This window comes from Streptomyces sp. BE20 (assembly GCF_036322525.1).
GTDB lineage: Bacteria > Actinomycetota > Actinomycetes > Streptomycetales > Streptomycetaceae > Kitasatospora.
In genome coordinates, this window is the sequence record NZ_JAQYWW010000939.1 from 57,054 (window position 1) to 172,396 (window position 115,343).

91 protein-coding genes, 1 pseudogene and 1 riboswitch (2 of these 93 cut by a window edge) are annotated in these 115,343 nt (G+C 75.3%); of the genes and pseudogenes, 40 read left to right on the forward strand and 52 right to left on the reverse strand.

Annotated features, from left to right (window positions below):
* The 10 genes from PUR61_RS22290 to PUR61_RS22335 form a co-directional block, all read right to left on the reverse strand.
* Positions 1-437, reverse strand: the 5' end (the start) of a protein-coding gene (locus tag PUR61_RS22290) for an MFS transporter (RefSeq protein WP_329881051.1). Its footprint begins 778 nt before the window's first position; the window shows 437 of its 1,215 coding nt (coding positions 1-437); it begins with the start codon at positions 435-437; its stop codon lies beyond the left edge, outside the window.
* Between the two features lie 126 nt (positions 438-563).
* Positions 564-1,037: an RrF2 family transcriptional regulator gene (locus PUR61_RS22295; RefSeq protein WP_329881053.1), complete on the reverse strand. Its 474-nt coding sequence runs from the start codon at positions 1,035-1,037 to the stop codon at positions 564-566.
* An 86-nt stretch (positions 1,038-1,123) separates the two neighbouring features.
* Complete coding sequence (locus PUR61_RS22300) at positions 1,124-4,051, reverse strand: bpX6 domain-containing protein (protein WP_329881054.1); 2,928 nt, start codon at positions 4,049-4,051, stop codon at positions 1,124-1,126.
* Entirely contained in the window at positions 4,048-5,730 is a 1,683-nt protein-coding gene (locus PUR61_RS22305) for a hypothetical protein (protein ID WP_329881056.1), read from the reverse strand. The genes PUR61_RS22300 and PUR61_RS22305 overlap by 4 nt, the downstream gene beginning before the upstream one ends.
* 65 nt (positions 5,731-5,795) lie before the next feature.
* A complete protein-coding gene (locus PUR61_RS22310) occupies positions 5,796-6,287 on the reverse strand; it encodes a bpX5 domain-containing protein (protein WP_329881057.1) in 492 nt (163 codons plus the stop codon).
* A complete protein-coding gene (locus PUR61_RS22315; protein WP_329881059.1) occupies positions 6,284-7,561 on the reverse strand; it encodes an AAA family ATPase in 1,278 nt (425 codons plus the stop codon). The genes PUR61_RS22310 and PUR61_RS22315 overlap by 4 nt, the downstream gene beginning before the upstream one ends.
* Positions 7,562-7,625: 64 nt before the next feature.
* Positions 7,626-8,351, reverse strand: a complete 726-nt coding sequence (narI, locus tag PUR61_RS22320; RefSeq protein WP_329881061.1) for a respiratory nitrate reductase subunit gamma — start codon at positions 8,349-8,351, stop codon at positions 7,626-7,628.
* A 13-nt stretch (positions 8,352-8,364) separates the two neighbouring features.
* The gene (gene narJ, locus PUR61_RS22325) at positions 8,365-8,988 is read right to left on the reverse strand and encodes a nitrate reductase molybdenum cofactor assembly chaperone (RefSeq protein ID WP_329881063.1); all 624 of its coding nucleotides are present in this window, start codon (positions 8,986-8,988) and stop codon (positions 8,365-8,367) included.
* Positions 8,985-10,622, reverse strand: coding sequence for a nitrate reductase subunit beta (gene narH / locus PUR61_RS22330; protein ID WP_329881065.1), 1,638 nt, complete (start codon positions 10,620-10,622; stop codon positions 8,985-8,987). The genes narJ and narH overlap by 4 nt, the downstream gene beginning before the upstream one ends.
* Complete coding sequence (locus tag PUR61_RS22335; protein WP_329881323.1) at positions 10,622-14,317, reverse strand: nitrate reductase subunit alpha; 3,696 nt, start codon at positions 14,315-14,317, stop codon at positions 10,622-10,624. The genes narH and PUR61_RS22335 overlap by 1 nt, the downstream gene beginning before the upstream one ends.
* A 274-nt stretch (positions 14,318-14,591) precedes the next feature.
* Here PUR61_RS22335 and PUR61_RS22340 point away from each other — a divergent pair, with 274 nt between their 5' ends.
* Entirely contained in the window at positions 14,592-15,575 is a 984-nt protein-coding gene (locus tag PUR61_RS22340; RefSeq protein WP_443035220.1) for a tellurite resistance/C4-dicarboxylate transporter family protein, read from the forward strand.
* Between the two features lie 107 nt (positions 15,576-15,682).
* On the opposite strand, the gene PUR61_RS22345 is transcribed toward PUR61_RS22340, so the two are convergent.
* Both PUR61_RS22345 and PUR61_RS22350 read right to left on the reverse strand, forming a co-directional pair.
* Positions 15,683-16,561 carry an ABC transporter permease gene (locus PUR61_RS22345; protein ID WP_329881069.1) on the reverse strand — a complete coding sequence of 293 codons (879 nt, stop codon included), beginning with the start codon at positions 16,559-16,561 and terminating at the stop codon, positions 15,683-15,685.
* The gene (locus tag PUR61_RS22350) at positions 16,558-17,472 is read right to left on the reverse strand and encodes an ABC transporter ATP-binding protein (protein WP_329881070.1); all 915 of its coding nucleotides are present in this window, start codon (positions 17,470-17,472) and stop codon (positions 16,558-16,560) included. Before PUR61_RS22350 ends, PUR61_RS22345 begins: the two co-directional genes overlap by 4 nt.
* Positions 17,473-17,605: 133 nt before the next feature.
* Between PUR61_RS22350 and PUR61_RS22355 the strand changes: the two genes are divergently transcribed.
* From PUR61_RS22355 to PUR61_RS22370, 4 genes are all read left to right on the forward strand, one after another.
* Positions 17,606-18,943 carry a sensor histidine kinase gene (locus PUR61_RS22355; RefSeq protein WP_329881073.1) on the forward strand — a complete coding sequence of 446 codons (1,338 nt, stop codon included), beginning with the start codon at positions 17,606-17,608 and terminating at the stop codon, positions 18,941-18,943.
* The gene (locus PUR61_RS22360; protein ID WP_329881074.1) at positions 18,940-19,626 is read left to right on the forward strand and encodes a response regulator transcription factor; all 687 of its coding nucleotides are present in this window, start codon (positions 18,940-18,942) and stop codon (positions 19,624-19,626) included. The genes PUR61_RS22355 and PUR61_RS22360 overlap by 4 nt, the downstream gene beginning before the upstream one ends.
* A gap of 137 nt (positions 19,627-19,763) precedes the next feature.
* Positions 19,764-20,450: a transcriptional regulator gene (locus tag PUR61_RS22365; RefSeq protein ID WP_329881075.1), complete on the forward strand. Its 687-nt coding sequence runs from the start codon at positions 19,764-19,766 to the stop codon at positions 20,448-20,450.
* Positions 20,451-20,777: 327 nt separating this feature from the next.
* Positions 20,778-21,551 carry a maleylpyruvate isomerase family mycothiol-dependent enzyme gene (locus PUR61_RS22370; protein ID WP_329881076.1) on the forward strand — a complete coding sequence of 258 codons (774 nt, stop codon included), beginning with the start codon at positions 20,778-20,780 and terminating at the stop codon, positions 21,549-21,551.
* Between the two features lie 253 nt (positions 21,552-21,804).
* Here the strand turns inward: PUR61_RS22370 and PUR61_RS22375 are convergent, their stop codons facing one another.
* From PUR61_RS22375 to PUR61_RS22385, 3 genes are all read right to left on the reverse strand, one after another.
* Positions 21,805-22,416, reverse strand: a complete 612-nt coding sequence (locus tag PUR61_RS22375; protein ID WP_329881078.1) for a hypothetical protein — start codon at positions 22,414-22,416, stop codon at positions 21,805-21,807.
* Between the two features lie 177 nt (positions 22,417-22,593).
* Positions 22,594-23,655, reverse strand: a complete 1,062-nt coding sequence (locus tag PUR61_RS22380; protein ID WP_329881080.1) for a NosD domain-containing protein — start codon at positions 23,653-23,655, stop codon at positions 22,594-22,596.
* Positions 23,656-24,139: 484 nt separating this feature from the next.
* Positions 24,140-24,991 (reverse strand): LysR family transcriptional regulator, encoded by an 852-nt coding sequence (locus tag PUR61_RS22385; protein ID WP_329881081.1) that lies wholly within the window; start codon positions 24,989-24,991, stop codon positions 24,140-24,142.
* Between the two features lie 81 nt (positions 24,992-25,072).
* On the opposite strand from PUR61_RS22385, the gene PUR61_RS22390 reads away from it, so the two are divergent.
* The 3 genes from PUR61_RS22390 (at position 25,073) to PUR61_RS22400 (ending at position 26,571) form a co-directional block, all read left to right on the forward strand.
* Entirely contained in the window at positions 25,073-25,567 is a 495-nt protein-coding gene (locus PUR61_RS22390; RefSeq protein ID WP_329881083.1) for a cupin domain-containing protein, read from the forward strand.
* Positions 25,568-25,722: 155 nt separating this feature from the next.
* Positions 25,723-26,082: a DoxX family protein gene (locus tag PUR61_RS22395; protein WP_329881085.1), complete on the forward strand. Its 360-nt coding sequence runs from the start codon at positions 25,723-25,725 to the stop codon at positions 26,080-26,082.
* A 117-nt stretch (positions 26,083-26,199) separates the two neighbouring features.
* The gene (locus PUR61_RS22400; RefSeq protein WP_329881087.1) at positions 26,200-26,571 is read left to right on the forward strand and encodes a hypothetical protein; all 372 of its coding nucleotides are present in this window, start codon (positions 26,200-26,202) and stop codon (positions 26,569-26,571) included.
* Positions 26,572-26,654: 83 nt separating this feature from the next.
* Here PUR61_RS22400 and PUR61_RS22405 read toward each other — a convergent pair whose 3' ends face one another.
* Both PUR61_RS22405 and PUR61_RS22410 read right to left on the reverse strand, forming a co-directional pair.
* Positions 26,655-27,872, reverse strand: coding sequence for an ROK family transcriptional regulator (locus PUR61_RS22405; RefSeq protein ID WP_329881088.1), 1,218 nt, complete (start codon positions 27,870-27,872; stop codon positions 26,655-26,657).
* Between the two features lie 173 nt (positions 27,873-28,045).
* Complete coding sequence (locus PUR61_RS22410; RefSeq protein WP_329881089.1) at positions 28,046-28,939, reverse strand: SDR family NAD(P)-dependent oxidoreductase; 894 nt, start codon at positions 28,937-28,939, stop codon at positions 28,046-28,048.
* Between the two features lie 84 nt (positions 28,940-29,023).
* Here PUR61_RS22410 and PUR61_RS22415 point away from each other — a divergent pair, with 84 nt between their 5' ends.
* Positions 29,024-29,485 carry a MarR family winged helix-turn-helix transcriptional regulator gene (locus tag PUR61_RS22415; RefSeq protein WP_329881090.1) on the forward strand — a complete coding sequence of 154 codons (462 nt, stop codon included), beginning with the start codon at positions 29,024-29,026 and terminating at the stop codon, positions 29,483-29,485.
* Positions 29,486-29,617: 132 nt separating this feature from the next.
* A complete protein-coding gene (locus PUR61_RS22420) occupies positions 29,618-31,441 on the forward strand; it encodes a SpoIIE family protein phosphatase (protein WP_329881091.1) in 1,824 nt (607 codons plus the stop codon).
* A gap of 123 nt (positions 31,442-31,564) precedes the next feature.
* Here PUR61_RS22420 and PUR61_RS22425 read toward each other — a convergent pair whose 3' ends face one another.
* Together PUR61_RS22425 and PUR61_RS22430 are read right to left on the reverse strand one after the other, a co-directional pair.
* Positions 31,565-32,773, reverse strand: coding sequence for a trans-sulfuration enzyme family protein (locus tag PUR61_RS22425; RefSeq protein WP_329881092.1), 1,209 nt, complete (start codon positions 32,771-32,773; stop codon positions 31,565-31,567).
* Positions 32,774-32,935: 162 nt separating this feature from the next.
* Positions 32,936-33,175 carry a hypothetical protein gene (locus PUR61_RS22430; RefSeq protein WP_329881093.1) on the reverse strand — a complete coding sequence of 80 codons (240 nt, stop codon included), beginning with the start codon at positions 33,173-33,175 and terminating at the stop codon, positions 32,936-32,938.
* A gap of 105 nt (positions 33,176-33,280) precedes the next feature.
* Here PUR61_RS22430 and PUR61_RS22435 point away from each other — a divergent pair, with 105 nt between their 5' ends.
* From PUR61_RS22435 to PUR61_RS22445, 3 genes are all read left to right on the forward strand, one after another.
* Positions 33,281-34,594, forward strand: coding sequence for a sensor histidine kinase (locus tag PUR61_RS22435; protein WP_329881094.1), 1,314 nt, complete (start codon positions 33,281-33,283; stop codon positions 34,592-34,594).
* Positions 34,591-35,391, forward strand: a complete 801-nt coding sequence (locus PUR61_RS22440) for a response regulator transcription factor (RefSeq protein ID WP_329881095.1) — start codon at positions 34,591-34,593, stop codon at positions 35,389-35,391. Before PUR61_RS22435 ends, PUR61_RS22440 begins: the two co-directional genes overlap by 4 nt.
* A 229-nt stretch (positions 35,392-35,620) precedes the next feature.
* Complete coding sequence (locus tag PUR61_RS22445; RefSeq protein WP_329881096.1) at positions 35,621-39,382, forward strand: CHAT domain-containing protein; 3,762 nt, start codon at positions 35,621-35,623, stop codon at positions 39,380-39,382.
* A gap of 63 nt (positions 39,383-39,445) precedes the next feature.
* Here PUR61_RS22445 and PUR61_RS22450 read toward each other — a convergent pair whose 3' ends face one another.
* Positions 39,446-40,030, reverse strand: coding sequence for an NADPH-dependent FMN reductase (locus tag PUR61_RS22450; protein WP_329881097.1), 585 nt, complete (start codon positions 40,028-40,030; stop codon positions 39,446-39,448).
* A gap of 346 nt (positions 40,031-40,376) precedes the next feature.
* Between PUR61_RS22450 and PUR61_RS22455 the strand changes: the two genes are divergently transcribed.
* Complete coding sequence (locus tag PUR61_RS22455; protein ID WP_329881098.1) at positions 40,377-41,054, forward strand: TetR/AcrR family transcriptional regulator; 678 nt, start codon at positions 40,377-40,379, stop codon at positions 41,052-41,054.
* Between the two features lie 36 nt (positions 41,055-41,090).
* Here PUR61_RS22455 and lepB read toward each other — a convergent pair whose 3' ends face one another.
* The 3 genes from lepB to PUR61_RS22470 form a co-directional block, all read right to left on the reverse strand.
* Positions 41,091-42,116: a signal peptidase I gene (gene lepB, locus PUR61_RS22460; protein WP_329881100.1), complete on the reverse strand. Its 1,026-nt coding sequence runs from the start codon at positions 42,114-42,116 to the stop codon at positions 41,091-41,093.
* 138 nt (positions 42,117-42,254) lie between these two features.
* The gene (locus tag PUR61_RS22465; RefSeq protein ID WP_329881101.1) at positions 42,255-43,352 is read right to left on the reverse strand and encodes a helix-turn-helix transcriptional regulator; all 1,098 of its coding nucleotides are present in this window, start codon (positions 43,350-43,352) and stop codon (positions 42,255-42,257) included.
* Between the two features lie 481 nt (positions 43,353-43,833).
* Complete coding sequence (locus tag PUR61_RS22470; protein WP_329881102.1) at positions 43,834-44,019, reverse strand: hypothetical protein; 186 nt, start codon at positions 44,017-44,019, stop codon at positions 43,834-43,836.
* Between the two features lie 137 nt (positions 44,020-44,156).
* On the opposite strand from PUR61_RS22470, the gene PUR61_RS22475 reads away from it, so the two are divergent.
* Together PUR61_RS22475 and PUR61_RS22480 are read left to right on the forward strand one after the other, a co-directional pair.
* Entirely contained in the window at positions 44,157-44,333 is a 177-nt protein-coding gene (locus tag PUR61_RS22475; protein ID WP_329881103.1) for a hypothetical protein, read from the forward strand.
* Entirely contained in the window at positions 44,330-45,718 is a 1,389-nt protein-coding gene (locus PUR61_RS22480) for an MFS transporter (RefSeq protein ID WP_329881104.1), read from the forward strand. The genes PUR61_RS22475 and PUR61_RS22480 overlap by 4 nt, the downstream gene beginning before the upstream one ends.
* Here the strand turns inward: PUR61_RS22480 and PUR61_RS22485 are convergent.
* On the reverse strand, positions 45,685-46,854 hold the full coding sequence (locus PUR61_RS22485) for a magnesium and cobalt transport protein CorA (RefSeq protein WP_329881105.1): 1,170 nt from the start codon (positions 46,852-46,854) through the stop codon (positions 45,685-45,687). The genes PUR61_RS22480 and PUR61_RS22485 overlap by 34 nt on opposite strands.
* Before the next feature lie 360 nt (positions 46,855-47,214).
* Positions 47,215-47,388: riboswitch (M-box (ykoK) riboswitch) on the reverse strand.
* A gap of 420 nt (positions 47,389-47,808) precedes the next feature.
* Positions 47,809-48,717, reverse strand: coding sequence for an ATP-grasp domain-containing protein (locus tag PUR61_RS22490; protein WP_329881106.1), 909 nt, complete (start codon positions 48,715-48,717; stop codon positions 47,809-47,811).
* Positions 48,718-48,949: 232 nt separating this feature from the next.
* On the opposite strand from PUR61_RS22490, the gene PUR61_RS22495 reads away from it, so the two are divergent.
* The gene (locus PUR61_RS22495) at positions 48,950-50,611 is read left to right on the forward strand and encodes an ABC-F family ATP-binding cassette domain-containing protein (RefSeq protein WP_329881107.1); all 1,662 of its coding nucleotides are present in this window, start codon (positions 48,950-48,952) and stop codon (positions 50,609-50,611) included.
* Here PUR61_RS22495 and PUR61_RS22500 read toward each other — a convergent pair.
* From PUR61_RS22500 to PUR61_RS22510, 3 genes are all read right to left on the reverse strand, one after another.
* A complete protein-coding gene (locus PUR61_RS22500; protein WP_329881108.1) occupies positions 50,598-51,413 on the reverse strand; it encodes a methyltransferase domain-containing protein in 816 nt (271 codons plus the stop codon). The two genes, PUR61_RS22495 and PUR61_RS22500, sit on opposite strands and share 14 nt — an antisense overlap.
* Before the next feature lie 154 nt (positions 51,414-51,567).
* Positions 51,568-51,924 (reverse strand): VOC family protein, encoded by a 357-nt coding sequence (locus PUR61_RS22505; RefSeq protein WP_329881109.1) that lies wholly within the window; start codon positions 51,922-51,924, stop codon positions 51,568-51,570.
* 170 nt (positions 51,925-52,094) lie between these two features.
* Positions 52,095-52,742 carry a lysophospholipid acyltransferase family protein gene (locus tag PUR61_RS22510; RefSeq protein ID WP_329881110.1) on the reverse strand — a complete coding sequence of 216 codons (648 nt, stop codon included), beginning with the start codon at positions 52,740-52,742 and terminating at the stop codon, positions 52,095-52,097.
* Between the two features lie 247 nt (positions 52,743-52,989).
* On the opposite strand from PUR61_RS22510, the gene PUR61_RS22515 reads away from it, so the two are divergent.
* Together PUR61_RS22515 and PUR61_RS22520 are read left to right on the forward strand one after the other, a co-directional pair.
* Positions 52,990-54,483: a bifunctional phosphatase PAP2/diacylglycerol kinase family protein gene (locus PUR61_RS22515; RefSeq protein WP_329881111.1), complete on the forward strand. Its 1,494-nt coding sequence runs from the start codon at positions 52,990-52,992 to the stop codon at positions 54,481-54,483.
* A 190-nt stretch (positions 54,484-54,673) separates the two neighbouring features.
* Positions 54,674-54,883 (forward strand): hypothetical protein, encoded by a 210-nt coding sequence (locus tag PUR61_RS22520; protein ID WP_329881113.1) that lies wholly within the window; start codon positions 54,674-54,676, stop codon positions 54,881-54,883.
* Positions 54,884-55,047: 164 nt separating this feature from the next.
* Here PUR61_RS22520 and PUR61_RS22525 read toward each other — a convergent pair whose 3' ends face one another.
* A complete protein-coding gene (locus PUR61_RS22525; RefSeq protein WP_329881115.1) occupies positions 55,048-56,214 on the reverse strand; it encodes a DUF6745 domain-containing protein in 1,167 nt (388 codons plus the stop codon).
* A 158-nt stretch (positions 56,215-56,372) separates the two neighbouring features.
* Positions 56,373-56,699: a hypothetical protein gene (locus PUR61_RS22530; protein WP_329881116.1), complete on the reverse strand. Its 327-nt coding sequence runs from the start codon at positions 56,697-56,699 to the stop codon at positions 56,373-56,375.
* Between the two features lie 214 nt (positions 56,700-56,913).
* On the opposite strand from PUR61_RS22530, the gene PUR61_RS22535 reads away from it, so the two are divergent.
* From PUR61_RS22535 to PUR61_RS22560, 6 genes are all read left to right on the forward strand, one after another.
* The gene (locus PUR61_RS22535) at positions 56,914-57,867 is read left to right on the forward strand and encodes an STM4015 family protein (protein WP_329881117.1); all 954 of its coding nucleotides are present in this window, start codon (positions 56,914-56,916) and stop codon (positions 57,865-57,867) included.
* Between the two features lie 60 nt (positions 57,868-57,927).
* Positions 57,928-58,857, forward strand: a complete 930-nt coding sequence (locus tag PUR61_RS22540) for an STM4015 family protein (protein WP_329881118.1) — start codon at positions 57,928-57,930, stop codon at positions 58,855-58,857.
* Positions 58,858-58,867: 10 nt separating this feature from the next.
* Positions 58,868-60,154 (forward strand): STM4014 family protein, encoded by a 1,287-nt coding sequence (locus PUR61_RS22545; RefSeq protein ID WP_329881119.1) that lies wholly within the window; start codon positions 58,868-58,870, stop codon positions 60,152-60,154.
* A 104-nt stretch (positions 60,155-60,258) separates the two neighbouring features.
* The gene (locus tag PUR61_RS22550) at positions 60,259-61,152 is read left to right on the forward strand and encodes an STM4013/SEN3800 family hydrolase (protein WP_329881324.1); all 894 of its coding nucleotides are present in this window, start codon (positions 60,259-60,261) and stop codon (positions 61,150-61,152) included.
* Positions 61,149-62,543 (forward strand): STM4012 family radical SAM protein, encoded by a 1,395-nt coding sequence (locus PUR61_RS22555; RefSeq protein WP_329881120.1) that lies wholly within the window; start codon positions 61,149-61,151, stop codon positions 62,541-62,543. Before PUR61_RS22550 ends, PUR61_RS22555 begins: the two co-directional genes overlap by 4 nt.
* An 11-nt stretch (positions 62,544-62,554) precedes the next feature.
* A complete protein-coding gene (locus tag PUR61_RS22560) occupies positions 62,555-63,493 on the forward strand; it encodes an STM4011 family radical SAM protein (RefSeq protein WP_329881122.1) in 939 nt (312 codons plus the stop codon).
* 322 nt (positions 63,494-63,815) lie between these two features.
* Here the strand turns inward: PUR61_RS22560 and PUR61_RS22565 are convergent.
* Positions 63,816-64,832: pseudogene (locus PUR61_RS22565) on the reverse strand (alpha/beta hydrolase); the annotation flags it as partial.
* A gap of 304 nt (positions 64,833-65,136) precedes the next feature.
* On the opposite strand from PUR61_RS22565, the gene PUR61_RS22570 reads away from it, so the two are divergent.
* Positions 65,137-65,919: a hypothetical protein gene (locus PUR61_RS22570; RefSeq protein ID WP_329881123.1), complete on the forward strand. Its 783-nt coding sequence runs from the start codon at positions 65,137-65,139 to the stop codon at positions 65,917-65,919.
* Between the two features lie 111 nt (positions 65,920-66,030).
* On the opposite strand, the gene PUR61_RS22575 is transcribed toward PUR61_RS22570, so the two are convergent.
* Positions 66,031-67,389, reverse strand: coding sequence for an LPXTG cell wall anchor domain-containing protein (locus PUR61_RS22575; RefSeq protein WP_329881124.1), 1,359 nt, complete (start codon positions 67,387-67,389; stop codon positions 66,031-66,033).
* A gap of 345 nt (positions 67,390-67,734) precedes the next feature.
* On the opposite strand from PUR61_RS22575, the gene ligA reads away from it, so the two are divergent.
* The 3 genes from ligA (at position 67,735) to PUR61_RS22590 (ending at position 72,008) form a co-directional block, all read left to right on the forward strand.
* Entirely contained in the window at positions 67,735-69,789 is a 2,055-nt protein-coding gene (gene ligA, locus PUR61_RS22580) for an NAD-dependent DNA ligase LigA (RefSeq protein WP_329881125.1), read from the forward strand.
* Positions 69,790-70,211: 422 nt separating this feature from the next.
* Positions 70,212-71,453: a class I SAM-dependent methyltransferase gene (locus PUR61_RS22585; protein ID WP_329881325.1), complete on the forward strand. Its 1,242-nt coding sequence runs from the start codon at positions 70,212-70,214 to the stop codon at positions 71,451-71,453.
* Positions 71,454-71,633: 180 nt separating this feature from the next.
* The gene (locus PUR61_RS22590) at positions 71,634-72,008 is read left to right on the forward strand and encodes a VOC family protein (RefSeq protein WP_329881126.1); all 375 of its coding nucleotides are present in this window, start codon (positions 71,634-71,636) and stop codon (positions 72,006-72,008) included.
* A gap of 111 nt (positions 72,009-72,119) precedes the next feature.
* On the opposite strand, the gene PUR61_RS22595 is transcribed toward PUR61_RS22590, so the two are convergent.
* A complete protein-coding gene (locus PUR61_RS22595) occupies positions 72,120-73,031 on the reverse strand; it encodes an SDR family oxidoreductase (protein ID WP_329881128.1) in 912 nt (303 codons plus the stop codon).
* Entirely contained in the window at positions 73,028-73,645 is a 618-nt protein-coding gene (locus PUR61_RS22600; RefSeq protein WP_329881130.1) for a TetR/AcrR family transcriptional regulator, read from the reverse strand. Before PUR61_RS22600 ends, PUR61_RS22595 begins: the two co-directional genes overlap by 4 nt.
* A 241-nt stretch (positions 73,646-73,886) precedes the next feature.
* Here PUR61_RS22600 and PUR61_RS22605 point away from each other — a divergent pair, with 241 nt between their 5' ends.
* Positions 73,887-75,746 carry a molybdopterin-dependent oxidoreductase gene (locus tag PUR61_RS22605; protein WP_329881132.1) on the forward strand — a complete coding sequence of 620 codons (1,860 nt, stop codon included), beginning with the start codon at positions 73,887-73,889 and terminating at the stop codon, positions 75,744-75,746.
* A gap of 124 nt (positions 75,747-75,870) precedes the next feature.
* The gene (locus PUR61_RS22610; RefSeq protein WP_329881134.1) at positions 75,871-76,554 is read left to right on the forward strand and encodes a fasciclin domain-containing protein; all 684 of its coding nucleotides are present in this window, start codon (positions 75,871-75,873) and stop codon (positions 76,552-76,554) included.
* A gap of 174 nt (positions 76,555-76,728) precedes the next feature.
* Here the strand turns inward: PUR61_RS22610 and PUR61_RS22615 are convergent, their stop codons facing one another.
* On the reverse strand, positions 76,729-77,205 hold the full coding sequence (locus tag PUR61_RS22615) for a MarR family winged helix-turn-helix transcriptional regulator (protein WP_329881136.1): 477 nt from the start codon (positions 77,203-77,205) through the stop codon (positions 76,729-76,731).
* Positions 77,206-77,357: 152 nt separating this feature from the next.
* Here PUR61_RS22615 and PUR61_RS22620 point away from each other — a divergent pair, with 152 nt between their 5' ends.
* Entirely contained in the window at positions 77,358-77,768 is a 411-nt protein-coding gene (locus tag PUR61_RS22620; RefSeq protein ID WP_329881137.1) for an organic hydroperoxide resistance protein, read from the forward strand.
* Positions 77,769-78,001: 233 nt separating this feature from the next.
* Positions 78,002-78,373 (forward strand): hypothetical protein, encoded by a 372-nt coding sequence (locus PUR61_RS22625; protein WP_329881139.1) that lies wholly within the window; start codon positions 78,002-78,004, stop codon positions 78,371-78,373.
* A gap of 123 nt (positions 78,374-78,496) precedes the next feature.
* On the opposite strand, the gene PUR61_RS22630 is transcribed toward PUR61_RS22625, so the two are convergent.
* The 8 genes from PUR61_RS22630 to sigK form a co-directional block, all read right to left on the reverse strand.
* Entirely contained in the window at positions 78,497-79,147 is a 651-nt protein-coding gene (locus tag PUR61_RS22630) for a beta-glucanase (RefSeq protein WP_329881141.1), read from the reverse strand.
* A gap of 161 nt (positions 79,148-79,308) precedes the next feature.
* Complete coding sequence (locus tag PUR61_RS22635) at positions 79,309-80,103, reverse strand: CBS domain-containing protein (RefSeq protein WP_329881142.1); 795 nt, start codon at positions 80,101-80,103, stop codon at positions 79,309-79,311.
* A gap of 189 nt (positions 80,104-80,292) precedes the next feature.
* Positions 80,293-81,144 (reverse strand): DUF1295 domain-containing protein, encoded by an 852-nt coding sequence (locus tag PUR61_RS22640; protein WP_329881143.1) that lies wholly within the window; start codon positions 81,142-81,144, stop codon positions 80,293-80,295.
* The gene (locus tag PUR61_RS22645) at positions 81,141-82,457 is read right to left on the reverse strand and encodes a cyclopropane-fatty-acyl-phospholipid synthase family protein (protein ID WP_329881144.1); all 1,317 of its coding nucleotides are present in this window, start codon (positions 82,455-82,457) and stop codon (positions 81,141-81,143) included. The genes PUR61_RS22640 and PUR61_RS22645 overlap by 4 nt, the downstream gene beginning before the upstream one ends.
* Complete coding sequence (locus PUR61_RS22650) at positions 82,454-83,218, reverse strand: DUF1365 domain-containing protein (protein ID WP_329881326.1); 765 nt, start codon at positions 83,216-83,218, stop codon at positions 82,454-82,456. Before PUR61_RS22650 ends, PUR61_RS22645 begins: the two co-directional genes overlap by 4 nt.
* Before the next feature lie 56 nt (positions 83,219-83,274).
* Positions 83,275-84,603, reverse strand: a complete 1,329-nt coding sequence (locus tag PUR61_RS22655; RefSeq protein WP_329881145.1) for an NAD(P)/FAD-dependent oxidoreductase — start codon at positions 84,601-84,603, stop codon at positions 83,275-83,277.
* A 225-nt stretch (positions 84,604-84,828) separates the two neighbouring features.
* Positions 84,829-85,575 carry an anti-sigma factor gene (locus PUR61_RS22660; RefSeq protein WP_329881147.1) on the reverse strand — a complete coding sequence of 249 codons (747 nt, stop codon included), beginning with the start codon at positions 85,573-85,575 and terminating at the stop codon, positions 84,829-84,831.
* Positions 85,572-86,132, reverse strand: a complete 561-nt coding sequence (gene sigK, locus PUR61_RS22665; protein ID WP_329881327.1) for an ECF RNA polymerase sigma factor SigK — start codon at positions 86,130-86,132, stop codon at positions 85,572-85,574. The genes PUR61_RS22660 and sigK overlap by 4 nt, the downstream gene beginning before the upstream one ends.
* Positions 86,133-86,556: 424 nt before the next feature.
* On the opposite strand from sigK, the gene PUR61_RS22670 reads away from it, so the two are divergent.
* The 3 genes from PUR61_RS22670 (at position 86,557) to PUR61_RS22680 (ending at position 91,609) form a co-directional block, all read left to right on the forward strand.
* Positions 86,557-87,642, forward strand: coding sequence for a spore photoproduct lyase family protein (locus tag PUR61_RS22670; protein WP_329881148.1), 1,086 nt, complete (start codon positions 86,557-86,559; stop codon positions 87,640-87,642).
* A gap of 167 nt (positions 87,643-87,809) precedes the next feature.
* Positions 87,810-89,285, forward strand: a complete 1,476-nt coding sequence (locus PUR61_RS22675; protein ID WP_329881328.1) for an SDR family oxidoreductase — start codon at positions 87,810-87,812, stop codon at positions 89,283-89,285.
* Between the two features lie 308 nt (positions 89,286-89,593).
* Positions 89,594-91,609, forward strand: coding sequence for a hypothetical protein (locus PUR61_RS22680; RefSeq protein ID WP_329881149.1), 2,016 nt, complete (start codon positions 89,594-89,596; stop codon positions 91,607-91,609).
* 75 nt (positions 91,610-91,684) lie between these two features.
* Here the strand turns inward: PUR61_RS22680 and PUR61_RS22685 are convergent, their stop codons facing one another.
* The 5 genes from PUR61_RS22685 to PUR61_RS22705 all read right to left on the reverse strand — a co-directional run bounded on the left by PUR61_RS22685 (position 91,685) and on the right by PUR61_RS22705 (position 99,062).
* On the reverse strand, positions 91,685-92,236 hold the full coding sequence (locus PUR61_RS22685; RefSeq protein ID WP_329881151.1) for a MarR family winged helix-turn-helix transcriptional regulator: 552 nt from the start codon (positions 92,234-92,236) through the stop codon (positions 91,685-91,687).
* A 149-nt stretch (positions 92,237-92,385) separates the two neighbouring features.
* Positions 92,386-94,539, reverse strand: a complete 2,154-nt coding sequence (locus tag PUR61_RS22690) for an MMPL family transporter (protein WP_329881152.1) — start codon at positions 94,537-94,539, stop codon at positions 92,386-92,388.
* 61 nt (positions 94,540-94,600) lie between these two features.
* Positions 94,601-94,993, reverse strand: coding sequence for a hypothetical protein (locus tag PUR61_RS22695; protein WP_329881153.1), 393 nt, complete (start codon positions 94,991-94,993; stop codon positions 94,601-94,603).
* A gap of 354 nt (positions 94,994-95,347) precedes the next feature.
* On the reverse strand, positions 95,348-95,713 hold the full coding sequence (locus PUR61_RS22700) for a hypothetical protein (protein ID WP_329881155.1): 366 nt from the start codon (positions 95,711-95,713) through the stop codon (positions 95,348-95,350).
* A 226-nt stretch (positions 95,714-95,939) separates the two neighbouring features.
* On the reverse strand, positions 95,940-99,062 hold the full coding sequence (locus tag PUR61_RS22705) for a phosphocholine-specific phospholipase C (RefSeq protein ID WP_329881156.1): 3,123 nt from the start codon (positions 99,060-99,062) through the stop codon (positions 95,940-95,942).
* A 549-nt stretch (positions 99,063-99,611) separates the two neighbouring features.
* Here PUR61_RS22705 and PUR61_RS22710 point away from each other — a divergent pair.
* From PUR61_RS22710 to PUR61_RS22720, 3 genes are all read left to right on the forward strand, one after another.
* On the forward strand, positions 99,612-102,905 hold the full coding sequence (locus PUR61_RS22710; protein WP_329881158.1) for a non-ribosomal peptide synthetase: 3,294 nt from the start codon (positions 99,612-99,614) through the stop codon (positions 102,903-102,905).
* 105 nt (positions 102,906-103,010) lie between these two features.
* Entirely contained in the window at positions 103,011-108,764 is a 5,754-nt protein-coding gene (locus PUR61_RS22715; protein WP_329881160.1) for a non-ribosomal peptide synthetase/MFS transporter, read from the forward strand.
* Entirely contained in the window at positions 108,761-111,922 is a 3,162-nt protein-coding gene (locus tag PUR61_RS22720) for an amino acid adenylation domain-containing protein (protein ID WP_329881161.1), read from the forward strand. The genes PUR61_RS22715 and PUR61_RS22720 overlap by 4 nt, the downstream gene beginning before the upstream one ends.
* Positions 111,923-111,988: 66 nt before the next feature.
* On the opposite strand, the gene PUR61_RS22725 is transcribed toward PUR61_RS22720, so the two are convergent.
* The 3 genes from PUR61_RS22725 to PUR61_RS22740 all read right to left on the reverse strand — a co-directional run bounded on the left by PUR61_RS22725 (position 111,989) and on the right by PUR61_RS22740 (position 114,342).
* Positions 111,989-112,366, reverse strand: coding sequence for a hypothetical protein (locus PUR61_RS22725; protein ID WP_329881163.1), 378 nt, complete (start codon positions 112,364-112,366; stop codon positions 111,989-111,991).
* Between the two features lie 292 nt (positions 112,367-112,658).
* Entirely contained in the window at positions 112,659-113,462 is an 804-nt protein-coding gene (locus PUR61_RS22735; protein WP_329881164.1) for a ricin-type beta-trefoil lectin domain protein, read from the reverse strand.
* Between the two features lie 439 nt (positions 113,463-113,901).
* Entirely contained in the window at positions 113,902-114,342 is a 441-nt protein-coding gene (locus PUR61_RS22740; protein WP_329881165.1) for a MarR family winged helix-turn-helix transcriptional regulator, read from the reverse strand.
* 88 nt (positions 114,343-114,430) lie between these two features.
* Here PUR61_RS22740 and PUR61_RS22745 point away from each other — a divergent pair, with 88 nt between their 5' ends.
* Positions 114,431-114,844 (forward strand): nuclear transport factor 2 family protein, encoded by a 414-nt coding sequence (locus PUR61_RS22745; RefSeq protein WP_329881166.1) that lies wholly within the window; start codon positions 114,431-114,433, stop codon positions 114,842-114,844.
* Positions 114,845-114,938: 94 nt separating this feature from the next.
* On the opposite strand, the gene PUR61_RS22750 is transcribed toward PUR61_RS22745, so the two are convergent.
* Positions 114,939-115,343, reverse strand: the 3' portion of a protein-coding gene (locus tag PUR61_RS22750; protein ID WP_329881167.1) for a DUF3152 domain-containing protein. The gene runs 351 nt beyond the window's last position; only the last 405 of its 756 coding nucleotides appear in the window; its start codon lies beyond the right edge, outside the window; its stop codon occupies positions 114,939-114,941.

The window sequence follows — 115,343 nt, forward strand, 5'->3', positions numbered from 1 at the left end:
AGCGCCCTGGCCCGCCGTTCCGGGCGGGCCAGGGAGGCCGCGACCGCCCCCGCGTTGGGCGTGAACGCCGCCGCGGCCCCGGCCGCCGCCACGCGGGTGGCGAGCAGCGCGGCGAAGGTCGGTGCGAGCGCGGAGGCCAGGTTGGCCGCCCCGAGCCCGGCCAGTGCCGTGACCAGCAGCGTCCGGCGCGGGACCCGGGCGGTCAGGGTGGCGAGCACCGGGGAGAGCAGGGCGTAGGCCGCCGCGAAGACCGTCACCGCCTGTCCGGCGGCCGACGTCGAGACGCCGAGGTCGGCGGCCAGTTCGGGCAGGAAGCCGGCCACCACGAACGCGTCGGTGCCGACGGCGAAGGTGCCGAGGGCGAGCACCGGAACCACCCCGGCACGGCCGCCTCGGGGTTCGGCCACCGCCGCCCGCGTTAACGAGACATCAGACATCCCGATTCTCCTTCCTGGAAGGCCCGGCCGGACGGCCGGGCCGCATCGGTTCGGGCCAGGTCGATTCGGGCCAGGTCGATTCGGGGGTGCAATGAACAGGACGGCGCCGGGCAGGCCGGTGCGGCGTCAGGAACCGAGGCGCTCGTGGAAGCGGCGCATGCGCGCCGGGGCTCCCGCCGGACTGGCGGCGAGCAGGTCGGCGACGGTCTGCGCGGCCAGTTCGCGCCGCCACGCCAGCTCCGCACGCCGCATCGCCCCGGCGACGCCGCACGGCTTGGCGAAGTCGCTCGCCGCCGCCTCCGCTCCCGCGCCCCGCTGCCGGATCTCCGTGCACCGGAACGCCTCGGTGGTGCCCTCCACCGCGGCCACCACCTCCATCAGCGTGATCCGCTCCGGCGCCCGGGCCAGCCGGTACCCGCCCCGCGCGCCCGCCACCGACGCCAGCACCCCGGCCCGCACCAGCGGCTGCAACCGCTTCTTCAGGTACACCGGCGGAAGCTCGAAGATCTCCGCCAACCGCCCTGCCGGAATCGGCGCCTGCTCATCGAGCCACGCCAACGCCAGACAGCAGTGCAGGCCCCACTCCACACCCTCACCCATCAGCACAATCGGGATACTACACGTCCCCGTTACCGCCCCGCATGACGCCGGGTCGCCTCGCCGACCGGCCGCTCCGCTCCGCTCCGTCAGACGGTCACCCGGACGTTGGCCAGGAGGGTGGCGCCGTCGGCCGAGGTGGCGAGGACGCGGCCGGAGCGGTGCCGGTAGGTGACCGCCCCGGCGTGGCGGCGGACGCCGATCCGCGACGGGTCGGCGTCCGGGAAGACCGCGGTGAGGGCGGGGCCCCGGGCCGGGCCGGTGCCGGCGTGGAGCCGCAGGCCGGCGCCGTCGGACAGCGGCACGGTCACGGCCCAGTGGTCGCCGTCGGTGGCGGGGGCGTCCGAGGCCGCACCGTCGAGTCGCAGTCGGACGGTCGGCAGGCCGGAGGTCCAGCAGAGGGTGGTGATCCCCGGGGCCTCCCCGGTCGGCGCCGAGGCGGCGAGCAGGCCGCCCGCGGCGAGGGCGGCGGGTTCGAGGTGCGGCTCGGCCAGGGCGTCGTCCACCCGGAGGCGGGCCCGCAGCTCCCAGCCGGGCAGGTCCCAGCGCCAGACCTCGGTCAACGGGGAACCGTCGGGCAGGGAGGACCGGACGACGGCCGCGCAGCCTCCGGGCGTGCGGTTGATGCGGCCCACCAGCCGCTGCCCCACCACGAGTTCGCGCCAGACGACGGACGGACGGGGTGCCAGGGTGTCGAGCACCGCGATGCCGTCCGCGTCCTCGGTGATCAGGTGCCGGCCGTCGAAGGAGGACGCGAACTGCCGGGCGCGCAGGGTGGTCCAGGGGCGGACGGCGCGGGTGACGAGGTCGAGGCGGGACACCTCCCGGAGGTCGCCGTAGTCGGCGACCAGCAGGGCGACGGCGCCGTGGTCGGCGAGGACCAGCCGGTCGGCGGGCGTGTCCCAGGATGCCCGGGTGCGGCCGTCCGGTCCGATCAGCCGCACTCCCGCCTGGCCGCAGGCGACCAGCAGCAGGCCCGAGGCGAGCAGCGCCGCGTCCAGGACCGGGAGCGTGCCGGGCCGGTCGGCGGCGGTGTACGCGGGGGTGACGCCCGCCGGGCGCGGCGCGGGCCGCGGGCGGGCCAGGTCCTCGGCGACCAGCGGGTCGGCGCGGAGCAGGAGCCGGTCGAGGAGGGCGTCCGCGGCGCGGGCGCCCGGCCCGGCGTCCGGCCCGCCGATTCCGCCGTCGCGAACGGCCGCCAGGGCGGCGGCGGTGGCGAGTTCACGGTCGGCGGCGGGGTCGGCGGCGGGCATCTCGGCCAGGGTGGTGGCGAGCGCGGTCCGGCCGCTGCTGCGCGGGTCGCCGTCGCCGTCGAGGACGGCGCGGGCGAACGCCCGGGTGGACTGCCCGACGCCGAGCGCCAGCAGGTGGGGCAGCGCCCGGCCCCGGTCGGGCCCGCCGAGGGCGACCGCGTCGCGCAGGTCGGCGACGACCGAGGGGCGCAGCGCCTCGTCCGGCCAGGCCGCCTCGACGGCGCCGAGCCGGTCGCCGGCCGCGCGGCGGTGTTCGGCCCAGGCGGCTCGCAGTTCGCGGCCGGCCGACGGGTCGGTGGCGGCGAGGCGGACGACGGCCGCGGCGAACGCGGACCTGCGGTGGGCGGTGCGGACGGCGCGGTCGCGTTCGCCGGCCCGCCACCAGAGGCGGACCACCAGTTCGGCGGCGAGGTCGCGCCCCTCGGCGAGTTCGGCGGCCTGGGCGGAGCGGTCGTGCCGGTCGAGCAGGGCGACCGCCTCGGCGGGCGCGTCGAGGAGGTCGGCGAGGACGAACGCGGCCTCGTCGATCCGGCCCGCCTTCTCCAGCCGCTCGGCGGCGTGCCGGTAGAGGGCGGTGAGGTGCTGGTGCGAGGTGGGGCCGTGGAACGGTGAGGCCACGGCGAGGGCATCGCTGCGCGGGGTGGCGCGCAGGGCGCCGGTGAAGCGCCGGGGCAGGCCCAGCGAGAGCCAGGGCCGCCCGGTGTCGTCGGAGGCGCGCGCGGCGAGCGGCAGGGCGTCGCGCAGGGCGTCGTCCCAGCGGCGCTGTTCGAAGGCCCGGGTCAGCTCGCGCAGGTAGCGGAGGTGCCGGCGGTGGAGCGACCGGGCCGCCGGGGTCCGCAGGGTGAGGCGGGCGAGCAGGTGGCGGAGGACGGGACGGCGGGTGCGGGCGGACCTGCGGGCGGACCCGCGGGCGGGGCCGGTCGCGGCTCCCGTGGCCGCCCCGGCGGTGGCCCCGGCGGTGGCGTTCCCACCTTCCGTGCCACCGCGGTGGCCGCCCCGGTCGCCGCGGATCAGGTGGTAGGCGACCGTCAGGACGAACCAGAGGGCGAACAGTCCGACGATGCGCGGCCCCTGGTCCACGACCAGGTGGGCCCGGTCGGAGAACAGGACCAGCCAGCCGACGCCCAGCAGGACGAGGGCGGTGGCCAGGTACGCGAGCCGGCCGGCGGGCGTGGCCCGGACGGCGCGGACGGGCCCCTTCCAGGAGCCCTGCCCGGACGGGGCCTCGGAGCCGCCGGTCTCGGCGGCGAGCCGGCCGGCCCGTACTGAGGGCGGCAGGATGCCCGCCGCCGCCCGCAGGTCCGGGCGCGGGCGCGTCGGCACGGCGTCCACGACGGGTGCGGCCTCGGGCCCCGCGGCGGCGCCGACCGGGCGCGGGCGGTGCAGGGTGAGACCGGCCGGGGACAGCCAGCCGGACGGGTCCGTCGCCGTCAGGCCGGCGAGGGGCCGGGTGATCGTCCGTCCGGCCTCGACGAGGACGAGCCGGCCGGGGCCGAACGGTCCCGCGGCCGCCCCGAACGCGGCGAGCGTGCCGTCGGCCGCCGCCCGCAGCGGCAGCCCGGGGGCCCGGTCGACCCGGACCGCCACGGGTTCGGCCAGGACCAACAGCCAGCGACCGTCCGGAAGTTCACGCAGCTCGGTGCCGTCCCGCCAGTGCGCCAGGACGCGGTGGACGGCCTCCGCCCGGCCGATCACGGGCACGTCGAGGACGAACCCGGCGGCGGTGACGGTGGCGCGCGGGGAGAGTGCCGTGCCGGGGCTCACCGGTTGCTCCAGAGGAAGTGGCGGATCCGGCCGGTGACGGCGTCGCCGATCACGATCCGGCCGGAGGCCGTCTCGGCGGCGATCAGCGGCAGGGTGGGGTGCAGGGCCGGCTGGGTCGGGCCGCCGGAGAACCGGCTCAGCGTGCGGACGCCGTCCGCGCGGACCGCCCGCAGCGTGCGCACGCCGGGCGACCAGGTGATCAGCGCGGGCTCGCGGCGGTCGTGGACCAGACCGAGCACCTCGGCGTTCTCCCGGAAGGAGAGCCGCCGTTCGTCACCGAGCCTGGTCCAGACCGTCCACCTCTTGCCGTCCTCGGACCAGGCGACGGTGCCTCCCGCGTGCAGCAGGTGCCTGGCCCGGGCGGCGTCGGGCTGCAACCTCCGCTCGAAGAGCCGCGGTTCGCGGAACCGGTTGAAGTGGCTCGGGCTCTCGGCGCCCCGGCCGACCGGCCCGTCGTCGGTGACCGTGCCGTCGGCCGCGAGCCGCCGCCAGCGGCCGGCGACCGGCAGGAGCAGGTCGCCGCCGGTGCGCAGCAGCGGCAGGAGCGGCCGGGTCAGCAGTCGCGCCAGCTCCGCCCCGTCGAGGCCGAGGTCGGCCGGATCGGCCCGGTAGTCGCCGGGCGAGCCGAACGGACGGCCGCTGACGTACGGGATCAGGTGCCCCTTGCGGAGCTGGAGGGCGATCAGCCGCCGGCCGGCCCGCCCGGCGGCGACCACCGGCCCGTGCAGCCGGTGCCGCTTCGCCCGGAGGACGGTGGGATGCAGGTGGTCGGTGTCCGGGATGCCGACGGCCAGCAGGACGTCCGTGCTCGCGCCCCGGGCGACCAGGGTGCGGGACTCGGTGGTGAAGGCGGGCAGCGCTCCCCCGGTCGCGCCGAAGGCCTCGGACGGGGGGACGGCCGGCGGGGCGCCGGGGCCGCTGCGGCGGAACTCCGCGCCGCGCAGCGCCCGGACGGCGATCTCGCCGGCGGGCAGGGCCAGTTCGACCTGGGACCGGTCGATCAGCACGGTGACGTGGGTGGCGCCGGCCGCGCCCCAGCGGGTCGTCTCGCTCGTCAGCACCCGGGGCCGGGCGGGGAGGCGGGCGGCGAGCCGGGGTGAGGTGAGCAGCCAGGCGTGGTCGGCGGCGTCCAGTGCCTGCCGGGCGCGGTCCACGTCCTCGGGCGTCGGGTCGGCGGGCCGGCGCGAGCGCAGCCAGGCGGGCAGCAGCTCGGCGAGGTCCCCCGTGAGCCACCGGTCGGGCGGGTCGCCGAGGACGCCCACGACGAGTTCGGTGCCGCGTACGGCGGCCCGCCGGTGCAGGACGAGCAGCGCGGCGAGCTGGACCAGTCGGCCGGGCCCGGCCTGGGCGGGCCCGGTGTCGACCAGTGCGACGGTCCGGCCCCGGCTGACCGGGGTTCGGAACTCGGGTGCGAGGTAGAGGAGTTCACGGTCCGCGAAGCGGCGCAGGAACTCGTCGGGGTACTCCTCGGCAAGCAGCCATTCGGTGGGCAGCAGCTGGTCCGGCCGGCCGGTCCGGCCGAGGCCGCCGAGCCCCTCCGGGCTGCCCGGGCCGTCGGCCACCGGCTCTCGTTCACCCACCAGGGAGTCGAGGTGGCGCAGCAACGGCCCGATCGCGAGGGCGAGTTCGGGGGTCAGCGCGGACAGCGTGCCCGCCCAGGGCGCCAGCCCGACGGGCATCCGCCCGGGCCCCACAACTCGCCCGGCCCCCACCGTTCGCCCGGCCTCCACGGGCGCCCCGGCGGTCACCGGGCGGCCCTCCGGATGTACGGGGTGAGAGCCTCGGGGTCGGTCGCGGGGGCGGGCGGGGCGGCGACGAGGGCGTGGCCGGGGGTGAGGACGCAGAGCTGTCCGCCCTCGGCGCCGAGGGCGGTGCGCCAGAGGACGGCGGCGGGGACGGGCCGGGCGGTGGTCGGCACCAGGAGCCCGCCGTCGTGGCCGAGGTAGCGGGCGCCGTCCGCCCAGGGGAGGTCGTCCTCGGCGCCGAGGACGAGCAGTGCGGTGTCGTCGGCGAGGACGCCGAGCCGGGCGCCGTCGGCGATCCGGTCCCGGGTGGCGGCGGCCAGCGCGGGGACGGCCTCGTCGGTGGCGAGGACGGCGGCGGCGGTGAGCGGCGGTTCGCGGCGCTCCCAGCCGAGTCTGACGGCGGGCGGGGCGGCGGGAGCGACGGAGGGCGGTGCGGCGGGAGCGACGGCCGGAGACGGGGCCGACGGGGCGTCGGGCGGCACGGTGGTCACGAGGGCGCGACCGCCGCGACCAGCTCGGCCCGTATGCCGGCCAGGCCGGCGGGAAGGTCCGCGGGGGCGAACCCGGCGTCGATCTCCCGCAGGGCGGCCTCCAGCCGGAGCCGCGCGTCGCGGCCCCCGGGCAGCTCGCGGTGGGCGGCGAGCAGCTCGGCCCCGGTGCGGGTGAGCCGTTCGGCGCGCGCGGCCGAACTGCGCGACAGTTCCTCGGCGGCGTGCACGAGGCTCTGGTTGGCGGCCTTCTCGATGAGGTCGCCGAGGGTGTCGCGGGCGAGTGCCTGGGTGTCGGCGGTCGGGGCGATCAGCGGCAGCACCCACAGGTCGCGGGCGGAGGCGGTGGTACGGCCGTCCAGGACGGCGGCGGCGGCGACCAGCCGTTGCGATCGGACGGCCCGCCGGTCGCCGATCGGCACGCCGGCGGCGCGCAGCCGGCGCAGCCCGGCGCCGAGCAGCGGGGTGACGTCGTCCAGGTCGCAGGTGCGGGCGGCGGCGGCGAGCCGGTCGAGGGCGCCGAGCAGGTCGGTGGGCCGGACGGGGGCGGCGGCGGGCCTGCGCCCGGCCTCCAGCAGTTCCTCCAGCCGGGCGTCGGCGACCGGCTCCACGAACACGCGGGCGAGGAAGCGGTCGGCGAAGGCGGCGAGCGCGGGGTCGTCCGGCAGGTGGTTGGCGGCGCCGACACAGACCCGCAGCGGGCTGGCGAGGACGGTTCCGCCGCGCCGGAAGACGCGGTCGTTGAGCAGGCCGAGCAGGGTGTTGAGGACGGCCGTGGAACCGAGGAAGACCTCGTCGAGGAAGGCGATGTCGGCCTCGGGCAGCATGCCGGCGGTCTCGAACTCGACCCGGCCCTCGCGCAGGCTGCGCAGGTCGACGGGGCCGAACAGCTCGTTGGGTTCGGTGAACCGGCCGAGCAGGTACTCGAAGTAGCGTCCGCCGAGCTGCGCGGCGACCCGGCGGACGGCCTCGGACTTGGCGGTGCCGGGCGGGCCGACGACCAGCAGGTGCTCGCCGGCGACCGCGCAGAGCGCCACGACCTCGGCCACCGTCTCACGGTCGATCATGCCCCGGCCGGCGGCGGCCACGGCGGCGCCGATCAGTTCGGCGTCCGGCCGGAGCGCGGCGGCGGGGTCGGCCGCCGGGTCGCCCGCCCGGCCGTCCACCAAGTCGCCCACGAGGTCGCCCGCGAGGCCGTCCGCAGGGGAGGGCGCAGGTACGGGCTCGGGTGCGGGTTCGGCCGTGCGGGCGGCGGTCGGGATGCTGGTGTCGGTCACGAGCACCGGAGTCTACGGTGGCCGTACCGGGGGCGACCAGCGGTTTCGGAGGGGGCCGGAGGGGTCAGTACTTGATCCGCTCCCAGCCCCGCTTCGGCGCCCGGTCGGCGAGCTGCTCCGGGTCGCGGCTGCGGTAGACGATGTAGGGGCGGAACAGGTACTGCACGGGGGCGCTGAACATGTGGACCAGGCGGGTGTACGGCAGCAGGGCGAACAGCGCCAGACCGACCACCGCGTGGAGCCTGAACGCGAGCGGGACGTCGGCCATCAGCCCGACGTCGGGCCGGAGGGTGAACAGGCTGCGGGCCCACGGGGCGATGGTGGTGCGGTAGTCGTACCCCTCGTTCACCGAGGAGTGCATCAGCTTGGCGACCAGTCCCAGGACGATCGCACCCAGCAGCACGACGTACATCAGCTTGTCGTTGCGGGTGGTGGCGCGGAACACGGCCGCGTTGCGGCGCCGGCGGTAGAGCAGCATCAGGATCCCGGCCACCGCCAGGGACCCGGCCGCGCAGCCCGCGAAGAGCGACACCAGGTGGTAGGCGTGCTCGTCCAGGCCGACGGCGTCCGTCCACGAGGCGGGGACGAACAGGCCCATCAGGTGGCCGGCGAGGACGAAGAGGATGCCGTAGTGGAACATCGGCGAGGCGATGTTCAGCAGCCGCGACTCGTAGATCTCGGAGGAGCGGGTGGTCCAGCCGAACTTGTCGTAGCGGTACCGCCAGACCAGGCCGGAGACCAGTAGCACGACGGCCAGGTACGGCAGCACGCCCCAGAGGAAGGTGTTCATCGGCGGACTCCGCTCAGGAGGGCAGGACGGGGAGCAGGCCGAGGTGGCCGTAGGGCGGATCCGCGTCCAGGCCCACCTGCTCGCGCGGCGGCCCGCTGCGGGCGAGCGCCCGGGCGGCGGCCCGGTCCTTGGGGGACGGTCCGGGCAGGGTCGCGCAGACGGCGACGAGGACGTCGGCGTACGGCGTGCCGTGCTCGGTGAGGGCGAGCCGCAGGAGTTCGAGGGCCGGCCGGTGCTCGCGCAGCAGCGCGTCCGAGCCGGTGGCGGCCGCGAACTCCAGGACCGCGGGCAGGAAGTCGGGGAGCTCCTCGTCGGTGAACTCCAGGCCGTGCGCCCGGTAGACCTCCTTGAACCGGACCAGGGCCTCGCCGCGCCGCCGGGTGTCGCCGTCGGTCCACCAGCTGAGGTGGAGGCTGTGGCGCTGGGTGAAGTCGAAGGTCTCGACGTAGTCGGCGGCGAGTTCGGGGGCGGAGCGCGTCCCGGCGCGGGCGAGGAAGGCGCGCAGCGGTTCGGCGGCCGGGTGGCGGACCGGCCGGAGCTCCGCCGCCAGCAGCCGGAGGGTACCGGGGGCGTCCCGGTCGGGGTAGCAGAGCAGTACGGCGGCGGCCCGGCGCACCAGGGCGAGGTCCTCGGTCACCGGGGTTCCTCCTCGTCGGTCCGGTCGGCGGTCTGGCGTCTGCGCAGGGCGTGGAAGCTCTCGATCGTCACCATCGGCAGGGTCCGCCGGCCGGAGTCGGCGCCGACGGGCCCGTCGGCGCCGTCCGGCCCCATGCCCGGCCCTCCTTCGTGGTCGAGTCCGCAGCCGGTGGGGACGGCGGACTCCTCCAGCCGCTCGGCGTCGGCCCGCGCGGCGGTCGGGATGACGTACCGGTCCTCGTACTTGGCGACGGCGAGCAGCCGGAACAGCTCGTCGATCTGCGGACCGTCGAGACCGACGGCCCGGGCCGCGGCGAGGTCGGGCTCCCGGCCGAGGTTGACGGAGCGCATGTACGAGCGCATCGCGACGAGCCGGTCGAGGGCCGCGCGGACCGGGCGGGTGTCGCCCGCGGTGAACAGTTCGGCGAGGTATTCGAGCGGGATCCGCAGGGCGTCGATCGCACCGAAGAGGTTGCCGGGGTCCTCCCCGTCGTGGCCGCTCCGGGCGACCTCCTCGACGACCGGCGAGAGCGGCGGGATGTACCAGACCATGGGCATCGTCCGGTACTCCGGGTGGAGCGGCAGCGCGACCCGGTAGGTGCTGATGAGGGTGTGGACCGGCGAGCGGCGGGCGGCCTCGATCCAGTCGTGCGGGATGCCGTCGCGCTCGGCGGCCCGCCGCACCTCGGGGTCGGCCGGGTCGAGGAAGACACCCAACTGCGCTTCGTAGAGGTCGTGTTCGTCGGCCACGGAGGCGGCGGCGGCCACCCGGTCGGCGTCGTAGAGCATGACGCCGAGGTAGCGCAGCCGACCGACGCAGGTCTCGGAGCAGACGGTGGGCAGGCCGACCTCGACGCGCGGGTAGCAGAAGGTGCACTTCTCGGCCTTGCCGGTGCGGTGGTTGAAGTAGATCTTCTTGTACGGGCAGCCGGTCACGCACTGGCGCCAGCCCCGGCAGCCGTCCTGGTCGACGAGGACGATGCCGTCCTCCTCGCGCTTGTAGATCGCGCCGGACGGGCAGGCGGCGACGCAGGACGGGTTGAGGCAGTGTTCGCAGATCCGGGGCAGGTAGAACATGAAGCTCTGCTCGAACTCGAAGCGGATCCGGCGGCCCGCCTCGGTGCGCATCCGCTCCACGTTGGGGTCCTCGGGCCCGTACGTGGGCGCGCCGCCGAGGTCGTCGTCCCAGTTGGGCGACCACTCGACCGTCATCGGCTTGCCGGTGACGAGCGAGTGCGGACGGGCGACGGGGTAGTCGTCGCCGAGCGGCGCGTCGGTGAGGGCCCGGTAGTCGTACGTCCAGGGCTCGTAGTAGTCCCGGAGGGTGGGGAGCACGGGGTTGGCGAAGATCGAGGCCAGCTTGAACAGCCGGCTGCCCTGCCTGAGCCGGAGCCGGCCCCGCCGGTCGAGCCGCCAGCCGCCCCGCCACTTCTCCTGGTCCTCGTAGCGGCGCGGGTAGCCGAGTCCGGGGCGGGTCTCGACGTTGTTGAACCAGGCGTACTCCATGCCCTGCCGGTTGGTCCAGGTCTGTTTGCAGGTGACGGAACAGGTGTGGCAGCCGATGCACTTGTCGAGGTTCATGACCATGGCGACCTGGGCCATGACGCGTCCGACGGGAGCTTCACGCTGGGACATCAGTACCGCACCTCCTGGCTGCGGCGGCGGATCACCGTCACCTCGTCACGCTGGTTCCCGGTCGGGCCGAAGTAGTTGAACGCCCACGAGAGCTGGGCGTAGCCGCCGATCAGGTGGGTCGGTTTGAGCAGCACCCGGGTCAGCGAGTTGTGGATGCCGCCGCGCCGCCCGGTGGTCTCCGACCGGGGGACGTTGACGGTGCGTTCCTGGGCGTGGTGCATGTAGACCGTGCCGGGCGGCATGCGGTGGGAGACGACCGCGCGGGCGACGACGACGCCGTTGCGGTTGACGGCCTCGATCCAGTCGTTGTCCTCGACGCCGATGGCCGCCGCGTCCTCGACCGACATCCAGACGACCTGTCCGCCCCGCGAGAGGGCGAGCATGAAGAGGTTGTCCTGGTACTCGGAGTGGATCGACCACTTGTTGTGCGGGGTGAGGTAGCGGACCGTCACCTCCCGCTGCCCGTCCGGTCCGAGGGCGGGTTCGCCGAACAGCCGGTGCATGTCCAGCGGCGGCCGGTAGACGGGCAGCGCCTCCCCCAGCTCGTGCATCCAGTCGTGGTCGACGAAGAAGTGCTGCCGGCCGCTGAGCGTGTGCCAGGGCTTGAGGTGCTCCGTGTTGAGGGTGAACGGGCTGTAGCGGCGCCCGCCCGCCTCGCTGCCGGACCACTCGGGCGAGGTGATCACCGGGACCGGCGCGGCCTGGGTGTCGGCGTAGCCGATCCGCCGGCCCTCGTGCTCGGCGGCGAGGTGCGCCATCTCCTGCCCCGTACGGGCCTCCAGGGTGCGGAACCCCTGGGTGGCCAGCCGGCCGTTGGTGGTGCCGGACAGTGCCAGCACGGTGTCGGCCGCCTTGACGGCGGTGTCCAGCGCGGGGCGGCCGTCGGCGGGGCCGCCGCGGACCACCCCGTTGAGGCGCCTGAGGTACTCGACCTCCTCGTCCGGCCGGAGGGCGATGCCCTTGGCGGGCAGGCCGAGCCGTTCCACCAGCGGGCCGAGGGCCGCCATCTTGGCCCCGATCGCGGTGTAGTCGCGTTCGACGACGGTCAGGTTCGGCAGGGTCGCGCCGGGCACCGGCGCGCACTCCCCCTGGCGCCAGTCCAGGGCGACGCCGCCGGGCTGCGCCGTCTCGCCGGGGGTGTCGTGCTGGAACGGGGTGGCGACCAGGTCGTGCCGGGTGCCGAGGTGGTCGCGCGCCAGCTCGCTGAAGCGCCCGGCGATCGCGTGGAAGGCCTCGAAGTCGGTGCGCGCCTGCCAGGGCGGGTCGATCGCCGGGGTGAAGGCGTGCACGTACGGGTGCATGTCGGTGGAGGAGAGGTCGTGCTTCTCGTACCAGGTCGCGGCGGGCAGCACGACGTCCGACAGCAGCGTCGACGAGGTCATCCGGAAGTCCAGGGAGAGCAGCAGGTCGAGCTTCCCCTCCGGTGCCTCCTCGTGCCAGCGGACGTCGCGGGGGCGGACCGACTCGTCGGCCTCGCGGGCGCGCAGCGAGGAGTGGGTGCCCAGCAGGTGCCGGGTGAAGTACTCGGCGCCCTTGCCGGAGGAGCCGAGCAGGTTGGCCCGCCACAGCGTCATCACCCGGGGCCAGTTGGCGGGGGCGTCCGGGTCCTCGCAGGCGAACCCGAGCCGCCCGGCAGCGAGTTCGTCGACCACGTGGTCCTTCGGGTCGCGGCCCCGGGCCCGGGCCTCGTCGACCAGGTCGAGCGGGTTGCGGTCGAACGTCGGGTAGGACGGCATCCAGCCGAGCCGGGCCGAACGGGCCAGCAGGTCGACGGTGGCCAGGCCGCGGAACCGGCCGGTGCCGAGCGGGGACGCGAGGACGTCGGCGGAGAAGGTGTCGTAGCGCCACTGGTCGGTGTGGAGGAAGAACCACCCGGTGCCGATCATCTGCCGGGGCGGGCGCGCCCAGTCGGCGGCGCCGGCCAGGGTCGCCCAGCCGGTCGACGGGCGGCACTTCTCCTGGCCGACGTAGTGCGCCCAGCCCCCGCCGTTGCGGCCCTGGCAGCCGGTGAGGGTCAGCAGGGCGAGGAACGTGCGGTAGATCGTCTCGGAGTGGAACCAGTGGTTGGTCCCGGCGCCCATCAGGATCATGCACCGGCCCTCGGACTCCTCGGCCGTCCGCGCGAACTCCCGTGCCACGCGCACCGCCTGGGCCGCCGGCACGGAGGTGTGCAGCTCCTGCCAGGCGGGGGTGCCGGGCGTTCGCCCGTCGTCGTAGGAGGACGGCCAGTGCCCCGGCAGGCCGGCGCGGCCGACCCCGTACTGGGCGAGCAGGAGGTCGTACACGGTGGTGACCAGCGGCCCGTCCGGGCCGCCGAGCCTGGTCGCGGGCACACCCCGGCGGACGGTCTCGCCGCGGCCCTGGCCGTGCTCGCCGCCCTCGGTGTCGAAGCGCGGCAGCAGCACCTCCACGGGCTCCGCGGCCCCGTCCGCGTACAGCGACAGGCGCGGGCGGACGTCCTGGAGGTCGAGGTTCCACCGGCCCTTGCCGGACTCGGTCCAGCGGAAGCCGAGCGAGCCGTTGGGCACGGCCGGGCGCCCGGTCGCCTCGTCGAGCACGGCGAGCTTCCACTCGGCGCCCTCTCCGGTGTCGCCCAGGTCGCTCGCCCGGACGAACTTGTCGGCCACGAACGCCCCGTCCCGGGCGGTGAGCGTGACCAGGAACGGCAGGTCGGTGAAGCGGCGGACGTAGTCCTCGAAGAACGGCGTCGGCCGGTCCACGAAGAACTCGCGCAGGATCACGTGCCCCATCGCGAAGGCGAGCGCGCCGTCCGTCCCCGGGTGCGGGTGCATCCACTCGTCGGCGAACTTGGTGTTGTCCGCGTAGTCCGGGGAGACGGCCACCACCTTCTGGCCCCGGTAGCGGGCCTCGGCCATCCAGTGCGCGTCCGGGGTCCGCGTGACGGGCACGTTGGAGCCCCACATCATCAGGTAGGCGGCGTCCCACCAGTCACCCGACTCCGGGACGTCGGTCTGGTCGCCGAACACCTGCGGCGAGGCGACCGGCAGGTCCGCGTACCAGTCGTAGAAGGAGAGCATCGGGGCGCCGATGAGGGAGTGGAAGCGGGCGCCCGCCGCGTGCGACACCATCGACATCGCGGGGATCGGCGAGAACCCGGCGATCCGGTCCGGGCCGTACTGCCTGACGGTGTGGACGTGCGCGGCGGCGATGATCTCCACCGCCTCGTCCCAGCTCGCCCGGACGAGTCCGCCCTTGCCACGGGCCCTCTGGTAGGCGCGGCGGCGCTCCGGATCCGCCTGGATGTCGGCCCAGGCCAGCACCGGGTCCTTCAGCCGGCCCAGCGCCTCGCGGTACAGCTCCAGCAGCGTCCCGCGCACGTACGGGTAGCGCACCCGGGTGGGCGAGTAGGTGTACCAGGAGAAGGCGGCGCCGCGCGGGCAGCCGCGCGGCTCGTACTCGGGCCGGTCCGGGCCGACGGACGGGTAGTCGGTGGCCTGGGTCTCCCAGGTGATGATCCCGTCCTTGACGTAGACCTTCCAGCGGCACGACCCGGTGCAGTTGACGCCGTGGGTGGAGTGGACGACCTTGTCGTGGCTCCAGCGGTCCCGGTAGAAGGCGTCCGACTCGCGTCCGCCGGTGATCCGCACGCTGTGCAGGTCGGCCGCCGCCGTCCCGGGGCGGAAGAACCGGCCGGCCCGCAGCAGCGGGGCCCCCGGCTCGCCCGCCGGCCCCACCTCGCCTGTTCCGCTCGTCTGCCCCGGCTCGCTCGTCGGCTCGCGCACCTGGCACCTTCCCGTTCCGGACCCGCCCGTGGGGCCCATCGAACCCGAGGGCGGCCCGGCGCGCGCGGCGGGAGGTCCCATCGGGTGGGCGGCCTCCCCCGCACGGGGCCTTCCCGTCCGACCCCGCCCTGTTCCGTCCCGTCCCGCCCCGCCCCGTCCCGTCCCGTCCCGTCCGACCGGCGTGCGGGGGCGTTCCGACTGGCGGGACCGGCGCGCGGGCGCTGCCATGGAGGTCATGAACGAGCCCAGCGACCGCCGGTGGGCCGCGCCGCCCCCGGGGGCCGGCGCGGTGGTGATGGCGACCGGGATCATCTCGGTCGGCTTCCACCTCACCGGCTTCGACGTGCTCTCGACGGTGGCCCTCGTCCTGGCCGCGGCGATCTGGCTGCTCCTCGCGGCCGGCTTCGCCGCGCTGCTGGTCGGCGACCGGCGGGGCTGGACCTCCCTCGCGCGGACCCCGCCCGCCCTCACGGCGGTGGCCGCCACCGACGTGCTCGGCGTCCGGCTCGACCTGCTGGGCTGGACCGGGACGGCCGCCGCGCTGCTCGTCCTCGCCGCCGCGGCCTGGCCGGTCCTGCTGACGGCGGTGCTGCGCCACCTCGGGCGGCGGATGCCGGGCGCGGCGTTCCTGATCTGCGTCGCCACCCAGGGCCTCGCCGTACTGGCTGCCGTCCTCGCCCCGCAGACCTCCGACTGGCTCGCCCGGGCGGCCCTGCTGCTGTTCCTGCTGGGGCTGGTCCTGTACGGGGACGCGCTGTTCCGCTTCGACCTCCGCCAGGTGGCGGCGGGGGCCGGCGACCACTGGGTCGCGGGCGGGGCCATGGCCATCTCCGCCCTCGCGGGTTCCAAGCTGCTCGCGTCGGGGGTCTGGTCGGGGACGGCGCACTCCGTCCTGCGGACGACCACCCTCGTCCTGCTGGCGCTCGCGCTCGCCTGGTACCTGGTCCTGCTCTGCGCCGAACTCCTGCGCCCCCGGACCGGGTACGACCTGCGCCGCTGGTCCACGGTCTTCCCGCTGGGCATGACCGCCGTGGCGTGCCTCTCCACGGCCGCCGCCGCGCAGGTGCCCTGGTTGGACACGCTCGGCCGCCCGCTGCTGTGGGTCGCCGCGGCGGTCTGGCTGCTCACCGCCTGGGGGGCGGTCCGCCGGGTCCGGCGGGTCCGCCCGTCGCGGCGGACCGGGGAGCCCATCGCCGTCCGGGACGGCTGACCCCGCGAGGTCCCGGCGGCGCTCCGGCCGGGCCGCCCGGGGCCTTGCGGGCTCCCGGCTCGCGCGCTCCGGGCCGCCGGGCTGCCGGGCTGCCTGCGGCGCGAACCTCACAGATCCCGGCGGCGCAGGACGATCACGGCGACCAGCAGGGAGAGGACCGGCCAGGCCGCGTACGCCGCCCAGGAACCGCCGACCGTCGCCGGGTACGGCGGGAGGAGCGTCTCCGTCAGGTCGACCCTGGCCAGCCGCTGCCAGGCGGTGAGCGGCATGGCGTGCCCGACGAGGGCCGTCCAGCGGTTGCTCTCGGAGAAGGACGCCGGGGCGAGGAAGAGCAGCAGGACCGTGGTGACCACGGTGCCCGCGGCGTGCCGGATCAGGACGCCCAGAGCCAGGCCGACGAAGGCGCAGACCGGGGCCAGCAGCGCGGCGGCCGACACGACCCGCAGAGCGCCGGGGTCGGTGATCGACAGGCCGAGGTGCCGGCCCGACAGGATCGCCTGGCCGAAGCCGAACGACACGCCCGCGGTGAGGCCGCCGTAGCCGAGCATGACCGCCGCCAGGACGGACGCCTTGGCCGTCACCACCGCGCGGCGGTCGGGGACGGCCGCGAGCGTGGTGCGGATCATCCCCGTGGCGTACTCGCTGACGATCACGACGGCGCCGACACTGCCGGCGACGATCATCACGATGTCGGCGGCGAACACGGTGAACGAGGCGTTCGTCGCGGCCCACGAGGCCCCGGCCGCCGACACCGGGTCGTCGGGGGTGGTGTGGTCGTAGGTGTACTTCGCGGCCTTGAGGTTGGCGCCGATGACGACCAGGGCGCTCACGCCCAGCACCCACGGCATCGAGCGGAGCGACCAGAACCTGATCCACTCGGCGGCGAACAGGTCGCGGAACCGGGCGCGGGGCTCGGTGCCGGCCCGGGGCACGGTGGCGGTCCGGGGCCTGGGCGGGGCACCGATCGGAGTGGTGGGCGCGCTCATCGGTGGTCTCCTGCGGCGTACTCGACGCTGTCGGCGGTGAGTTCCCTGAAGGCGTCCTCCAGGGAGGCCGCACGGGTGGTCAGCTCCTGGACCAGGATCCTTCGTTCGAGGGCGAGTTCGCCGATCCGGCTCGCGTCGAGGCCCGTCACGGTGAGCGAACCGTCACCGCCCTCCGGCCGGACGGTGCCGCCCGCGGCCCTCAGCACGGCCGCGAGCGCGGCGGGTTCGGCGGTACGGACGGCCACGGCCTGCCGGGTGCCGCGGGCGGCGAACTCCGCCACGCTCTCGGCGGCGATCAGCTCGCCGCGCCCGATGACCACCAGCCGGTCCGCGGTGTGCTCCATCTCGCTCATCAGATGGCTGGAGACGAACACCGTCCGGCCCTCGGCCGCGAGGCGTCGGAACAGGCCGCGCAGCCAGAACACCCCCTCCGGGTCCAGCCCGTTGAGCGGCTCGTCGAACAGCAGCACCGGCGGATCCCCGAGCAGCGCCGTCGCGATGCCGAGCCGCTGCCTCATACCGAGCGAGTACCCGCCGATCCGGCGGCCCGCCGCCCCGGCCAGCCCGACCTCCTCCAGCACCTCGTCCACCCGGCCGCGCGGCAGCGCGTTGCTCCGGGCCAGTGCCCGCAGATGGGCCCGGCCGCTGCGACCCCCGTGGACGTCGCCCGCGTCGAGCAGGGCGCCGACGTGGCGCAGACCGCGCGGCCGGTCCCGGAACGGGCGGCCGTCGACGGTGACGGTGCCGCCGGTGGGGTCGTTGAGACCCAGGACCATGCGCAGGGTGGTGCTCTTGCCGGCGCCGTTCGGCCCGAGGAAGCCGGTGACGTGGCCGGGGTGGACGGTGAAGGTGAGGCTGTCGACCGCGGTGGTGCGGCCGAAGCGCTTCGTCAGTTCACGGACTTCGATCATGGGCTCAACGGTGCCGGGGCCGGGCCCGCCGGGGCATCGGACCGGGGTCGACACCCGACCGGAGGGACTGTCACCCCTGGTCGTACGACCGTGGTCCGATGGCGGGGCCCGGTCGCCTGGATACGATCACCGCATGTCAGCGCCGCTCCCCCCGCCCCTGTCCACGTCCCCGGCATCGTCGCCGCCGTCGCCGTCGCCGGGGACCGTGCCGCCGGCGAAGCGCGTGCCGCCGGGTGTGTGGACGGCCCTGGCCTGGTGCCTCTCGCTGGTGTACCCCTTCGTGGTGGTCGGCGCGCGCCCGCACACCGTCCCGTCCGACCGGCCCGGCCTCCCCCCGGAGCTCCAGGGCTGGACCACCACCGTGCTCGCCACCCTGGTCGCGTTCACCGCCGCCGCGCTGCTGCGACGGTGGCCACTGCTGTCCACGGGCCTCCTGCTCGCGGCCACCGTCGCGCAGACGGAGACCTGGCGCTCCGACGTGCAGCTGCCCCCGACGGCGCTGCTGGCGGTCGACGCCGCGCTCTGCCTGGTCGCGGCCACCCGGCCGCGTCGCGCCTCGCGCGCCGTCTTCGCGTTGGTGCTGGGCGTGCTGGTCGCCCACCTGGGCATGATCAGCGAGCTCGGCGGCGGTCTGCTCAGCGGTACCGGCGTCGGCGCCTCGGACGGGGGCATCCTGGTCGCCGTCATCGCCTGGCTGGTCGGCCGGTCCGTGCGCCAGTCCCGGGAGCACGCCGAGACGTTGAGCGCCCGGGCGGCCACCCAGGCCGCAACCGCCGAACGGCTGCGCATCGCCCGCGAGATGCACGACACGGTGGCGCACAGCATCGGCATCGTCGCACTACAGGCCGGCGCGGCACGGCGGGTCATCGACACCCGGCCGGACCGGGCCCGCGAGGCCCTGGCCGAGATCGAGGCCGCGGGGCGGGAGACGCTCGCCGGCCTGCGCCGGATGCTCGGGGCGCTGCGCCAGGCCGACCGGGAGGACCACGCCGGCACGGACGCCGCCCGGGTCCCGGCTCCGCACGCGGGCACGGGCGCCGCCCCGGACGCGGGCGCCGAACCGACTCCGCCGCACCGGCCACCGGGCCTCGCCGGACTGGACCGGCTCACCTCCGCGACGACGGCCGCCGGCGTGCGGGTCGACGTCCACTGGCACGGCGAACGGCGCCCGCTCCCGCCGGAGGTCGACCTCGCCGCCTTCCGCATCATCCAGGAGTCGGTCACCAACGTGGTCCGCCACGCGGCCACCCCGTCCTGCCGGGTGTCCGTCGACTGCCGGAACGCGGACGAGGTGGCCGTCGAGATCACCGACGCCGGCCTCGGCCGCAGGAACACCACCGGCAGCGGCTACGGCCTCGCCGGTCTGCGCGAGCGGGTCGCCCTGCTGAACGGCGAGTTCCACGCCGCGCCCCGGACGGGTGGCGGCTTCCGGGTCGCGGCCCGGTTGCCCGTGCCGGGAGGGGTGCGATGACCGTCCGCGTGGTGCTGGCCGACGACCAGCCGCTGGTCCGGGCCGCGTTGGAGATGGTCATCTCGGAGACCACCGACCTGGAGGTCGTCGGCGAGGCCGGAACCGGCGCCGAGGCGGTCCGGCTGGCCGGGGAACTGCGCCCCGACGTCGTGGTGATGGACATCCGCATGCCCGGCATGGACGGCATCGAGGCCACCCGTCTGGTCACCGCCGGCCCGGAACCGGCGCGCGTCGTGGTGCTCACCACCTTCGACGAGGACGAGTACGTCTACGCCTCCCTGCGGGCGGGGGCGTCCGGATTCCTCGTCAAGGACATGGCGTTGGACGACATCCTCGCCGCCGTCCGGGTGGTCGCCGCCGGGGACGCCCTGATCGCGCCGAGCGTCACCCGGCGCCTGATCGCCGAGTTCGCCGGCCGGCCCGAACCCGCCCCGGCGCCGGCCTCCGCAGTTGCGCCGGTGGCGGCGGCGCGACGGATCGGCGGCGTCACCGACCGGGAGCGGGAGATCCTCACCCTCGTCGGGCGCGGCCTGTCCAACGGCGAGATCGCCGGGGAGCTTGTCCTGTCGATGGCCACCGTCAAGACGTACGTGACACGGCTGCTCTCCAAGCTCGACGCGCGTGACCGCGTCCACCTGGTGATCCTGGCGTACGAGGCGGGGCTGGTCACACTGCCCCGCTGAGCAGGCCGCTCCCCTCCGGGCTTCCTTCCCGCCGGGCTTCCTTCCCACCCGCCTCCGCCGTGTCGACCGCACCTCCCGCGGCTCCCCAGGGTAGGAATGGCTCGCGGGGGCCGGAGCGGCGAGGCGGAGGACCACCGATGGCGACGGACGGGCAGATCGTACGGCAACTGCACGACCTCCGGACCGAGTTGGCTCCGGACGGTGAACCGCCCGCACTGGTGGCGGCGTTCGCGACCGGCCGGGGCCGGCTGGGGGTGCTCGCCGAACTGGCCGCCCAGCAGCAGCGGATCATCACCTCCGACCGCCGCAGCCTGCTGCTGCTCGCCACCCGCTGCGCCGACGCACCGCTCGGCGCCTGGTTCGCCGCACTGGCCGACGGCGAGAGCGCCGCGCTGGACACCCTGCCCGCCCTGGGTTCCGCCTGCGGGCTGTCCGCCGAGGCGGTGGCCCGCCCGCCGATGCCCGGCTGCCAGGCCTACCCGGCGTATCTCGCCTGGCTGGCACTGAACGGGCGGCCGGTCGCCGTCGCGGCTGCGCTCGTCGCCAACTTCGCGGCCTGGGGCCGATACTGCGCAGCCCTCGCCGAAGCGCTCCGCCGCCACCACGGTTTCGAGGACGAGGCGTGCGCGTTCTTCGACTTCTTCGGCCGGCCGGCCACCGGGCCGGAACGGGCCGCCGCCGAGGCGATCGGAGCGGCAGGGCTGACGGCGCGGGAGACGGACGCCGCACGCGAGTACGGCCGGCTCCTGCAAGCGTTCGAACAGCTCTTCTGGAACACGCTCGCCGAGCTGCCAGGCGGCTGGTTGGACGAGCGGAACGTTTGACAACGATTCCCTTCAGTCCCCCTCGGGCGTCTCCGTGTTCGGATCCGCCGACGTCTCCGCCGCGCCGGACCCGGCCCGGCTCAAGGCACGGATCCGCTCCACGGCCACGGCCTGACCCCGGCCTCGGCCTCGGCCTCGGAGGAGTAGATGCCGAGCAGCTGACGTCGTCGCCGTCCTGCTCGTCGAACGTAGTGGTCGAAGTCACCGTCGGCGAGCGGTGCGCGGCGTTTCAGGACGGCTTCGGCCCCGGCGCTCCGCCCGGCCGTCGACGCGTTCGTCGGACAAATTCGCTACCTGGCGGCCGGAGCGCCGTGATACACAACCGGGGTGCAAAACACTTTGGAGTTCCCCGAGGTCCTGCGGCTGATCGAAGACCGTTCGGCCGCGTTCCGCGCCGCGATCGCGTCCGCGCCCGACCTCGACGTCCAGGTCCCGGCCTGCCCGGACTGGACGCTGCGCGAACTGGCGCAGCACCTCGGCGACGGCCGCCGCCGCCAGGCCGCCATCGTCGCGGCGGGCCCGGGCGCCGAGCCCCCGGCGAAGACGGACCCGAAGGGCGCCCCGACCGCGCCCCGCGACCGCGAAGCCCTGGACGCCTGGCTCGCCGAGTCGACCGGGCTCATGCTCGACGCGATGCGCGAGGCCGGCCCGGACCGCGGCTGCTGGACCTGGTGGGGCCGCTCGCAGGCCCCGGAGACCAGCGGAGCCCTGGCCAGGCACCAGATCCAGGAGATCGCCGTCCACACCTACGACGTCCAGCTCACTCAGGGGGCCGCGCAGCCGCTGCCGACGGACGTCGCGGTCGAGGGCGTCGACGAGTTCCTGACGACCGTTTCGGCGACGACCGTCCCATGGCCGTTCAAGCCGGCGACCATCGACCTGCACGCGACCGAGGGCCGCTCCTGGCGCCTGACCCTCAACGCCGACGGCGTCCACTGCGACGACCTCGCCGCCGACGCGGAGCCGGGCGACCTGGCGATCCGGGGCGCAGCGAGCGAACTGGTCCTCTACTTCTACGCGCGCATCCCGCTCGACGGCCTGGAGATCACGGGCGACACCGAGCCGATGGACCAGCTCGCGGAGTGGGACCCGAACGCGTAGGACGCGCACTTGTGACACCTCTGTCGGTCGTGCGCGCGCTCCTGCGGGCGCCGCCGGAACCGGAGTTGCGACCATCGCGCGGCTACGGGCAGGCTGCGGGCCGCCGTGGACGAAGGCCACGCCGCAGGTGCGCTGCAGGTCGTCGGGAGCCGGTCGGGCCGTCCCCGCTCGGCCCGGTTCCTACGACGGTGGGCCGGACACCGCGCGGGCCGCACTCTGCGTTCGGGTGCGGCCCGCGCGGGGTGCCGTCCGGTCAGACCTGCCAGTGCGGCTTTCCGCTGACCATCCGGCAGGTGATCACCCGGCCACCGGCCTCGTGGGTGCTCTTGCCCAGGTCGTCGTTGCGGCAGAACTGGCCCGCCTTGTAGCAGTTGCCCGCGTTGGAGCGGATCTCGCAGTCCCCGGCCGCAGCCGCCTTGGTCTCGGGGGCCTTCGGCTCGGCGACCGGCGGCTCCGGGTCGGTGGGCGGCTGGGCCGTGGTCACCTTGGGCTGCGGCGCCGCCTTGGTGGGCGTCGGCTGCGCCTTGGGCGTCACCGGTGCGGCGGGCTGGACCGGCTTGGTGGGCTGGGTCTGCGGCGCGGGCGGCTGCGCGACCGCGGGGGGCGGCACCGCGACGTCCGTGGTCGGCGCGGCGGTCGGCGCCGGCGGGGTCGTCGGCTGGACGGGCGCGGGCGTGGTCGGCGGGACCACCGGTTCGGGCGCGGTCGCGGGGACGGTGGCAGCCGCGGTGGCGGACGTCGTGGCGGCCGAGGTGACGGTGTCCGCCGTCGTGGGGTCACAACCGGTCAGCGCGAGACCGACGGTAAAAACGAGTCCGGCGACGGCGGCCAGGCCGCGACGACCGCCGCGCATCCGTGAAGGCATGGACGTGAACGCTCCGTTCCACTTGAAAGAGGATCGTGAGTCAATCAGCTCTTCCACCGGACATGTCCATCGTTCAAGCACTTGTGAGCAGATCGAGATCTGGCGATCACAGAGAGTCGATCATCGGGCAGATTCGATCACATACAGCCCTACTTCTGTCACGCCCCGGCCCACCGATCAGGGCGTGACGGGGATGTTCGTCAAGCCGGCAGTCGCCCGCGCAACGGTGTTGGACGCGTACACCACGTTGGGGCGTCCGGAGCAGGCGGACACGGAGGTGATCCGGATCGCGTACGCGCCGACACCGCCGAGGTCCGAGGTGTTGCTGCGCCAGACGTTCCCGCAGCCGTTCGGGAAGGACGGCGTGGTGGCCGGATTGTGCGTCTCGTAACCGTTGGCGAAGGTCCCCGGCGAGGAGAACGTGCCCTTGTTGCCCTCGATCAGATAGCCGCTGCCCTTGACGTCGACCCACGAGTCGGCGGAGTTCTGGCCGCTGATGCCGCGCCCGTCGAACGTGTTGCCCCTGATCGTGCCGCCCGAGGTGCCCTCCTTCACATCGACCCCCTCGGCCGTGACGTACGGCCCGATGCGGTTGCCCTCCACCAGCACCCGGTCCGAGCGGTCCGCGCCGTTGCTGTTGCCGTGGCAGCCCCAGTTGGAGTTCGCCGAACCGAGGTAGACGCCTTCGCCGTACTCGGGCTGGACCCGGCCGGTGTACTCGACGACCGCGTTGCGGAGCACCCCGTCGGCGGAGGAGCGGCGGAAGTGCACGCCCTCGTCGTCGATATGGTGCACGTACAGGCCGTCGATCACCACGTGCGGCGAACCGTCCAGCACCACGCCCTTCTTGGAGTCCTTCACGGTGAAGCCGGTGAGGTTCCAGTTCGACGCGCCGTACAGCCAGAGCCCGTAGCCGGAGTCCCAGCCGGAGGTGGGCGCCGGGCAGGAGGGGGCGGAGCCGGAGGGGCCGTCGTTGACCAGGACGGCGGTGCGCGGCCCGGTGAGCGTGACGGGCTTGTCGGCGGTGCCCGGCCGCTGGGCGACGAAGGCGCCCCGGTACTCACCGGGGGCGAGCCGGATCGTCTGCCCGGGCACGGCCTCCGCCAGCGCGGCCTTCAACTGGGCCGCGGTGGAGACGTCGACGGTCTGCGCGGCGGGGGCCGCGAAGGCCGCCGCCGGAACGGCGGGCGCGAGCAGGGTCGCCGCCGCGGCGGCGAGGAGAGCGAAGCGGGGGGACACGCGACCTCCGGTGGAGTCGTCGACGAAGGATCAAGTAAAGCTCTCTAACTTCCTTCCCTGCACCGCCCGCCCTCACGCCCGCCCCCACGCCCGCATCCCGCCGAGACACCCGGCCGAGCCGCCCCTCGACCGTCCCCGAACCGGAACTCGGCAAGCACGGTCTTGTGGTGGGCCCCGCGCACATGCGAACGCTCGGCAGGGCCGTGTCCGAGCTCTCCCAGAGGCACGACCGATGCACCCGAGTGTTGCCCGACTGTCCGGGATCCTGCCACCGCACGCCGGAGCCGGCGATCCCGTCGACCGGGACGAGGCGGCCCACAGGTGGGGCACTCCCTTCCCGGCGGACTACCGGGACTTCGTCTCCGTCTACGGTGGTGAGTCGATCAACAACTCGCTCTCCGTCGGGCTGCCGCCGGAGGTTGTCTGCACGGCTGTCGGCGCCCCGTGCCGGCTCCCTCGGCGAGGAACGAGGCACGGTCGGTACTCAGTGGCGGAACGCTGCTGTGGCGATCTCGATGAATGATCGGATCAACGGGCTGGTTTCCCCTCTGTTGCACACAACCACCACCCGGCTCGGTGCCATGTCGATCAGCGGCACCACGGTCAACTCTGCGGGCAGGTCGTGCCCGAGCGGCGCCAGGCCGACAGTGCCGTTCCACAGCACAGCGTGCAGGCACTCCTGGACGGCGCGCACGACTGGTCCCTCACGCGGCCTGCCGCCGTTCCAGTACTCCTGCCAGATGTGGTCGGTACCCTGCGGGAACTGGAACCAGCGGCGGTCGCGCAGCTCGGCCAGCCGCAGCCGGTCACGGCGGGCCAGCGGGTCGTCGGCGCGCAGCACGACGCCGACCGGATCGGCCCGCAGCGTACGCACCGTCAGGGCGGTCTCGTCGAACGGCGCCCGGGTGAGGGCGACGTCGACCAGTCCGGCGCGCAGTCCGCACGTCGGGTCGGTCAGATCGGTGTCGCGGATGCGGATGTCCAGGCCGGGGTGGTGGCGGCGGTACGCCGCAGCCAGCCTGGCCACTCCCGGGTCCGTGCCGTCGCCCAGGATGCCGACGGTGAGGGTCTCGACGCCGGCTGCCGCGCTCACGCGTACCCGGACGCGGTCGGCGTGGTCGAGCAGGGCTCGCGCCTCGTCGAGCAGCACCGCGCCCACCGGAGTGAGCGTGACGCCGGTGGTCGAGCGGGCGAGGAGCAGAGCCCCGATCTCGGTCTCCAGTTGCTTGATCGCGCGGCTCAGCGGCGGCTGGCTCATGTGCAGCCGGGTGGCGGCCCGGCCGAAGTGACGTTCCTCGGCGACCGCCACGAAGTAGCGCAGGGTCCGCAGCTCCACGCTGCAACGATACCCACCGGGTATCGGTGCCGCGGAACGGGTCTTGGACACCGGCGGGCTCCCGGCGGTGCACTCGTGAACATGACCGAAGAAGCGAAGGGCACCGAACCGCAGGCCGACCCCGTCATCTCGGTGGTGGGTCCCCTGGACGGCGAGACGATCGTTCTGGGTACCACGCGCATGCGCGTTCTGGAGGACGGCAGCCACACCGGCCACCGCCTCGCGATCGCCGAGTCCGTCCTCGCCCCGCACACGCAGGGCCCGCCGCAGCACCGACACGGCCGACACGACGAGGGCTTCTACGTGCTGTCCGGCACCGTGCGGTTCACCGTCGGGGAGGAGGACTACGACGCCGCCGCGGGCACGCTCGTGATGGTTCCGCCCGGCACCCCGCACACCTTCGCCAACCTGACGGACCAACCCGCTGTCATGCTCAGCACCTTCACGCCCGACCTGTACGTGCAGTATTTCCGAGACCTTCAGGAGTCGCTCGCCGACGGCCGGCCGCTGACGCCGCAGGCCAACGTCGACGCGATGAGTCGCTACGCGACACGGCCCGCCACCGACCCCGCCTGAACCCGACGGGACGGAGCCGCCCAGCCGCCCCACTCCAGGGCTTCCCTGGCAATTGAAGCAATCGACGTGATCGACGTGATCGACGTGATCGACGTGATCGACGTGATCGACGCAATCGACAGGCCCCCGCGATCCGGGGGCCATGAACGGGAACCATGAACATCGCCTACTGGATCGTCGCGGGACTGCTCGCGCTCTTCTACTTCTACGCGGGCACGCTGAAGGTGATCCGCAACCGCGATCAACTCCGCCCGATGATGGCCTGGGTCGACCGCACGCCCTTGCCGGCCCTGCGGGCGCTGGGGACGATCGAGATACTGGGCGCGACCGGTCTGGTCCTGCCACCGCTGACCGGCACCGCTCCCTGGCTGGCGCCGGCCGCGGCCATCGGCTTCGTACTCCTGCAGACCGGTGCGATCGCCGTTCACCTGACGGGCGGAGACCGCCGGATCACACTCAACGTCGGACTCGTCGTCACCGCCGCCGCGACCGCCTGGTTGGCAGCCGGCCCGTGATCGTGGATCGGTCGTCCCCGACCTGCGGAGGCGAACGACCGCGCGAAGACGAGCGCCGCGCGCCGGCCAGGTGGCCCCGCCGGAACCGCGCAGCGCACCACCGCGTCCGTCGTGGGCATGAGCGAAAGCCCCGCAGGACGGACCGTCCGGGTGGACCCCAGGGCCGGGGGCTGCACCGGATGCCTTCTCGCCGGCCTCGGCGCGACGACCGGGGTCCTCGTGTGGGCACCGCGGGCCGCCCTCCGTGTCGACGGCGGATTCGAGGGTCATGCCCGCGATCTGAGCGTGCTCCTCGTCGATCTGCCACTCATCGCGCTCGGTGGCGTCCTGGTACCGCTCCTCGCCCGGGCGCTGGTCGCGAGGTGGGTGCCCCGTCCCTGGCTCGCGGCGCTCGCGGCCGTGGCCGTGCTCGCGCTCGCGGCGTGGGGACTCGCCGAGTGGTACGCCCCCCGCCACCGGCCGGACCCCGGCTACGGCCCCGGGATCTGACCACCCGAGGTTCCGGTGGCCAGGTCGCCGCCCGGGTGCGGCGATCCGGCCGACGGCGCGTCCGGCCGCCACCCGACCGACGGTCAGTCGACCGGGGCGGAGCGGCGTTCGAAGACCTCGGGGCGGGCGATGTCCAGCGCCGTGGCGACGGCGCCCAGCAGGACGGCCTCGTCGCCGAGCAGGCTCGGGGCGAGCGCCGGACGCATCACCGTGAGCCCGCGGAGGGCGTGCTCCAACGGTTCGAGCAGGAGGTCGGCGCTGGCGCCGACGCCGCCACCGAGGACGACCAGATCGGGGTCGAGGACCGCCGACAACACGGCGGTCGCGTAAGCGAGTTGCCCGGCGGCGCGGCGGACGGCGACAGCGGCGGCCGGGTCACCGCCCCGGGCCGCCTCGAACACCTGCCGCGCCGTGAGCGGCCCCGGCATGCCCAGGTCCAGTGCCGTGCGCACGATCGCGTCGGCGGCCGTCGCCTCCTCGATCGTGCCGCCCGGCTCGCCGTCCGGCCCCGGCGGCAGGGGGACGAGGCCGACCTCGCCGAGGGCACCGTGCGCTCCCGTGAGCGGTTCGCCGTCCTTGACCACCCCCACCCCGAGCCCGGTACCGACCAGCAGGTAGGCGAACATCCGGCTGCCGCTCCCGCGGCCCGCCCCCAGGGTGTACTCGCCGAGGGCGGCGAGGTTCGCGTCGTTGCCCACGGTGATCCCGGTCTCCAGACCGGCGGCTATCCGGTCGAACAGCCCGGGTCTGCCCCAGTCGGGCAGGCTGGTGGCGTACCGCACGCCGCGCTGCTCCTCGTCCCAGACGCCGGGTGTGCCGATCACCGCGTGGACGATCTCCCCCGCCGTCAGACCCGCCTCGGTCGTGGTCTCCCGGGCCGCCGCCACGACCGCGTCGGCCACCGCGTCGGCGGTGCGGCCCCTGTTGGGCACGTCGCGCCTGGCCACGATCGTGCCGGCGAGGTCGGCGACCGCCACCCGCAGCCGGGCCCGGCCGATGTCGGCGCCGAGCACGTACCCGGCCGTCGGGTCCGGTTCGTACAGGACGGCGGTGCGACCGCGCTCGGGGACGTAGCGGCCCGCCTCCCGGGCGAGCCCGGCCGCTTCCAGCGTGGCGAGCGCGGTCGAGACGGTGGGCTTGGAGAGGCCGGTGTCACGGGCGAGCTGGGCCCGCGAGGACGGGCCGCCGGTGCGCAGCAGTTCCAGCAGCAGCCACTCGTTGTTGCTGCGCAGCCGCTGCCGGTTCCACGGCTGCGGCTGCGTCCCGGCCACCGGAACGGCGGTCGGTGGGTGGCTGTTCATCGGATCATCCTCCGGTCCGGACGCTGCGCGGAGCACCCGGTCGGCGCCCCGGCCTGGGCACCGCCCAGTATGACCGGTCGTCAACCCCCTCACCGGCGGGTTTTCCCCCCGGCGGGCCGGGCACCGGAGGGCCGGGGGCCGTCCGTCCAGGAACCGTCCGCCCGGGTCGGGACTCAGCCGACCCAACTGCCGGTGAGCCGCTGGACGGCCGAGCCGTCGAGGTCGGCGAGCTTGGCGCCGACGAAGGCACGGGCCCGCTCGGAGGTCTGCACCCGGAAGGGCGGCCGTTCGGCGGTGAGCGCCTCGACGACGGTCGCGGCGGCCTCCTCCGAGCTCTGGGCCTGGCCGAAGGCCGCGAGGGTGCGCTCGGCGTACGACTGCAGGGCGGGGGCGTACGGGCCGGCGGCGGTCAGCAGGGCGGGCAGGTCGATGGCCTGGCTGGCGACGAACTCGCTGGCCACCGCGCCGGGTTCGACCACGGTGACGTGGACGCCGACGGTCGCGGCGACCGGGGCGAGGGATTCCATGAAGCCCTCGACGGCGAACTTGGCGGCGCAGTACGCCTCGTTGAAGGGCTGGCCGACCACGCCGCCGACGCTGGTGACGGTGACCACCCGGCCGGCGCTCGCCCGCAGGTGCGGCAGGGCGGCGCGGGTGACCTCGACGACGCCGAAGAAGTTGACCTCCATCGCCGCCCGGACGGGGTCGAGGCCGTCCTGCTCGACGGTGCCGACGCGGCCGGCGCCCGCGTTGTTGACCACGGCGTCGAGCCGGCCGTACCGGGCGATCAGCGCGTCCAGGCACGCGGCGACGGAGCCGGGCTCCGTGACGTCGAGCCGGGCGACCTCGACCCGGTCGGCGACCCCGGCGTCGGCGGCGGCGGCCGTCAGCGCGCCGGAGCGGCCGGCGTCCCGCATGGTCGCGACGACGCGGTAGCCGGCGCGGGCCGCCCCCACCGCGGCGGCGAGACCGATACCGGAGGACGTGCCGGTGATCAGGACGGTGCGGTCGGCGGTCGCCGCAGTGGTCGCCGGGCCCGTCGCCGGACCGGTCGTCGGAGTGGCCATCGAAACTCCCTGGAAGTTTGTGTGCGTGCACACACACCATAGCAGGATGCGTGCACGCACACGCACACCGGTAGAGTGGCCGGCATGGCGCGCACCGACCTCACCCTGGGAGACCTCACCGCCCGCGACCACGCCTTCTACGGCCTGGTCTGGGCCGGCACCACCCTGAGCACCCTCGTCGACCAGGCCCTCATCCGGGCCCACGACCTGCCGCTCTCCTGGTTCGAGGTGATGCTCTGGCTGCACGCCCAGGACACCCCGGTCGCCGCCTCCGACCTCGGCGCCAAGACCCTGCTCAGCCGCAGCCAGGTCTCCCGGGTCGCCGACTCGCTCCAGGCCCGCGCTCTCGTCGAGCGCGTCCCCTCCCCCACCGACGCCCGCTCGGTGCGGATCGCCCTCACGCCGGAGGGCCGCTCGCTCTTCGCCGCCGCCGACGCCACCCGCCGCACCGCGCTCGCCGAGGTCTTCGACGACCGGCTGGACGACGCCGACATCGCCGCTCTGGAAGCCGTCTGGACCAAGCTCAAGCAGCAGCCGACCGCCTGAGCCCGCGGTGGGCCCCGGAGCCGGCCGCGCCTCCGCGGCTGCGGTCGCGGCCTTTTACAACACCCACCCCCGATCGGTCAAAGATCGACCGACCCGTGGGCGTGCCGCGCCCGGGCGGGTGATCATGGGGCCATGCGGTTCCGGAACGGCGGCGGAGGAGAGGGCGCCACACCCGCAGGCGCGGACGCCACGGCGTTCGCGGCAGCGGCGGCGGCCTTCGCCGGGAGCGGCGGCGACCTCACCGAAGGTGACATGCCCGACCTGCTCCGTGACCTCCTGGCGGTGCTGCCTGCGGGCGTGGCGATCCTGGACGAACACCTGCGTTGGCAGTACCTCAACGCGGCGTTCGCCACCGCCACCGGGCTGCGCCGGGCCGACCTGCTCGGCCGGCCGGTCGAGTCGACCTCGTTCGGGGGCGCGGCGGGCACGCTGCGCCGGATCGTCGCCGACGGCCGGGACCGCGAGCACACCACCGGCAGCCCGGAGGGCCCGGGCGCCCCCGTACCGCCGGGGCTCCGCGTGCGCTACCGGGCGTTGTCGGCCGCCGGGCACGTCACGGGCGTGGTCGTCGTCGTCCTGGACGACCCCGACCCCGTGCAGGAACTGCGGCGCGACCTGGCGCAGACCCGCACCAGGCTGGCGCTGCTGGACGCCGCCGCCGAGCGGATCGGCACCACCCTCGACGTCGACACCACGTGCGCCGAACTGGCCGCCTTCGCCGTGCCCCGACTCGCCGATCTGGTCACCGTCGACCTCCTGCCGACGGAGACCGCCGTCCACGGCCACGGCGCGTCCGGGCTGCGACTGCGCCGCGCCGCCGTCGGCTGCGCGGACCGGCTGCGCGGCACGGTCGCCGGCCTCGCCCACCCGGGCGAGTCCGTCCGCCACCGGGACGGCTCGGCCGCCTCCCGCGCCCTCGCCTCCGGCGTAGCGGTCCTGGTAGGGCCGCGCTCCCCCGAGGAGCTGGCCGACGCCGCACCCGACCCCGCGAGCCTCGCCGCGTACCGGGCCGCCGGGGTGACGTCGGTCCTCGTCGTCCCGCTGACCGCACGCGGCCGGCTGGTCGGGCTGATGACCCTGGCCCGGGCCGGCACGGCCGGCACCGGTGACGCCACGGCGCCGACCGCACCCCCGACCGCCCCCGTCTTCACCACGGACGAGGCCGTCCTCGTCGGCGACCTCGCCGCCCGGGCCGCCACCGGCATCGACAACGCCCGCCGGTACAGCCACTCGCAGGGCATCGCGCTCGACCTCCAGCGCGCCCTGCTGAGCGAGCCCGGCCACCCGCACCAGAACCTGGAACTCGCCTCCCGCTACCTGCCGTCCGGCACCAGCTCGGTGGTCGGCGGCGACTGGTACGAGACGGTCCGGCTGCCGTTCGGCCGGACCCTGCTGGTGATGGGCGACGTGATGGGCCACGGCGTCGAGGCCGCCGTCGACATGAGCAACTACCGCTCCACGCTGCGCGACGTGGCGGGCATGGACCTGCCGCCGCACCGGATCCTGCGCCAGCTCGACACCGTCATCGCCGCCAACGAGTCCGCCCGCCCGGCCACCTGCCTGCTCGCGCTGGCCGACCCCGGCCGGCGCCGCTGGACCTTCTCCAGTGCGGGCCACCTGCCGCCGGCCCTGATCGCTCCGGACCGGCCGACCGAACTGCTGCGGATCCCGACCGGTCCACCGCTCGGGACCGGCGTCGGCGGCTACGAACAGGTCGGCCGGGAGCTCCTGCCCGACGAGACCCTCCTGCTCTACACGGACGGCCTGGTGGAGCGGCGCGGCGAGGACATCGACGCCTCGCTCGCCCGGCTCGCCGCACTACGGCTCCCCACCGCCGGGGACCTGGACGACCTGCTGGACGCGGTGCTGCACGCGCTCGGCCCCTACTCCCCCGGCGCCGGCCCGGCCGAGGACGACGTCGCCGTCCTGGCCGCGCGGCCCCGGGCCCGGCCGTGACCCCGCTCCAGGGGTGTGCCCGACCGGACCCCGCGCCGCTTCACCCGCCGCCCCGTCCGCCACCCCTCCCGCCACCCCTCCCATCGTCCCGACCACCGCGCCGGGCCCGGCCGGTGGCGGACCTCAGAGCTTGGCCAACGCCTGCTCCAGGTCGGCCCAGAGGTCCTCGGGGTGCTCGATGCCGACGGCCACCCGGACGGTGCCCGGGCTGATCCCGGCGGCGGTCAGCTCGGCGTCGTCGAGCTGGCGGTGCGAGGTGCTCGCCGGGTGCATGACCAGCGTGTGCACCCCGCCGAGCGACGGCGCGAGCGCCGCCAGCCGGACCGACTCGGTGAAGGTGCGGGCGGCGTCCCGTCCACCGGCCAGGTCGAAGGCCAGCACCCCGCCGCCGAGCACGCCGCCCTGTCCGTCGGGCAGCAGCCGGCGGGCGAGCTCGTGGTCGGGGTGGGCGGGCAGGCCCGGGTAGTGGACGGTGGTGACGGCCGGGTGCGCGGCGAGCCGGCCGGCCAGGTCGGACGCCGTCTCGCAGTGCCGGCGCAGCCGCAGACCGAGGGTCTGCATCCCTCGCAGCGTCAGCCAGGCGGCGAACGGGTCGAGGGAGGAGCCCAGTTCGATCGCGTGCTGCCAGACCCGCCGGTGCAGCTCGGCGTCGGCGAAGACCGCGACACCGGCCAGTACGTCGGAGTGACCGCCCAGGTACTTGGTGGCCGAGTGCACCACGATGTCGGCGCCGTGCTCGATCGGCCGGCAGATCAGCGGGGTGGCGAAGGTGTTGTCCACCACGCTCAGCACGCCCGCCTCCCGAGCGACGCCGATCAGCGCGGGAAGGTCGGTGACCCGCGTGGTCGGGTTGGAGACGGTCTCCAGGTGCAGCAGCCGGGTGGTGGGCCGCAGGGCGGCGCGTACCTCCTCCGGGTCGTCGCCCCCGACGTGGGTGACCTCCACACCCCAGCGCTCCGCCAGGTCGGCGAGCGTGGCGAACGTGCCGCCGTACAGGCTCCGCTGGGCGATCACGTGGTCGCCGGAGCGGAGCAGCGCAAGCAGCACGGTGTTGATCACGCCCATCCCGGAGGCGGTGGCCAGCGCGCCGGCACCGCCTTCCAGGTCGGCCACCGCGTTCTCCAGCGAGCGGACCGTCGGGTTGCCGTAGCGGTTGTAGAGGAAGGCCTGGCCGGGGCCGGTGAACGCGTGCGCCAGCGCGTCGCTGTCGGGGAAGGCGAAGACGTGGCCCTGGTGCAGCGGCACCCCCAGCGGCCGGCTGCCGGTCACCTCCTCGACGGGCGGGTGGACGATCCGGCTCTCGGGGTGCAGCGCGTGGTGGAAATCGCTCATGCCGCCCATCCTCACCGGGCGGGCACGGGCCCGGCCAGGGCCAATTCGACCCCGGTGGCCCGAAACGGCGGCGGCGCGAATCCGTGGGGGCCGAAACGGCCGCGGTCCGACCAGGGTCGTCCCCGGCCGGACCGCCGCCGGTGGCGCGGGCGCTACGGCCCGTCAGCGGCGGCGACCGAAGATGCGCTTGGCGGCGTAGACGATCGCGACGACGAGCAGGACGAAGAAGAGGATCACCAGGACGACCACGACCAGCAGGAACTTGCCCAGCTTGGCGAAGAAACCTTTCTTCTTCTCCTTCTCGGCCGCCACCGCCCCCGCCCCCTCCGACGCACGTGGCGGGCCGGCGATCCGGCGGTCGGTCAGGACCCGATCCCGATCCCCGAGGTCGCGGTCGCACACCGCCGGACGGCGGGAGGTCGGGACGACAGGCCACGGGACAGGGGGAGAGAGCGCTCCCCCGATCGGGGGAGGTCCCCTGTGAGCTGCGCGGCCATACTGACGACCATGATCAAAGGACTCCGGCCGCTCCTGCGCGGCTCCACGTACTCGGGTGTGCTGTTCGCCTACTGCGGCGCGCTGGCGAGCCTCCCCCTGCTGCCCTTCGCGATCCTGCCGGCGCTGGCCTGGCCGTCCGCGCCCTTCGGCGTGCAGGCCGCTCTCTGCCTGCTGGTCTGGGCGGTCCTGGTCGGTGCCGTCGGGCTGCTCCGCACCACGCGGCGGGCGCTGATCGCGGGTGCCCGCCGGCTCCTGAAGGTGCCGTTGCCCGATCCCGTGACCGCCCCCCGGCCCGCGAGCCCGGCCGGCACCGCGCCGACGTCCGCCGCACAGCCCTCTCCCGCACCGGCCCCCGCCGCACCGTCGCGGGCCGACCGCTGGCGGACTCCGGCCTGGCTGCTGCTGCACGTCACGCTGGGGTGGACGGGCGGCCTGGCGAGCACCGTGCTGGTCGCCGCCGCCGTGGCCGTGCCGGAGAACTGGACCGGTACCGACGCGAAGCTGACGCTGTTCGACCGGTCGATACGCGTGACGGGTGTCTGGAGCTGGGTGCTGGCGGCCGTCTGCCTGCTCCTGGCGGCGGTCGTGTGCGGGGCCGTGACGAGCGCTCTGCGGTGGTCGGCGCCGAGGCTGCTCGGTCCGTCGTCGGCCGAGCGACTCGCCCTGGCGGCCGAGCGCGAACTTCGACTCGCCGAACGCAACCGACTGGCCCACGAGTTGCACGACTCGATCGGGCACACCCTGACGGCCGCCACCGTCCAGGCGGCGGTGGCGGGTGAGGTACTGGCCGCGGACCCGGTGGCGGCGCGGGCCGCCATGCGCAGCATCGAGGAGTCGACCCGGGCCGCCCTGGAGGACCTGGACTACGTGCTGGGCGTGCTGCGCGAGGAGAAGGCGGGCACCGCGCCGACCCGGACCCTGGCCGACCTGCCCGAGCTCCTGGACCGGATCCGGCACGCCGGCGCCCTGGTGGAGCCGGAGCTGTCCGGCGAGCTGACGCAGGTGCAGGGGACGCTCTCCCGGGCGGCGTACCGGATCCTCCAGGAGGGTCTGACGAACGCGTTGCGGCACGGAACCGGCGGTCCGATCGAGGTCCGGGTGGCGGCCGCTCCGGACGGCCTGGAACTCAGCGTGGTCAACCGGACCGCCGTGGGGGCCGGGGCCGGCAGCGGCCGGAGCCCGGGCTCCTTCCCCACCTCCGGACACGGCCTGCCGGGACTGGCCGAGCGCGTTCGGCTGCTGCACGGTGAGATCGAGGCCGGCCCGGACGGTCCGCAGCACTGGCGGCTGGCGGTCCGGCTGCCGGTACGGTTGTCCGCATGATCGGCTCCGACGCGAGCGCGGCCGGCCCGACCGGCCCCGCCCCACACCCGGCCGGGGCGGCCGACGCGGGCCACGGCACCGCTTCCCCCTCCTCCACTACCGGAGCCACCGGAACCACCGGCCCGGCCGGCCCCACCGACACCGCCGTCACACTCCTGATCGCGGACGACGACGAGGTGACCCGCAGCGGACTGCGCACGCTGCTGTCGGTACAACCGGGGATCTCGGTGATCGGGGAGGCCGCCGACGGCGTCGAGGCGGTCGAGCTGGCGCAGCGGCTGCGGCCGGACGTGGTCCTGATGGACGTGCGGATGCCCCGCCGCAACGGGATCGACGCCACCCGGCAGCTGCTCGCCGAGTCGGCCGAACCCCCGAAGGTCGTGGTGATCACCACCTTCGAGAACGACGACTACGTCACCGCCGCGCTCAGTGCGGGCGCCAGCGGCTTCGTGCTCAAGCGGCTCCCGGTGCGGCAGATCGCCGAAGCGGTGCGGGTCGTGGCGGCGGGCGAGGCGATCCTGTTCCCGGCGGCGCTGCGCCGGATGGTCGCCGCCCGCCCGCTGGACTCCTCCGAGGCGCTGCCCAGGGCGGCGCTGACCGGCCGGGAGGAGGAGGTGCTGCGGTCGATGGCCACGGGCCTGTCCAACCCGGAGATCGCCGACTCGCTCACGGTGAGCCTGGAGACGGTCAAGACCCACGTCGGGAACGTACTGAGCAAGCTCGGCGCCCAGAACCGCACCCACGCGGTGGTGATCGCGTACGAGTCCGGCCTGGTCGTCCCACGCTTCGCCGGCTGAGACGTCCGGCCGCGGACCGCAGACCGACGACCGGCCGCCGTCACCGACACCGCGCCGCCCCGACGCGCGGCCACGGTGGTCAACCGGCCGCGTGACGTGCATGATGCGGATCTGCCCGTTCGACCAGGAGCCACGGCCCGCCCGGTACCGTCGGAGCGTCGGCCGACGCGCACGGCACACCGGCCCCTGGAGAACGGGGACGGGGCGCGCGCAACGGTGGGGGGAACCGATGGTCGGCGAGGACGTTCGGGACGACGACGGCACCGGGTCGGCGGGACTGCCGCAGACCGCGGCAGACGCCGTCCTGGAGGCCCGACGGCTGTTGCACCGGTCGCGAGACGGGCAGACCGCCGAGACCCTGGGGCCGGTGATCGACCGTCTGGCCCGCGTCGAGGTCGCGTTGGCGCAGGACGGGGCGGACTTCGCCGTCGTCTTCGTGCACCTGGGCATGTTGCTCGGCATCCGCTGGCTGAACACGACCGGGTGCGGAGCGTCCGGGGCCTCGCCCGCGAGTTCCGCGGAACGGGCGGAGGCGCTGCGGCGCCTGCGGCTCGTGGACCGCGACGGGCCGCCGACCGGCATGCTCGCCGCAGAGGCCCGCATGGTGCTGCTCTTCCTGCTCACGCCCTGGGCCCTGCTCCGCACCGACGGCACCCGCACCGCCCTGCTGCACGCGCTGCTCGACGCGACCGACGGACGGGTGCTGACCGATGCGGTGCGCCGGGACCTCGTCGAAGCCCGGGACGTGGTCGACCGCATCACGGCGGCGTCGCTCGACCCGGAGCTCGAACGGATGTACGCGAGGATCAAGGGGAAGGTCGAGCGGATGCTCACCGCCGGCGCGGCGGACGCCGGACCGTCGGCGGGCGGTGGGGCCGCGGACGCTGCCGCATCCGATCGGGACCGGGAGCGGGACAGCGGCGGAGCGGCCGACGACGTCGACCGCTCCGAGCACGCGCTGCTCAAGGCCGTCCTCGGCCTGGTGACCCTGGCCGGCGCGCGCAGCACGCCGCAGTTCACCCGTCTCCTGTGCTGGCTGCCCGTCGCGACGCACGCCCGAGCGAACGGCGGGTCGCACACGGCGCTGGGGATCGACGAGGAGGCCTCGTCGCTGCTGTGCCTGGCCGCCACGGGCGGGGGCACCGGCGCCGCCGGGGTTCGTCGGATCGCCGACGTGGCGCTGCGGGCGTTCCGCGCGTTGCCGTCGAACGCACCCGAGCGGGCCCGGGTCGCCAGACTCCATGCCTACCTGCTCCTCGCCGTGGAGGTCCGGGAACCCGGATCGGTCGACTTCGGCACCACGGAGCGGCCCGCACCGGATCCGGACGACGACCGCATCCGTCTGACGGAGTGGCCGGCCGGCGTCACCCCGGAGCCCGGCCTGGCAGCCCATCTCCCCGGCCACGTCATGGACTTCGTCACCCATGTCGGGCTGCGCGAGCGGCGTCAGGCCGCCCTTCTCGACCGGCTGCTGGCCTATCGGACCGGCGATCCCGGCTATCTGGAGGACGCCGCCACCCTGCTCGGGGAGGCAGTGGGGGCAGCCGCCGCAGGGTCCTGGTGGTCCCTGGTCCTGAAGGCGGACCTGGTCGCGGTGCTGGAGCAGGCCGCCACGTACGGCGGGAGTCTCCAGGACGCCGACGCCTCGTTGGTCACCCTGCGCGGGCTGGGCGCCGCGCTGGAACGCGACGGCTCGGTGCCGCCCGACTCACCGTTCGCCCTCGACCTCGTGCTCTCCACCGCGGACCGTGAGTTGCAGTACGCGCAGCGCACCGGCGACCACGAGGCCCTGCCGCGCCTGGTCGAGGAGCTCCGCGGCCGGTACGACGCGCTGCCACCGGACAGCGGCCTGCGCGGCGAACTGACGCAGCGGCTCGGCCGGCTCGACGACCTGCTCGCCGACCCCGGGCAGACCGGCACGCCCGGGGTGCCCGGGCTCGCCGGGCCCGAGGACCGCACCGCCCTGGTCCGCACGCTCGCCGCGTTCCGCCGGGCACTCGACGAACCGGAGCGGTATCACGATCACGAGTACGGCCGCCGTGCCACGCTCGGCCTGCGCCTGCTGTTCGCCGTCATGCGCGGCGAGAACGATCCGGCGCTCCTGGACGAGGCCGTCACCGAGTTGTCCGGTGCCCGCGCGCTGCTCGCCGAGGGGCGCGGCGGGACGCATCGCGTGGACGTCCTGACGAAGCTGGCCGAGGCCCACATGATGCGCGCCGCCCGGGGCGGCCCGGGCGGGCGCGAGGACGCCCGGGCATTCGTGGAGATCACCCGCGAGGCGCTGGACGAGCTGGCCGCCGACGTCCTGCTCCAGGTCGGCGCCGACCACGGCCTGTCGGCGGCCCTCGCCGGTGCCGTGCTGGCCCGGCGGCTGGCGTTCGCCGCCTTCCTCACCCGGCGGCCCGCCGACGCGGTGGCCGACCTGGAGAAGGGGCGCACCCTGGTGCTCCAGGCCGCCGACGCGTCCCGGGGCATCCCCGAACGCCTTGACGCCGCAGGCCGTCCCGATCTGGCCCGGCGGTGGCGCGCCCAGGTCACCCCGGGCCCGCTACGGCCGGAGGACGCCGGCGGGCCGTCGACAGCGACCGACGGCCCGCCGATCCCCGGGAGCCTGCGGCGCCAGGCGCTGGCCGTGCTCGGCCTCGTCCGTCGCGCAACCCCCGACGCCCCCCGCACCGGGCAGCCGGCGGACACCGCCGACGTGGCCGAGCTGGTCGCCGGCCTCGCGGCCACGGACACGGACGCGTTGGTCTACCTGGTGCCCGGCATGCCGCTGCCCGACCGTACGCTGCCGGGCTTCGCACTGATCCTGCTGCCCTCCACCGGTCCCGTCCTGCTCCCCCTGCCGGAGCTGCTGGCCACGGGCAGCCCGCCGCTGGAGCGCTACCTCGACGCCGCGGCAGAGCGCTCCCGCGCTCTCGCCGATCCGGCGGCGGACGCGTCGTCGCGGGCGGCCTGCGAGGCACGGTGGCAGGACGCGCTGCGCACGCTGTGCGAGTGGGCCGGGCGGGCCGTGATGGGCCCGGTCCTCGCGGCGGTGCCCCCACCGCCGGAGCCCCGGGGGCCGGTGCCCGAGAGTGCGGCGCCCCGGCCGCCCAGGATCGTGCTGGTGCCCTGCGAGCGGCTCGGCGCCGTGCCGTGGCACGCCGCGTACGTCCGGGGGCAGGGCGAGCACGGTCACCGGTACGCCTGCCAGGAGGCCGTCCTCAGTTACGCCCCGTCCGGCGCCCGGTTCCTGGCCGCGACCGCCCGGCGCCGGATGCCCCCGGCCGCCGGCCGGCAGGTACTGGTCGCCGACCCGGGGCTGAGCCTCCCGTGGGCCGAGATCGAGACGGCCGCGCTGCGCGCCGCCTGCTACCCCGACGCGCTCCGCTACGGCGAGTTCTTCTCCGCCGACGAGGCACCGGACGCCGCGGGCACACCGGCGGAGATCCTCGCGGCGCTGCCCGGAGGCGACCTGCCGGCCTCCGTGGTCCACCTGTCCTGCCACGCCCTGGCCGCACCGCGCCCCACCGACTCCGCGCTGTGGCTGGCCGACCCTCCCGGTGCGGTCCCGGGATCAGGCCGGCTCACCGTGGCCGGCATCCTCGACTGCGCCGCCCGCCGCCGGCCGGGCGACGCCGGCCCGCTGGTCGTGCTGAGCGCCTGCGAGACCGATCTGAGTACGCGCCACCACGACGAGGCACTGACCCTCTCCACCGCGCTGGTCACGGGTGGCGCCGCGGATGTCGTGGGATCCCGCTGGGCGGTGCGCGACGGTCCGACCGCCGTGATGACGGCCGTCTTCCACCACCACCTCACCGCCGGCGGACTGGCTCCGCCCGACGCCCTGCGCGCCGCCCAGATGTGGATGATCGACCCCGGCCGCGCGTTCCCGCCCGCCCTCGACGGTCCCCTCCGCCACGAGGCCACCCGGTCGGACCTTCACCACCTCCACCACTGGGCCGCCTTCACCCACCAGGGCAACCCGGCGCCCGCGCCGACGGTATGAGGGACGGATCCTGCTGCGAACCGTCTTCGGCGTCGGTCCCGTTGCCGTCGTCGGCGCCGGTGGTCAGCTCGCCGGGCGGGCGGCGCGGGCGTCGATCTTCTCCTGGAGCGCGGCGAGCAGGCCCTGGAGCAGTCCGACGGTGGTCTCGTCGGTGAGGTTGCCGTCCCCGTCGAAGCGCTCGTGCGCCCGGAAGACGATGACCTCGGGCTTCACGACGACGTCGGTCTCGGTCCAGACGAACACCTGACGGAGGGCCAGCTGGGCGCGGACGGTGCCGAAGTTGGTCGGGGCGGCCCCGAGGATGGCGGTCGGCTTGCGGTGCAGGGGCAGGCCCTCGGTGCGGGTCCAGTCGGTGCTCAGCCAGTCGATGGCGTTCTTGAGCACGCCGGGGATGGAGTAGTTGAACTCCGGGGTGGCGATCAGCAGGCCGTCGGCCTCCTGGACCCGGCGGCGCAGGTCCTGGACGACGGCGGGCCGCAGCTCGGGGGTGTCGAGGTCCAGGTCGTACGGAGGGATGTCGCGCAGGCCCTCGTAGATCTCGATCTCCTGGCCGCCCGGGTTGAACTTCTGTGCGGCGCGCAGCAGTCGGGTGTTGTGCGAGTCGGCACGCAGCGAGCCGGAGATGGCGAAGATCCTGGAGGCGGTCATGGCGGGCTCCTTCGGTGGAGGTGGTCGTTTCGTGCTCGTCGTTGCCGACACCGAGAAAACTAAACCGATCAGTTCAGAGTGTCAACTGAACAGTTCAGTATTGACAGTGCACCGGGCGGTGTAGTTCATTCGAGACGTGACGGCACACGGCCCTCCCGGCCCGCGTCGCCACCGGTACGACCGGCACCCTCCTTTGCCGACCGAACGGTTCAGTTCATATACTGGGCGCCCGTTCCCGGTGCCCGGTTCCTCCTGATTCCGGCCTCGGTGCCCGGTACCGGACGCCACCGGCGGTCCGACGCCGCCACCCCGCCCCGCACCCCCCACCACCGCGCGAAGGACAGCCATGGGAGCCGACCCCCAGGACGCGACCGACCAGTACGGCATCCCGATCATCCCGGACCCCTCCGACGCCGCCTCCCGCAAGCGTCGGGCGATCATCGACGCCGCACTCGCCGAGTTCCTCGCCGAGGGCTACTCGGCGGCCTCGATGGACACCATCACCGGCCGGTCCGGCGTCTCGAAGGCCACCATCTACAAGCACTTCGGCAGCAAGGAACGTCTGTTCCTGGCCGTCGTCGGCGGCATCCTGCCCAGGACCTACGCCGATCTGACGCCGGCCGGCCGCGCCGTCACCGACTCCCCGGACCTGCGCGGCGCGCTGGTCCGGCACGCCACCGAGCTGGCCCGGATCCTGCTGCGCCCCGAGATCATGTCGCTGCGCCGCCTGGTGATCGGCGAGATCGACCGGTTCCCCCAGCTCGGCCGGCTCTGGTACCAGGTCACCTACGACATGAACAACGGCCCCCTGGTCGAGGCGCTCACCGAGCTGACCGCCAGGGGCGAGCTGGACGTGCCCGATCCCAGACTCGCCGTCCAGCAACTGGTGGCGACCACCGTCGGCATCCCGCAGCTGACGCACACCTTCGCCCCCGAAACCCCGGTCGACGACGCGGAGCTCGCCGTGGTGATCGAGGCGGGGATCGACCTCTTCCTCGCCCGCTACGGCGCCCGCCGCGCCTGACCGGGGCGAGCCGGACGGGCCGGCGGTGCGAGGGGGTCAGCGCCCCCTGCGGGCGGTGCGCCGGCGCGCCCACAGGGCGAGGGGAACGGCGACGGCCGTCACGGCGGCCTCCGGCGCCGGAGGCCCGCCGAGCGGGTCACCCGCCGACCCGCCGAACGTGCTGCCGGCGGCGAGGCCCTGCTGGTCGAAGGTGTCCGGCACGGGCAGGGTGTCCCAGCGCGTCAGGGGCCAGGCGATCACGAACGCCCGGCCGATCACGTTCTTCACCGGGACGAAGCCGCCGCTCGGCTCGTTGACGTGGAAACGCGAGTCGCGCGAGTCGTTCCGGTGGTCCCCCATCACCCACAGGTGGTCCTTGGGGACGGTGACGGTGCCGACGGGCGCGTCCCCGCAGGGTGTCGCCCCGGGGAAGAGGTAGGGCTCGTCCAGCGCCACGTCGTTGACCCTGACCGGACTGCCCTCCTTGCACTCGACGGTGTCGCCGCCGACCGCGATGACGCGCTTGATCAGGTCCTGCTCGTCGTCCGACGGCAGCAGGCCGACGGTGCTGAGCGCCGTACGGATGCCCTCGACGAAGCCGTTGCCCTCGGACCTGGGCACCGGGCCCAGCCAGCCGCCCGGGTCCCTGAAGACCACCACCTCGCCGCGTTCCGGCTCGGCGCCGAACCACGGGGTGAGCTTGTCGACCAGGACGCGGTCACCCTTCTCCAGGGTGTGCTGCATCGAGCCCGAGGGGATGGAGAAGGCCTGGACGAAGAAGGTCTTGATGCCCAGGGAGAGCAGGATCGCGATGCCGATCAGGAGCGGCAGTTCCTGCCAGAGCGGACGTTTCCGCCGCTCCTTCCCCGCCCGGCGGCCGGCCCCGCCGTCACCGACGTCGCCTCCGCCCGGGCCGCCGTCACCGCCCGTACCGTCACCGCCCGGTTGCTCCGGCGTGCCCGGGCCGCCCGGGCCGTCGACGGCGGTCGCCGTTCCGGGCGTGGTGGAGGTGCCGTCTCCCCCGACGCCTCCGGCGCTTCCGCCGCCACCACCGGTTCCCGCCGGACCTGCGGTCTCGTCCATGCTCATTCCTGGCCCCCTCCGGACGGCCCGGCGGGCCCGGTGCGGAACCCCCCATGGTCAGCTAACGAACGGTGGTTCCCGTCACGGTCACCGGTCCGGCGCCTGCCGACCCGTCAGAACGTACACCCGCTCACGCCCCTACGGGGCCCCGCCTCCGAGCATGATCCGGGCGACGAGTTCGCGGCGGCTGGCCACGCCCGCCTTCGCGAACACCGACTTGAGATGGTCCTGCACCGTGTACGGCGTCATCGCGAGCAGCCGCGAGACGTCCCGGGTGTCGCACCCGCGTACCAGCAGCAGCGCGACCTCCTGCTCCCGCACCGTCAGCCCGTAGGCGGAGAGGTAGAGCGGCATGGCGTCGGCGGGTGTCGCCGGGGCCGCCACCACCGTCACCTCGCCGGCCACGCCGCCCTTCAGCGCCGAACCGTGCAGCACGTACCACTGACCGTCCCGGTCCTGCACCCGTATCTTCGTCTGCGGCACCGGCAGCCCGCAGGCAGTCCGACGCGCCTGCTCGGCCGCGATCGCGAAGGCGGTCGGGACGCCGAGCGACGTCCGGCTCGGGTCCGCGAGCCGGAGCAGCAGGTCCTCGGCCGGTCCCGCCATCGCGAGGAGCCGGTTGGACGGGCCGAGCACGACCACGGCCGGACCGGGCTCTCCCTCTCCCGGGCCGGCCCCCGGACCGGCCTCGCCGACGGCCGGGAGGTGACACGCGCGCAGCGCGTTGCCCAGGTGCCGCGCCGCGAGGTCGGCCAACTCCCTTTGCTGGCCGAGGTACGGCCCCCGGTCGGCGCCCCGCATGAACGCCGCACAGCCCCACATCCCGCCGTGCGCGTCGAACACCGCGCGCAGTTCGTCGCCGAACCCGGCGGGGCTGATCAGCTCGCGGAACCGGATGCTCTCGCTCAGCTCCCCCCGCGTGGCCCGGCTGAGCGTCTCCGCCCGGACACCGCTGAGGCGGATCTTGGGGAAGGTCGCGTAGTCGTCCTCCCACACCTCCAGCCGGACGGCGTCCTCGAAGGTCGCCAGGCTGAGGTCGTCGCTCAGCACGGACGTCACCAGGCCCGTCGCCGGGTCCGCCGAGTGCCAGCAGACGGCGTCGTACTCCAGGACGCCGCGCAGGAGTTCGTCCGCCCGGCGGAACAGCTCCTCGACCGCCAGACCCTCCCCGACCAGCTCCTTCAGCCCCTCGATCGCCTGCTGTGCCGCTGCTCCACGTGCCCCACGTGATCCCATGCGCCGGAAGCTAGCATGCATACCCACCACCCTCCCATGCGCCTGACGGAGGGTTCGGCATCCGCCTCTGGGAGGGGTCGGAGCGGCGTATTCTCATCCTCGTGATGGTCCGACTCACCCGGGACAGCGTCGCGATGGGCGACGACACCGATGCCCCGCACGCCGCCGAACTCGCCCTCCGGGAGGGCGCGACGGTGCACGAGGCCGGCGTCGCGCTGCTCGCGGCCCGCTACCCCGCGTCCGTCTCCGGCGGCCGTGCCACCTGGGTGCTGACCGTGGACGGAGGCGCGCCCCTGGCCGTTCTCGCCCAGCAGTGGGCCGAGCCGCGCGCTGCCCGGTGCCGACGGGCCGCTCGCACGCTTCACCTCCCCCGACGGCGCGGTGCGGCTGCACCTCGTCTACCGCACCCAGCGCGATCCGGACGCCGAATGGTCCCGCCTGGCCGGCGGCGCCCCGCTGTTCGAACGCCCCTGAGGGATCGTCAGCAGTTCCGCCCCCAGATCACGACGCAGTGCTCTCTCGTGTATTCCCGGATCCCGTCGACCGGCCCCGTCAGCGCCAGCACCACCAGCGATGCCGCGAGTCCCGCCAGGACTCCGAACAGCACCGCCGCCCCGACCAGCCGCCACAGCAGCCGCCCCCGCCCGCCCACGGCCCGCCCCCTCATTCCGAACAGTCCCTCGCACTCATTCCCTCGGTACCGTCAGATCACTTGTGGTGCGACCGAGTTGTGACCCTGACGGGAGGGAACCGACGCTGCGGAACTCCTTCTGCCGAGTGCCCGGAGCGGTCTACCCTCCTCTCATGGTCGCGTCGATCACCGCCGCCAGGCCGCTCGCCCCGGCCCCGGCACCCGCCCCGGCACCCACCGACGGGGGCGTCCCCACGGCCGCCCGCACAGCCGCGCCCGTGTCCGTGGCCGCGCCCACGGCCGCACCCGTGCCCGTGCCCGCATCCACCGGCCAGGACGATCCCGCATGACCGTTCCGCCGGACGAACACGCGGCCCGCCGCCGGTACCTGGCGACCTGCCTGCTCTACTGGCTACCGCTCGGCCTGGCCACCGCCCCCCTGGTACTGCTGCTCACCGCACGCGGCCTCCCGCTCGGCACCGTCGCCGGGCTCTTCGCCGCCCACTCGCTCACCACCGCCGCCCTGGAGCTGCCCACCGGCGGGCTCTCCGACGTCCTCGGCCGCCGACCCGTCCTGGCCGCCGCCGGTCTGGTCGGCGTCGCCGCCTTCACCCTGCTCGCCCTGGGTGACTCCCCCGCGCTGCTGTTCCCCGGCATGGTGCTGCTCGGTGCCTCGCGCGCGTTGGCGAGCGGCCCGGCCGAAGCCTGGTACGTCGACGCCGTGCACTCCCGGACCGGTGCCGACGGCGACCTCCGACCCGGGCTGGCCCGGGGCAGCGCCACCGGTTCCGTCGCCCTGGCCGTCGGCACCCTGGTCGGCGGGGCCGTGCCGTGGCTGCTCTCCGGTGACCTCGGTGACCGCCTCACCCTGGCGACCGGCGGCCTGGTCCTGCCGCTCTCGGTACCGGTCCTCCTGGGCGCCGTCGTCGCGGCCGTCTTCGCCGGCTACGTCCTGGCCGCCCTCGCCGAACCCCCACGGCCGCCGGCGACGCTGCGCACGGTGGTCGCCGACGTCCCCACCACCATCGCCACCGGCCTGCGGCTGGGCAGGCGGAACGCCGTGGTCCGGCGCGTGGTGCTCACCGCCGCCGCCACCGGGGCCGGCCTGGCGGTGGTCGAACTGCTCACCCCCGGGCGGGCCGCCGACCTCACCGGGACCGTGGAGTCCGGCGCGGTCCTGGTCGGCGGGCTGGCCTGCGCCGGTTTCCTCTGCTCCGCGCTCGGCGCCAGGATCGCCCCGGGCGCCGCCGAACGGTTCGGCGACGCCCGCGCCGTTCCGGTCGGCCTCGTGCTCTGCGCCACCGGCCTCCTGCTGCTCGCCGTCACCGCGAACACCGCCGGCCCGGCCGCCGCCGCGTCCGCCGCGATCGGGTACGGCCTGGCCTACCTGGGGCTGGGCACGGCCGGACCGAGCCAGGGCGCCCTGCTCCACCGGGCCGTCACGGCGGACGCCCGGGCCACCGCGCTCTCCGTCCAGTCGCTCGCCCTGCAACTGGTCGGCGCCCTGGCCGGCCTCGCCCTCGGGGTGCTCCCGGCCGGACCGCCCCGCTGGCTCCTCGGCGTCGCCGCCCTGACCCTGGCCGTCCTCCTCTGGGTCCGCCCACCGGCCGACGGCCGGACGAGCAGCGACGCGGCGGACGGCGCAGGGGCGGACGGCGCAGGGGCGGACGCGCGCGGGACGAAGAGCCTGCGCCGCGGCCGTCAGAGCCAGTTGCGGCGCTTGAAGACCAGGTAGAGGCTCGTGCAGACCAACGCCATCAGGGCGATCGCGAACGGATAGCCGAAGGCCCACTTGAGCTCGGGCATCGAGTCGAAGTTCATGCCGTAGACGGTGCCGATCAGCGTCGGGGCGAAGAGGATGGCCGCCCAGGAGGAGATCTTCTTGATCTCGTCGTTCTGCGCGTGCCCGGCCTCCGCGAGCTGCTTCATCTCCTCGTTCTGCCGCTGCGACACCAGGGTCGCGTTGACGGTGAGGATGTTCTGCAGCATCTGCCGGAAGCCGTCGACCCGCTCGGCGGCGTAGGTCGCGTGGTCGGCGACGTCCCGCAGGTAGCGCTGGAGCTCGTCGTCGGTGCCGTACTTGCCGAAGCCGGCCTCCAGGCTCTTCATGATCTCCAGCAGCGGTCGGGTGGCACGCTGGAACTCGATGACCTCGCGCGAGAGTTCGTAGATGCGCCGGGACACCTGCGGGTCCCCGCCGAACACCTCGGTCTCGATCTCGTCGATGTCGTGCTGGAGGCCCGCGATGACCGGCGCGTAGCCGTCGACGACCGCGTCCAGTACCGCGTACAGGACGGCCTCCGGGCCCAGCGCGAGCAGCTCCGGGTCGGCCTCCAGGCGCCGCCGCACCGCCGAGAGGTCGGGGGCCTGCGAGTGGCGGACGGTGAACACGAAGTCGGGGCCGACGAAGAGGTGGATCTCGCCGAAGTCCACCTCCTCCACGTCGTCGAGGTACCGGGCGGCCCTCAGCACGACGAACAGCGTGTCGCCGTAGCGCTCCAGCTTCGGCCGCTGGTGGGCGACGATGGCGTCCTCGACCGCCAGTTCGTGCAGGTTGAACCGCTCCGCGACCTCCAGCAGCTGTGCCTCGGCCGGGCGGTAGAGCCCGATCCAGGCCATCGTGCCGGGCTTGCCGGGCAGTTCGCGGTAGACGTCCGCCAGGTTGGCCGGCGTCGGCATCCGGCGGCCCTCGCGGTAGACGGCGGCGTCGACGACCGAACGCTCCAGGCTGACGTCCTCGGCCGGCTGGTCCGGGCGCGGGTCCATCGAGTGCTCGGGGGCGGGCTGGGTGTCGGTGGAGCGGGTCGGGACGACGGAACGGGAGAACGGACGCTTGCTTGCGCGCACGGCGCGCACACGCCAGTCGGACATGGCGGGGTACCTCCGCTGTTCGGGGGCCACCGCACCCGGCCGGGAGGCTCGGGGCGGGGCAGGCGGGAGACGCCCGGCCGCCCTCCACCACGCACGGCGCCCGGCCGCGCGGTGCCGCCTGCCGGGATCAGCGGCGGGCGGTGCGACGACGGGAGCCGGAAGCGGTGCGGGAGGAGAAGTGCCGGGGGCCAGGAGATGGGGGGGACGTCCTGGGGCAGGGCCGACTTCGACCCGGGCTACTGCTCTCCACCGATCTCACCTCCTCGCCGTCGGGGCGCCCACGCAGGGTCACCGTGACCGGGCCACCAGGAGGATCCACACCGTCCGGCCGCACGCACACGTGCCCGCGACAGAAACGGGTGGGCACCCCTGATCTCGTCAGAGCTTTGGCACGCCACGGCGTAGCACCCGGGGGTGCAGCCACTTGGGGTCACCCCTTAGGCCGGGGAGACCTGTCCTGACCCTGGGCGTCTCTCGACGTCGTGGGGTCAGTGGCCTGTGTCCGTGGCGACGCCTCACCGAACGAGGTGCCTTCACAACTTCAATGAGTCTAGTACCCACCGGGGACTCCCTTCGACCAGGGGGCCCGCGCCCGATCCGGCGGAACACGCCCGAAGGGGCGCGCGACGGCGGCGAAAGCCCTTCCGCGCGACCCTCCGTTCACACCTTTCGAAACGTCAGCATCCTTGTGTTGCACGAGCGTTGAGACGACGGGCGAACCGCGAGACGCCGAAGTGGATCCACCCTCGGTCGACTACGCTCGGTAGTGCGGCTTCCTTCGGCACGGCCCCCGGACGACCCCCGAACGGGGCACGGCGGCGGTGATCGGCGACGGGCCGGCAGGGATGCCGACCGGACGGCAGCCGTGCGCGGCTGCTCGGTACGGCGGCTCGGCGGGACCGTTCGGCCCGGACTTCGGTGCGACCGTTCAGTGGGACGGTTCAGTGGGGCGGTTCAGTGGGACGGTTCGAGGTGGGCGGCGACGTACGGGACCGCGACCGCCTCCAGCGCGCCCGGCGAACCGAACGCCGGGTGGACGTTGACCTCGAAGACCACACCGCCGCTCTGGGCCGCCAGGTCCACGGCGGCGAACGGCAGCCCCACCGCTCCGGTCGCCTCGACCGCCAGCTCCGCCAGTCCGGCGGGCAGGTCGTCGACCGGAAGCGGGGTGGAGACGGCACCCCGGGCGAGGTTGCACGGCGCGTCCGGGTCTGCCTGCACGTGCTCGACCGCGCGGATCGCCCGCCCGTTCAGCACCGTCACCCGGAACTGGTGACGCCGTCCGTCGGCGGTGAAGTTGCCGGCGTCACTCGCGAGCAGCCAGTCGGTGCCGGCCTCGGCGTAGCACCGGGCGGCGTCGGCGAGCTGGGCCCGGGTGGTGACGTGGAACACGTCCTGGCCGCTCATCCCGACGGCCGGCCGCGCCCAGACGTCGCCGCCGAGCCGGTCGAAGACCTCCACCGCCTCCTCGGGCGTGGGCCGGGAGAGGGTGAGGGTGGTCATCTGGCGGACGCCGTCCCGGGCGAACCGCTCCACCGCGAGGCGCTTGTCGGTGGCCACCCGCCAGCCGTCCACGGCGGTGCCCAGCGAGCGCACACCGTGCTCGCGCAGCGCGCGCTGGCAGTCGGCGAGTTCCGTCCGCCGGTGCGGCGGTATCTCGTAGAGGAGCACTGCCGTGGCGGCCACGGCCAGGCCCTCGCCGGGCACCTCAAGGCTGACCCCGCCGTCGACGCCGCGCACCAGGCCGGGACCGCCGGCCATGAAGTGCCGTGCGTCGAGCAGAACGGGTGCCCGGCCGGTGAGCCTGTGCACGGCGGAGGCCAGCGCCTCCCGACTGCCCTCGGACGAACTGTGATCGGTCATCAGAACGAGCTCGCTGCGCCCCATGGAGCCATGGAACATGTCGCGGACATGGTCAGGCAAGACCGTGTCCCGCACGCACGCCCCCCTCCGCCCCGGCCGGACGGAAATCCGGATGCGAAGCACCGGCCTCCCGCGCTACCGTCGGCCCCATGTCGACGCCCCGCATCTCCTAGCCGACGGACCCGCCTCCACGCCACCCGTGTGTCCGTCCGCCGTTCCGGAGCGTCATCCCATGATCACCACCCGTGGTGTCGACGTGCGCGTCGCCGCCCGCCTGCTGCTGTCCGACGTCACCCTCCACATCGCACCCGGCGACCGTATCGGCCTCGTCGGCCGCAACGGCGCCGGCAAGACCACCCTGCTCTCCACCCTGGCCGGCCGGATCCGGCCCGCCGCCGGGACCGTCACCCGCACCGGCCCGGTCGGCTACCTGGCCCAGGACTCCAGGGCCGCCGACCCGGCCGTCACCGTCACGGACCGGATCCTGTCCGCACGCGGTCTGGACTCCGCCGTCCACGCCCTGCGCGCCGCCGAGAGCGCGCTGGCCGAGGCCGCCACCGCCGTGGTCGCGACGACGGGCCGTTCAGCGAGGAACCCCGCGACGGGAACCGCCGCTCCCGAACGGGCCCAACGCCGGGCCATGGCCGCCTACACCACGGCCGAGGCCGAGTTCCAGGCTCGCGGCGGCTACGCGGCGGAGGCCGAGGCCGCCCGGGTCGCGGCAGGACTGGGCCTGCCCGGCCGAGTCCTCGACGGCCCGCTCGGCGCGCTCTCCGGCGGTCAGCGCCGCCGGGTCGAGCTGGCCAGGATCCTCTTCGCCGGCCACGACACCCTGCTCCTCGACGAGCCCACCAACCACCTGGACGCCGACGCCGTCGCCTGGCTCCGGGACTTCCTGGCCGGCTACCCGGGCGGCGTGGTACTGATCAGCCACGACGTGCCGCTGATCGCCGCCACCGTCAACCGGGTCTTCCACCTCGACCCGCAGCGTGCCGCCGTGGACGTCCACAACACCGGGTGGGCCGCCTACCTCGTCCAACGCGACGCCGACGAACGCCGCCGCGTCCGCGAACGCGCCAACGCCGAGCGGAAGGCCACCGCGCTGCACGCCCAGGCCGACCGGATGCGGGCCAACGTCGCGACCGCCGTCAGCGCCCGTTCCATGGCCCGCCGGGCCGACCGGATGCTCGCCGCCCTCGAACCGGCCCGGCGGGCCGAGCGCACGGCCCGGATCCGGCTGCCCGACCCGGCGCCCTGCGGCCGGATGCCGCTCGGCGCCGTCAGCCTCGCCAAGTCCTACGACGGGCGGCGCGTGCTCGCCGGCCTCGACCTCGCCGTCGACCGGGGCACCCGGCTGGTCGTGCTCGGCCACAACGGCGCCGGCAAGACCACCCTGTTGCGGATCCTGGCCGGTTACGAGCACCCCGACGGCGGCCGGGTCGTCCCCGGCCCGGGGCTGAGACTCGGCTACTTCGCCCAGGAACACGACACCCTCGACCCGTCCCGCAGCGTCCGGGAGAACCTCTCCCGGGCCGCGCCCGACCTCACCGACGGCGAACTGCAGCACGTGCTCGGCGCGTTCCTCTTCCGCGGCGACGACGCCGACAAGCCCGCCGGAGTCCTCTCCGGCGGCGAGAAGACCAGGCTCGCCCTGGCCGGACTGGTCCACTCCGGCGCCAACGTCCTGCTGCTGGACGAGCCCACCAACAACCTCGACCCCGCCTCCCGCGCCGAGGTCCTGGCCGCGGTCGGCACGTACCCCGGCGCGATCGTGCTGGTCACCCACGACCCCGGGGCCGTCGAGGCGCTGCGCCCGGACCGGGTCCTGCTGCTGCCGGACGGCGACGAGGACCTGTGGAACGACGGCTACCTCGACCTGGTCACGGCAGGCTGACCGGCCCGCCCCGGTCGTCCGGGGCACTCGGCCGGCCGGGGTCCCGGGGCTTCCGGGCCTCGATCAGGAACCGGGCGGAGTGGGCGACGAACGGCCCCTCCGCCCGGATCCGGGCGTCCAGCTCACGAAGCCGGTCCCGGTACGCGCCGACCGTGAAGCCCGGAACCATCCAGACCACCTTGCGCAGGAAGTAGACCACCGCACCGATGTCGCGGAACTCCGTCCGCAGCCGCTCCGAGCGCAGGTCGACGACCTCCAGTCCGGCGGCCCGGGCGGCCCCGGCCTCGTCCTCCGGTCGCCGGGCCCGGCGTGCCTCGGGCTGCGGCCCGAGGAAGTACTCGACCAGTTCGAACACCGAGGCCGGCCCGACGTGCTGGGCCAGGTAGCTGCCGCCCGGACGCAGGACCCGGGCGATCTCCTCCCACCAGACCGTCACCGGGTGCCGGCAGGTCACCAGGTCGAAGGCGCCGTCGGCGAACGGCAGCGGCGGCTCGTCCGGATCGGCGACCAGGACGGCGCCCAGCGGGTGCAGCAGCCCGGTCGCGCGGGCCACGTTCGGCGGCCAGGACTCGGTGGCCACCATCGTGGCCGGGAAGCTCCCGGCCACACCCGCCAGCACCTCACCGCCCCCGGTCTGCAAGTCCAGGGCCGCAGACACCCGGGCCAGCCGTTCCCCCAGCAGCCGCTGGTACCCCCACGACGGGCGGTCCTCGGTCGCCCGGCCGTCCAGCCAGGAGAAGTCCCACCCGTCGACCGACACCGCCTCGGCCTCGGCCACCAGTTCCTCGAACGTCCGCTCCATGGGCCCATCCTGCCCCGCTCCGGTCCGCCCTGCTTCCCCCGGCCGCGTCCGACCCCGCCCCGGCCTCGGATCGTCGCCATCGGATCGCCGCCGCCCGCGCGGCTCCCGACGGCGGCGTTCCGGACCACAGGGTTCCCCACCGGCCGCCTCCGGCTCAGGCGAGCCGGGCGGCGACCAGCTCGTTGCCGGAGAGGTCCCGGAAGTGCGGTGAACGGTCCGGGCCACCGTCCGGTACCCCGGGTGGGGTGGACACCCCGAGCTCGGCGAGCCGGGCCTCCACCCGGTCGAGGTCCGCGGTGTGGAGGGCCGGCAACGGCAGCCCGCCGGTCTGCCGCCCCGCCGCCGCCCGCGCCTCGGGCGACTCCTCCGGCATCAGCCAGAGCCCCGCCCCGTCCGACAGCCCCGCGTGCAGCGGACGGTGGCCGTCGGCCTCACCGTCGAAGAGCACCGTGAGGCCCAGCCCGTCACGGTAGAAGGTCAGCGCCGCCTCCGTGTCGTCGACCACCACCACCGTGCGGGCGATCGCCGAGAACAGTCCGTTCGTCTCCGTGCGCCCCCGGCCGTTCCGTGACCGTAGGGCACGGCACTGACACTGCCGCTCCCGCGCCGGTCCCCGGCCGTCGACGGCCCGTCACCCGCCCGACCGGAAACGCCCGGAACCGCCCCCCGGACCCCGCCGGCTCAGGCGGCCTCGGCCCGGCGCGCGGCAACGGTCCAGGCCGCCGTGACGGCACGGTGGGCCGCGGCCGTCGCCTCGACGGCGTCGCCGGCCAGCCGGACCGGCGCACCGAGGTGGACGTGGAGGGTCGGACGGCGGACCGGTGCGGTGGCCAGGCCCGCCAGTTGCTTGAACGAGCCGCCCGACGTGAGCCGCCGGGAGCCCGCCTGGCCGAGCGGGACCACCGGAGCGTCGGCGGCGCGGGCAAGCCGCGCCAGGCCGCTGCGGAAGGGCCCCGGCGGCTGCTCACCGGAGTCCCGGCGGCGGGGCAGCCCGCCCTCTCCGTAGATCAGGACGACCCGCCCGGCGGCGAGTGCCTCCGCGGCTGCGTCGAGGGCCTCGGAGGCCCGCGCGGTACCCCGGTGGACGGCGATGTGCCCCTCGCGACGCAGCAGCTGCCCGAGCGCCGGGATCCGCCAGAGCCCGGCCGTCGCCAGCACGACCGGCCGGATGCCGAGACGGTGCAGGGCGGCGAACACGACGACCGGGTCGGCGAGCGAGGTGTGGTTGGCCGCGACGATGCTGCCGGGGGCGGGGAGTTCGGAGCCTTCGGCGGTGACCTGGAGACGGCCGAGAGCGGGGACGAGGAACGCTGCGGTGCGACTGATCATGGCGGTGGTGTGGTCCTTGTGACGGTTTCGCAGTGTTGTCGGCCAGTCTGCGGGAGCCCGCTGCGGTGCGCCTGAGTACCCGTACTCAGCTTCGGCCGGGACGGGTCCGACCGGCCGTCACCGGTGGGGTGCCCGGCCGTCCGGGCGCGTTCCCCGAACGACTCCCCCCGGTCCACCACCGGTTGCGAGACGCTCGGAGCAGGTCCCGACCTCGCATTCCGGGCCGACCCTGTCTAGGCTCACGTGGATGAGGCGACTGGACGTACTCGACCAAGCCCTGTTCACGCGGATCGCCACGGCCCGCTCGCGCGGCACCGGGCGGCGGACCGCGCCGTGGATGCGCGGACTGAGCCGGGCCGCCAACCACGGCGTGCTCTGGTTCGGCACCGCCGCCGTGCTGGGGGCCGTCGGCGGACGGGCCGGCCGGCGGGCGGCCCTGCGCGGGGTGGGCTCGCTGGCGCTCGCCTCCACGGTGGCCAACATCGCCGCCAAACAGCTGACCCGGCGTCCGCGTCCGCAGCTGGACCCGGTGCCGGCCGCCCGCCGCCTGCTGCGCCAGCCGATCACCACCTCGTTCCCCTCGGGCCACTCGGCCTCCGCCGCCGCCTTCGCCACCGCGGTCGCGATCGAGTCCCCGGCGGCCGCGGCCGTGGTGGTGCCGGCGGCGCTGGCCGTCGGGGCGTCCCGGGTCTACACCGGTGCGCACTACCCGGGCGACGTGCTGGCCGGGTTCGCGCTCGGCTCCGCGCTCGCCGCGCTCACCCTGCGATGGTGGCCCAGGTCGTCCGACGTGCCACCGCCCGCGGGCCCGCCCCGCCGCGCGGCCCCGGCGCTGCCCGAGGGAGCCGGGCTGTCGGTCGTGGTCAACAGCGGCTCCGGCAGCGGCGCCCTGACGCCCGCCGGACCGGAGGAGACCGCGGAGCTGCTGCGCACGCTCCTCACGCGGGCCGACGTCCGGGTCTGCGGACCCGACGACGACCTTCCCACGCTGCTGACCGAGGCGGCCGACCGCGCCGCGGCGGCCGGCGGGGCGCTCGGGGTCTGCGGCGGCGACGGCAGCGTGAACCTGGCCGCCGGGCTCGCGGTCGAGCGGAACCTCCCGCTCGCGGTGTTCCCCGGTGGCACGCTCAATCACTTCGCCCTGGACCTCGGCATCGACGGGCCGGAGGCGACCGCGGCGGCCGTGGCCGCCGGGACCGCCTGCGGGGTGGACCTGGGTATCGCCGCCGACGACACCGAGCGGCGGCACTTCCTCAACACCTTCAGTCTGGGCGTCTACCCCGAGCTGGTCAGGGTGCGGGAGTCGCTGGAGGGGCGGCTGGGCAAGTGGCCGGCGCTCGCGGTGGCGGTGGTCCGGGTGCTGGCCGCCGCCGAACCGGTCACCGTCCGGGCGGGCGGCCGCGACCGGCGGCTCTGGCTGCTGTTCGCGGGCAACGGCGCGTACGACCCGCCGGGCTTCGCCCCGACCCACCGGACCGGTCTCGCCGACGGCCTGCTGGACATCCGGATCGTGGACGGCGGTAGCCCGTTCGGCCGGACCAGGCTCGCCGCCGCCTTCCTCTCCGGGACCCTCTCCCGCTCCCGGGTCTACCACTCCGCCCGTCTCGGCGCCCTCGACCTCGACGCGCTGGGGAGCGCCGACCGGATCGCGGTCGACGGCGAGTCCGTCCCCGCGGCCGGTGCGCTGCGGCTGGCCAAGGCCCGCCAGGCGCTCACCGTGTACCGGCCGGCCCTGGACTGAGTCGGGGACCGTCGCAGCGGCCCCGCGCCCGGCCCACGTGCGGCCCGCGTGCGGCGGCGCTGCGACCGCCGACAACGCCGGAAGGGCCTGGACGACACGCAGCTCACCCCATTCGAGTGACATTCCCTCCGGTGGCCCGACCCGGGTCCCTAGTGTTCACCACACAGTTGGTCTACGAAGGGATACCACCATGTACCGCACCGTCCGCACCTTCGCCGTTCTCCTCGCCGCCGTCGGCGCCGTCGCCGTCCCGACCCAGGCCTTCGCCGACGGCGGCGACACCGTCACCGTCACCACCATCACCGTCATCGGCACCGGCAACCAGCTCGCCGGCGGCGACATCTACAACACCGGCGGCGACGCCATCATCGGCGCCTTCAACGCCAACAACGTTTCCTGACTCCCCCACTCTGACCTACGACACCGCCCGCGCCCCCCTCCGGCGCGGGCGGTGTCGTGTGCGCCGGGACCTCACTCGGCCGGCACCGGCTTCCGGAGCCGGTGGAGCGTCCGCAGGGCCTCGCGCCGGTACTCGACCGACCTGGAGTCCCTCCCCCAGCCCGATCAGGTCTCGCGCTGCGGGTGGTACTCCTCCTCGGGCACCCCGAAGGTCCACGCCACCCCGGCCCGGGCGGTGCGGGTGCCGGGCGGGACCCGCAGCCAGTACGTCCGGAAGGTGCCGTCGGGCTCGGCGGTCGAGTTGACCACCTCCACCATCACCACCGGCTCGTCGTCGGGCAGCTGGATCCGCCAGAGCACCCCGGTCCCGTCACGGTGCAGCGGCTCGGCGCCGGAGTCCGCGAGGTACCGCTCGTAGCCGTAGTGCTCCAGCAGGACACGGCGCAGCTCGGCGTTCTCCTCGGTGCGGATCCGCTCGACGGTGACGGAGCCGAGACCCGCCAGGAACTCGGCCGGGACGGGCATGCCGCGCCACGCGTGCAGGGCGAAGCCGTCGGCGTACGCGACGGCGGGTCCGTCGGCCCGGTCCGGGCGGCCGGCCTCGTCACGGTGCAGTTCGACCGGCCGCTCGCTGATCAGCACCACGTCCTCGTACGGCCACCACCAGCCGACACCGAGCGCCACCTCGGCCAGCGCGGCGATCGCCCCACCGGCGCCGTCCCGGTCCGCGGTACCGCTCGGATCGCCCGGAGCCGGTCCCAGGACCCCGGCCGCCTCGAAGGCGGCGAACCACGGTGCGTCGTGCTGGCCCCGGACGGACTCCAGCAGGGCGAGCCGGACGGCGGTGCGGCGCTGCAGGGCCGCATCGACCACCTCGTCCGGCTCCTCCTCCGTGTCGGGTTCGGGGGCGAGCCGGTCGAGCACGGCGTTGCGGATCCGGTCGGCCAGCGCGTTCGTCACCGGGCCGAGCTCACCGCCGGTCAGCGCCCAGAGCGGTGCCCAGCCGCCCGCGCCGACCCGTTCGACCGCCCGGCCCCGGACCGCGTCCCACGGCCTGGTCCGGACCGTCTCGCGCACGGTGACCGCGCCGGAGCCGTGCAGCTCCAGCGCCGTCGCCGCAGCCGCCAGCGGCGAGCCGAACCACCGGATGTCGGCCGGTTCCGCCAGCCCCACGGCCCGGTACGCGGCCCGCACGGCCCGCTCGACCCCGTCCCGGTCGGCCGGGCCGGTGGCCGCCGCTCCCGCCCGCCAACGGGCCGTCACCTCGGCCGGTCCGGCCACCCCGCGGTCCACTGCCGTCCGCACCGTCTCCACCGCTTCCGCCGCCGTCATCACACACTCCGATCCCGGGCCGGGCACCCGACCCGGGCACCCCACGTCCGTTCCGTTCCGTCGTTCCGTTGCGTGCAGCGCCCTGTACCGCCGTGCACCCCGGGCCCCGCCGAGGTCGCGGGCACCGTGGACCCGGCGGCCCGGCCGCCCGACCGCCGTCAGTCCGCGACGACGCGGACCGATCCCGGCACGTACTCGCGCTGGCGGACCACCCGGTACCAGCCCTTGGGCAGCGGTATCGCCGCGTGCTCCTCGTGCACGACCCGGCCGCCCTCGACGAGGTGCAGCCAGGCCGCGCCGAACGGCCCCGCCTCGCGACGCAGCTCCCCCGGGCCGACCACGGCGTGGGCATGGCCCGTCACCTCGCCCAGCGCGAGGACCAGCCTGCCCCGCGCGTCCCGGGGCTGCGGGGCCAGCGAGCCCACCCGTGTCGGCACCGCCGACTCCTCCACCGGCACGATCAGCACGTCACCCTGGCGGTACATCAGTCCTCCTCGACCGGTCCGACGGACCATCGGAATCCCACGCCCCGGACCTTAGGACAGGGGACTGACAACGGCCGGTCCGGGCCGGGCGCGGGGCCCGCCGGCGGCCGGCGCCGCCGCCGTGACGCGCCCGGTTTCCGCCCCGGCCACCGGATTGTCCGACCCGCCTGGTAGACACTTGTTCGGCCCGCACCGACACCTCCAGGAGCAGCGCATGACGGTCAACAAGCACATCGAGGAGTTCCACGGCCTGCCGGTCTTCGACTTCGTCGCGGCCGTCGACGAGGGCGGCGAGCTGCCGGAGCCCGGCGCGGTGGCCTGGAAGGTCGCCGTCGAGTTCGACGCCTCCACGGGCTGGGTCGAGCGCTGGCAGCAGTTCCTGGACGCCGTCGACACGGGCCGGGTCGGCGCGGTGGTGGTGGGCGAGTGGTCGAAGGACGGACCGGAGAGCTTCGCCGAGCCGCTGGCCGCGATCCTGGGCGCCGCCGACCGGCTGCCGGCGCTGCGAGGCCTGTTCGTCGGGGACATCACGTACGAGGAGAACGAGATCTCCTGGATCGACATGGTCGACGTCACGCCGCTGCTGACGACGTTCCCGCTGCTCGCCGAGCTGGTGGTGCGCGGCGCCTCCGGGGAGAGCGTCGACGGGGACGGGGTGTCGCTGAAGCCGGTGCGCCACGAACACCTGCGGGCGCTGCGCTTCGAGTCGGGCGGGCTCCCGGTCGGGGTGCCGCGGGCGGTGGCGGCGAGCGAGCTGCCCGCGCTGGAGCGGCTGGCGTTCTGGCTCGGCGTGCCGAACTACGGCGGCGACACCGCCCTCGACGACCTCGCGCCGTTCCTCGACGGCACCCGGTTCCCGGCGCTGCGCCACCTCGGCCTCCAGAACAGCGCGATCCAGGACGAGATCGCCGCCGCCGTCGCCCACGCCCCCGTGGTGGCCCGGTTGGAGTCGCTCGACCTCTCGATGGGCGTGCTCACCGACCAGGGCGCCACCGCGCTCCTGGACGGCCAGCCGCTCACCCACCTCAAGACGCTCGACCTGCACCACCACTACCTCACCGACGCGATGCAGCAGCGGCTGCGCGAGGCGCTGCACGGGGTGTCGGTCGACCTCTCCGGGGGCGGCAAGCCCGACGACCAGTGGCGTTACGTGGCGGTCTCCGAGTAACCCGGCCGCGGAAGGACCACCTCCCCACCACCCGTCAGTCGTCCAGCCCAGGGGGGCACCATGATCACCTCTACCAACGAGCAGTTCCACGGTCTGCCGGTCGTCGGGTTCCCCACCGACCGGAGCGGCCCGGACACCCTCCCGGAGCCCGGCGCCGTCGCGTGGCGGCTGTCGGTGGAGTACGCCGCGGAGGGCGGGTTCGACGCGCTCTGGGCGGACTTCCTGGCCACCGTCGACCCGGCCTCCGTGCGCGCACTGGTCATCGGTACGTGGTGGCCGCACGACCACGAACCGGCTGAGCAGATGCTCGCCACCCTGGCCGGTGACGCCACGCGGCTCAGCGCGCTGGAGGCACTCTTCATCGCCGACGTGACGTACGAGGACTGCGAGATCTCCTGGTTGGAGATGTCGGACATCACTCCGGTGGTGACGGCGTTCCCGCAGCTGACCGAGCTGGTGGTGCGCGGCGGCAACGGGCTGCGGCTCAGCCCCGTCCGGCACGACCGTCTGGTGGACCTCCGCTTCGAGGCCGGCGGCCTGTCGGCCGAGCTGGTCCGGGGGGTCGCGGCGAGCGAGCTGCCGGCCCTGGAGGGGCTGGAGCTCTGGCTCGGTGTCGACGACCACGGCGGCAGCTCCGACCTTGACGACCTGACGCCGTTCCTCGACGGCACCCGGCTGCCGGCGCTGCGCCACCTCCGGCTGCAGAACAGCATGTTCCAGGACGAGATCGCCGCCGCCGTCGCCCACGCCCCCGTGGTGGCCCGGTTGAGGACGCTCGGCCTCTCGATGGGCACGCTGACCGACGAGGGCGCGGCCGCGCTCCTGGACGGCCAGCCGCTCACCCACCTCAGGACGCTCGACCTGCACCACCACTACCTCACCGACGCGATGCAGGAACGGATTCGCGCTTCCCTGCCCGGCGTGGCGATCGACCTCTCCGAGCCGGAGGATCCGGACAGCGAGTGGCGCTACGTCGCGGTGGCCGAGTAGGCGGGCGGCGATGACGACCTCCCGCCCCGGGCCCCCGCCTCCGGCCGCGGCCCCCACCGCGCACACGGACACCGCCACGGGCGGCGGCATCGCCACGGGCACGGGCATCGACGCCGCGGCTACCCGCCCGGCGGGCACCACCGGCCCCGCCCGGGGCGGCCACCGGCTCCCGGCGTCCGGGCGACTGACCGTGCTCGGCAACCCGGGCCACCGCCGGGTGACGCTGTTCGCCGCCGCCGCACGTGCCGCCGGGCTGCCGGAACCCACCGTGCTGCCCTGGATCGACGTGCTGCACGGTACCCACCGGCTGCCCGGGGGGAGCCTGGTGCGGATCGAGTCGCCCGGCGAGGACGAGGCCGTGGACGCGCTGCTGCGCGGGCCTGCCCTCGGCGACGGCTACGCGCCGACCAGGGTCGAGGGCGGAGCGGCCTGGTACGCGCGGGTGACGACCGCACTGCGCGCGCTGGAGCAGGCACCCGGTGTCCGGCTGCTCGGCGACCCCGGGGAGATCGCCGTGATGTTCGACAAGCGGCGCACGCACGCGCTGCTGTCGGCGGCCGGCGTACCGGTGCCCCGGGCGCTCGGCGGCGCCGCCGCCACCGGCTGGGAGGACCTGCGCGAGCGGCTGGCGGTCGCCGGGCTGCGGCGGGTCTTCCTCAAACCCTCCCACGGCTCCTCCGCCTCGGGGGTGGTGGCGCTGGAGTTCGGCCCCCGCGGCCAGGTGCAGGCGACCACCTCGGTGGAGCTGGCCGGCGGGGAGCTCCACAACTCGCTGCAGGTCCGCCGCTACCGGGACGAGCCCGTGGTGGCCGAGCTGGTCGACCGGCTCGCCCCGGACGGACTGCACGTCGAGCAGTGGGTCCCGAAGGCCGCCCAGTCGGGCCGCTCCGCCGACCTCCGGGTCGTCGTGATCGCCGGACGGGCCACCCACGTGGTGGTCCGCACCAGCCCGCAGCCGATGACCAACCTGCACCTCGGCGGTTCCCGCGGCAGCCTGGCGCTGGCCCGGGAGGCCGCCGGCCCGGCGTGGCCCGCGCTCCTGGAGACGGCGGAGCGGGCGGCCCGGTGCTTCCCGAACTCCCCGATGGTCGGTGTCGACGTGCTTCCCGTCGCCGACTGGCGGCGGGCACTGGTGGGCGAGGTCAACGCCTTCGGTGACCTGCTGCCCGACCTCACCGGTCTGCCCGGCGGGCCGGCCGAGGGCCTGGACACCTACGCCGCCCAGCTCGCCGCCCTCCTCCTGCCCGGCCCCGGGCAGGATCCGACGCACCACCCAGGTACGGAACAGCCCCGATGAACCACCGGACCACCCGGCCCACCGCGCCCACGCCCACCATGTTCGCGCCCGTCGCCCCCGCGCCCGTCGTCGTGCCCGGAGACGCTCCGGCGGGCGGCCCGGACATGAACGCCGTCGTGGGCAGCCACAACCTGCTCCTCGTCACCCTGGACACCCTGCGGTTCGACGTCGCCGAGGAGTTGGCCGCCGCGGGGCGGCTCCCGAACCTGGCCGCCCACCTCCCCGGGGGGCGCTGGGAGAAGCGGCACTCCCCCGGCAGCTTCACCTACGCCTCCCACCAGGCGATCCTGGCCGGGTTCCTGCCGACCCCGGCCTCGCCGGACGGGCCGCACCCGCGTCTGTTCGCCGCCCGGTTCGCCGGCTCCGAGACCACCGCGCCGCTCACCTGGGTGTTCGACGCCGCGGACCTTCCGGGTGCGCTCGGCACCGCCGGGTACCGGACGGTCTGCATCGGCGGGGTCGGCTTCTTCAACAAACAGGGACCGCTGGGTTCGGTACTGCCCGGCCTCTTCCAGGAGAGCCACTGGGCACCGGAGATGGGAGTCCCCTCGCCCACCTCCTTCGAGGCACAGGTCGCCCGCGCCGAGCAGGTGACCGCCGAACAGCCCGCCGACCGCCCGCTCTTCCTCTTCCTCAACGTCTCGGCACTGCACCAGCCGAACTGGTTCCACCTGCCCGGCGCCACGCGCGAACACGGCGACAGCCGGGAGAGCCACGCCGCCGCCCTCACCTACGTGGACGCCCACATCGGCCGCCTCTTCGCGGCGATGAGCGCACGCCGCCCCTGCTTCGCGATCGTCTGCTCCGACCACGGCACGGCCTACGGCGAGGACGGCTACACCGGGCACCGGATCGGCCACGAGGTCGTCTGGACCGTCCCGTACGCGCACTTCACGCTCCCCGCGCACACCGAGGCAGCCGGCGCCCGCGTCGACGCCACCGACGCCGCCACCACGGCCGCCACCACCGACGACGATGCCGCCGAGGAGACCGTATGACCACCGCCCCCGCCCGGCCCGCCGGACCGTCGCACCGGGCCTCCCCCGCGACTCCTTCGAGCCCCGCGGCACCCGAATCGCCGTACCGGTCCTACGTCTACGCCTACCCGCACAAGACCGCGTACCGCACGCTGTCGGACCGCCCCGCGCTGCGTGACCTGTGGGCCGGCGAGCCCCAGCACGCGCTCTCCCTCTACCTCCACATCCCGTTCTGCGAGGTGCGCTGCGGCTTCTGCAACCTCTTCACCCGGATCGGCGGCCCGGACGGCCTGACCACCGCCTACCTGGACGCCCTCGACCGCCAGGCGGACGCCGTCCGCGCGGCGCTCGACGACGGGGCCCGGTTCGCGCTGGCCGCGTTCGGCGGCGGCACCCCCACCTACCTCGACGCGGCGGAGCTGGAACGGCTCTGCGACATCGCCGAGCACCGGATGGGCGCCGACCTGCGGGCGATCCCGCTCTCGGTGGAGGCCTCACCCGCGACCGCCACCGCCGACCGCCTGGAGGTGCTCGCCGCCCGGGGAGCCACCCGGCTCAGCCTGGGCGTGCAGTCCTTCGTCGACGCCGAGGCCCGCTCGGCGGTCCGCCCGCAGAAGCGCGCCGACGTCGAAGCCGCGCTCGGACGGATCCGCGCCGCCGGATTCCCCGTCCTCAACATCGACCTCATCTACGGCATCGACGGTCAGACCGAGGCCAGCTGGCTCCACTCACTGGACGCCGCACTCGTCTGGCAGCCGGAGGAGCTGTACCTCTACCCGCTCTACGTCCGCCCGCTGACCGGTCTGGCCCGACGCGCGGAGCCGGAGAGCACGGCCCAGTGGGACGCCCGGCGGCTCGCGCTCTACCGGGCCGGCCGCGACCACCTGCTCGCCCACGGCTACCAGCAGGTGTCGATGCGGATGTTCCGCCGCGCCGCCTCCCCGCAGGCCGGCAGCGGCGAGTACGCCTGCCAGACCGACGGCATGGTCGGCCTCGGCTGCGGGGCCCGCTCGTACACCTCCCGGCTGCACTACTCCTTCGACTACGCGGTCGACGCCACCGAGGTCCGCCGCATCATCGACGACTATGTCGCCACCGAGGAGTTCCGGCACGCCGTGGTCGGCCGGGCGATGACCCCGGACGAGGCACGGCGGAGGCACCTCGTCCAGTCGCTGCTCCAGGCCGACGGCCTCCCGGTGGCCGAGTACCGGGCCCGGTTCGGCAGCACCCCCGCCGAGGACTTCCCGGTCGAGCTGGCCGACTTCGAGGCCCGCGGCTGGCTCTCCCCCGGCGTCGACGCCCCCGGCCGGCTGGCGCTCTCCCCCGAAGGACTGGCGCACTCGGACGCGGTCGGTCCGATGCTCTTCTCGCCCGAGGTCCGCACGCTGATGGCCGCGTACGAGGCGAAATGACCTTCCTCGGCATGCCCTCCGCCCGCCCGACGACCGGCCCGACGACCGGCCCCAAGCCCGAGCCGGCGGCCGGGAGTTCAGCAGGGCCGGCGACCGGGCTCGACCTCACCCTCCTCTACCGCGGCCCGCTCTCCTCCTGCGACTACGCCTGCCCCTACTGCCCGTTCGCCAAGCGGCGCGACACTCCCGGACAACTGCGCTCCGACCGCGCCGCGTTGGAGCGGTTCAGCGCCTGGGCCACCGGCCGGGCCGGCACCGGCGACACCCTCTCCGTGCTGTTCACCCCCTGGGGCGAGGGGCTGGTCCGGTCCTGGTACCGGCGGGCGCTGGTCGAGCTGAGCCGGTTGCCGCACGTCCGACGGGTCGCGATCCAGACCAACCTCAGCTGCCGCACCGGCTGGCTGGCCGAGGCCGACCTCGCCACCCTGGCGCTCTGGGTCACCTACCACCCCGGGCAGACGGACCACGACCGCTTCCTCGGCAAGTGCCGTGAACTGGACGCGCTGGGCGTGCGCTACAGCGTCGGCGTGGTCGGGCAGCCCGAGCACCTGGAGGCGGCCCGGCGGCTGCGCGCCGAGCTGTCGCCGGCCGTCTACCTGTGGATCAACGCCGCCGAGGGCCTGACCTACACCGACGCCGAGGCCGCCCGCTGGGCCGCCGTCGATCCGCACTTCGGCTACAGCCGGCACGCCCACCCCAGCGCCGGCCGCCCCTGCCGCACCGGCGAGTCCGTCCTCTCGGTGGACGGCGACGGCACCGTCCGCCGCTGCCACTTCGTCCGTGAGGAGCTCGGCAACCTCTACGACGACTCCTACCGGGCCCGGCTCGGTCCCCGCGCCTGCCCGCTCCCGGTCTGCGACTGCCACATCGGATACGTGCACCTGGAGACCCTGCCGCTGTACGACGTGTTCGCGGGCGGCGTCCTGGAACGCGTGCCGCACGGCTGGTGACCGCGGCCCGCCCGCCGGACGGACCGGGTGACCGCGGCGACCGCCGGCCTCGTCAACGGGTCGGCAGGGGGAGTTCGCCGGATACCCCGGGTCGCCGGGGCTCGCCGGACAGCACCGCGTCCTCCCCGGCGGAACGCCCCAGGGCGGCCCCGTGCCGGACCGCCGGATCGGAGCCCTCCGTGGGTCGGGGCGCCGGGTCCCGCACCGTCGCATCCACTCCTTCGGCGGAGGAGGTCGGTGATGCCCGTCGGGGCCTCCGGGGGCGGACCGCCCGGCCGCCGTCCACCCTGCTCAGCCGCCGGGATCCGCCGCCCGGACGGGGCTGTGCCAGGATGCGCCGGAGCCAGCGGGCGCGGGCGTTCCGGGCGTCCTGGCTGAGCGCCGCCTGCGGAGCGAGGGTGTCGAAGCCGTGGAACGCACCGGGCCAGACGTGGAGTTCGGCCTGCCCGCCGGCCCGCCAGATGGCATCGGCATAGGCGACGCCCTCGTCCCTGAAGGTCTCGGCCGACCCGACCTCGAGGTAGGCCGGGGGCAGCCCGGAGAGATCGGTGGCGCGGGCGGGAGCTGCGTAGGGCGGCACGTCGGCGGCGCCGCACCGGTCCCCCAGCAGCGCCTGCCACCCGGTCGCGTTGGAGGTTCGGTCCCAGGTGTCGATGCCGGCCATCTGGTGGCCGGAGAAGGTGTCGTTGCGGTCGTCCAGCATCGGGCACAGCAGCAGTTGCCCGATCGGTACGGGCCCGCCCCGGTCGCGCGCGAGGAGGGCGAGCGCGGCAGCCAGCCCGCCGCCGGCGCTCTTGCCCCCGACGACCACGCGGTCCGCGTCGAGGCCCAGTTCGGCCGCGTGCTCGACCGTCCAGGCGAATCCGGCGTAACAGTCCTCCACCGGCCCGGGGTACGGCGTCCGCGGGGCCAGGCGGTACTCGACCGAGACGACGGCCAGCTCCGGCGGGAGGGCCCCTTCACCGAGCAGCGGAGGAAGCACGGACCGGGCGTTGCCCATGACCATCCCGCCGCCGTGCATGTAGTAGAGGAACGGCAGCGGCCCGGCGACCCCGGTGGGCCGCACACGCACGAGCGTGATGTCCGGGCCGCCCGGCGCGCCCGGCACACGCAGCTCGTCCACCTCGAAGCGGCCGCCGGCGCCGAGCTCCCGGTCCGTCGGCGCGGGCCGTGCCGCCACGTCCGCCTCCTGCCGGGCCGTCAGGTTCTCCGGGGTCAACGGATCCCTCACCCCGGCTCCCAAAGCCGCCAGGGCCACGCTCAGTTCGGGATCGAAAGGGGGAGCGCCTCCGGCCTCGGGAGCAGGGCCGGAACGGGACGGCACATTACCGGCGGTCATGACGCGGCGCCCCGTCGAACGAGGGCGGTGCGTCCAGGAAGCGCTCGCGCGTGGTCCATACGGTCCAGTCAACCACCCACCGGGCCGCGCCCACAGTGCGTCGGTCGACGACAACTCCCTTCTCTCGGCGCGAGGCGACCGTCCGCGCGCCGGCCCCGGCGAGCCCCTGCCGTGCCGGGCATCATCCAAAGCCGCCCGTCCGCACGCCGGTTGGCCCGTCCGGTTCCTCGGCCCGATTGTCGGACCCGTGCGGTTCAATTCCTCCGACGCACCGCTACCCCGCCTTGCCCCTGGAGCCCCGACCATGACGCAGGACACCACCCGCCCCGCCGCCCCCGACGACTGGGAGGCAGTACTCGCCCACTCCTTCGGCCAGGTCCTCGGCCGACCGCTCTCCGCGTACGACCCCGCCGCCCGCTACGGCGCCTACTTCAGCGGCAACTTCATCCTGGAGAGCGAGCTGGACCGGGATCCGGTCTGGGTGGGCGGGGCCGCGCTGGCGGGGAAGGAACCCGTGGTCACGGCGCACCTGCTGCTCACCCCGCCCGGCGACCTCGACGCCACGGAGCTGGTCTTCGACGCGAGCCGCTCCTATTTCCTGGTCGAGCCGGCGAAGTTTCCCGACGCCTTCGCCGACGACCTCGTCGCGTTGTCGCCGTCCTGGACCGGCGCGGTCCTGGGAGCCGACCTGGGTCGGCTGGCGGACCGTCACGGGCTCGACCTCGCCTCGGCCGACCTGCCAGGCGGGGCGTGGAGGCTGTGGGAGGGCCGGATAGCCTCCGCCGACACCCTCCTCGACGCGCTGCGCGCCGCCACGGGTCTCCTGGGCGTCACCGGCCCGGACGGCGTGCCCGCCGGTCTCGGCGACTCAGCCGACGAGGTGGACGGCGAGGCCCACGACCGGATCGCGGCCGTCGAGGACGACCGCCTGCGCGACTACCTGGCGGCCTTCTGCGACCCGGAGTCGCACGACCTCGCCCTCTGCCTCTACGAGATGGAGGAGGAGCAGGACGGCGGGCCGTTGGTGGCCCGCTGGGACGGCTCGGTCGACCAGTACGAAGTCGTCGTCCGGCGGATCGACGCCTGAGGGCGAACCGCAGGCCGCGAGCGGCGGCGGGCGGCCCCGGGGACCGAGCGCGCCGTCAGCGGGCCCGGCCACCGGGGAGCCGTGTTCCGGCGCTCCCCGTGTCGCCGGGGTTCAGGCGCGTCGGCGGCGGGCCAGCCAGAGGGCGCCGCCGCCGATCACGGACAGGCCGCCGGCCGTGCCCAGGAGAGCCGCGGACCCGTCGGAACCGGTGCTGGCGAGCTCACCTCCGACCGGGGCGGCTGCCGCCACCGGGGCCACCGCCACCGGGACCGCCGGGGCCGGGGCGACAGCACGGACCGGGGCCGGGGAACTCGTGGCGGACGGGACGGCCGCCGCAGGAGTGGCGCTGCTGGTCGCCGGGGCCGGAGCGGTCGGCACGGGCGTGCCGGGCGTGGTCGGCACGGCCGTGGCCGTCGCAGTGGCCGTGGCGGTGGCGGTGGCGGTCGGCTCGGGTGAGGCGGTCGCCTTCGGGGCGGTGATCTCCACGACGGCGCCCCGGACGCACATGGTCGTCCCCTGGAACGGCTGGGCCGCAGGCTCGTTGACGAAGGTGCAGGGGGTCAGCGGGGTCGCACCGACCGGGGTGGTCGCGTCGTAGGACACCCGCACGCGGGTGGTCGCCGTGGCACCCGCGCCGATACCGGAGTCACGGCCCTCCAGGTAGACACCCGGCTTCCCGTCGGGGTCGCTCCCGCGGACCGGCGCCAGGGTGTTCCAGGAACCGTCGGCCCGGCGGACCTGGACGGTGGCGTGCGGGTCGGTGAACAGGACGCGGCCGAGGTTGGCGTACGCGGAGGGGGTGGGGTTGGCCAGGACGGCGTCGAACTCGATCGGCTCGCCGCCCGCGACGGCCGTGGCCGGCACCGGGCCCAGCGAGGCGGAGATCGAGTCGACGCCGATCGTCCGGGTCTCCTGGGCCAGCGCGACCCAGGACCCGTCGAGGGCGGCCACCGCGGAACGCAGGTCCATCGACCGGAACCCGCCGTTGCTGTACCCGTTGTGGGGCCGGCCCATGGGGGCCCCGATGCGCAGCCGGACGGTGGCGGTGGCCCCGGGCGCGACGGTCAGGTCGCCGGGGAGCGTGCCCTGGTAGCCGACCAGCCCGCCCGTGGTGCCGGTCTCCAGTGGGACGGGCTTCCAGGTGCCGTCGGCCGGGTCCCGGTAGTCGATGGTGATGGCGTCCGGGGTCGGCGTGCCCGCCTCGCTGGTGGTGCTCAGGGACAGGCCGTACGAGGTGGTCTCGGTGCCCGTGTTGGTGACGGTCTCGGTGAACTCGACCGGCTGGCCGGCGAAGCCGACCGAGGCCGGGGGCTGAACGGTGAGGACGGCCGACGGCGGCGCGTCGGCGAACGCCGCGGGCGCCGACAGCAGGACCGGCCCGGCGGCCAGGACGGTTCCCAGGACGACGGCGGTGGCGGTGCGCACGACGGAGCGGCGCAGGCGGTGCGGGAGACGGACGGCGGAGAGCATGGCAGGGTCCTCTGGTTTCCGGCTGCGGGCAGGCGTCAGCAGCGATCGGCGGTGCGGGTGGGTGTTCCACAGGTGCGCGGCTGCGCCGGCCGGCCCCGGGTGGCGGTGCTTCGGGTGCGGGCCCGCGCTCGGCCCGAACCCTCACCGAGGCGGCTTCCCGCCTCTCATCCGTACAGACGTGTGGCGGCGCCCCGGGTTGCAGGTCGGTTGCGAGGAATTTTTCCGGGCCCCGCGGCCGCCGTCCCGGCCCACCGTCCCGGGCACTGCGCCGGCCCGCCCCGACGGCGCGGACGGCCGTCCGCGGCGCCGACCGGAGATGTCAGTGGCACAGGTCAGGATGGCCACATGACAGACGCAGTGCTCTCCCCCGCCGACTACGCCACCGCCGTCCGGACGGCCCTCCAGGCCTCCGCCGCGTACTACACGGACGGCTCGACACCGCTCGGCGACGACGAGTACGACGCACTGCTCCGCGCCGTCGCCGCGTTCGAGGACGCACACCCCGACCAGGCCCTGCCGGAGTCCCCCACCGGGAAGGTCGCCGGCGGCGCGGTCGGCGGCGACGTCCCGCACAGCGTGCCGATGCTGTCCCTCGACAACGTCTTCACCGCGGAGGAACTCGCGGACTGGGCGGCCGGGCTGGAGCGCCGCCTCGACCACCCCGTCGACGGCTGGTGCGTGGAGCCCAAGCTGGACGGGCTCGCGGTCGCCGCCCGCTACCGCGCCGGCCGCCTGCACCGGATCCTCACCCGTGGCGACGGCCTCGCCGGGGAGGACATCTCCCATGCCGCCGGCGCGATCCTCGGTCTGCCCGCCGAACTCGCGGCCCCCGTCGACGTCGAACTGCGCGGTGAGGTCCTGCTCACCGCCGAGCAGTTCGAGCACGCCAACACGGTCCGGACCGCACACGGCGCGACGCCGTTCGCCAACCCCCGCAACGGCGCCGCGGGCACCCTGCGGGCCAAGGACCGCCCCTACCGCGTCGAGCTGACCTTCTTCGCCTACGACGCCCTCGGCCCCGGCCTCGGCGAGGAGCTCACCCACAGCGCCCTCCTGGAGCGACTGGCGGCCCTCGGCGCCAACACCGCGGCCTCCACCGCCGCCGGCCCCGCCCGCTGTGCCACGATCGAGGAGGTCCAGCGGCGCGTCGAGGAGATCGCCGCCCTGCGCGCCGCCCTGCCGTTCGGCATCGACGGCATCGTGGTCAAGGCCGACTCCCCCGCCGACCGGGCCCTGGCCGGTTCCGGCTCGCGCGCCCCGCGCTGGGCGATCGCCCGCAAACTCCCCGCCCAGCACACCGTCACACGTCTGCTGGAGGTCGAGTGGAACGTCGGCCGCACCGGCATCATCGCCCCGCGCGCCGTTCTCGAACCCGTCGTCATCGACGGCGTCACCGTCACCTACGCGACCCTCCACAACCCCGCCGACATCACCCGCCGCGACCTGATGATCGGCGACCGCGTCTTCGTCTACCGCGCGGGCGACGTCATTCCGCGCGTCGAGGCGCCGCTCGTGGACGAGCGCACGGGAGACGAGAAGCCGATCGTCTTCCCGGAGAGCTGCCCGCGCTGCGGCGACGCGATCGACTCCACCGAGCAGCGCTGGCGCTGCGCACGCGGCCGCAACTGCCAGGCGGTCGCCTCGATCCGCTACGCCGCAGGCCGTGACCAGCTGGACATCGAGGGCCTCGGCGGCACCCGCGCCGTCCAGCTCGTCGAAGCCGGGCTCGTCACCGACGTGGCGGACCTGTTCGCCCTGACCCGCGAGCAGTTCCTCGGTCTGGAACGCATGGGCGACACCAGCACCGACAACCTCCTCGCCGCCATCGAGACCGCCCGGGCCCGCCCGCTCAACCGCGTCTTCTGCGCCCTGGGAGTGAGAGGCACCGGACGCACCATGTCGCGGCGCATCGCCGCCCACTTCGGGTCGATGGCCGCCATCCGCAGTGCGGACGCCGAGACCCTGGCCACCGTCGACGGCATCGGCCCGGAGAAGGCCCGGGTGATCGTCGCCGAGCTCGTCGAACTCGCGCCCGTCCTGGACAAGCTGATCGCGCAGAACGTCGGCACCGCGACGACCGAGCCGGTGCGGGCCGCCGTGGCCACGGCGGAGACGGAGGGAACGGAGGGGACGCAGGGCGAAGGACCGCTGGCGGGCGAGGCCGTCGTCGTGACGGGAAGCATGACCGGGCCCCTCGCCGCGCTGTCCCGGAACGAGATGAACGAGTTGATCGAACGGGCGGGAGGCAAGGCGTCCTCGTCCGTGTCCAAGCGCACCACGCTGCTGGTCGCCGGAGGGAAGGCCGGCTCCAAGCTGGCCAAGGCCGAGGAGCTCGGCATCCGCGTCCTCTCGCCCGAGGACTTCGCCGCCCTGGTCGCCGACTTCCTCACCGCCGGATGACGGGCGTGGCCGACCGTGACGGGTGAACGGGCGCGGGGAGGTGGAGCACCGTGTCTCTCCTCCCCGTGCCCCCTCCACCCAGCCGCCCGAGGGCCGGCCGGCGGACGGAGGGAGCCTGCGTGTCCGGTGCGGCGGGTGGCAATTCGTTTGCGGAGCAGCCCGACGACGTGACACCCTCGCCGCGTTCCGCCCACCCACGGCGGGATCCACCCGTTTCCGGAAAGGGCTGATCATGACAGGCTGCGCGGTGCCCGGCATGGTGCTCGGCGACTCCACGGTCCGCACTTCGACCGGGGAGCCGCGCCCGTCCTGACCTGCTGTCCGCTCCCCCTCCTCGTCGAAGTGCTCTTCGTGCCCATCCGCACGTTCGACCACGAGGAGTACCGGTGTCCGAGCTCGACCGGACCGACACCCCCGGCGTCATCACCGGCGCCGCCCTGCCCACCCTTCCCGCCCTGCCCGCCCGTTGGCATTCCGAGAACGGTGCGCCGCCGCCCGGCGGAGTGATCGTCGCCGACGACCGGCTGCGGGCCGACGCCGCCCACGCGTGGGCGGTGCGCGGTACCGCCGTGCTCTGGCAGGGCGACTACCACGGGGCCCGCCAGCTGTGTTCCGCCCTGGCTCGCCGGGCCGGCGCCGACCCGCACCGCCCGCAGGTGCCCGGTGGTACGGCGCCGACCACCGCGGCCGCGGCCTTCCGGCTCCACCGGGAGGAACGCGCCCGGACCGCCCGGGTGGCCGGCTCGCTCCTGGTGCTGCTGGAAGCCGATCACTCACTCCGTCTGCGACGCGCGCCGGATGTGCGCAGGGCCTGCCGCGAGGCCTACGGCCCGCCGGACGGACCCAGGGTCGTCGCGCTGCGCGAGCTGCTCGGCGTCATCGGCGCGCAGCAGTGGCGCGAGCGGGGCGTGGACGTGCCCGCGCTCGGCGCACGCATCCACCCGCACTACGGCGTGTTCTCCCCCGTCCGCGGCGAGTACGTCGACCTGGTCGCCCGTGCTCCGCTGCCCTCCGCCGTCCGTGCTGCGTGCCCCGGCCACGGCACGGCGTTCGACCTCGGTACCGGCAGCGGGGTCCTGGCGGCCGTGCTGGCCCGGCGCGGGATCGGCCGGGTGCTCGCCACCGACGTCAACCCGCGCGCCCTCGCCTGCGCGTTCGACAACGCGCACCGGCTCGGGCTCGCCGACCGCGTCCGGCCGGTCGGCACCGGCCTCTACCCACCCGGCGGTGAACGGGCCGGTCTGGTGGTCTGCAACCCGCCCTGGCTGCCCGCCCGGCAGAGCTCTCCCCTCGACCAGGGTGTCTACGATCCCGACGGGCGCATGCTGACCGGATTCCTCGACGGCCTGGCGGACCGGCTCGTGCCCGGCGGGGAGGGCTGGCTGATCCTCTCCGACCTCGCCGAGCACCTGGGCCTGCGCTCCCGTGACGAGTTGAACGCGGCGTTCGCCAAGGCCGGTCTGCGTGTCCTCGGCCGTCTCGACACCCGCCCCCGCCACCGCCGGGCCGTCGAGGCCGCCCGCGCCGCCGAACCCTCCGGGCCCGCCGGGGCCACCGAGCCCGCCGGGACCATCCGGGGCTCCGACGGCACCCGGCCGGGCGACCCGCTCCGGGCCGCCCGTGCCGCCGAGGTGACCTCCCTCTGGCGTCTCGGCGCATCGTGACCGTCGGTCGCCGGCCGCTCGCGCCCCGGGGTCACAGCCGGGCCGCCCCCGGGGGCGGAGGTCGGGGCGGAGGCAGGGGCCGGACGTCCACGGTGCCGGGGCGGCCGGGACCCTCGCCGCACGACCGGGTGGCCGTGCCGGGTCGGAGAACTAGCCTGGTGGTAGTAGGAGGCGATGGACATGCTTGGAAACGCACCGCTGATCCCCATCATCCCGGCGGCCGACCTGGACCGGGCGAAGCGCTACTACACCGAAACCCTCGGTGTGAAGCTCAGCGAGGAAGGCTCGCACGACGTCACCTTCGAGTGCGGCGGCACGGAGTTCGGCCTCTACGAGACCCCGACCGCCGGGCAGGCTGCGCACACCCTGGCCAGTTTCAAGGTCGCGGACCTCGATGCCGAGATGTCGACGCTGCGCAGCCGCGGCGTCACGTTCGAGGAGTACGACCTGCCGGGGCTGAAGACGGTCGACGGCGTGGTGGAGGCCGACGGCATGCGCGCCGCCTGGTTCAAGGACAGCGAAGGGAACATCCTCTGCGTGAACGAGCGGACGTGAAGCGGGCCGACGCAGGGCGGGCCGAGGTGAACGGGCGGGACGCCGCCCGGTGAAGCGGGCCGGGGGCGGGGCGCCGGATGTCCGGCGCCCCGCAGCCGCCTGCGCCCGGCGCTACAGCGGCTCGCCGAGCGGGCCGTGCTCCGCCTCCAGGGCGTCGGCCCAGTGGGCGGCGAAGTCCGGCGTGGTCCCGTCGGCGTCGGTGAACCCGTACTCCCGGTAGAGGCCCCAAGTGGCCAGGGCACGGCCGGTCCTGGCCATCACGTGCGGGTCGGCGGCCAGCGCGACGACGGCCCGGCCCAGGTAGGCGGGGGTCTCGGAGTGGGCGAAGTCCGGGTCGGCGGCGGCCCCGTCGCGCCAGTTCTCCTCGCGGACGCCGAAGTGCTCCAGCATCGCCTCCGAGCGGAGGAAGCCGGGGGTGAGGGCGACCGCCGCGACCCCGTGCGGCTTCAGCTCGGCCGCCTGGGCGACGGCGAGCCGGATCACCGACGACTTGGCGAGGTCGTAGAAGAACGAGCCCCGGTAGCGGGCGGTGTTGCCGTCGGTGACCTCCACGACCAGGCCGCTGCCGCGCGCCACCATCAGCGGGAGCGCGTACCGGCTGGTGATGACGTGGGTCTCCACGGCCTGCCGGACCAGCCGCAGACCGGTGTCCAGGTCCTGCTCCCACAGCGGGTGCTGCCAGTCGGTCAGTGGATCGCCGCCCCAGACGGAGTTGACGAGCAGGTCGAGCCGACCGTCCTGCTCGGCGGCGATCCGGTCGACCAGGGCCCGGACCTCCTCGGGGCGGCTGTGGTCGGTGCGGACCGGGATCCCGGTGCCGCCGGCCTCGGTGACCCGGCGGGCGGTCTCCTCGATCGTCTCCGGGCGGTCCAGCTCGGACCGTCCGGCAGAGCTGGACCGCCCGGTGACGTAGACCGTGGCCCCGGCCGCTCCCAGTTCGACGGCGATCCCCCGCCCGCCTCCCCGGGTGCCTCCGGCGACCAGGGCGACCTTCCCCGCGAGCGGCTGCGTGTCGTGCGTCATGATCCCTCCGTCTCGGTGCCGCCCCACGACGGCGTGCGGGGCGACAGCAGGGCGTCGATCTCCCGTTCGATCCGCTGCGGCAGCGTGCCTTCGCGGTCCAGGGCCCAGGCCAGTCCGGCGCCGGCGGCGACCGCCTGGACGGATCCGGCCAGCGCCGCCGGGTCGGTCCCCGCGCGCAGTTCGCCCGCGGCGACGGCCTCGGCCAGGAGCCTCTCCAGCGCCTCGCGCTGCTTCCGGTGGACGGCCAGGGCGTGCTCGCGGAGCGTCGGGTCGGTGAGGTCCGCACAGAGGAACGCCAGGTGGTTGGCGTAGCCGTCCGGCGTCTCCATGGCGGCCGTCGAGTCCACGGCCAGCGCCGTCAGCGCGGCCAGCGGTGAGGTGTGCTCGGCCGACAGTTCGCCGTAGCGCGCCTCCGCCTCCCGGACGGAGTGCTCGGCCAGCGCGACCAGCAGGCCGCGCTTGGAGCCGAACCGCTGGACGAGGGTGGCCGGCACCAACCCGACCTCGCCCGCGACGGCCGCCAGGGTCAGCCCGGCGGGGCCGACCCGGCCCATCACCTCCACCGCCGCACGCAGGATCACCGCGTCGTCGACGCCTCTCGGTCGACCGGCCACCGGCCACCTCCTCCATTAGTAAATGAACGTTCGTTTATTATGCCCGAACGGCGCCTCCGACGGAAGCGGAAGCCGCCCGGCACTCAGCGCCAAGAAGCTGCAGGGGCCTCAGGAGGCCCCTGGGGCCTCACCCCTGGGCCGCAGAGTTCCCGAGGGTCGGCTCCAGAGGTCCCGATTCACCCGATCGGGTGAGTGTGCCGATCTCACCCATCCGCCACGGCGGCTGGGCCGAATGCGCGGTGTGAGCAACAGGACGAGCACCCGAGGGATCCGGCCGCCGGGCCGCGACCGCGACGCGAGCGTCGAGGCACGCGACGCGGTGCACGGCGGAGCGGACGGAAGCACGCGCGGCCCCGGCCGGACAGCGGTTCCGATGCTGTGCGGCCTCGCCGCCGCAGCCGCCGCCGTCGGGGTCGGCGAGGCCGTGGCCGCGTTCGGCCGGCCGGCGGCGGCGCCCGTGCTCGCGATCGGCTCCACCGCCGTCGACCTCGCCCCCACGGCGGTCAAGGAGTGGGCGGTGCGGTCCTTCGGCACCGCCGACAAGACGGTGCTGCTGTCCGGGATCCTCACCGTGCTCGCCGTGCTCGCCGCCGCACTCGGACCGGTCGCGGCCCGCCGTCGCGCCCTCGGCATCCTCCTTCCGGTCGGCTTCGGCGCCCTGGGGGCCTGGGCGGCACTCGCCCGGCCGGACGCCGGACCCGCCGACGCGCTGCCGTCGTCGGCCGCCGCACTGGCCGGGGCCGCCGCACTCCTCGCGCTCCTGCGTCGCCGGCCCGCCCCGCCGGTCCGGTCCGTCCCGCAAGCGCGGGCCGGCGACGGACAGGGCCGGGCCGGCGACGGCGGAGACGCAGCGGACGACGGACGGACCGACGGACGCGGCGGCGAGCGGGGCGGAGAAGGGACCGGCACGGCGTGTGAGGGGTCCGGCGCCGAGCAGGACCCCGATCAGGACACGGGCCTGGAGAGGGCGGGCGGCCACGGCCCCGACCGGACGCGCGACACCGCCACGGCCGCCGGAGCCGACCCCGCACCACCTACCCGCCGGACCGTCCTCGCCGCCGGCGCCGTGATCGCCGTCTCCGCAGGCCTCGCAACCGGGGGCCGGACGCTGTCCGACCGCCGCAACGACGTCACCACCGCCCGCCGCGCGGTCCGGCTCCCGGCACCGGCCCGCCCCGCGCCGCCGCTCCCGGCCGGCGCCGACCTCCGGCTCCCCGGGATGCCGGGCTTCCGGACCGGGACCGCCGACTTCTACCGCGTCGACACGGCGCTCGCACTGCCCCGGATCGACCCGCGCGACTGGGCCCTGCGCATCCACGGCCTCGTCGACCGACCGCTTCTCCTCGACTTCGACGACCTGCTCGCGCTGCCCCTGGACGAGTTCGACCACACGCTGTCCTGCGTCTCCAACGAGGTGGGCGGCCCGTACGTCGGCACCACCCGCTGGCTCGGCGCCTCCCTGCCCGGCCTCCTCCGCCGGGCCGGTGTGCGCGCCGGGGCGGACCAGCTGCTGGGCACCTCGAAGGACGGCATGACCATCGGCACCCCGCTGGACCCGGTGCTGGACGGCCGCACAGCGCTGCTGGCGGTCGCGATGGACGGCGAGCCGCTGCCCGTCGAGCACGGCTTCCCCTGCCGGACGGTGGTGCCGGGTTTCTACGGCTACGCCTCGGCCACCAAGTGGCTGGTCGACCTGGAGGTCACCACCTTCGCCGCCCACGACCCGTACTGGGTGCGGCGCGGCTGGGACCGCACCGGCGAGGTGCGCACGGCCTCGCGGATCGACGTTCCCGCCGCGTTCGCCCGCGTCCCGGCCGGGGACGTCACGGTCGCCGGCACCGCCTGGGCCACCCACCGGGGCGTCGCCGCCGTGGAGGTCCGCGTCGACGGCGGCCCGTGGCGGCAGGCGTCACTCGCCGTCGACGCCGGTCCCGACGTGTGGCGGCAGTGGAGCCTGCGCTGGACGGGCGCCACGCCCGGCACGCACCGACTGGAGGTGCGCGCCACCGACGCCGCCGGCGCCGTCCAGGACGAGGCCCGCCGGCCGCCCTACCCCTCGGGGGCGACCGGCTGGCACAGCACGGTCGTCACCGTCGTCTGAACCACTCCCCGGCCGCCGGAACGGCGGCCCCACCCGACCCCCACCGTCCCACCCCCGGTCCCCTGCGGGACCACCTCGACCGTCGCCGGCAACCGGCCGGCACACCTCACAGAAAGTCCGTCCGATGAACCCGATCCTGAGCCGCAAGCCCGTCACCGCCCTGCTCGCCGCCGGCCTCCTCGCCGCGGCCCTCTCCGCCTGCGGCAGCGACGACGGCACCAAGGCGTCCGACACGGCCAAGTCCGCCGCGCCCGCGACGACCGCCGCCGGCTCCACGTCCGCCGCCACCAGCCCGGACCCGGGGATGGGATCCCCGGCCGTCCAGGCGGCGGCCGGCCGGCCGTTCGGTGCCGCGTGCTCCGCCGTGCCGAAGGACGGCGCCGGCTCCTTCGACGGGATGGCACAGGACCCGGTCGCGACCGCCGCCTCCAACAACCCGCTGCTGTCCACGCTCGTCACGGCGGTGAAGCAGGCCGGCCTGGTCGACACGCTCAACTCGGCGAAGAACATCACCGTGTTCGCGCCGACCAACGACGCCTTCGCCAAGCTCCCGAAGAAGGACCTCGACGCCGTCCTCGCCGACAAGGAGAAGCTCACCAAGATCCTCACGTACCACGTGGTCCCGCAGCGCCTCACCCCCACCGCGCTGACCGGCGGCCACAAGACCCTGGAGACCCACGACGTCACGGTGACCGGCGGCGTCCCGGAGTTCACCGTCAACGGCGCGGCCAAGGTCCTCTGCGGTGACGTGCAGACCGCCAACGCGACGGTCTACATCGTGGACACCGTCCTGATGCCCGCCTCCTGACGGGTCCCCACCGACCGCGGTCCCCGGCCGACACCCCCCCGGCCGGGGACCGCTGCCGTGCGCCCGCGCCCGGCGGCGGCGACCCCACCACGACCCCACCACGACCGCACCGCGGCCGGACTGCGGTGGCCGGTCGGACGTCGGTGTCGGACGTCGGTGTCGGTCAGTCCTCGGTCACCCCTCGGTCAGGTCGGGGACGGCCGCGTCGAGGGCGACGGTGACCCGGTCGAGCAGGGCCCGGAGTTCGGCGAGGTCGTCGACCGGAAGGCCGGTCGCGGTGAGGAGGCGGCGCGGCACCTGACCGGCCCGCTCGCGCAGGGCGGCGCCGTCCTCGGTGAGGCTGACGGTGACCGATCGCTCGTCCTCCGGGCTGCGCTCGCGGCGCACCAGGCCGGCCGCCTCCAGCCGCTTGAGGAGCGGGGACAGGGTGCCCGAGTCCAGCCGGAGGCGCTCGCCGATCCGTTTGACGGGCAGCTCGCCCTGTTCCCAGAGGACGAGCATGACCAGGTACTGCGGGTAGGTGAGCCCGAGGTCCTTGAGCAGCACCCGGTAGACGCCGCCGAAGGCGCGCGAGGCCGCGTTCAGCGAGAAGCAGATCTGCTGGTCGAGGCGGAGCAACTCGGCGTCCGGCCGGTCGGGGAGCGTGGTCATGCCTCCATGGTAGCGATGCCTCCCACGCCATTGAGTTGTGCGCAACTTAATTGCGTGCTCTACTTGTCCTCGTCGGGACGCCCGGAAACGGCAGCCGGCCCGACACCGGCACACCGAAAACACCGACCACAGCAGGACGGAAGGAACGGACCATGGACGCGCTCTACACCGCAGCCGCCACCGCGAACGGCCGGGAGGGCCGCACCGTCAGCTCCGACGGCCGGCTGGACCTCGCCCTGGCGATGCCGCCCGCGCTCGGCGGCAACGGCGAGGGCACCAACCCGGAGCAGCTGTTCGCCGCCGGCTACGCCGCCTGCTTCGCGAGCGCGCTGGGCCTGGTCGGCCGGCAGTCGCGGGTCGACACCGGCGAGGTCTCGGTGACGGCCGAGGTCTCCATCGGCAAGGACGGCGCCGGGTTCGGCCTCTCGGTGGTCCTCCGGGTCGAACTGCCCGATTCGCTGGCGGGCGAGACCGGCGAGCTGCTGGTGAAGCAGGCGCACGAGGTCTGCCCCTACTCCCGCGCCACCCGCGGAAACATCCCGGTCGAGCTCGTCGTCGAGTAGCCGGGCGGGGCCTCCGCAACGGGGCCCCGGAGCGCCGACACCCAGAGGCGCCGCAGCCCCCGGGGCACACCGCCGCGAAACGCGGTGACGAAGGGAACGGGACGCAGGGAACGGGACGGGCCCGCCGCACGCGAGTGCGGCGGGCCCGTCGGCATGCCGGCACCCGTCACCCACCGCCACCGCCACGGCCGGGGCGCTGCCCGCCCGGGCCCGGAGGGGTAGCGTGGCAACCCATGAACCACCACCCACCGGCCGACGACCGCGAGCGCCAGGTCGCGGCCGGGGTGCTGCTCCGTTACCAGGACCCGCAGCCGCACCCGACCCTGCGCCACTCCCCCGTCAGCTACGTCTCCACCGCGCTCTGGTTCGAACTCACCGCCCTCGCCATCGCGCCTGCCGCGGCCGCCCCGACGGCGCACGCACTGCTGCGCACCATCGCCGCCGACGCGGTCGACGCCGCGCTCGCGCCCGGCAACGAGGGAGCCCCGCGGGACGATCTGTACGTCGCGTACCCGGCGTACATCGGCCCGTACCGCCGGGTGGTCTGGTTCCAGCGCTCGGGCCCGCGCGGCCTGATCACGGCGATGTTCCCGCCCGAGTCCTGACGCGCGGACGACGCCTCCCGACGCCTCCCGACGCCTCCTGGCACAGCCCGACGCTTCGCGACACCGCCCGACGGCTCGCGGCACGGCTCGACACCCGCCGCCTCGCCGCTCAGCGCTCAGCACTCAGCGCTCGACGCGGAGGCTGTGGCAGACCCAGCTGAGCCGGTCCGGCCCGAGGACAGGCGGCCGGTCGTGGTAGGTCCCGTCCGCGACCGAGAGGTTGACGATCAGGAAGGCGTGCCAGTTCGGCCCGACACCGCGCCGGTCGGCGTGGATGAGCGTGCCGTCGACGAACCAGTCCACCGAGTGGGCGCCGAAGACGGTCCGCAGGTCGAAGGTCGCGCCGGGGGCTATCCCGGCGTCGGCGCCGTGCCAGTACCGGTACCCGCCCCGGACGTGGTTGGAGATCTCCAGCAGGTCGGGGTGGTTCGGGTGGTACTCGAAGACGTCCACCTCGCTGCCACCCTCCCGCCAGGTCCAGATCGCGGGCCAGGCGCCCAGCTCGACGGGCAGGGTGACCCGCGCGGCGAGGGTGTCACCGGTGCGGGCCTGGAATCCCTCCGGACTCCCCTCGGTGGTCAGCAAATTGCAGGTCCACAGGTCACCGCCGTGCCGCCGGGTGGCGGCGAACACCCCTCCGGGGCAGTGGGCGCGGCTGAGGAAGTCGAGTTTGTGATCGCCCCGGTTGGTCGGCCCCATCCGGGGATAGGCGCTGCTGCGGCCCGCGATCCACTGGCTGGTCGATGTGAAGTCGGCGTCGAACACGACGGCCACGGCTGCCTCCCCGGTGCCCCGGCGGCGCGGCGGCCGGATACCGCCGCACACGGAGAGTGATTTACCCGGCACGAAGCGCAGTATGCGAACCGGAGGCTCCGGGTCCAGACCTGGCGCCCCCCGGTCGGGGCGGGGTGGGCCGGGTGCGCCGGCGCGCGGGATCAGCCGACGGGCGTGGGCGCACCACTACCGCGCGCGTTGCCGCCGCGCACGCCCCTACCGGCGGACACGGATCCGCCACCGAAGGGCCCGTCGCCGACCGACGGCTCCCCGGAGGGCTCGTCCCCGGCGGATTCACCGTTCGCCGGCTCGCCGCCGAAGGTCTCGGCGCTCAACCGGTCGGTGACCGAGACGACGCCGTCGACCGAGCGGCACAGGTTCAGCACGATCGGGATGAGGTGGGGCTCCGGCACGGTGCCGCTGAGCACCACCCGGCCCTGGTCCACCTCGATGCCGACCTCGGCCGGGCTGACGCCCTCGACCACGCCCAGCACCTCCTCGACGATCTCCCGGCGGATCACCCGGTCCTCGCGCAGGAAGACCCGGAGCAGATCGCCCCGGCTGACCATCCCGAAGACCCGGCCGTCCTCGTCCAGCACCGGCAGGCGCTTCACCCCGTGCCGGCTCATCAGCCGGGCCGCCGCGACCACACTGGTGTCGGGGGTCGTGCAGACGGCGGGGCCGGTCATCAGGTCGACGGCCGTCACCGCGCCGCCGGGACCGGTGCGGGAGAACTCGGGGGGCGGCAGCAGGCTGCCCTGGTCCTCCTGCGCGGCCAGGGTGAGCAGCAGGTCCGCCTCGGAGACGATGCCGAGCGGCCGGCCGTCCCCGTCCACCACCGGCACACCGGTGATGTCGTACTCGGTCAGCAGCGCGACGATCTCCCGGAAGCCGGTCTCGGGGGCGATCCGGACCACGGGGGTGGTCATCACTGATGCGACGTTGGCGTGGTGCACGCCGGTTCACCTCGTCCACGAGCGTCGTTCGGCCGGACAGCCGGACGTCCGGCCGGTACACCTGGAGCATCTCCCCCGGGCGGGGGGAACCGCCAGGGGCCAAGGGGCTGACAGCCGGGGACCAAGGGCCCTGCCATCGAACGTACCCCGAACGGGCCGGAAGCGGGGCCTGCTTCCGGCCCGGATCCGTCAGCGCGCCGGTCCGGGCGGGCGGGTCCGCCGCGGCGGGCGCGGCAGGAAGGAGCTGGTCCGGGCGGCGTACGCGGCCCAGCCCGGCTTCGAGGCGCCGAGCTGCCGCTCCAGCATCGGCCGCCCGCTGCCGTAGGCCAGCAGCCAGGTCATCAGCAGCGGGCTGCCCGTGAACGCCCAGCCGACGGCCGTGTCGGCGCCGAGCAGGAACAGGCCCCACCAGACGCACGCGTCGCCGAAGTAGTTCGGGTGCCTCGTCCAGCCCCACAGTCCCCGGTCCATGATCCGGCCGCGGTTGGCGGGGTCCGCGCGGAACCGGGCGAGCTGGTGGTCGCCGACCGCCTCGAAGGCCAGGCCGACCGCCCACAGGGCGGCGCCGGCCCAGGCCACCGGCCCGGGCGGTCCCGGGAGGTACCCGGCCGCCTGCACCGGCAACGAGACGAACCAGACCAGGGCCGCCTGGAGGAGGTAGACCTTGCGCAGCGCGTAGCCGGTGCGGCGCTCGGCCGGGACCCGGCCGAGCATCCGCTCGTAGCGCGGGTCCTCCGGTGCGCCACGGGCGCGGCGGGCGAGGTGGACGGCCAGCCGGACGCCCCAGACGGTGGTGAGTCCGGCCGCCAGAGCCCGCCGTACCGGATCGCCGTGGCCGGCCGAGAGGCCGTAGCAGGTGAGGGCGACGGCGGTGAAGGCGAGGCCCCAGGCGACGTCCACCACGCGGTGCCGGCCGGTCCGGATCCCGACCGCGGCGGCGACGGCCATGACCGCGAGCGCCGCACCGGCCGCGCCGGCGGTACCGACCGCGAAGGCCGACAGGTCCCCGAGGCCGGCGCCCTGGGAGGCCGCCGCGCTCATCGGTCGGCCCCGGCCTCCCGGCGCGGCGGCGGGACCTCGCCGGGCCGGGTGAAGAGCAGCTGCCGCACGTCGAGGTAGCCGCTGCGGAAGCCGGCCTCCGAGTAGGCCAGGTAGAACTCCCACGTCCGCCGGAACACCTCGTCGAAGCCGAGGTCGGCCACCTCCGCGGCCCGGTCCGTGAACCGCTCGCGCCAGAGCCGCAGCGTCTCGGCGTAGTGCGGGCCGAAGCCCGTGGAGTCGGCCAGCAGCAGTCTGCTGTGGCCGGCCGCCGCCTCGCCCAGAGCCCGGACCGAGGGGATCAGCCCGCCGGGGAAGACGTACTTGAGGATCCAGGTGTAGGTGTCGGCAGCGGCCGTCATCCGCTCGTGCGGCATGGTGATCGACTGGACGGCGGCCCGGCCGCCCGGCACGAGGGCGCGGTCGAGGGCGCGGAAGTAGTCCGGCCAGAACCGCCTCCCGACCGCCTCGACCATCTCGACGCTGACCACCGCGTCGTACCGGCCCTCGGCCTCGCGGTAGTCGCACAGCCGCACCTCGGCCCGGTCGGCGAGCCCGGCCGCGGCGATCCGGTGGCGGGCGAGCACCTGCTGTTCCCGGGAGAGGGTCAGGCTGACGACCGTGGCGCCGCGGGCGGCGGCGCGCAGGGCCAGTTCGCCCCAGCCCGTGCCGATCTCCAGGACCCGGCTGCCCGGCCCGACGGCCGCCAGGTCGAGCAGCCGGTCGATCTTCCGGTGCTGGGCCGCCGGGAGGTCCGGCCGGGCGGCGTGCGGGGCGCCGTCGGGACCGGTGGGGAAGAGCGCCGAGGAGTAGGTCATGGTCGGGTCGAGGAAGAGCGCGAAGAGGTCGTTGGAGAGGTCGTAGTGGCGGTGGACGTTCTGCCGCGCGTTGTCGGCGGTGCCGAGGTCGTGGGCCGGCCGGCGCCGGCACACCAGGGGCCGCAGCAGGGCGGTGCCGGGCGGGACCAGGGCGGCGGGGTCGGCGGCGAGCGCCGTGAGCAGCCGGACCAGGTCGGGCGAGTCCCACTCCCCGGCCTGGTAGGACTCGCCGAAGCCGATCAGCCCGTCGGCACCGATCCGGTGCAGGAAGGCCTCGGGGTGGTGCAGCCGCAGGACCGGGGCGTCCCGCGGCGCCGGGACCGGCAGGCGGCCGCCGGGCAGGTCGACGCGCACGCCGCGCAGCCGGGCGGCCCGGCGGAGCAGCCGACCGGCGACGGCGGCTCGCACCGGGCTGTGCGGGCGGGCGGCGACGTCGGGCCAGCGGAGCGGGTCGACGGCCGCGGGCCGGACGGCGGGTGGGTGGGCAGGGGCGGTCACGGCAGGTGGGCCTCTCGTCGGTCGGGTCGGTGGGCGGGCGGCCGGGGGCGGTCCGGACGCGGGTGGACGGGCAGTCCCCGCAGCAGCAGCCGGATGCCCTGGAACCGGATGTGCGCGCTGACCGCGTAGGTGGCCAGCGGGTGCCGGAGGGCGGCGCGCAGGACCGTCCACGCGGTCGCGGGGACGCGGGTACCCCGCACGGTGGCGGTGAACGCGCGGCCGGCGGGCAGATCGAGGTGGACGGTGAGGCGGAGCCGTTCGTCCGGTTCCGGCAGGTGCAGCCGGTAGGCGCCGTCGACGGGGAAGAACGGCGAGACGTGGAACTCCTTGGCGGCGGTCGCGGTGCCGTCCTGGTCGGGGCGCAGCAGGTAGCGGTGGGCCTGCCCGTAGGTGTTGCGCACCTCGGCGACGGTGCAGACCGGGCGGCCGGTCCGGTCACGGCACCAGTAGACGGTGAGCGGGTTGAAGACGTGGCCGAGCGAGCGGGCCTGGGTGAGCATCAGTACCTGCCCGCCGTCGAGGTGGATCCCCCGGCCGGCGAGGTAGGCGTCCAGGGTGCGGCGCAGGCCGTGCCGGGGGTCGCCGGGGTGGTCGGCGGCGCGGATCGCGGCCAGGGGGCGCAGCGGTGCGGGGATCCGGGGCGGGTGGTCGAGGTCGGTGAGCCACAGACGGGTCCGATGGTGGAAGGCGTGCCGGAGCGGGGTGGTCCGGACGTGGGTGATGCGGCACTCGTACAGGGCGGCGCCCCAGGGCCCGGGCAGCGGGACGGCGGCGGCACCGGGGCGGGGCTCCGCCGGTCGGGTGCGGGCGGGCCCGGTCACGGCGCCGCCGCCCCGAGCAGGGCGCGGGCCGCGGCGAGCCCGGAGCGGCAGCCGTCCTCGTGGAATCCCCAGCCGTGGTAGGCGCCGGCGTAGGCGGTGCGGGCGGTGGTGAGCTCGGGCAGCCGGCGCTGGGCGGCGACGGTTTCGGTCGTGTAGAGGGGGTGCTCGTAGACCGTCCGGGAGACGACGAGGGCCTCCGGGACGGGCTGGTGCAGGTCCTCGTTGAGGGTGACCAGGTAGTCCTCGGGGGTGTCGAGTCCGAGCAGGCGGTTGAGGTGGTAGCTGACCCGGGCCGTCCCGGAGCGGCCGTGGCAGTCGGGCGTCAGGTAGTTCCAGGAGGCGCGGGCCCAGACGGCGCGGGGCAGGTGCCCGGCGTCGCGGTGGAGCACGGTGGGGTTGCGGGAGTAGCGGAACGCGCCGAGCACGCGGCTCTCGGCCGGGGTCGGGTCGCCGAGCAGGCGCAGCGCCTGGTCGGCGTGGGTGGCGACGACCACGGCGTCGGCCTCGGTGCGGCGTCCGTCCTCGGTGGTGACGGTGACGCCGTCGGGGTGGCGGTGGACGGCGCGGACGGGCGCGCCGCGGTGGACGGCGGCGGTGCGTTCGGCGATCCGGTCGACGTAGGTGTGCGAGCCGCCGACGACGGTGCGCCAGGTCGGGGAGCCGGTGACGCCGAGCAGGCCGTGGTTGTCGAGGAAGGTGAAGAGGTAGCGGGCCGGGTAGTCGCCCGCGAGGTCCGGGGCGCAGGACCAGACCGACGAGACCAGCGGGCGCATGAAGTGGGCGGCGAAGTAGCCGGTGAAGCCGCCCCGGTGGAGGAACTCGGCGAGGGTCGGCTCGTCGCCGGGCGGGCCGGCGAGCAGGCGGCGGGCCCGGCGGTGGAAGAGCGGGATCTCGGCGAGCATCCTCAGGTAGCGGCCGCGCAGCAGGCTGCCGGGCTGGGCCAGCAGACCGGCCGGGCCGCGCGCTCCGGCGTACTCCAGGCCGCAGCCCCCGCACCGGACAGACATGCTCATGTCGCTCTCGCGCGTGCGGACGCCGAGTTCGGCGAAGAGCCGGGTCAGTTCGGGGTAGGTGCGCCGGTTGTGCACCAGGAAGCCGGTGTCGAGCGGCACGGTCCGGCCGTCCAGGGCCTTGACGCGCTGGGTGTGGGCGTGGCCGCCGAGCCGGTCGGCCGCCTCGAACAGCTCGACGTGGGCGCCGCCGCGCCCGAGCTCGTACGCCGCGGTGAGACCGGCCACCCCGGCGCCGACGACCGCGATCCGCCGGCGGTCGCCGGTTCGCGGCGGTCCCACGGTGGCCGTCCTGCGGGTGACTGCTCGGGTCATGTGCACTGGTGTCCTCTCGGGCTCACCCGTCGTGTCCGGGCCGGCCGGACGTCGGGTTCACCCGTGCTTCGGAGCCGCCGCCCGCCCGGATTGGCCCGGCAGGGGACCGGAGCCGAACCGGACCGCCGGGCGGCCACCGGTCCGGCCCCGGACCGGTGGCCGGGCGGCGGTGAAGGGCCGCCGCCCCGCGTGGACGATCGGGGCGGCGGCGGTCCCGGGCCGTCGTCAGACGAACGGCAGCAGCATGACCGGGGCCCCGGTCGGGTGCGGCGAGCCACCGGCGGGCTCGACCGTCACACCGACGCCGGCAGCCCCGGCGATCGGACCGTCGAGCAGCACCGCGCCGGTGCCCGCGGGCAACAGCCCGGCCGGCCGCATGGTGCCCGCGTCGTCGAACCAGAGCTCGTACGTCCGGTCCGGCGGCAGCGCGGGCATGCCGGCCGCCAGCAGCCCGGCCCGGCCTCGGCTCTCCGACCAGACCACGGTGGCCTTGCCCGTCCCCGCCGTCGCCGAGGCGGTCCGGACGTCCGGCGCGGTGAACAGCGAGCCGAGGGCGGCCTGCTGCTCGACCAGCCGGTCGGCCCGTGCCCGGGCCTGCCGCGCCTCGTCGTGCTGGTGGACGGCGACCCCGCCGAGCGTGGCGGCCACGGCGACCGAGGCCGCCAGCGCGAGCTTCGGCCAGTGGCGGCGCAGCCCACCGGACCGGCCGGGCCGCGCCACGGCGGCCCGGCCGGGCGGCGGGACCTGACGGACGGAACCGATGCCGCTCATCACCCGCGCCTTGAGCTCCGGCGCCGGGATCACCGTCTCGGCCGCGCCGAGACGCGCCAGGGTGGTCGCGAACTCGGCGACCTCCTGGGCGCACGACGCGCACCGGGCGAGGTGTTCCTCGAAGGCCTCGCGCTCCGGATCCGGCAGCGCGTGCGCCGCGTAGGCGCCGGTCAGCGTGTGAAGGTCCGCTCCGGTCGTCATGACGCCACCCCCAAGCAGTCGCGGAGGCGGATCAGGCCGTCCCGCATCCGGGTCTTCACCGTGCCGAGCGGGGCGGCGAGCAGATCGGCCACCTCGCGGTAGGACAGGCCGCGGTAGTAGGCGAGCGTGACGGCCTCGCGCTGCAGTTCGGTGAGCGCGCGCAGGCAGCGCCGGACCAGCTCGCGCTCCAGCCGGTTCTCGACCTGCTCCGCCACCTCGTCGAAGGCGGGCGTGTGCGACCGGGCGGCGTCCCGCCGGTCGCGGTCGGCCGCCGCCTGGGCCGCACGCACCCGGTCCACGGCGCGCCGGTGGGCCATGGTCAGCACCCAGGTCATCACCTCGCCGCGCTCCGGCTGGTAGCGGGCGGCCGTCCGCCAGACCTCCAGCAGGACCTCCTGGGCCACCTCCTCCGACTGTGCCGCGTCCCGCAGCACCCGGCGGACCAGGCCCAGGACCGGGCCGGCCACGGCGTCGTAGAGGGCCGAGAAGGCGTCCTGGTCGCCCCGGGCGGTCCGGGCCACCAGATCCCCGAGGTCCGGACCGCGCCGTCCGGGCATCGGCAGGGGCACGACGCTGCTCACGCGGCCACCCCCGGTCGCGTGGCACGGACGGGCTGGCCGCCCGGTGGGCGGTTGGTCGGCATCGTTCCTCCAGTGCCCCGGCGGCGCGGGGGCGGCCGGGACGGTCGTACGGTTGGGGCACCGGGTCTTCGAGGCCGCGTGCCCGGTGGATTGCCCCGACTTTCCGGAACGGCCTTCCCGCTTCCCGGCACGACGGTGGGCGGATCCGTCCCGGCCCCGAGGGGACGCACGGCGGTCCGGCCCGCCACGGCCCGCCACCGGCCGTCCGGACGGGCCCGCACCGGGCGGACCGAACGGCACGGGCGGACCTGACCGGACAGACCCTGCGGGGCCGGACCCGTCCACGGGGGCGCCGGCTCCGAAGATCGAACAGCATCACCCTGTCAGGAGGTCCCCGCCCGTGCCACCCGCCGTCAGGCCGCCCCGGCCGCCCCAGCCCTTCGACATCCGCTACGTCTACGCCGAGCCCGAGGCCGCCGCCTCCGTCCGGGGCCGCGAGGTGCTGGCCGGCTTCCCGCAGGCCGAGGTGATCGAGGTCCCCTCGCACTGGCAGATCCCGCACCTGCACGGCAACGCCGGCAACGTCGAGCGGTGGGCCCGGATCAAACGGGAGGTCCTGGTGCTCGGGGTGAAGAAGTCGCTGGCGGCCCGGCCCAACGGGCGTTCGGCCGACTGGATCGCGCCCAGCTCCGCCAACGGCTGCGCCCTGGCCTGCGCGTACTGCTACGTCCCCCGCCGCAAGGGCTACGCCAACCCGGTCACGCTGTTCACCAACATCGACAGGATCGTCGGGTACCTCGCCGGGCACGTCCGGCGCCAGGGCCGCAAGCCCGCGCCCAACCAGTGCGATCCCGCCGCCTGGGTCTACGACATCGGGGAGAACAACGACTGCGCGGTGGACGCCCTGCTCTGCGAGAACACCGCCGACCTGGTCCGCGCCTTCCGGCACTGGCCGACCGCCAAGGCCTCGTTCGCCACCAAGTGGGTCAACCCCGCGCTGCTCGACCTGGACCCGCGCGGCCGGACCCGGATCCGCTTCTCGGTGATGCCCCCGGCCGACGCGCGGCTGCTCGACGTCCGCGCCGCGCCCGTGCCGGACCGGATCGCGGCGGCCGGCGACTTCCTCGCGGCCGGCTACGAGGTGCACTTCAACCTGTCGCCCGTCGTGCTGCGCGCCGGCTGGCAGGCCGACTGGGCCGAGCTGCTGCGCCGGATGGACGACACCCTGCCCGCGGCGGTCAAGGCGCAGGCGGCGGCGGAGATCATCATGCTGACCCACAACCGCGCGCTCCACGAGGTCAACCTCGGCTGGCACCCCCGGGCCGAGGAGGTGCTGTGGCGCCCCGCCCTCCAGGAGCCCAAGCGGTCGCAGAACGGTGACCTGAACGTCCGCTACCGCCTCGGGGCCAAGGCCGCCGCGCTCGACGAGCTGCGAACGCTCATCGGGCGGCACGCGCCCTGGCTGCGCGTCAGGTACGCCTTCTGACCCCTGTCCCCGCCCTCCCGGGAGCCACCGTGAACGCCGACAGCACCCCCGCCGACCCGCGATCCACCGGCGGCACCGGCCCCGTCGGCGGCGGGACCGCCGCCGACGCCGCCGAGCCGGCCCCCGACCCCGCCGACGGCGGCCGGAGCGCACCCGGCCGGCTCTGCCTGGTCACCGGCGCCACCGGCTACATCGGCGGCCGGCTGGTACCGGAACTGCTCGCCGCCGGGCACTCCGTCCGCTGCCTGGCCCGCGACCCGGGCCGGCTGCGCGACCACCCCTGGCGGGCCCGGGTCGAGGCCGTCGCCGGGGACGTCACCCGGCCGGAGCGCCTCGCGGACGCCTTCGCCGGCGTCGAGGTCGCGTACTACCTGGTGCACTCGCTGGGCACCGGCCCCGGCTTCGAGGCCACCGACCGGGACGCCGCCCGGGCCTTCGGGCAGGCGGCGGCCCGGGCCGGCGTGCGGCGGATCGTCTACCTGGGCGGGCTCGTCCCCGCCGGGGTGGACCCCGACCGGCTCTCTCCGCACCTGCGCTCGCGCGCCGAGGTCGGCCGCATGCTGCGGGAGAGCGGCGTACCGACGGCCGAGCTGCGGGCCGCCGTGATCATCGGCTCCGGTTCGGCGTCGTTCGAGATGCTCCGTCACCTCACCGAACGGCTGCCGGTGATGGTCACACCCAGCTGGGTGGACACCCGGATCCAGCCGATCGCCGTCCGGGACGTGCTGCGGCTGCTGACCGGGTCGGCCACGCTGCCCCCCGAGGTGAACCGGGCGTTCGACATCGGCGGCCCGGAGGTCCTGACCTACCGCCGGATGATGGAGCGCTACGCCGCCGTCGCCGGGCTGCCGCGGCGGCTGATCGTCGCCGTGCCGGTCCTGACTCCCCGCCTCTCCAGCCACTGGGTCGGCCTGGTCACGCCGGTGCCGAACCGGATCGCCCGCCCGCTGGTGGAGTCGCTGCGGTACGAGGTGGTCTGCGCGGAACACGACCTCGTCCGCTACCTGCCGGATCCTCCCGGCGGCGCCACCGGGTTCGACGAGGCGGTCCGGCTGGCGCTGCGCCGGATCCAGGACGCGGAGGTCGTCACCCGATGGTCCTCCGCCTCCCTGCCCGGGGCGCCCAGCGACCCGCTGCCCACCGACCCTGACTGGGCGGGCGGGAGCCTCTACGAGGACGTCCGGGAGCTCCGGGTGGACGCCGGACCGGCCGCCCTCTGGCGGGTGGTGGAGGGCATCGGCGGGGAGAACGGCTGGTACTCCTTCCCCCTGGGCTGGGCACTGCGCGGCTGGCTGGACCGGCTGGTCGGCGGGGTCGGCCTGCGCCGGGGCCGCCGGGACCCGTACCGGCTGCGGGTCGGCGACTCGCTGGACTTCTGGCGGGTCGAGGAGCTCGTACCGGGCCGGCTGCTGCGGCTGCGGGCCGAGATGCGGCTGCCCGGCCTCGCCTGGCTGGAGCTGTCGGTCGGTCCCGACGGGGACGGCAGCCACTACCGGCAGCGGGCGCTGTTCCACCCGCACGGGCTGGCCGGGCACGCGTACTGGTGGTCGGTGGCGCCGTTCCACGCCGTGGTCTTCGGCGGCATGGCGCGCCGGATCACCGAGCGGGCGCAGCTGGAGGGCACCCAGGGCCACGGCGGGTGAGCCGCCACCCGGCGGGACGGGCACGGACGGCTCCCCCGATCGGCGCAACCATCACATGATCGACTCGTTGGACCCTCCGCCACCATCCATCTCACGGCTCGGGAGGGCACGTTGCTGCGACGGAACGCCGGCGGACCGGCCCGGCCGGACGAACCCGCGGGACCTGACCGGATCCGGCGGCCGGGCCGCGTCCGGGGCGGGACCGGGGGCCGCAGCGGGAGCCGGCGGCCCGACCGGGACCCCACCCGCAGCCGGACGGCCACCCGCAGCCGGCCCGGGAGGGGCGACCGGGCGCGTCCCCTCGACCGGTGGCACTGGCCGAGGCGGCGCTGGTCCGGCACTACCGCCGACTGGTCCGGCTCGCCTACCTCGCCCTGCCGGCCGACCGGGACCGGCACAGCCGGGTCCTCGCCGCGCACACCGCCGTCCAGCACGCCCTGCCGTACCGTCGCACGCGGCCCGTCGACCCCGCCGGTGCCCCCGACGAGCCCGGTGCCGACCCCGTCGACGGCGGGACGTCCGGGGACGGGACGGCCGACGGCGGGGGCCCGCTGTACGACGCCCTCCGGCTGACGGTGCTGCGCGCCGCCCTGCGCCCGCGCCCGGCGGGCCGGCTGCTGGCACCACGGGTCTGGGGACTGCGGCTGTTCACGCCGACCGGCGGCGAGGAGGACGCGGCACTCGACCGGGCCCTCGCCGAGACCGAGGCTCCCGTCCGCGCGGCGTTCGCGCTGCTCGCCGTCGAGGGGGTCGCCCCGGGCCGGGCCGCCGCGGTGCTGCAACGCGCCGGGGTCGACCACCCCGACGGAGCCGTGGACCGGGCCGCCCGGCTGCTCACCGAGCACGGGTCCGCCGCGGACGCCGGGGGCACGGCGGGGCCGGCCGCCTTCGACCCGTGCGCGGTCCGCGTCCAGCCCACCGACCTGATCCGGCGCCGCCGCACGCTGGGCGCCGTGCTCGCCGTCGCGGCACTGGCGCTCACCACCACGGCGGCCGTCCTGGGCGCCCCCGCCGCCGACCGCGCCCCGGCCGCCCGCGCCCTGCCGGTCCCGCCCGCGGGCGACGCGGCCGGACCGGCCGGGGCCGCGACGACCGACCCGGCCCGGCTGGTCCGGGTGGCCGCGGACCGCTGGCGGCGCACCGCCCGGATCGACCTCTCCGCCTGGCCCGCCCGGGGTGACCGCCTCGCCGACGCCGCCCTGCTCGGCCGGGCGCTCACCGTCTGGGCCCAGCCGGGCCCGCAGCGCCGGGCGGAACCGGGCACCGTCGCCGCCCCGCCGGCCGGACCGCCCCAGCTGCTGTTCGCCGGCACCGTCGACGGCGCCGCCGTCGTGGTGCTGTTCGACGGCCGGACGCTGGCCCGGTGGACCGACGGCCGCGGCGGCGGGCTGGACCTCGCCCGGGCGGACGGCTCCTCGGTCACCACGGCGGCGGTGGTGCTGCGCCGCCGTGGCGCCACCGCCCGCTACCTGCTCGCGCCCTGGGTCGAGGCGGCCGACAGCCGCCGGCTCGACCAGCCCGACTCCCCCGCCCGCCCGGTGGACCGGTCGGACGGCGTGACCGCGGCGCTGTCCGCACCGGACCCGTCGTCGGCCGTCTCACCGACCGCCCGGCCGGCGGGTACCTCGGCGGCCTCACCGCCCGGCGCCCCCGCCGTCCCGCCGGCCGCCGGACCGGGAACCGCCACCTGTCAGGGCGCCACCGTGCTCCAACTGCGCTCCTCCCCGGCGATCGCCGAGAAGCACGCCTTCCTCCTCGCCGACGTCGGCGGTCTCCTCCCCGCCCACCTCACCTACACGCCGCCGCCGGACCGGGCCCAGCCCGCCGGGTCACCGCGCGAGGCGGTCGGCCCGGACGCGCTCCAGGCCTGGGCGCGCGCCGGGTGCGCCGCACCGGACGGCACGCCCGGCGTCCGGCAGGTCAATCTCTGGACCTTCGCCGTGCAGCAGCTGCCGCAGAACGCGGGGACGGCGGCCTGGGTCTGCCTGCGCGCCGACCGCTGGGACGGCGAGGGCAGCGTCGCGACCGCCGTCCTGCTGCCCGGGGCCAGGACGGCGCAGCGGACCGGCGGCGGGCCCGGCCGGGCGTGCAGCCGGTTCGAACAGGACACTGTCGGCTGGACGTGGTGGCGCTCCCCGCAGGGCACCGAGTACCTGCTGGCCGCCGGAAGCCGCCGGACCGCCCGGATCGCCGTCAAGGGCCCCGACTGGTCGGCCGACCGGCCGGCGCCGGACCGCGCCGTCGCCGTCGAACGCCCGGCCCGGAGCGCCGTCACCGTGGAGGCCGTCCTGGACGGCGGGGCCCGGATCGCCCCTCCGCGCTGATCCCGGCCCGCCGTCCGGCCCCGGCCTCCCGGCCGGGGGCCGCCCGAGGGCCGGGGGCCGGGGGCCGGGGGCCGTTCAGCGCGAGTGCCGCAGCTCCTCCAGCTCGCCGGTGATCCGCCCGAGGAAGCGCGCCACGGCGGCCAGCTCGTCCGGGGTGAACTCCCCCCGTACCTCCTCGGTACGGCGCGCGACCGGCGCGAACCACTCGGCCGCCATCCGTCCCGCGCCCGGCAGGTAGTGCACCACCACGAGCCGGCGGTCGGCGGCGTCCCTGGTCCGCCGGACGTGCCCGGCCCGCTCCAGCCGGTCCAGGACGGCGGTGACCGCCCCGGAGCTGAGGCCCAGTTCCTCGCCGAGCCTCCCGGGGGTGATCCCGCCCGGGTCGCCGCCCGGCCCGGGCGCGGCCCGCATGACCGCCAGCAGCGCCTGGACGTCGGTGGTGTGCAGACCGCTGGCGGCGGCGAAACCGTGGCCGAGCAGGTTCATCTCGGAGGCGAGGTCCTGGAGCAGCCGGCCGAGCGCCGGGGTGCCGGGCGAGGAGCGGTCGCCGGCCGAGGGGTGGTCACCGGTCGGCGCCGTGCCGGGCTCCGGCCTCTCCCGCCCCTGCTGTTCCTCTTGCTCGGGCAAGGGCTCTTCTTCCGGTCGGGTACGAGCCGGTACGGGGGTTGCCCGGCGTACGGGGTGACAATCCGTTCAGCCTAACGGTGCCGCCCCGGCGCACGCTCTCGGACGCGTGCCGGGGCGGCCGGGGGTTCCGCCTCCCGGCGGGCCCGCCGTCAGACCCGTTCCACCGTCGGATCCTGCGTCGCCGGACGCGAGGCCGGCCGGCCGATCCGGGCGGGCCACCAGACGCGGTCGCCGAGGTCCCGGACCAGCGCCGGCACCAGCAGCGAGCGCACCAGCAGGGTGTCCAGCAGCACGCCGAAGGCCACGATGAAGGCGATCTGGGCGAGGAAAGCCAGCGGGATCACCCCCAGCGCGGCGAAGGTCGCGGCGAGCACCACGCCCGCCGAGGTGATCACCCCGCCGGTGGCGGTGAGCCCCCGCAGCACCCCCTCCCTCGTGCCGATGCGCAGCGCCTCCTCCCGGACCCTGGTCATCAGGAAGATGTTGTAGTCGACGCCCAGCGCGACCAGGAAGACGTACCCGTAGAGCGGCACCGACGGGTCGACGGCGGAGAAGCCGAAGACGTGCGGGAACACCACCGCGCTCACACCGAGCGTCGCCAGGTAGGAGAGCCCCACGGTGGCGGCGAGCAGCACGGGCGCGAGCAGCGAGCGCAGCAGCAGGACCAGCACGGCGAGGACGCAGAGCAGCACCACCGGGGTGATCAGTGTGCGGTCGTGGTCGGCGGTGACCCGGGTGTCGTACTGCTGGGCGGTGTACCCGCCGACCAGCGCGTCCGCGCCCGGGACGGCGTGCACGGCCTGCCGCAGGCGCTGCACGGTGGCGATCGCCTCGTCGCTGTCGGCCGGGTCCCCGAGCGTCGCCTCCAGGCGGACCCGGCCGTCCACCACCAGCGGCGGGCCGCCGGGGGCGCCGGCGGTGACGGTGCGGACGGCGGCCACGCCGGGGACGGCGGCGGCCGTGGCGACCGCCTCGGCCCGGTCGGCGGCGGCGATCACCACGGCGGGGTTCCCGCTGCCGCCGGGGAAGTGCGCGGAGAGCAGCCGCTGGCCGGCCACGGAGGGCTGGGCCTTGACGAACAGTTCGGTCTGCGGGACGCCGCCCGCGTCGAGTCCCGGGGCGAAGGCGGCCAGTGCGGCGAGGACGGCGAGGCTGCCCGCCCACAGGGCGCGCGGGCGGCGGGCGACCAGCGCCGCGATCCGCCCCCAGACGGCGTGCACCGGTGGCCGGCCGTCGGCGGCGGGCCGCGCCGGCCAGTAGGCGGCGCGGCCGGTCAGCACCAGCGCGGCGGGCAGGAACGTGAGCGCGGAGAGCACGGCGCAGCCGATGCCGATGGCGCCGACGGGACCGAGGGCCCGGTTGTTCGTGAGGTCGGAGAGGAGCAGCACCAGCAGACCGAGGGCGACGGTGGCACCGGAGGCGGCGATCGGTTCGAGCGACTGCCGCCAGGCGGTGCGCATGGCCGCGAACCGGTCGCCGTGCAGGTGCAGCTCCTCGCGGAAGCGGGCGGCGAGCAGCAGGCCGTAGTCGGTGGCGGCGCCGATGACCAGGATCGACAGCAGGCCCTGGATCTGGCCGTCGACAGTGACCAGGTCGTGGTCGGCGAGCAGGTAGACCAGCGCGCAGGCGACGCCGAGGGCGAAGACAGCGCCGAGGATGACCAGGAGCGGCAGCAGCACGCTGCGGTAGACGGCGAGCAGGATCAGCAGCACGACGCCGAGGGCGACGCCGAGCAACAGGCCGTCGATGCCGGCGAAGGCTCCGCCCAGGTCGGCGAGGATGGCGGCCGGCCCGGTCAGGCCGACGGTGGTGTCGGGTACCCGGGCGGCGAGGTCGCGGACGGCCCGGACGGTGTCCGCGGTCTCCCGGCCGAGGTCGGCGCGCAGCTGGACGACGCCCTGGAGGGCTCGGCCGTCCTCGGCGGGGACGGCGGGCGAGACCCGTCCGGTGGCTCCGGGCAGGGCCGCGGCGGCCCGGAGGGCCTGCTCGGCGACGGCGCGGCGGGTGTCGTCGACGGGGCCGGTGCGGCTCTCCCAGACGATGACGACCGGCATCGCGTCGGTGGTCCGGAACGCCTCGCCGAGGCGCGCGGCCTCGGTGGACTCGGCGCTGCGCGGCAGGAAGGCGGCCCGGTCGTTGGTGGCGACCTCCCCGAGCCGGCCCGCGTACGAGCCGAAGGCCCCGCCGAGGCCGAGCCAGACGACGAGCAGGGCGAGCGGGACCAGCAGGCGCAGGCGCCGCCGGCCACCGGGAGTGACGGGGGACGGCGCGCTCGGCGGGGCGGCGGGACGGGCAGTGGGCATGGCGGGGCGCCCTCCGGACAAGGGGCGGGTGGTGGACAGCCCGGATCCTATCTCTCGATCATCAAGAGACTTGACGCGTGGAGAGATCCCGGCCGGACGTCAGCAGGCCGGCGACGGAGAGTGCGCCCCAGCCGACCGAGACCGCGACCGCCATCACGCGGTGCCGGCGGGTCGGGAGGGCGGTGGCGAGCAGGGCGGCGTCGCCGAAGTCCGAGGCGATCCGGACGGCCGTGGCGGCGCGGAGCGCCGAGTCGTTCGGCGCCAGCGCCATGGCGAGGCCGCAGGCGGCGTCGCGGAAGGCCAGCGGGCGCACGCACGCGGCGACGGCGGCGGGGACCGAGCCGTCCGGCGCGGTGAGGCCGGACGGGCGGGCGAGCAGGGCGGGGCGGCGGGCGACGGCGAGACCGTAGACGGCGGTGGCGGCGCCGGTGAGGCGGAGCAGGCGCTGGTTCATGGCGGGACCTCCCGGGTCGGCGACAGGGGCGCTCGGGGCTGGTTCGGGGGCGGATCAGGGGCGAGTCGGGCTGCGCGGCACGCAGGCACACCCGGTGGTTCGGAGCGGCGGGCCGCCCGGACGGGTCGGATCGCCGGCCGTCCGGACCGACCGGAGCCCACTGCGGCCCGTCCGGAGAAGTGTCCCCCGGCGCCGCGCCGTCCGGGCTGCCGCCACGTCGCCCCGACCCGGGCCCCGACCCGACCCGGCCCGGCGCGGGCCGACGCGGGCCGACGCGGGCCGGTCGGCCCCGAACAGGCGACGGCCCACCGGTCCCGCACCGGTGGGCCGTCGCCGCTCGCGCGCGGGCGGTCGTCAGGCGATGCGCTTGAGCTGCCAGGAGTTGTTGTTGAAGCTCGGGGTGACCGAGTAGCGGCAGCTGCTGCTGTAGAAGGCGCTGACCTCGACCCAGCCGGACGGCGGCAGCGCCGAGGAGCAGACGTTCACGGTGGTGCCGATCGGGTAGCCGGTCAGCTGCATGATCCTTCGGCTGTTCGGGTTGAAGCCCGGGCCGCAGGCGTAGCTGTTCCACCACTGGACGTCGGCCCAGCCGCTCGGGGTGAACTGGCTGTTGCAGACGTCCTGGGTGTCGCCGGGGGCGGCGTGCGCGGTGGTCGCCGTCAGGGTGAGCGCGGCGGCGGCGGCGCCGAGGGTCAGGGCGGCGGCGCGGAGACGGGACACGAGGCGGCTCCTCTCGCGGGTGCGGGCGGTCCGCACCGGCCCCCCTTTCCTACCGGTGAGGGGGCGGCTGCGGACAGTGACTTTCCGGTCCGGTCCGCCGCGCCCCGGGACGGGTTTCCGCCTGTTGACAGCGCCCGGCGACGGCGGACGGCCCGCCCGCGCCCCGGGGCGGGGGTGCGGACGGGCCGTCGGGCCCGCGGCCGGGAAGCCGGCCGGCGGGGAGAGGTCAGCCGGTGATGGGCTTGGTGTCGAGACGGACGTGGTCGACGGCCCAGAACCAGTTGTTGCCGGCGTCGTACATCCGGAACTTCAGGGTGACCGTGCGGGCGCCCGCCGGGACGGCGAACTTCCGGGTCACGAAGGTGTTCTGGACGTCCTTGCCGGCGTTGTCGTTGCCGGTCGCGTCCGAGCTGTAGTGGACCAGCCGGACCTCGGAGCCGTCGTCGAACACGGCGCTGACCGCGGCCTTCTGCGGCGCCTCCTGGCGGTAGTGCGAGTCGAAGGCCAGGTGCAGGGTCGTGGTGCCGGCCGGGACGGGCACGGCGGGTGAGACCAGGGTGGAGTCGAAGACGCCCTTGCGTGACGGCGAGCCGGTGTCGTCCCAGTCGTCCGGGTCGGCGACGGCCAGGATGCCGAGGCCGCGGGTGAAGTTGCCGCGGTCCTGGCCGGCCGGGGTGGACCAGGCACGCTTGGTGTGGAAGGTCCACCCCTGGAGCCGAGTGGTGCCCTGCGGCATCGCCGGCGCGTTGACCACCGACCAGCCCTGCGGCGCCTGCGGCGTCCAGCCGAGGACACCGGAGATCGGCTGGAGCGCGCCGGCCAGCGACTCGAAGTCCTCGCCGAGCAGGTGGCCGGCCATCACCGGCGCGGTGCGGGCGGCGATCTCGCCGTCGGCGACGGCGAACCGGTTGTCGGCCAGCGCCCGGGCGGTGACCAGGATCCGGTGGGTGGCACCGTCCGGCAGCTGGGCCGGCGGGGTGACGTCCCACTCCGCGGTGGCGGTGGCGCCCGCCGCGAGCGCGGCCGGCGGCGCGGTGACGGCGGCGACCGTCCAGCCGGCCGGGACGACCGGCTGCGCCTCGATCGAGGTCAGCGCGGCGGTGGCGGTGAAGCGCGCGGTGACCCGGGCCGGGCGGCCGGGCAGCAGGATCGCCTCGTCGATGGTCGTCGACGCGGCCTTGAGGGCGACGTCCAGCGCCAGCGGGTCGGTCAGGCCCATCGCCGGGTCGGTGAACAGGTGCTCGCCGTCCCAGGGGAAGCGGCCGGCGATCCGGCGGCGGAAGGAGACGTCGCCGCGCAGGCCCACCGCCACGTCGTACCAGCCCTCGGAGCCGACCTTGACGTTGACGGTCTTGTCGTCGCCGGCCGCGACCCGGACCTCGCGCAGCCCGTCGCCGTAGGCGAGGTCGCCGACCAGGAAGGTCTGGGCGGTGCGCGAGCGGTTGATCACGTCCACCTCCAGGACCTTGCCGTTCTGCTCCTCGGAGAGCGAGATCTCGTAGGTGGAGGCGAGGTCGCCGCGCAGGTGCCAGAAGGCGCCGTTGGGGCCGTGCACCCGCAGGTCGTAGCCGTCCTGGCCGACCGTCCACACGTCGGAGAGGCGGCTCTTCGCGCCGACCGTGTAGTGGCGCGGCGCGGCACCGGGGGCGGGGTAGACGGCGAAGACGGCGCCCTGCTTGCCCTGGTTGACGAAGTCGACGGTCAGCTGGTCGCCCTTCAGCCGGGGCTTGACCAGCAGGTTGTACGGGGCCGGGCGGGCCGCGCGGGTGCCGCGCTGCTGCTGCGGGAACGTCTGCGGGTTGGGCACGGTCGGCGCGGGCAGCTTGCCGGTGTCGACGACCTTCTGCCGGTTGCCGCTGGTGTCCGGCAGCTGCGGCCAGCGCGGGTCGCGCCCCGAGAAGTCGAAGAGGTTGGTGAGGTCGCCGCAGACCGACCGGCGCCAGGGGCTGATGTTGGGCTCCTGGATGCCGAAGCGCTGCTCCAGGAAGCGCAGCACCGAGGTGTGGTCGTAGACGGTGGAGTCCACCACGCCGCCACGGGTCCACGGCGAGACGACGATCATCGGCACCCGGACGCCGAGGCCCATCGGGTACGGGCCGGAGACCAGGGTCTCCCCGGCGGGCAGCGTGTCGGACCAGGCGAGCGAGCCGTCGGCCGCCTTCACCCGGTACTTGCCCTCCTGACTGACCACCCGGTGGTAGGTGGAGCCGCCCTTGCTCACCCGGACGACCACCTCGCCGTCGACCGACACGGTGGACTTGCCGCGGCCGGCGGCCAGCGGCGGGACGGGGGGCAGCTGGTGGTCGAAGAAGCCGCCGTGCTCGTCGTAGTTGAGGATGAAGACGGTCTTCTCCCACACCTCCGGCTTGGCGGCCAGCGCGGCCAGCAGCCGGGCCGTCAGGTGCTCGCCGTTCGGCGGGGCGTAGTTGGCGTGCTCGGAGAGCGCGGCGGGGGCGACGATCCACGACACCTGGGGCAGCGTGTCGGCCTGGATGTCGGCGGCGAAGGCCTCGACCAGGGCGTCGCCCATCGCGAACGGGTCGCTCTTCTTGGCCGGGTCGCCGACGGCGCGCATGCCGCGCTCGTACAGCGGCTCACCGGGCTTGGCCTTGACGAAGGGGGCGAACCAGGCGAGCGCGTTGTCGTCGAAGTTGTCCAGCGCCTGGTAGGTCTTCCAGCTGATGCCGGCCCGCTCCAGCCGCTCGGCGTAGGTGGTCCACTCGTAGCCGCCGGGGATCTCGGTGTTGTCGGTCACCGGGGTGTCCCGTACGGTGCCGCCGCTGGTCCCGGTCATCAGGTGCTCGCGGTTGGTGTTGGTGTTGCACTGCACCGACGCGTAGTAGGCGTCACAGGTGGTGAACACCGAGGCGAGCGCGTTGTAGAACGGCATGTCGGCGGACTCGTAGTAGCCCTGGCCGAGCCAGCCGCCGGAGCGGCGGGTGACCGAGCCGTCGGCGCGGCCGTCGTTCCAGGCGTTCATCGAGTCGACGAAGCCGAACGCGGGGGCGCCCTGCTGGTACGCGTTGGTGTGCGCGGCGTTCATCGGGAAGGGCAGCAGGTGGCCCTCCTTGCGGCTCGGGTCGGGCTGGTGGAACACCGAGCGCCCGTTGACCCCGCGCACCGCCGTCCGGTCGCCGAAGCCGCGCACGCCGGGCAGCGTGCCGAAGTAGTGGTCGAAGGCGCGGTTCTCCTGCATGAACACCACGACGTGCTGGATGTCCGCCAGGCGGCCGGGCTTGGCCGGCGCGGCCAGCGCCTCGCGGACGCTGAGGGGGAGGGCGGACAGCACGGCGGCGGCCGCCGCGCCACCGAGCAGGGTGCGGCGCGACAGTTCGGGCTTCGGACTCATCGGGGGTGACTCCTTGTACACGGGCACTGGGCCTCCGTTCGGCCCAGACCCGTTATGTCTATGGCCCCGAGATGGACGGGAACGGACCCGTTCGATGGCGCTTCGATGACGGACAGTGAACCCAGAGCTGTACAGACAACTTGGCCCGACTTGACACCCCCTGCGGAGGCGCCCGCGGGCGCCTCCGCACCGGCCTCCGCACCCCGCCCGGAGCGCGGCCCAGCTGGCACGTCACAGAAGGTAGTTGACGAACCGTTGGACTGTCCGGGCCAGGTCGTGGACAACCCTTGACGAGGCATGTGGTCTGTGGAAATCTCTCGGCAGGTCCAGGCCAATGATCTTCCGACGGGGGAGGGGATCGAACCGCCTGACGCATCAGGGGGGAAACCTGGGAGTCGGGTCGGCCTTGCCACAGCGGCCTGCCGACCGGTCCGAGGAGCGGGCCGGGCACCACTCGGCAGCCGCGCCGTCCACCCGGGCCGCACCGTCGCGGCCCCGCTCGGACGCGTGTCACGCAGCTCCGTCTCCGACTCCCGAATCGAGCACGCCATGTCCGACTCCCCCGCCGCACCCGGCCCTGTCGCCACCTCGGAGGAACCCGCGAGAACGGCGCACACCCCGGCACCGACCGGGAGCCCCGCCTCCCCGGCCCAGCACGGGATCTGGCTGACCAGCCGGCTGACCCGCACGCCGGAGACCTTCCACCTCGCGCTGCGGTTCTCCTTCGACCGGGTCGACACCGGCGCCCTGGAACGGGCGGTCACCGCCACCGTCGGCCGCCGTCCGGCCCTCGCCTCCGCCCTGGTCGAGCGGGACGGCCTGGTCCGACTGGTCCCGGCCGCGAGCACGCCCGCCCTCACCGTGGTCGACACGACGGCCGACACCCGTGACGGCCTGGCCAAGCGGCTGACCGAGGAGATCACCCTCCCGTTCGACCTCGCCACCGGACCGCTCGCGCGCTTCACCCTGCACCGGCGGCCCGACGGCGCGGCGGAGCTGCTGGTGGTGGCCCACCACGCGGTGTTCGACGGCAACTCCAAGGACGTGCTGGCCGCCGACCTCGCCGCCGCCTACACCGCCGAGCACGCCGCCCGGCACGGCGGGGCGCCCGGCCCGGCCGCCGGCACCGGTTCGGAAGGCCCCGGCACGGCCGACGCCGCCGCGGTCGCCGACGGCGCTCCGGCCGGCCCCGACCCCGACCTCGTCCGTCGGGCCGCCGCGTTCCACGGCCCCCGCTGGGCCGCCGCCACCGAGCCGGTCCTGCCCCACGGTCCGCGGGCCACCACCGACGCCGGGCCGGGCGAGGCCGTCACCTGGCGGCTCGACGGCCCCGGCCGCGCCGCCCTGGCCGACGCCGCGCGCGACAGCGGGGTCACCGTCTTCGAGTTCCTGCTCGCCGCCCTGCACGGCCTGCTCCGGCGCTACGGCGGCGAGTCGGTGCCGGTCGCCGTCCCCTTCGCCACCCGCCGTCCGGACCGGCCCGGCGAGATCGGCGTCTTCGTCAACGAGCTGCCGGTGTACGCCCCGGCCGACGCCGGCGAGGAGAGCACGTTCGCGCAGTACGCGCAGGCCGTCCGCGCCGAGGTCCGGCTGACCTCCGCCCACCGCGCCGTCCCGTTCGGCGAGGCCGTGCCCGGGCTCACCCCCCGGGTCGGGCTGGCGCCGGTGTCGTTCGGCTACCGCCGGCGCACCGCCGCCGACCCGGTCTTCCCGGGCAGCGCCACCCGGATCGACTGGACGGTGTTCCACCACGCGTCCCGCAACACGCTCCACCTCCAGGCGGTCGAGGACGCCGAGGCCGTCGTGTTCTCCCTCCAGCACGACCCGGCCGTCCTCGCACCGCACGCCGCCCGGCGGATCGCCGGACACCTGGCCTGCCTGCTCGCCGGCGCCACGGCCGACCCCGCCACCGTGCTCGGCGACCTGCCGCTGCTCGACGCCTCCGAGGAACATCTCGTCACCACCGGGTGGAACGAGACCGCCTGCGCCTACCCCGCCGACCGGACCGTGCTCGACCTGGTCCGCGAGCGCGCCGCCGCCACGCCGGACGCCGTCGCCGTGGTGGCCGGCGTGGAACGCCTGACCTACCGGGAGCTCCTGCGGCGCGCCGACCGGCTGGCCGACGCCCTGTCCGCCGCGGGCGTCGGCCGGGACGACCTGGTCGGGTTGCACCTGAGCCGCACCGCCGACCTGCCCGCCGCCCTGCTCGCCGTGCACGCGGTCGGCGCCGGCTACCTGCCGCTCGACCCCGGCTACCCGGCCGAGCGGCTCGCGTTCGTCCTGGCCGACTCCGGCGCCGTCCTGCTCCTGGCCGACCGCGAACCGGCCCCCGAGGTCGCGGCAGCGGCACCCCGGGTGCTCCGGCCGGCCGAAGCCGCGTCCGCGCCCGGGGCCCACCCCGCGCCCGGCGCCGGGGCCGACCGCGCACGCCCGGCCGGCGGGGCGGCCACGGACGGCGGAACCGCGCCGGGCCGACTCGCCTACGTGCTCTACACCTCCGGCTCCACCGGCCGCCCCAAGGGCGTCGAGATCGGCCACCGCGCGCTGGTCAACCTGCTCTCGGCCTTCGCCGACCGGCTCGGCTCCGCGCCCCGGGACGTCTGGCTCGGCCTCACCTCCCTCTCGTTCGACATCTCCGCCCTCGAACTGCTGCTGCCGCTGGTCACCGGCGGGCGGCTGGTGCTGGCGCCGGACGGCCTCGCCGTCGACGGACCGGGCCTGCGGGCCCTGATCGAGCGCGAGGGCGTCACCCACGTCCAGGCCACCCCCTCGGGCTGGCGGGTCCTGATCGGCGCCGGCCCGCTGCCGTCCGGCCTGACCGGCCTGGCCGGCGGGGAGGCCCTGCCGCTGCCGCTGGCCCGGGACCTCCGGGCGGGCACGGACCGTCTGTTCAACGTCTACGGGCCGACCGAGACCACCATCTGGTCGACCTGCGCCGAGATACCCTCCGGTCCGGAGGCCGTCCGGATCGGCCGGCCGATCGCCAACACCCGGGCCTACGTGCTGGACCGGCGGCGCAGGCCGCTCCCGATCGGCGTGCCGGGCGAGCTGCACCTCGGCGGGGACGGGGTGGCCGAGGGCTACCTCGGCCGCCCCGGGCTGACCGCCGAACGCTTCGTCGAGGACCCGTTCGATGCCGCCCGCACCTCCGGCACCGGCGGCCGGCTGTACCGGACCGGGGACCTCGCGGCCTGGACCGCCGACGGCGAGCTGGAGTTCCTCGGGCGGCTCGACGACCAGGTCAAGATCCGCGGCCACCGGATCGAGCTCGGCGAGATCGAGGCGGCGCTGCTGGCCCACCCCGGCGTCGCCGAGGCCGCCGCGGCCGTCCGCCAGGGGGACGACGGCGAGCCGTTCGTGGCCGGCTACCTCGTCCCCGCGACCGGGACCGCCGCCCCGGACGCCGCCCCCGACACCGCCCCCGACGCCGCCGAGCTGCGCGCCTTCCTCCAGAGGCTGCTGCCCGCCGCCGCGGTCCCCCAGCGCTTCGCGGTGCTCGACCGGCTGCCCCTGACGCCCAACGGCAAGCTGGACCGCCGGGCCCTGCCCGTCCCGCCGGTGCCGGTCGGCACGCCCGCCGGGGCCGCGGGCACGGCCGAGGGAGCAGGGTCCGAGGAGCGCGACGAGGTGCTCACGGCCGTCCTCGGCGTCTGGGCCGAGGTGCTCGGGCTGCCCGACCTGGGGCCCGAGGAGGATCTGTTCGAACTCGGCGGACACTCCCTGACGATCATTCAGATCACCGCCAGGATCCGCGACCTGCTCGGCGTCGAGCTCGACTTCGACGTCTTCTTCGCGACTCCCACCCCGCTCGGCATCGCCGCGGCCGTCCGCGAACTGCGCTGACCTTCCCGGGCGGCGCGCGCTCCACCGCGCGCCGCCCTCCCCTTCCCGCGACGGATCCGCCCCACCGGCACCTCCGCCACCGACGTGCGCCGAAATGGAACACCGATGACCGACACCCAGGACCCTGCCACCGGGCTGTCCGCGACCAAGCGCGCGCTGCTCGCCCAGCGGCTGCGCGCCGCCTCGGCCCCCGCCAGAACCGTGCCCGCCCGGCCGTCCGACACCGCTCCCCCGCTCTCCAGCGGGCAGGAACGGCTCTGGTTCATGGACCAGTTCGCCCCGCAGTCCACCGCCTTCACCCTGGCGCCGGCCCGCCGGCTGCGCGGCCCGCTCGACCGTCCGGCGCTGGACGCCGCCCTGACCGACCTCGTCGCCCGCCACGAGGCGCTGCGGATGACCTTCCCGAGCACCCCCGAGGGCACCGCGGAGGTCCGAGTCGCCGAACCGGCCCCCTGCCCGGTCCGGTTCGTCGACGCCTGCGCCGCACCGGACCCGGCCGGGCAGGCCGCCGACGAGCTCGCCGCCCTGGTCGGGGAGCCGTTCGACCTGACCAGCGGTCCGCTGCTGCGCGCCCTGCTGGTCCGCACCGCGGCCGAGGAGCACGTGCTCGCGCTGGTCATGCACCACATCGTCAGTGACGGCTGGTCCCTCGACATCCTCCACCGCGAGCTGGACGCGCTCTACGCCCGGCACGCCCACGGCACCCCGGACAACCTGGCCGCCCCCGCCGTCCGGTTCGGCGACTACGCACACTGGCAGCGCGAGCGCCTGAACGGCGACGCGCTGGCCTCCTCCCGCGCGTACTGGCGGACCGCGCTCCGGGACGTCCCCGCACTCGACCTGCCCACCGACCGGCCGCGCCCGCCGGTGCTCACCTTCGACGGGGCCGCCCTGGAATTCCACTGGGGCACCGAACTCGGCAACGGTGTCAAGGAGTTGGCCCGGTCGTCGAACGCGTCCGCCTACATGGTGCTGATGGCCGCCCTGCAGGTGTTGCTCGGCCGGCACTCCGGACGGCGGGACTTCGCGGTCGGCTCGGCGGTCGCCGGCCGGCTCCACCGCGAACTGGAGGACGTCGTCGGCCTGTTCGTCAACATGCTGCCGATCCGGGCCCGGTTGGAGGGCGACCCGACCTTCGGCGAGCTGCTCGGCCGGGTCCGCGAGACCACCCTCGACGCGTACACCCACCAGGAGGTGCCGTTCGAGCAGATGGTGGCCGACCTGGAGATCGAGCGCGACGTCAGCCGGTCCGCCGTCTTCCAGGTCACCTTCGCCTTCCAGAACTACGGCGACCGCAGCGCCGGTACCGGCGCCGACGCCGCCACCGGCTCCGCCACCGGCGCGCTGACCGGCGAGAGCTTCGGCCACGAGGCCGCCACCACCCGCACCGACCTCGCGCTCTACATGCGGGAGAAGTCCGACGGCGGCCTGTACGGGCTGCTCACCTACCGCACCGACCTCTTCGACGCGGCCACCGTCCGGCGGCTGGTCGAGCGTTTCGAACTGCTGGTCGCGGCGGCCTCGGCCGACCCGGGCCGGGCGGTCTCCCGGCTGCCGCTGCTCACCCCCGGCGAGCGGCGGGACGTCCTGGAGACCTGGGCCGCCGGCCCGCCGCTGCCCGTCACCGCCGCCGGAACCGGCGCCGACAGCGGTGCCACCGCCCCCGGCACGCTGACCGCGCTGCTCGCCGCCACCGCGCGGGCCCACCCCGAGCGCCCGGCCCTGGTGTTCGAGGACCGCACCGTCGACTACCGCGAGCTGGAGCAGCGCGCCACCGGCCTCGCCCGCCGCCTGCGGGCACTCGGCGTCGGCCCGGACGACCGGGTCGCGGTCTGCCTGGAGCAGTCCCCCGAGCTGGCGGCGGCCCTGGTCGGCGTCCTGAAGTCCGGCGGCTCCTACCTGCCGCTGGACCCGGAGCAGCCGCCCGCCCGGCTCGCCCACCTGGTGGCCGACGCCGAGGTGCGGGTCCTGGTCACCGACTCGGTGCTGCGGGAGCGGTTCCCCGGGTACGCGGGCGCCGAACTGCTGCTCGACACCGGACCGGCCGACGGCGCCGCGCCCGGCCCCGATCCGCTCGCCCCGGACGCCGAACCGCTCGACGAGGTCTCCGGCCCGGACCACCTGGCCTACGTGATCTACACCTCGGGCTCGACCGGCGCACCCAAGGGCGTCGCCGTCCAGCACCGCCAGATCCTCAACTACCTGGCCGGCGTGCGGGAACGGCTGCGGATCGAGCCGGGCGCCGCGTACGGGCTGCTCCAGTCGCTGTCCTTCGACTTCAGCATCACCATGCTCTACCTCGCCCTGACCACCGGCGGCCGGGTCCACCTCCTGCCGCGCCGGATCGCCGGCGCCGAACTCGCCGACCAGATCGAGGCGCTGGAGCTCGACTACCTCAAGATGACCCCCTCCCACCTGGCCGCGCTCGGCGCCGACGCCCCCATGGAGCGGCTGCTGCCGCGCCGGGCGCTGGTGCTCGGCGGGGAGGCCTCGGCCTGGCCGTGGGCCGCCGAGCTGGCCGCCCTCGGCCGGTGCGCCGTCTTCAACCACTACGGCCCCACCGAGGCGACCGTCGGCGTCACCGTCCACGAGGTCACCGCCGGCGCCCACGGCCCGGGCAGCACCCCCATCGGCGCCCCGCTCGCCGGCGCCCGCTGCCACGTCCTGGACGAGACGCTGCAACCGGTGCCGCCCGGCGTCACCGGCGAGCTGTACCTCGGCGGCGACCGGCTCGCCCGCGGCTACCTGGGCCGCCCCGACCTCACCGCCGAGCGGTTCGTCGACGACCCGTTCGGCGCGACCGGCGACCGGCTCTACCGCACCGGCGACCTCGCCCGCTGGCGGCCCGACGGCACCCTCGACTACCTGGGGCGCGCCGACGACCAGATCAAGGTCCGCGGCTACCGGGTGGAGCCCGGGGAGATCGAGGCCGCCCTCACCGCCCTGCCCGGCATCACCCAGGCCGTCGTGCTGGCCCGCGGCGAAGGGCTGCGCCAGGCCCTGGTCGGCTACCTCGAACACCCGGGGGGCGGTCCCGCCCCGGCACCCGCCGACCTGCGCGAGGCCCTCGCCGAGGTCCTCCCCGACTACATGGTCCCGGCCCGCTTCGTCGTCCTCGACCGGCTGCCGCTGCTGGCCCACGGGAAGGTCGACCGGCGCTCGCTGCCCGAGCCCGAGGAGCCCGCAGCCACCGGCGAGTACGTCGAACCGGAGGGCGAGGAGGAGGAGTACCTCGCCGGACTCTGGGCCGAACTCCTGGCCGTCCCCCGGGTCGGGGCGCTGGACGACTTCTTCGAACTCGGCGGCCATTCGCTGCTCGCCACCCAGGTGGTCGCCCGGCTGCGCCGCACCTACCCCGAACTGCCAACCCCGGTCGGGGTGATGGACCTCTTCAAGTACCCGACCGTCCGGCGCCTCGCCGCCCTGCTCAGCGACCCGCACGCGGACCGCGGACCGCGCAGCCTGCTGCACCGGCTCACCCCGGCGGGCCGGCGGACGACCGCCAGCATCGTCTGCACCCCGTACGGCGGCGGCAGCGCGCTCATCTACAAACCGCTCGCCGACGCCCTGCCCGCCGACTGGGCACTGCACTCGCTCGCCGTCCCCGGCCACGAGCTGGGCGAGGAGGCGATGGACATCGACGAGGTGGCCGCCCTCTGCGCACAGGAGATCGTCGACACCGTGGAAGGGCGGATCGTCCTCTACGGCCACTGCGGCGTCGGCGTCCGGCTGGCCGTGGAGATCGCCCGGCGGGTGGAGGCGGCCGGACGGGAGATCGAGGCCGTCCACCTCGGCGGGATCTTCCCGTTCGCCCGGCCGCGCGGACGCGGCGCCGCCGTGGGCGAATGGTGGGCCAGGGTCGCCGACCGGCTCCGCAGCGACCAGGGCATGATCAACGCCCTGGCGGCGGCCGGTCTGGACACCGACGAGGTCGGGACCGAGCAGCTGCGCCTGATGGTCGGCAACCGCCGGATCGGCACCAAGGAGGCCGAGCAGTACTTCACCCGGCTCTTCGAGAGCGAGGACGGCCGGATCGCCGCACCGGTGATCGCCGTCTGCGGTGACCGGGACCCGGCCACCGAGTTCTACGAGGAGCGGTACCGGGAGTGGCACCGTCTCAGCGACACCACCGGCGTGGTGGTGCTCGACGAGGCCGGCCACTTCTACCTCAAGTACCGGGCCGCCGAGCTCGCCGAGATCCTGACCACCGTGCACCGCTCGGTGGCGGCCGGCGAGGAGGAACGGCACCGGCGGAGCGAGGGCGCCACCTGGTGGCTGGCCGGGCTCTCCCGGGACGGGGCTGAGCAGCCGGTCGGCGTCCCGGACGCCTCGCCCGCCGCCGCGGACGCCTCGCCGAACGCCGCGGGCACCTCGCCTGCCTCCCGGGGCCCGAAGGCGCCGTCGACCCGGCCGACCATGCGGCGGTTCCTCGGCGTCGCCGCCGGCCAGCAGATCTCCATGATCGGCTCCGCGCTCACCGAGTTCGCCCTGCCGGTGTGGATCTACCTGACCACCGGATCGCTCGCCCAGTTCGGCCTGTTGGCCGCCTGCGGGCTGGTGCCCGGCATCCTGGCCGCGCCGATCGCCGGCGCCGTCGTGGACCGCGGCGACCGGCGCCGGATCATGCTGTACGGCGACGTGGCGGCCGGCCTCACCCAGGCGGTGATGCTGCTGCTGTACCTGACCGACGGTCTGGAGGTCTGGCACGCGTACGTGCTGATCGCGGTCCTCTCCACGGCGCTCACCTTCCAGCGGCTCGCCTGGAACTCCGCCGTCCCGCAGCTCGTACCGAAACGTTTCCTCGGCCGGGCCAACGGCATCGTCCAGATGGCCTTCGGACTCGCCCAGTTCCTGGTGCCGCTGTTCGCGGTCGGCCTGCTCTCCGTGCTCGGCCTCGGCGGCATCCTCGCGCTCGACGTCGCCAGCTACGTCGTGGCCACCGCGGTCACCCTCGCCGTGCGCTTCCCGGACGTGATGGCCGCGCGGCGGCGGGAGAGCGTCGCCGCCGAGATCCGCGCCGGGTTCCGGCGTGCGCTCGGCAGCCGGCACTTCCGCGCGATGCTGCTGTTCTTCGCGGTGCTCAACATCTTCCTCTCGCCGCTGTTCCTGCTCACCACCCCGCTGGTGCTCTCTTTCGCCCCGCTCGCGGCGGCCGGCTGGGTCTCCGTCGCGGCCGGCCTGGGCGCCGTCCTGGGCGGCCTGACCCTGCTCGTCTGGGGCGGTCCCCGACGGCTGCGGCTGCGCGGCGTCCTGGTCGCGACCCTCGGCCTGGCCGTCGCCTGCCTGGTGACCGGCCTGCGGCCCTCGGTCCTCACGGTCTCGATCGGCGCGTTCGGCATGGCCTACGGACTCGGCCTGGTCAACGGCGTCTACGCGACCATCGTCCAGACCAAGGTGCCGCTCCGGTTCCACGGCCGCGTGATCGCGGTGAACACCATGGTCGCCTGGTCCACCCTGCCGGTCGGCTTCGCCCTGGTGGCTCCGCTCGGCCCCCGCCTGGTCCAGCCGTGGGTCGACGAGAACGGCCCGCTCGCGGGCACCGTGGGACGGCTGATCGGCACCGGCGAGGGACGCGGCATCGGTCTCCTCTACCTGCTGTTCGGCCTGGCCATGGCCCTGCTCGTACTGGTCTGCCTGGCCGTCCCGGCACTGCGGCACTTCGACCGCGACGTCCCGGACGCCGAGCCCGACGACCTGATCGGTCTCGCCACCCTCTCGGGCCGCGCCGACGCCGTCGCGCCCGGCACCGTCGCGCCCGACGCCGCACCCGGCACCACACCAGCCCCCGCTCCCGTCCCCACCTCGCCCGCAGCCGTCGCGGCCGCGCGCCGTACCGGAACCGAGGCCGCCGCCCGATGACTCCCACCGACCGCACGACCGGCGCCGACCGCCCCACCGGGGCGGCCCACCCGCTCACCGAGGAGCAGCGGCGCCTCTGGTTCCTCCAGCAGCTCCACCCCGCCGACGCGGGCTTCAACATGTACCTCTGCCGCCGCTGGAGCGGCCCGCTCGACCGGGAGGCGCTGCGCGCCGCGCTCACCCGGCTGACGGACCGGCACGAGACCCTGCGCACCCGCTTCGCCCTCGACGGCGAGGCGCCCGTCCAGCTCGTCGAGCCGCCCGCGCCGGTCCCGCTCGACCTGGTCGAGCTGGCGCCCGGCGCCGGGGAGCGGGACTTCACCGAGGCCTGCCGTCCGGCCGTCAACGCGCCGTTCGACCTGGCCGCCCGCCCGCCGCTGCGCGCCGTCCTGATCTCGTCCGGGCCCGACGAGCACGCGCTGGCCGTGGTGGTGCACCACATCGTGTCGGACGGCTGGTCGTTCCGGATCCTCTGGAGCGAGCTGCTCGCCCTCTACCGGGAGGAGACCGGCGAGGGGCCGGCCGGCCTGGCACCGCTCGGCCTGCGGTACGGCGACGTCGCCCGGGCCGAGCAGGACCGCGCGGCGAACGGCGGGGCCGAGGCGGCCTTCCGCTACTGGGCCGAGAAGCTGGCCGGCACCGGCCGGCTACGGCTCCCCCTGGACCGTCCCCGTCCGGCCGAGCCGCTGCACCCGGCGGGGTTCGCCACGGTGAGCCTGGACCCCGGCCTCACCGCCGCCCTGGACGCGCTGGCGCGCCGGGAGCGCTGCACCCCGTTCATGGTGCTGCTGGCCGCCTACCAATGCGTGCTGGCCCGCTGGACCGGCACCGGAGACTTCCTGGTCGGCACCCCGCTGGCGGGCCGCACCGAGGCCGCACAGGAGGCGCTGGTCGGCTACTTCACCCGGACGGGCGTGATCCGCGCGGACCTCACCGGGGAGCCGGACTTCCGGACGGTGCTGCACCGGGCCCGGGCCGCCACCCTGGGCGCGCTGAGCCACCAGGACGTGCCGGTCGAACGGCTCGCCGCCCACCTGGGCCTGCCCGCGGAGGCCGGCGCGGCGCCGCTCTACCAGGCGGTGTTCGTCCACCAGAGCCAGTACGACCTGGCCGGGGGCGACGGCGGGTCCGACCTGCCGGCCGGGGTGCGTACCGCCTCGATGGACTCCGGGTTCGAACGCGCCAAGACCGACCTGCTGCTCGACAGCTGGCGCACCCCGGACGGCGGGCTGACGCTCTCCTTCTGCTTCGACCGGGAGGTCTTCGACGAGGCCACCGTGACGGCGCTCGGCGACCGGTGCCGGGCCCTGCTCGTCGCCGTGGTCGAGGACGCGGTGCTGCCGCTGCACGGCGACTGGCTGATCGGCGCGGACGAACGCGCCGAGCTGCTCGCGCTCGGCACCGGGCCGGCGTCCGGACCGGTGCCGCCGGTCCTGGAGCGGTTCGCCGAGCGGGTCGCCACCGCGCCGGACGCCCCGGCGCTGGAGTGCGGGGGCCATACCCTCTCCTACGCCGAACTGAACCGCCTGGCCGACGAGTTGGCCGGCCGGCTCGGCCCGGTCGCCGGGCAGCTGGTGGCGGTGCGGATCGCGCCGTCCTTCGACCTCGTGGTCGCGCTGCTGGCGGTCTGGAAGGCCGGCGCCGGCTACCTCCCGCTCGACCCGGCCCACCCGGAGGAGCGGCGGCGGCTGATGCTCCGCGAATCGGGCGCCGTCCTCCTGCTGACCGACGAGGACGGCGACGGACTCCGCGTCCGGCCGGTCTCCGACCCCGCCCCCGGCGACGAGCGGGCCGGGCTCGCGTACGTCCTCTACACGTCCGGGTCCACCGGCACCCCCAAGGCGGTGGCCGTCGACCACGCGGCCCTCGCCGCGCGGGTCGACTGGATGGCGGGGCCCGACGGCTACCGGCTCACGCCCGCCGACCGGATCGTCCAGTTCGCCTCGATCGGGTTCGACACCCACGCCGAGGAGGTGTGGCCGGCGCTCGCCACCGGCGCGTGCGTCGTGCTGCTGCCCGGCGGCGGACGCACCCTGCCCGAGCTGCTGCGCGGACCGCACGGGCCGTCCGTCACCGTGCTCGACCTGCCGACCGCGTACTGGGAGGAGCTGGTCTCGCTCGACGGCGAGACCCCGTGGCCGGCCGCCCTGCGGCTGGTGGTGCTCGGCGGCTCCGAGGCCCGCGCCGACGCCGTCGGACGCTGGCGGGACCGGCACGGCGACACCGTCCGGCTGGTCAACACCTACGGCCCGACCGAGGCCACCGTCATCGCCACCGCCGGCGACCTCACCGCCCCGGACGCCGCCCGGCGCCCGCCGCTCGGCCGGCCCCTGCCGGGGGTGCGGCTGTACGTGCTCGACGAGCGCGGCGCCCTGCTCCCCCGCGGCTCCGAGGGCGAGCTCCACATCGGCGGCACCGGCCTCGCCCGCGGCTACCTGGGCCGCCCCGACCTCACCGACGCAGCCTTCCGCCCCGACCCGTTCACCGGGACGCGGATGTACCGCACCGGGGACCGTGCCCGCTGGCGCTCCGACGGGCGGTTGGAGTACCTCGGCCGCACGGACGAGCAGGTCAAGCTGCGCGGCTACCGGATCGAACCGGCCGAGATCGAGGCCGCCCTGGCCGACCACCCGGAGGTCGCCCGGGCGGCGGCCGTCGTCCTGGCCGGCCGTCGTCTGGTCGCCTACGCCGTCCCCGCGTCCGGCGCCGAGCCGGCACCGGACGCCCTGCGCGAACACCTCGCCCGGCGCCTGCCCGCCTACGCCGTCCCGGACACCGTCGTCCTGCTCGACCGGTTGCCGCTGACCCTGAACGGCAAGCTGGACACCGCCGCCCTCCCCGCCCCCGACCCGACCGCGGGGGCCGAGTACCTGGCCCCGCGCACCGACGCCGAACACCTCGTCACGCAGCTCTGGCAGGAGGTCCTCGGCCTGCCCCGGGTCGGGGTGCTCGACGACTTCTTCACCCTCGGCGGGGACTCTCTCCTGGTGACCCGAGTCGTCGCCCGCATCCGCGCCGGGGTCGGCCTGGAGGTACCGATCCGCGACGCCTTCGAACTCTCCACCGCAGCCGCCCTCGCCGCCCGCGTCGAGGACCTGCTGATCGCCGAGATCGAAGCCCTGAGCGAGGACGAGGCCGCCGACCGCCTCACCGGCTGACGGCCCGCTCCGCCTCGCGCGCCCTGCGGTGTCGGGGAACCCTCCCCGACACCGCAGGAGCGGCCGTCAGAAGTCGCCGAAGGCGGCTGCGAGATCCGCGTCGTGCATGCCGGGGAAGGCGTAGCCGTCCTGCTCGTCCCACGGGACGTCGAGGTCGTCCATGTGCACACGCCACTCCGCTCCGGGCAGCGCGCGGCGCAACTCGGTGACGGCGCCCAGCACGTGGACCATCACCGGCAGCATCCGCCCGGGGTCGCCCGGCAGCTTCGTGGACCCGGCCAGGATCCCGTCCGGCCCGGTGCCGTCGTCGTCCAGGGAGAGGCCCTCCTCGTCCTGGTAGGGGAACGACGACGTGTGCGCGGCGACGATGCGCTCGACGGTGGCGGTCTCGGCATCCGTCCGCGGCATCGCCCGGTCGGCCGAGTAGTAGAGAGAGACGCTCATGGACCGACCGTACCGAGGGGGTACGACAACACCGCCGGGCAGCACGGCGGCTGCGGCCGGCAGGCGCCGCCCGGCGGGAAGGTCGGCCAATCCCTGAGGATCGCCTTCAAAGGTCGGGTCCGGAGCAGGACTGAGCCGATGGTGACGGCGGCCTGGTAGGACTCGCGGGTCCTGTCGGAGCGGGTGGCCAGGCCACGCCATTGCTTCAACCGGCCGAAGCGGCGTTCGACGACGTCGCGGAGCCGGTGGATCCGTCGGTCGAAACCAGGTGGCCCGCCCCTCGGCACACCCGTCAGGAGGGCAGGACCCAGCGCTGGCCGGCGCCGCCCGCGCAGTCCCGGAGCACCAGCTGGTTGCCATTGGTCGGGTCGGCCCCCGGGACGGTCAGGCACCGGTTGGACTGCGGGTTGACGATCTGGCCGTCCGGCATCGGGTACCACTGCTGGGCGGCGGTGCCGTTGCAGAGGAGGAGCTGCACCTTGGTGCCGTTGGCCGTACCGCCGCCGACCGCATCCATGCACTTACCCAGCGCCTTGACGGTTCCGCCGACGGGCAGCCGCCAGATCTGGCCGGCCGCGCCGGTGCAGTCGCTGATCTGCACCTTCGTCCCGTCCTCGGGACTGCCGTTCCGGAGTTCCATGCACGTGCCCGCGAGTCCGGTGATCGGGCCCGGCGGGAGGACCGGGCCGGCCTCCTCCGGCGGCAGGCGGTAGCCGAGGAGGATCCGCACGTCGACGAAGTGCCCCGGACTGCAGTCCACGGAGGTGGCGGTGTTGCCGACGATCACCGAGCTGTTGACGTAGAAGTCGTAGACTCGGCCGCTGAGGGTCCACGCGCAGTGGGCCTGGAGCGTCCAGGTCTGGAGCGGGTCGATTCCGGTGCACTCCCCGAACTGCCTCGGTTCGCCGATGACGGCATAGGTGCGACAGCCGGCGGGCGCGGAGGCCGGGGAGGCCGCGGGAGCCTCCGGCGCAGCGGCGGCCGCTGCGGGCACTCCGGCCGCTCCGGGATCGGAGGCGAGGGCGGCCGAGGGCGCGGCGAGGGCGGCGGCCACCGCCAGGAGGAGGGCCGCGAGCAGGGTCGGGGCACGACGCATCGGAGGATCCCTTCCGGGCCGCGGGAACTTCCAACTCAACACCTTGTCGGTCGAGTTGACTGATCGACAGATTCCCCGGGCCGCTGGCCAGCCTTGGGGATCGACCGCCCGGCGTCAACGTGTCCTCGCGAAATTCTTCCCCGGGGTCAACGCCGAACGGCCCTGCCCGTTCGTGCCCGGGTCGGTCGGTCGGCCCGGCGGCGCGGAACGCCGGCCGGGACGGGAAGGGCCAGGGCGACCGGGACGCCGCCGGGAGTGGCGGACGTGTCGAGGTAGGCGAAGCCGACGGCCGGGCCGGAGCCTTGTCCGTCTTCGTCGGCGACCGGAACGCACACTTCGAGCAGGGGCCGGGCTGCGACGAGGTGGGCCTGCTCGCCGGGGGTCAGCTGTGCGGGGTGGTCCCGGAGGGCGAGAACGGCCGGCTGTTCGACGACGGACCTCAGGGCCGTTGGTGGTGGGCGAGCAGGCGGGTGAGCAGGCCGGTCAGGGTCTGCCTGTCCTCGGCCGAGAGTGGTTCCAGGAGGTCGTCCTGCACCGCGTCCAGCGCCCGGTCCAGGCGTCGCAGGTGCCGGCGGCCCGCCGGGGTGAGGTGCACCCTGTTGCGTCTCCGGTCGTCCGGGTCCGGCGTCCGCTCGACGCAGCCCTGTTCGGCCAGTTCGTTGATCGCCGCCACGACGTCACTGCGGTCCATGCTGCACCGGCGGCCGAGTTCGGCCTGGCTGGACACCCCGAACTCGTCCAGGGCGGCCAGGATCCGGTAGTGGTACCCGCGCGCTCCCACCCCGCCGAAGCCTTCGGACGCCAACCGGTGGGCGTGCACGGCCACCTGGGTGAGGAGCCAGCTCGGCTTCGCCGTCAGGTGTACGGGGGTCTCTTCCACGCCGGCCACCCTACATTGTTGGCGCGGCCAATCGATCTCTGTACAGTTGGCGGCGCCAATGTTGGACGCGCCAACAAAAGGGGATGCCATGTCCACGAACGCGCCGATCGCCGACCGCATCGAGATCGCCGACCTGTTCAGCCGTTTCGCACGCCTGCTCGACGAGAAGCGGTGGGAGGAGGCGGACACCGTCTTCACCGCCGACGTGACGGGGCACTCCCCGCGCTCGGGCGAGATACACGGCCTCGACGGGCTCGTCGGATTCATGCGGCAGGCCGAGGTCGAGGGGGAACACACCCAGCACGTGACCACGGACCTGCTGGTGGACGTCGACGGCGACCGGGCGGCCGCCACGGCGAACTCGCTCGTCTACTTCTACCGCAGCGGCCGGCCGCCCCATCTGTCGAGCGGCCTGCGGCTGGCCTGCACCGCCGCGCGGACGCCGGCGGGCTGGCGACTCCGCGAGGTGCGGACCGCCGTCGCCTGGACGCACGAGAGGTGATTCCCCCTCCGACGCGAGGCCCCCTCCGACGCGGGTCGGAGGGGGCCGGGATCGCGGCACGGGGAGACGGCCGCGGCGGCACGGGGCCGCTCCGCTACGGCGCCGGGGTGGCGGCCGGGAGGAGGGGGCCGGTGAGGAGGGTGCCGGTCTCGGAGAAGGGCCAGCCGTTGGGCACGCAGCCGTGCAGGCCCTTGATCTGCTGCATCATCACCGGCGCCGGCTGGCCGGGCCCGGGGCAGTCGACGTGGCCGAGGCCGAGGACGTGGCCGACCTCGTGGTTGACGGCGAGCGCGTGGTACAGCTCGGGCTGCCCGGCGTAGAACTCGGTGAGCTCCCGCCAGCGCGTCACGTTGATGACGACCTGGTGGCCCACCCCGCAGTTCACCCAGCCACCGGTGTCCAGCCCGTACTGGCCGCATATCCGGTCGGTGGTCTCCGGGGTCGCCAGGTAGACGGTGAAGTCGACCGGGTCGGCGTCCATCCGCTGGAAGGACCGGGT

Coding starts and splice junctions, on each gene's coding strand:
- PUR61_RS22305 (WP_329881056.1), bottom strand. CDS start 5,730: ATGCCCGTCGGGCTGGCGCCCTGGGCGGGCACGCTGTCCGCGCTGACC.
- PUR61_RS22715 (WP_329881160.1), top strand. CDS start 103,011: ATGACCGACACCCAGGACCCTGCCACCGGGCTGTCCGCGACCAAGCGC.
- PUR61_RS22440 (WP_329881095.1), top strand. CDS start 34,591: ATGATCGGCTCCGACGCGAGCGCGGCCGGCCCGACCGGCCCCGCCCCA.
- PUR61_RS22465 (WP_329881101.1), bottom strand. CDS start 43,352: ATGGGATCACGTGGGGCACGTGGAGCAGCGGCACAGCAGGCGATCGAG.
- PUR61_RS22555 (WP_329881120.1), top strand. CDS start 61,149: ATGACCACCGCCCCCGCCCGGCCCGCCGGACCGTCGCACCGGGCCTCC.
- PUR61_RS22340 (WP_443035220.1), top strand. CDS start 14,592: ATGGAGGTCATGAACGAGCCCAGCGACCGCCGGTGGGCCGCGCCGCCC.
- PUR61_RS22625 (WP_329881139.1), top strand. CDS start 78,002: ATGAACCACCACCCACCGGCCGACGACCGCGAGCGCCAGGTCGCGGCC.
- PUR61_RS22395 (WP_329881085.1), top strand. CDS start 25,723: ATGAACATCGCCTACTGGATCGTCGCGGGACTGCTCGCGCTCTTCTAC.
- PUR61_RS22345 (WP_329881069.1), bottom strand. CDS start 16,561: ATGAGCGCGCCCACCACTCCGATCGGTGCCCCGCCCAGGCCCCGGACC.
- PUR61_RS22725 (WP_329881163.1), bottom strand. CDS start 112,366: ATGAGCGTCTCTCTCTACTACTCGGCCGACCGGGCGATGCCGCGGACG.
- PUR61_RS22610 (WP_329881134.1), top strand. CDS start 75,871: ATGAACCCGATCCTGAGCCGCAAGCCCGTCACCGCCCTGCTCGCCGCC.
- PUR61_RS22475 (WP_329881103.1), top strand. CDS start 44,157: ATGGTCGCGTCGATCACCGCCGCCAGGCCGCTCGCCCCGGCCCCGGCA.
- PUR61_RS22425 (WP_329881092.1), bottom strand. CDS start 32,773: ATGAGCGATTTCCACCACGCGCTGCACCCCGAGAGCCGGATCGTCCAC.
- PUR61_RS22735 (WP_329881164.1), bottom strand. CDS start 113,462: ATGCGTCGTGCCCCGACCCTGCTCGCGGCCCTCCTCCTGGCGGTGGCC.
- PUR61_RS22540 (WP_329881118.1), top strand. CDS start 57,928: ATGATCACCTCTACCAACGAGCAGTTCCACGGTCTGCCGGTCGTCGGG.
- ligA (WP_329881125.1), top strand. CDS start 67,735: ATGACAGACGCAGTGCTCTCCCCCGCCGACTACGCCACCGCCGTCCGG.
- PUR61_RS22365 (WP_329881075.1), top strand. CDS start 19,764: ATGGCGACGGACGGGCAGATCGTACGGCAACTGCACGACCTCCGGACC.
- PUR61_RS22355 (WP_329881073.1), top strand. CDS start 17,606: ATGTCAGCGCCGCTCCCCCCGCCCCTGTCCACGTCCCCGGCATCGTCG.
- lepB (WP_329881100.1), bottom strand. CDS start 42,116: ATGGACGAGACCGCAGGTCCGGCGGGAACCGGTGGTGGCGGCGGAAGC.
- PUR61_RS22485 (WP_329881105.1), bottom strand. CDS start 46,854: ATGTCCGACTGGCGTGTGCGCGCCGTGCGCGCAAGCAAGCGTCCGTTC.
- PUR61_RS22545 (WP_329881119.1), top strand. CDS start 58,868: ATGACGACCTCCCGCCCCGGGCCCCCGCCTCCGGCCGCGGCCCCCACC.
- PUR61_RS22500 (WP_329881108.1), bottom strand. CDS start 51,413: ATGGAGCGGACGTTCGAGGAACTGGTGGCCGAGGCCGAGGCGGTGTCG.
- PUR61_RS22560 (WP_329881122.1), top strand. CDS start 62,555: ATGCCCTCCGCCCGCCCGACGACCGGCCCGACGACCGGCCCCAAGCCC.
- PUR61_RS22510 (WP_329881110.1), bottom strand. CDS start 52,742: ATGATCAGTCGCACCGCAGCGTTCCTCGTCCCCGCTCTCGGCCGTCTC.
- PUR61_RS22615 (WP_329881136.1), bottom strand. CDS start 77,205: ATGACCACGCTCCCCGACCGGCCGGACGCCGAGTTGCTCCGCCTCGAC.
- PUR61_RS22550 (WP_329881324.1), top strand. CDS start 60,259: ATGAACGCCGTCGTGGGCAGCCACAACCTGCTCCTCGTCACCCTGGAC.
- PUR61_RS22525 (WP_329881115.1), bottom strand. CDS start 56,214: ATGACGGCGGCGGAAGCGGTGGAGACGGTGCGGACGGCAGTGGACCGC.
- PUR61_RS22390 (WP_329881083.1), top strand. CDS start 25,073: ATGACCGAAGAAGCGAAGGGCACCGAACCGCAGGCCGACCCCGTCATC.
- PUR61_RS22710 (WP_329881158.1), top strand. CDS start 99,612: ATGTCCGACTCCCCCGCCGCACCCGGCCCTGTCGCCACCTCGGAGGAA.
- sigK (WP_329881327.1), bottom strand. CDS start 86,132: ATGCCCGGACGGCGCGGTCCGGACCTCGGGGATCTGGTGGCCCGGACC.
- PUR61_RS22570 (WP_329881123.1), top strand. CDS start 65,137: ATGACGCAGGACACCACCCGCCCCGCCGCCCCCGACGACTGGGAGGCA.
- PUR61_RS22690 (WP_329881152.1), bottom strand. CDS start 94,539: ATGCCCACTGCCCGTCCCGCCGCCCCGCCGAGCGCGCCGTCCCCCGTC.
- PUR61_RS22660 (WP_329881147.1), bottom strand. CDS start 85,575: ATGACGACCGGAGCGGACCTTCACACGCTGACCGGCGCCTACGCGGCG.
- narI (WP_329881061.1), bottom strand. CDS start 8,351: ATGAACACCTTCCTCTGGGGCGTGCTGCCGTACCTGGCCGTCGTGCTA.
- PUR61_RS22520 (WP_329881113.1), top strand. CDS start 54,674: ATGTACCGCACCGTCCGCACCTTCGCCGTTCTCCTCGCCGCCGTCGGC.
- PUR61_RS22640 (WP_329881143.1), bottom strand. CDS start 81,144: ATGAGCGCGGCGGCCTCCCAGGGCGCCGGCCTCGGGGACCTGTCGGCC.
- PUR61_RS22435 (WP_329881094.1), top strand. CDS start 33,281: ATGATCAAAGGACTCCGGCCGCTCCTGCGCGGCTCCACGTACTCGGGT.
- PUR61_RS22445 (WP_329881096.1), top strand. CDS start 35,621: ATGGTCGGCGAGGACGTTCGGGACGACGACGGCACCGGGTCGGCGGGA.
- PUR61_RS22405 (WP_329881088.1), bottom strand. CDS start 27,872: ATGAACAGCCACCCACCGACCGCCGTTCCGGTGGCCGGGACGCAGCCG.
- PUR61_RS22455 (WP_329881098.1), top strand. CDS start 40,377: ATGGGAGCCGACCCCCAGGACGCGACCGACCAGTACGGCATCCCGATC.
- PUR61_RS22705 (WP_329881156.1), bottom strand. CDS start 99,062: ATGAGTCCGAAGCCCGAACTGTCGCGCCGCACCCTGCTCGGTGGCGCG.
- PUR61_RS22350 (WP_329881070.1), bottom strand. CDS start 17,472: ATGATCGAAGTCCGTGAACTGACGAAGCGCTTCGGCCGCACCACCGCG.
- PUR61_RS22595 (WP_329881128.1), bottom strand. CDS start 73,031: ATGACGCACGACACGCAGCCGCTCGCGGGGAAGGTCGCCCTGGTCGCC.
- PUR61_RS22420 (WP_329881091.1), top strand. CDS start 29,618: ATGCGGTTCCGGAACGGCGGCGGAGGAGAGGGCGCCACACCCGCAGGC.
- PUR61_RS22360 (WP_329881074.1), top strand. CDS start 18,940: ATGACCGTCCGCGTGGTGCTGGCCGACGACCAGCCGCTGGTCCGGGCC.
- PUR61_RS22490 (WP_329881106.1), bottom strand. CDS start 48,717: ATGACCGATCACAGTTCGTCCGAGGGCAGTCGGGAGGCGCTGGCCTCC.
- PUR61_RS22410 (WP_329881089.1), bottom strand. CDS start 28,939: ATGGCCACTCCGACGACCGGTCCGGCGACGGGCCCGGCGACCACTGCG.
- PUR61_RS22590 (WP_329881126.1), top strand. CDS start 71,634: ATGCTTGGAAACGCACCGCTGATCCCCATCATCCCGGCGGCCGACCTG.
- PUR61_RS22530 (WP_329881116.1), bottom strand. CDS start 56,699: ATGTACCGCCAGGGTGACGTGCTGATCGTGCCGGTGGAGGAGTCGGCG.
- PUR61_RS22415 (WP_329881090.1), top strand. CDS start 29,024: ATGGCGCGCACCGACCTCACCCTGGGAGACCTCACCGCCCGCGACCAC.
- PUR61_RS22620 (WP_329881137.1), top strand. CDS start 77,358: ATGGACGCGCTCTACACCGCAGCCGCCACCGCGAACGGCCGGGAGGGC.
- narH (WP_329881065.1), bottom strand. CDS start 10,622: ATGTCCCAGCGTGAAGCTCCCGTCGGACGCGTCATGGCCCAGGTCGCC.
- PUR61_RS22295 (WP_329881053.1), bottom strand. CDS start 1,037: ATGGGTGAGGGTGTGGAGTGGGGCCTGCACTGCTGTCTGGCGTTGGCG.
- PUR61_RS22495 (WP_329881107.1), top strand. CDS start 48,950: ATGATCACCACCCGTGGTGTCGACGTGCGCGTCGCCGCCCGCCTGCTG.
- PUR61_RS22575 (WP_329881124.1), bottom strand. CDS start 67,389: ATGCTCTCCGCCGTCCGTCTCCCGCACCGCCTGCGCCGCTCCGTCGTG.
- PUR61_RS22450 (WP_329881097.1), bottom strand. CDS start 40,030: ATGACCGCCTCCAGGATCTTCGCCATCTCCGGCTCGCTGCGTGCCGAC.
- PUR61_RS22480 (WP_329881104.1), top strand. CDS start 44,330: ATGACCGTTCCGCCGGACGAACACGCGGCCCGCCGCCGGTACCTGGCG.
- PUR61_RS22400 (WP_329881087.1), top strand. CDS start 26,200: ATGAGCGAAAGCCCCGCAGGACGGACCGTCCGGGTGGACCCCAGGGCC.
- PUR61_RS22655 (WP_329881145.1), bottom strand. CDS start 84,603: ATGACCCGAGCAGTCACCCGCAGGACGGCCACCGTGGGACCGCCGCGA.
- PUR61_RS22720 (WP_329881161.1), top strand. CDS start 108,761: ATGACTCCCACCGACCGCACGACCGGCGCCGACCGCCCCACCGGGGCG.
- PUR61_RS22515 (WP_329881111.1), top strand. CDS start 52,990: ATGAGGCGACTGGACGTACTCGACCAAGCCCTGTTCACGCGGATCGCC.
- PUR61_RS22470 (WP_329881102.1), bottom strand. CDS start 44,019: ATGAGGGGGCGGGCCGTGGGCGGGCGGGGGCGGCTGCTGTGGCGGCTG.
- PUR61_RS22535 (WP_329881117.1), top strand. CDS start 56,914: ATGACGGTCAACAAGCACATCGAGGAGTTCCACGGCCTGCCGGTCTTC.
- PUR61_RS22695 (WP_329881153.1), bottom strand. CDS start 94,993: ATGAACCAGCGCCTGCTCCGCCTCACCGGCGCCGCCACCGCCGTCTAC.
- PUR61_RS22375 (WP_329881078.1), bottom strand. CDS start 22,416: ATGCCTTCACGGATGCGCGGCGGTCGTCGCGGCCTGGCCGCCGTCGCC.
- PUR61_RS22745 (WP_329881166.1), top strand. CDS start 114,431: ATGTCCACGAACGCGCCGATCGCCGACCGCATCGAGATCGCCGACCTG.